At 70.2% G+C, this 115,343-nt stretch carries 57 protein-coding genes, 1 tRNA gene and 1 pseudogene (2 of these 59 running past the window's edge); 36 read left to right on the top strand and 23 right to left on the bottom strand.

The window, feature by feature from the left end; translation table 11 throughout:
• Nucleotides 1–4,100 carry the 5' portion of an Adventurous gliding motility protein K gene (locus K8625_RS20865; protein ID WP_223783688.1) on the bottom strand. The gene continues 973 nt to the left of window position 1, outside the view, so only the first 4,100 of its 5,073 coding nucleotides appear in the window; the start codon lies at nt 4,098–4,100; its stop codon lies off the left edge, out of view.
• 260 nt (nt 4,101–4,360) lie between these two features.
• Between K8625_RS20865 and K8625_RS20860 the strand changes: the two genes are divergently transcribed.
• Nucleotides 4,361–5,227 (top strand): DNA alkylation repair protein, encoded by an 867-nt coding sequence (locus K8625_RS20860; protein WP_223783687.1) that lies wholly within the window; start codon nt 4,361–4,363, stop codon nt 5,225–5,227.
• A gap of 39 nt (nt 5,228–5,266) precedes the next feature.
• Here the strand turns inward: K8625_RS20860 and K8625_RS20855 are convergent, their stop codons facing one another.
• From K8625_RS20855 to K8625_RS20845, 3 genes are all read right to left on the bottom strand, one after another.
• Entirely contained in the window at nt 5,267–6,571 is a 1,305-nt protein-coding gene (locus K8625_RS20855) for a hypothetical protein (RefSeq protein WP_223783686.1), read from the bottom strand.
• A 31-nt stretch (nt 6,572–6,602) separates the two neighbouring features.
• The gene (locus tag K8625_RS20850; protein ID WP_223783685.1) at nt 6,603–18,629 is read right to left on the bottom strand and encodes a non-ribosomal peptide synthetase; all 12,027 of its coding nucleotides are present in this window, start codon (nt 18,627–18,629) and stop codon (nt 6,603–6,605) included.
• A 202-nt stretch (nt 18,630–18,831) separates the two neighbouring features.
• Nucleotides 18,832–21,627 carry a hypothetical protein gene (locus K8625_RS20845; protein WP_223783684.1) on the bottom strand — a complete coding sequence of 932 codons (2,796 nt, stop codon included), beginning with the start codon at nt 21,625–21,627 and terminating at the stop codon, nt 18,832–18,834.
• Nucleotides 21,628–21,890: 263 nt separating this feature from the next.
• On the opposite strand from K8625_RS20845, the gene K8625_RS20840 reads away from it, so the two are divergent.
• From K8625_RS20840 to K8625_RS20830, 3 genes are all read left to right on the top strand, one after another.
• Complete coding sequence (locus tag K8625_RS20840; RefSeq protein ID WP_223783683.1) at nt 21,891–22,838, top strand: pirin family protein; 948 nt, start codon at nt 21,891–21,893, stop codon at nt 22,836–22,838.
• A 256-nt stretch (nt 22,839–23,094) separates the two neighbouring features.
• Nucleotides 23,095–24,858: a thiamine pyrophosphate-binding protein gene (locus K8625_RS20835; RefSeq protein WP_223783682.1), complete on the top strand. Its 1,764-nt coding sequence runs from the start codon at nt 23,095–23,097 to the stop codon at nt 24,856–24,858.
• A gap of 101 nt (nt 24,859–24,959) precedes the next feature.
• Nucleotides 24,960–25,235 carry a hypothetical protein gene (locus K8625_RS20830; protein WP_223783681.1) on the top strand — a complete coding sequence of 92 codons (276 nt, stop codon included), beginning with the start codon at nt 24,960–24,962 and terminating at the stop codon, nt 25,233–25,235.
• Between the two features lie 76 nt (nt 25,236–25,311).
• Here the strand turns inward: K8625_RS20830 and hutH are convergent, their stop codons facing one another.
• Nucleotides 25,312–26,838, bottom strand: coding sequence for a histidine ammonia-lyase (hutH, locus tag K8625_RS20825; RefSeq protein WP_223747365.1), 1,527 nt, complete (start codon nt 26,836–26,838; stop codon nt 25,312–25,314).
• A 108-nt stretch (nt 26,839–26,946) separates the two neighbouring features.
• Here hutH and K8625_RS20820 point away from each other — a divergent pair, with 108 nt between their 5' ends.
• The 5 genes and pseudogenes from K8625_RS20820 (at nt 26,947) to K8625_RS20800 (ending at nt 32,152) form a co-directional block, all read left to right on the top strand.
• On the top strand, nt 26,947–28,224 hold the full coding sequence (locus K8625_RS20820) for an aspartate kinase (RefSeq protein WP_141323427.1): 1,278 nt from the start codon (nt 26,947–26,949) through the stop codon (nt 28,222–28,224).
• 4 nt (nt 28,225–28,228) lie between these two features.
• Complete coding sequence (locus tag K8625_RS20815; protein WP_141323426.1) at nt 28,229–28,645, top strand: helix-hairpin-helix domain-containing protein; 417 nt, start codon at nt 28,229–28,231, stop codon at nt 28,643–28,645.
• 9 nt (nt 28,646–28,654) lie between these two features.
• Nucleotides 28,655–28,753: pseudogene (locus tag K8625_RS44500) on the top strand (zinc-ribbon domain-containing protein); the annotation flags it as partial.
• Between the two features lie 714 nt (nt 28,754–29,467).
• Nucleotides 29,468–30,799 (top strand): hypothetical protein, encoded by a 1,332-nt coding sequence (locus K8625_RS20805; RefSeq protein ID WP_223783754.1) that lies wholly within the window; start codon nt 29,468–29,470, stop codon nt 30,797–30,799.
• Nucleotides 30,800–30,967: 168 nt separating this feature from the next.
• Nucleotides 30,968–32,152 (top strand): glycosyltransferase family 2 protein, encoded by a 1,185-nt coding sequence (locus K8625_RS20800; RefSeq protein ID WP_223747367.1) that lies wholly within the window; start codon nt 30,968–30,970, stop codon nt 32,150–32,152.
• A 60-nt stretch (nt 32,153–32,212) separates the two neighbouring features.
• Here K8625_RS20800 and K8625_RS20795 read toward each other — a convergent pair whose 3' ends face one another.
• Nucleotides 32,213–33,079, bottom strand: coding sequence for a CHAP domain-containing protein (locus K8625_RS20795; protein ID WP_223783680.1), 867 nt, complete (start codon nt 33,077–33,079; stop codon nt 32,213–32,215).
• A 134-nt stretch (nt 33,080–33,213) separates the two neighbouring features.
• Between K8625_RS20795 and K8625_RS20790 the strand changes: the two genes are divergently transcribed.
• The 6 genes from K8625_RS20790 (at nt 33,214) to K8625_RS20765 (ending at nt 39,641) form a co-directional block, all read left to right on the top strand.
• Nucleotides 33,214–34,905 carry a HEAT repeat domain-containing protein gene (locus K8625_RS20790; protein ID WP_223747369.1) on the top strand — a complete coding sequence of 564 codons (1,692 nt, stop codon included), beginning with the start codon at nt 33,214–33,216 and terminating at the stop codon, nt 34,903–34,905.
• Between the two features lie 55 nt (nt 34,906–34,960).
• Nucleotides 34,961–37,048 (top strand): ATP-dependent helicase, encoded by a 2,088-nt coding sequence (locus K8625_RS20785; protein WP_223783679.1) that lies wholly within the window; start codon nt 34,961–34,963, stop codon nt 37,046–37,048.
• Nucleotides 37,049–37,138: 90 nt separating this feature from the next.
• Nucleotides 37,139–38,770: an Hsp70 family protein gene (locus tag K8625_RS20780; protein ID WP_223747371.1), complete on the top strand. Its 1,632-nt coding sequence runs from the start codon at nt 37,139–37,141 to the stop codon at nt 38,768–38,770.
• A gap of 10 nt (nt 38,771–38,780) precedes the next feature.
• Nucleotides 38,781–39,206 (top strand): hypothetical protein, encoded by a 426-nt coding sequence (locus K8625_RS20775; protein ID WP_046714145.1) that lies wholly within the window; start codon nt 38,781–38,783, stop codon nt 39,204–39,206.
• A gap of 18 nt (nt 39,207–39,224) precedes the next feature.
• Nucleotides 39,225–39,497 carry a hypothetical protein gene (locus K8625_RS20770; RefSeq protein ID WP_141332022.1) on the top strand — a complete coding sequence of 91 codons (273 nt, stop codon included), beginning with the start codon at nt 39,225–39,227 and terminating at the stop codon, nt 39,495–39,497.
• 72 nt (nt 39,498–39,569) lie between these two features.
• Nucleotides 39,570–39,641 (top strand) — tRNA-Val (locus K8625_RS20765).
• 148 nt (nt 39,642–39,789) lie between these two features.
• Here K8625_RS20765 and K8625_RS20760 read toward each other — a convergent pair.
• Nucleotides 39,790–40,773, bottom strand: a complete 984-nt coding sequence (locus K8625_RS20760; RefSeq protein WP_223747372.1) for a TerC family protein — start codon at nt 40,771–40,773, stop codon at nt 39,790–39,792.
• A 352-nt stretch (nt 40,774–41,125) separates the two neighbouring features.
• On the opposite strand from K8625_RS20760, the gene K8625_RS20755 reads away from it, so the two are divergent.
• From K8625_RS20755 to K8625_RS20725, 7 genes are all read left to right on the top strand, one after another.
• Nucleotides 41,126–42,160 carry a carbohydrate-binding protein gene (locus K8625_RS20755; RefSeq protein ID WP_223747373.1) on the top strand — a complete coding sequence of 345 codons (1,035 nt, stop codon included), beginning with the start codon at nt 41,126–41,128 and terminating at the stop codon, nt 42,158–42,160.
• Between the two features lie 237 nt (nt 42,161–42,397).
• Nucleotides 42,398–43,996, top strand: a complete 1,599-nt coding sequence (locus K8625_RS20750; RefSeq protein WP_223783678.1) for a Rieske 2Fe-2S domain-containing protein — start codon at nt 42,398–42,400, stop codon at nt 43,994–43,996.
• A gap of 298 nt (nt 43,997–44,294) precedes the next feature.
• The gene (locus tag K8625_RS20745; RefSeq protein ID WP_223747375.1) at nt 44,295–45,551 is read left to right on the top strand and encodes a carboxypeptidase-like regulatory domain-containing protein; all 1,257 of its coding nucleotides are present in this window, start codon (nt 44,295–44,297) and stop codon (nt 45,549–45,551) included.
• 372 nt (nt 45,552–45,923) lie between these two features.
• Nucleotides 45,924–46,508: a hypothetical protein gene (locus K8625_RS20740; protein WP_223747376.1), complete on the top strand. Its 585-nt coding sequence runs from the start codon at nt 45,924–45,926 to the stop codon at nt 46,506–46,508.
• 150 nt (nt 46,509–46,658) lie between these two features.
• A complete protein-coding gene (locus K8625_RS20735; RefSeq protein ID WP_223783677.1) occupies nt 46,659–48,227 on the top strand; it encodes a hypothetical protein in 1,569 nt (522 codons plus the stop codon).
• Between the two features lie 80 nt (nt 48,228–48,307).
• Nucleotides 48,308–49,402, top strand: coding sequence for a hypothetical protein (locus K8625_RS20730; protein WP_223783676.1), 1,095 nt, complete (start codon nt 48,308–48,310; stop codon nt 49,400–49,402).
• Nucleotides 49,403–49,561: 159 nt separating this feature from the next.
• Complete coding sequence (locus K8625_RS20725) at nt 49,562–50,608, top strand: ferritin-like domain-containing protein (protein WP_223747379.1); 1,047 nt, start codon at nt 49,562–49,564, stop codon at nt 50,606–50,608.
• Here the strand turns inward: K8625_RS20725 and K8625_RS20720 are convergent.
• From K8625_RS20720 to K8625_RS20700, 5 genes are all read right to left on the bottom strand, one after another.
• Entirely contained in the window at nt 50,586–51,461 is an 876-nt protein-coding gene (locus K8625_RS20720) for a hypothetical protein (RefSeq protein WP_223747380.1), read from the bottom strand. The two genes, K8625_RS20725 and K8625_RS20720, sit on opposite strands and share 23 nt — an antisense overlap.
• A gap of 24 nt (nt 51,462–51,485) precedes the next feature.
• Complete coding sequence (locus K8625_RS20715) at nt 51,486–53,150, bottom strand: phosphatidylserine/phosphatidylglycerophosphate/cardiolipin synthase family protein (protein ID WP_223747381.1); 1,665 nt, start codon at nt 53,148–53,150, stop codon at nt 51,486–51,488.
• Between the two features lie 270 nt (nt 53,151–53,420).
• Nucleotides 53,421–53,897, bottom strand: coding sequence for a hypothetical protein (locus K8625_RS20710; RefSeq protein ID WP_223783675.1), 477 nt, complete (start codon nt 53,895–53,897; stop codon nt 53,421–53,423).
• A 194-nt stretch (nt 53,898–54,091) separates the two neighbouring features.
• Nucleotides 54,092–54,874 carry a DUF4384 domain-containing protein gene (locus tag K8625_RS20705; RefSeq protein ID WP_223783674.1) on the bottom strand — a complete coding sequence of 261 codons (783 nt, stop codon included), beginning with the start codon at nt 54,872–54,874 and terminating at the stop codon, nt 54,092–54,094.
• A complete protein-coding gene (locus tag K8625_RS20700; protein WP_223783673.1) occupies nt 54,871–55,413 on the bottom strand; it encodes an RNA polymerase sigma factor in 543 nt (180 codons plus the stop codon). The genes K8625_RS20705 and K8625_RS20700 overlap by 4 nt, the downstream gene beginning before the upstream one ends.
• 210 nt (nt 55,414–55,623) lie before the next feature.
• Between K8625_RS20700 and K8625_RS20695 the strand changes: the two genes are divergently transcribed.
• A complete protein-coding gene (locus K8625_RS20695; protein WP_223783672.1) occupies nt 55,624–56,454 on the top strand; it encodes a class I SAM-dependent methyltransferase in 831 nt (276 codons plus the stop codon).
• Nucleotides 56,455–56,590: 136 nt separating this feature from the next.
• Here the strand turns inward: K8625_RS20695 and K8625_RS20690 are convergent, their stop codons facing one another.
• Nucleotides 56,591–58,141 (bottom strand): carboxypeptidase regulatory-like domain-containing protein, encoded by a 1,551-nt coding sequence (locus tag K8625_RS20690; protein WP_223783671.1) that lies wholly within the window; start codon nt 58,139–58,141, stop codon nt 56,591–56,593.
• 191 nt (nt 58,142–58,332) lie between these two features.
• Here K8625_RS20690 and K8625_RS20685 point away from each other — a divergent pair, with 191 nt between their 5' ends.
• Together K8625_RS20685 and K8625_RS20680 are read left to right on the top strand one after the other, a co-directional pair.
• Nucleotides 58,333–58,935, top strand: coding sequence for a hypothetical protein (locus K8625_RS20685; protein WP_223783670.1), 603 nt, complete (start codon nt 58,333–58,335; stop codon nt 58,933–58,935).
• A 146-nt stretch (nt 58,936–59,081) separates the two neighbouring features.
• On the top strand, nt 59,082–60,230 hold the full coding sequence (locus K8625_RS20680) for a mannosyltransferase family protein (protein WP_223783669.1): 1,149 nt from the start codon (nt 59,082–59,084) through the stop codon (nt 60,228–60,230).
• A gap of 45 nt (nt 60,231–60,275) precedes the next feature.
• Here the strand turns inward: K8625_RS20680 and K8625_RS20675 are convergent, their stop codons facing one another.
• From K8625_RS20675 to K8625_RS20650, 6 genes are all read right to left on the bottom strand, one after another.
• Nucleotides 60,276–68,513 (bottom strand): Ig-like domain-containing protein, encoded by an 8,238-nt coding sequence (locus tag K8625_RS20675; protein ID WP_223783668.1) that lies wholly within the window; start codon nt 68,511–68,513, stop codon nt 60,276–60,278.
• 445 nt (nt 68,514–68,958) lie between these two features.
• Nucleotides 68,959–69,516 carry a hypothetical protein gene (locus K8625_RS20670; protein WP_223783667.1) on the bottom strand — a complete coding sequence of 186 codons (558 nt, stop codon included), beginning with the start codon at nt 69,514–69,516 and terminating at the stop codon, nt 68,959–68,961.
• Between the two features lie 86 nt (nt 69,517–69,602).
• A complete protein-coding gene (locus K8625_RS44195) occupies nt 69,603–70,733 on the bottom strand; it encodes a hypothetical protein (protein ID WP_305070654.1) in 1,131 nt (376 codons plus the stop codon).
• A gap of 35 nt (nt 70,734–70,768) precedes the next feature.
• Nucleotides 70,769–71,854: a hypothetical protein gene (locus K8625_RS20660; RefSeq protein WP_223747391.1), complete on the bottom strand. Its 1,086-nt coding sequence runs from the start codon at nt 71,852–71,854 to the stop codon at nt 70,769–70,771.
• Nucleotides 71,851–73,101: a glycosyltransferase family 2 protein gene (locus K8625_RS20655; protein ID WP_141328034.1), complete on the bottom strand. Its 1,251-nt coding sequence runs from the start codon at nt 73,099–73,101 to the stop codon at nt 71,851–71,853. Before K8625_RS20655 ends, K8625_RS20660 begins: the two co-directional genes overlap by 4 nt.
• 240 nt (nt 73,102–73,341) lie before the next feature.
• Nucleotides 73,342–74,556 carry a phosphatase domain-containing protein gene (locus tag K8625_RS20650; RefSeq protein ID WP_223783666.1) on the bottom strand — a complete coding sequence of 405 codons (1,215 nt, stop codon included), beginning with the start codon at nt 74,554–74,556 and terminating at the stop codon, nt 73,342–73,344.
• An 83-nt stretch (nt 74,557–74,639) separates the two neighbouring features.
• On the opposite strand from K8625_RS20650, the gene K8625_RS20645 reads away from it, so the two are divergent.
• On the top strand, nt 74,640–75,446 hold the full coding sequence (locus tag K8625_RS20645) for a 4'-phosphopantetheinyl transferase superfamily protein (protein ID WP_223783665.1): 807 nt from the start codon (nt 74,640–74,642) through the stop codon (nt 75,444–75,446).
• Here K8625_RS20645 and K8625_RS20640 read toward each other — a convergent pair.
• Nucleotides 75,418–76,203 (bottom strand): thioesterase II family protein, encoded by a 786-nt coding sequence (locus tag K8625_RS20640; protein WP_223747394.1) that lies wholly within the window; start codon nt 76,201–76,203, stop codon nt 75,418–75,420. The two genes, K8625_RS20645 and K8625_RS20640, sit on opposite strands and share 29 nt — an antisense overlap.
• 165 nt (nt 76,204–76,368) lie before the next feature.
• Between K8625_RS20640 and cysD the strand changes: the two genes are divergently transcribed.
• The 3 genes from cysD to cysC are packed head-to-tail and all read left to right on the top strand — an operon-like array spanning nt 76,369 to nt 79,089.
• Nucleotides 76,369–77,274, top strand: a complete 906-nt coding sequence (cysD, locus tag K8625_RS20635) for a sulfate adenylyltransferase subunit CysD (RefSeq protein ID WP_141328026.1) — start codon at nt 76,369–76,371, stop codon at nt 77,272–77,274.
• Nucleotides 77,274–78,530: a sulfate adenylyltransferase subunit 1 gene (locus tag K8625_RS20630; RefSeq protein ID WP_223747395.1), complete on the top strand. Its 1,257-nt coding sequence runs from the start codon at nt 77,274–77,276 to the stop codon at nt 78,528–78,530. The genes cysD and K8625_RS20630 overlap by 1 nt, the downstream gene beginning before the upstream one ends.
• Before the next feature lie 7 nt (nt 78,531–78,537).
• Nucleotides 78,538–79,089 carry an adenylyl-sulfate kinase gene (gene cysC / locus K8625_RS20625; RefSeq protein WP_046714122.1) on the top strand — a complete coding sequence of 184 codons (552 nt, stop codon included), beginning with the start codon at nt 78,538–78,540 and terminating at the stop codon, nt 79,087–79,089.
• A 7-nt stretch (nt 79,090–79,096) separates the two neighbouring features.
• Here the strand turns inward: cysC and K8625_RS20620 are convergent, their stop codons facing one another.
• Nucleotides 79,097–80,683 carry an MBL fold metallo-hydrolase gene (locus K8625_RS20620; protein WP_141328022.1) on the bottom strand — a complete coding sequence of 529 codons (1,587 nt, stop codon included), beginning with the start codon at nt 80,681–80,683 and terminating at the stop codon, nt 79,097–79,099.
• Between the two features lie 216 nt (nt 80,684–80,899).
• Here K8625_RS20620 and K8625_RS20615 point away from each other — a divergent pair, with 216 nt between their 5' ends.
• A complete protein-coding gene (locus K8625_RS20615) occupies nt 80,900–82,102 on the top strand; it encodes a PLP-dependent aminotransferase family protein (protein ID WP_370641937.1) in 1,203 nt (400 codons plus the stop codon).
• Nucleotides 82,103–82,108: 6 nt separating this feature from the next.
• On the opposite strand, the gene K8625_RS20610 is transcribed toward K8625_RS20615, so the two are convergent.
• Both K8625_RS20610 and K8625_RS20605 read right to left on the bottom strand, forming a co-directional pair.
• A complete protein-coding gene (locus K8625_RS20610) occupies nt 82,109–83,602 on the bottom strand; it encodes an amino acid adenylation domain-containing protein (RefSeq protein WP_223747397.1) in 1,494 nt (497 codons plus the stop codon).
• The gene (locus K8625_RS20605; protein WP_223783664.1) at nt 83,599–84,735 is read right to left on the bottom strand and encodes an acyl-CoA dehydrogenase family protein; all 1,137 of its coding nucleotides are present in this window, start codon (nt 84,733–84,735) and stop codon (nt 83,599–83,601) included. Before K8625_RS20605 ends, K8625_RS20610 begins: the two co-directional genes overlap by 4 nt.
• Before the next feature lie 209 nt (nt 84,736–84,944).
• On the opposite strand from K8625_RS20605, the gene K8625_RS20600 reads away from it, so the two are divergent.
• The 6 genes in view from K8625_RS20600 to K8625_RS20575 are tightly spaced (at most 39 nt apart) and all read left to right on the top strand, a layout consistent with a single transcriptional unit that may run on beyond the window.
• A complete protein-coding gene (locus tag K8625_RS20600) occupies nt 84,945–87,146 on the top strand; it encodes a beta-ketoacyl synthase N-terminal-like domain-containing protein (protein WP_223783663.1) in 2,202 nt (733 codons plus the stop codon).
• Complete coding sequence (locus tag K8625_RS20595; RefSeq protein ID WP_223783662.1) at nt 87,143–91,681, top strand: type I polyketide synthase; 4,539 nt, start codon at nt 87,143–87,145, stop codon at nt 91,679–91,681. Before K8625_RS20600 ends, K8625_RS20595 begins: the two co-directional genes overlap by 4 nt.
• Nucleotides 91,678–100,572 (top strand): non-ribosomal peptide synthetase/type I polyketide synthase, encoded by an 8,895-nt coding sequence (locus K8625_RS20590; RefSeq protein ID WP_223783661.1) that lies wholly within the window; start codon nt 91,678–91,680, stop codon nt 100,570–100,572. The genes K8625_RS20595 and K8625_RS20590 overlap by 4 nt, the downstream gene beginning before the upstream one ends.
• 39 nt (nt 100,573–100,611) lie before the next feature.
• Complete coding sequence (locus K8625_RS20585; RefSeq protein ID WP_223783750.1) at nt 100,612–106,038, top strand: type I polyketide synthase; 5,427 nt, start codon at nt 100,612–100,614, stop codon at nt 106,036–106,038.
• Between the two features lie 7 nt (nt 106,039–106,045).
• Nucleotides 106,046–111,541 carry a type I polyketide synthase gene (locus K8625_RS20580; RefSeq protein WP_223783660.1) on the top strand — a complete coding sequence of 1,832 codons (5,496 nt, stop codon included), beginning with the start codon at nt 106,046–106,048 and terminating at the stop codon, nt 111,539–111,541.
• A protein-coding gene (locus K8625_RS20575; protein ID WP_223783659.1) for an amino acid adenylation domain-containing protein crosses the window boundary here: on the top strand, nt 111,538–115,343 show its 5' portion. Its footprint extends 490 nt past the window's final position; the window shows 3,806 of its 4,296 coding nt (coding positions 1–3,806); the start codon lies at nt 111,538–111,540; its stop codon lies beyond the right edge, outside the window. The genes K8625_RS20580 and K8625_RS20575 overlap by 4 nt, the downstream gene beginning before the upstream one ends.

Raw genomic sequence — 115,343 nt, 5'->3', positions numbered from 1 at the left:
ACCCGCGTCGGGTCCTGGCGGAGGATCTGCTTGTGCTCCTCGATGGCCATCGGCACGGACGACGTGTCGCGCGCGTACAGGCCGGCCAGCGCGAAGCGGGCCGTGAGGTTCGTGCCATCCGCGTCCACCACCTGGCGGTACAGCCCGGTGGCGCGGGCGGGCTCGGACAGGGCGCCCGCGTACAGCTCCGCCACCCGCACCCGCAGGGCGCTCGCGCGGCGTGGGTCCGTGGACGCCGAGGCCTGGGCCTCCAGGAGCTGCGCCAGCTCCGGCAGGTTCCTCGCGCGCTCGTACAGCGTCACCAGCTTGTCGATGAGCGTGGTGTCGCCGGGCGACAGCTCCAGCGCGCGGCGGTACAGCGGCGTGGCCGCGGCCGCGTCACCCAGGCCCTCGTCGTACGTGCGCGCCAGCTCCAGCGTGAAGCGCGCGCGGGCGTCCGCAGGCAGCTCCTGCTGCAACAGCTTGTGCAGGCAGTCCACCGCGCCCGCGTAGTTGCGCGCCTGCGTGTGCAGCGTGGCCAGCCGCTCCAGCGCCTCCTGGTGCCGGGGCTGCGAGGCGAGCACCGTCATCAGATACGCGATGGCGCGCGTCGCGTCGTTCAGGTGCGTCTGGTACAGCGTGCCCAAGGTCAGGTGGAAGGGCGCGAGCGTGCGCACGTCTCCGCCCAGCTGCACGCGCTGGGTCAGCATGGCGGCGGCCTCCGCGTACTGCTGGGCCTCCAGCAGCAGGGCGGCGCGCAGCTCCAGCGCCTCGATGTGGCCCGGCTGCGCCGACAGCGCCTTCTCCAGCAGCGCCACCGCGCGCGGCTTGTCTCCCAGCGCCCCGTGGTGCAGCCGCGCCGCGCTCACGAAGCCCGTGGCCGCGGCGACGTGGTCCTTCTGCGCCAGCTTCGCCTCGGCGCGCCGCTCGTGCAGCGCGGCCAGGTCCGCCGAGCCGCCCCGGTGCGCCAGCAGCTCCTCCAGCCCCGCCTGCGCCGCCGGGTGCAGCGGGTCTCTCTCCAGCGCCTGCTTGTAGAGCGCCGCCGCGCCGTCCGTGTCCTTCTGGATGAGCGACGCCAGCCGCGCCGCGCCGATGAACGCGTCGATGGCGCCGCGCGGGTCCTTGCTCAGTCGCGCCTCGGCCTCCAGCGCCGAGCGCGCCTCGGCCGCGTCTCCGCGCCGCATCGCCACGCGCCGCGTCCCCTGCAGCGCCGGGATGCACTGCGGCTGCAGCTCCAGCGCCTGCTTGTAGAGCGCCGCCGCGCGCTCCAGGTCCCCGAAGCGCGTCTCCGCGAGCTCGGCGGTGCGCAGCAGCATCTCCAGCGCCTCGTCCGCGTCGCGCGCGTGCGCCAGCCGCAGCGTGTACAGCCGGGCCAGGCCCGACACGTCCCCCGCCAGCTTGAGCGAGCGCTCCAGCGCGAACGCGAGCCGCGCGTCACCCGGGTCCGCCTCGAAGGCGCGCTTGTACGCCTCCAGCGTGCCCTCCGCGGGGCCCTTGTCCAGGTCCACCACGGCGGACAGCCGCAGCGCGGTGGCCAGGCGCGGATCATTCACCCGCTCGGCGATGCGCTGACGCAATTCCGCGCGGCGCGGCCGGTCCGACGCGCGGATGCGCTCCAGCAGGGTAAGGGCGGTGAGGTTGCCCGCGTCCAGGCCCAGCACGGCCTCGCAGCACAGCGCCGCGCGCGAGGGCTCCTGGAAGCGGTCCAGGTACAGCCGCGCCAGCTTCAGGTACGCCGTCACCTTGGCCGCGGGCGTGTTCCCCACCTGCGTCTCGCGGTCCAGGATGGCGACCAGCTCCTTCACGTTGTCCTGCGCCAGGAACAGCCGCTCCAGCGCGCGCAGCGTGGCGGCGTGCCCCGGCGTCAGCCGCAGCACCTCCTGGTAGGTCTCGATGGCCAGGTCCGGGCGGCGCAGCGCGTCCTCCCAGATGACCGCGGCCTGGAACAGCGCGTTGGCGCGCTCCAGCGGGTCCGTGCGGTTGGCGGCCTCCTCTCGCAGCATCGCGACCAGGCTCTCCCACGCGCCCTGGGCGCGGTAGATGCGGGCCAGCGCCCGCAGCGCGGGGAAGTAGCTGGGCGCCAGCATCAGCGCCTCCTGGTACGAGGCGATGGCGTCGTCCTCGCGGGACAGGCGCTGCTCGTACAGCTCACCAATCTTGTAGATGAGCGCGGCGGCCTGCTCCGTGGACTGCGAGCTCTCCGACTCCGCCCGGTACATGTCCACCAGCTTCTCCCAGCGGCCGTCCTGGGCGTACAGCCGGCCCAGGGCCTTGAGCGCGGGGAGGTACGACGGCGACAGCGCCAGCACGCGCTCGTACGCGGTGATGGCGCCCGCGCGGTCCTTCAGGTTCTCGTCGAGAATCTCGGCGTTGCGGTGGAGCAGCGACAGCACCTGCTTGGTGTCGCCCGCGAGCGACGCCTCCAGGTCGTGCGTCTCCAGCAGCTCCCGGAAGCGCTGCGCGCGCTCGTACAGCCGCGCCAGGTTGCGGATGGTGGGCAGGTGGTCCGACGCCAGGTCGAGGATGCGCTTCATGCACTCGATGGCGTGGTCCAGGTCTCCCAGCCGGTCCTCGTACACCCCGGCCATCTTGTTGAGCGTGGTGATGAGCTGATCCCGGTCCGACGTCTGGAGCAGGTCCTGCTCGAACATCGCCACCAGCTCCGCGAAGCGGCCCTGGCGCTCGTAGAGGCGGGTGAGGGCCTTCTGCGCGGGCAGGTAACCGGGTTGCAGCTGGAGGCAGGAGTTGTAGCGGGAGATGGCGTCCTCCTGCCGTCCCAGCCGCTCCTCGAGAATCTCCGCGGCCTTGTACATGCGCGCGGCCTTCTGCTTGGCGTCCTCGGCGGCGGCGACCTCCGCGTCGAAGACGGAGACCAGCCCCTCCCAGTTCTGCATCCGGTAGTAGAGCTTGCCCAGGCCCGCGAGCGCCGCCGCGTGACCGGGGATGCGCGCGACGATGGCCTGATAGCGCGCCGCCGCGTCGGCCTCGCGCTTGAGGACCTCCTCGTACAGCGCGGCCAGCCGCAGGTTGGTGGCCACCAGCTCGCTCTCGTCGTTGAGCGACCCCACGCGCGCGAGCAGCACGTCCGCCAGCTCCTCGAAGCGGCCCTGCGTCTCGTAGATGCCGGCCAGCTCGCTGAGGATGAGCGGGTCATTGGGCGCCGCGTGGCGGCCGTCCAGGAGCGCCGCCAGGGCCTCGCCCTTCTGGCCCAGGCGCTCGTGCACCTTGGCGATCTGCAGGTAGGCCGGCGCGGCCTGGGGCCCCAGCAGGGAGGCCTCCGCCGTGAGCGCCTCCAGCAGCTCCTCGGTGCGGCCCTCGCGCTCGGCGGCGCGCTTGAGCGCGGCGAGCAGCAGCGGGTCCGCGCGGTCCAGGGCGAAGGCCTCGCGCAGGAGCGACGCGGCGGGCTCGCGCTGCTTGAGGCGCTCCTCGAGCAGCAGGCCCGCGGACGTCAGGTAGTGCGCGCGCAGCGACGGCTGCTGCATGGTGGCGGCCAGCAGCCGGTAGACCTCCACCAGCGCGGCGGCGTCATTGCGCGCGGCGTAGACGGACTCGAGCTGCGTGAGGACCACCACGTCGGTGGGGCGGCGCTCCAGGCACTGGCGCAGGCACGCGGCGGACTCCTCGTCGCGGGACAGGCGCTCCTGGAGGACGATGCCCTTCTCGAACAGGAGCGCGGCCTGGTGGCGCGCGTCGTCGGTGGCGGCCAGCTCCGCGTCGAGCAGCTGGATGACCATCTGCCAGTTGCCCACGTCCGCGAAGAGCCGGCGCGCGGCGCGGATGTTGACCAGGTAGCGCGGCGCGAGCTTGTACGCGTTCTGGAACGCGACGGCCGCGTTGCGCGGATTCTTGAGCGGCTCCTCCCAGAGCAGGCCGACCTCGTGGAAGAGCTGCGCGGCGGTGGTGGCGTCCGTCGCGCTGAGCGTCCGGGCCTCGCGCTCGAGCGAGGCGATGCGCTCGCGGGCCTCGTCCTCCATGCTGGGCGTGGGCGCCGCCTGGGGCGCGGCCTGGACGGACTGCGTGAGCACTTCCGTGGCGGAGGGGCCCGTCTTGCCAGACACGACGGCGGACGGAGGAGGGGCGGCCGTGACAGGGGGTCGCGGGATGTCGTTGCGCTCGCTCATGAAAGGCCGGCTCCGGGGGCCAGGGATGATGAGGGGAGAATGGCCGGGAGCGGTCGTAACACGCGCTTGCCCGGTCCCTCAACTTCCCGACTTTCCAGGCGATTTGGGTGTCCGGATACCCGGGGAGCAGCCGTGCGCCTGCTCGGGAATCCGGGGGGAGGCGGGGGTGACACGCCCACGAACCGGCCAGGCGATGGAACCGCCGCGGCGTTGTGGTGGAGTTCGTGGTGAGCAGGGGTTCCCACGAAGGAGAGACACAGGTGCCGACCCAGATGACGCGGTCCCAGGTGATGAAGGCGCTCGAGGCGGCCGGCGACCCGAGGGTGCGAGAGCGCTATGTGCGCGACGGCGCCGGAGAGAACGTGTTCGGCGTCTTGATGGGGAAGGTTCGCGCGCTCGCCGGCCAGGTGGGGCAGGACCACGCGCTGGGCCTGGAGCTCTGGGCCACGGGGAACCACGAGGCCCGCCTCCTCGCCTGCATGCTGCTGGACCCGGAGGCCCTCACGGAGAAGGCGGCCCGCGAGCTGGTCGAGCCGCTCACCCTGCCGCTCCTGGTGGACGAGCTGGTGGGCCGGGTGCTCGTGAAGGCGCCGGTCGCCGAGGCCCTGGAGAAGCGCTGGCGAGACGGCGATCAGGAACTGCCGCGCCGCGCCGGCTGGAAGCTCCTCGCCGGACGGATTCCGGCGGGACTGGCGAAGGACCTCGATGTCGGGGCGACGCTCGCTCGCATCGAGAGGGAGCTTCCGGGCGCGCCGTACCGCGTGAAGGAGGGACTCAACCATTGCCTCGTGTGGATCGGCCTCCATCTGCCGGAGCACCGCGCCGAGGTCATCGCCATCGGTGAGCGGTTGGGGCGCTGGGACCCGAGGCCCATCCCGAAGGGCTGCACGTCCAGCTACGCGCCGGAGTGGATCGCCGCGGTCCTCGCGCTGCGCAAGGGCGAGAAGACCGAGGCGCGCAAGAAGATGGAGGCCGCGGCCGGGAAGAAGAAGCCCGCCCCGGCGCGTGAGAAGCCCTCGACGAAGAAGGCGGCACCCGCGAGCAGGAAGAGCGCGTCGAAGACGCCAGCTCCGGCGAGCCAGAAGCGCGCGCCGAAGAAGGTGGCGGCCCGGAAACGCGCGGGCTGAGCGGTGGGCGGAGCGAGGCTCCGCCGAACCGGACTGGCCCTACAGCAGCTCGCTCAGGTTGCTCTCCGCGATGCTCGTCAGCAGGGAGACGCGCTTGTGCAGCCACGACCCGAACGGCTGGATGCGGCCGACGGGCGTCTTCTTCGGCAGGTCGGTGATGCTCTCGTCGAACGCGACGATGGCCCGCTCCCCGGCGGCGTTCACGGAGCGGTTGTCGAAGGCGAAGGACCGGTCGACATGCCAGCCGCCATGGAAGGGCTGGAGGTCCTCCAGCGCCTCATTGCCCGAGGCCTCCACCAGATCGTTGATGTCGTAGACGTCGTCGGCGATCTCCATGCAGCTCCAGCCACCACCGGTGACGTTGCCGGCGTGGAAGCACGGCAGGTCCTCGTCGGCGTTCGCGGAGATGATCCACGTGATGGAGCCGTAGACGCGCAGGAAGTAATCCCAGCTCGACTCCTTCTTCCTGGGCTTGAGCGGCCTGGCCTTCAACCACTGCCCGATGCGCGGCTTGTGGAAGCGCACGAAGAACGACACATGTTCCTCGGCGGACGCGATGCGCTGCTTGTCCTTCTTCGCGTCGACCAGCTCCGCGATGAAGTGCCCCGAGGGGATTCGCTCATGGAGGTCCTTGAGCATCGCCACGGCGAGGTCCACGGCCTCGAAGGCGTCCTGGGGCTTCGGGAACTTCGTGCCCTTGGGCCGCGAGGGCTTCCTGGGCGCGCCCTTCACGGGCTTGGGCTCCGGATTGGGGTACTTCGCTTTCCAGAGCTCCTGGTTGTACTGCACGAAGCCCTCCTTCTCCTTCGCGCGGACGCGCTTCTCCGCGTAGGCGACGGCCGCCTCCCAGCTCTCGTGCGCCTTCTCCTGGCGATCCTCGAGCGTGTGGTTCCCATCGACATGGATGGACCAGTACTGCTTCCCACCCTTGAGGTACTGGCGCTCGAGCACCTTCTTCGAGTTCGGGTTCCAGGCGTTGCCGTCACGGAAGCCCAGCTTGCGGTAGCGAGCCAGCAGGTCCTCGACCTCGGAGGCGTCGACGAGCGCGACGTGGTGGTGCCCGTTCAACGTGCCACGGCGAACCTGGGCCTTGTCCCCGCGCACCGAGATATCGACGTAGAGGAGCCAGCCTCCCCGATACAACACGTGCCGCGCCGTCACGGGCGCGGAGAACTTCTCCGCCTTCGGGTCCCGCTTGTAGAGCCTCCCGGCGCTCGAGACGCGCAGCTCACCGCCCTCCGAGTAGAGCCAGAGCTCATCCTTCACATCGAGCTGCGGGTCCGAGTACCAGATGGCGTCACCGCCATTGAGCTCCTGGAGTCGCTTCCAATCAGGATCAGCCATGGATGGGTTCTCGCCCGGGGCCTGGAGGACGTCAATGCCTCGGGCATCCGCTCCCTGTTTGCCTGGAATCCTCGCGCTGCTCGAGTCGGCGCATGAGGTCATTCAGGTGTCGCGCCATCGTCGTGACGTGCGGCGGTTCGATCATCGTCTGGTGGTTTCCGGGGACGCCGATGAGCTCCAGCCCGCCGCGCACCAGCTCCTGCCATGGGCGCTCGGGATGGAGCGGATGGGGCGGGGTGTACTCCTGGGCGCGCAGATAGATGGCGCGGCCCTCGGTGGGGCCGGGCTCGTAGCTGAACAGCGCGCGCATGTGCGCCTTCCAGACGGAGAGGAAGATCTGCAGGTCCACCAGGGAGAACGACTCCGGCACCGTGGCGCCATCCCGCGCGCGACGCAGCACCTCGAGCATCTGTGCCTGCGGCTCCAGTCCGCGCAGCAAGGTGATGAGCGCGGGTGACGAGTCCCCGAAGATGGCCGCGAGCAGCTCCGCGTCATCCTCGAAGCGCGTGGGGAGCTGCCCCGGGCCCGGCGTGTCGAGGAAGACGAGCAGCTCGGGAGGGACGCCGAGCCGCCGCAGCCGCTGCGCCATCTCGTAGACGATGGTGCCGCCCATGGAGAGGCCCACCAGGTAGTAGGGCGGCTCGGGGCGCAGCTGGAGCAGCGCGTTCAGGTGGACGGAGGCGAGCTGCTCGACGGTCTGGAGGGGCTCGCATTCTCCGTTCACGCCGGGCGCCTGGAAGCCGTAGACGGAGCGCTCGGGACCGAGTGCCCGGACCAGCTCCTGATAGCAGAACACCGTGCCGCCAATCGGGTGCATGCACAGCAGCGGCGGCAGGCGGTCGTCACGTCCTCGTTGGAGGAGGACGACGCCGTCGGGCAGTGACGGCGCCTTCGTGGTGGAGGCCACGGGCGCGCGTTGCTCCTCGAGCCACGCGGCGAGCGCCGCCACCGTGGGGCTCTGGAAGAGGACCTGCAGCGGGACCTTGAAGCCGAAGCGCTCGGACAGCTTCGCGACGAGCTGCGCGGCGAGCAATGAGTGCCCACCCAGGTCGAAGAAGCTCGCCGTCACGTCGCGGACCTCGCGGCCCAGCACCTGCGCCCACAGCGCTGTGAGCGCTTCCTCGAGGGGCGAGCCCGGCGCCACGCGCGTCGAATCGTCGGCGGACGCGGTGGGACGAGGCAGGACGCGATGGTCGACCTTGCCATTGGCGGTGAGTGGCAGCGCGGGCAGCACCACGAAGTCCGAGGGGACCATGTGCGGTGGCAAGCAGCCCTGGAGGAAGTCGCGGAGCGCGCGAGGCGCCAGTTCCGGCTCACTCGCGACGTAGCCGACGAGGCGCCGGTCGCCGGGGATGTCCTCGCGGACGAGGGCGATGGCGTCACGGACTTCGGGATGGGCGCGCAGCGCGGCCTCGACTTCGCCCAGCTCGATGCGGAAGCCGCGCAGCTTCACCTGGTTGTCGGTCCGGCCGATGAAGTCCAGCGCGCCGTCATGGCGAAGCCGGACGAGGTCTCCGGTGCGGTACAGCCGCGCGCCGGGCGTCGTCGAGAACGGATGCGGGACGAAGCGCTCGGCGGTGAGGTCGGCTCTGTCCCAATAGCCCCACGCGAGCCCGTCGCCGCCGACATACAGCTCGCCCGTGACGCCCGTGGGCACGGGCCTCAGGTGGGCATCGAGGACGTAGGCGGTGCTGTTGGCGATGGGCCGCCCGATGGGAACGGAGTGTTCCTGCGGCGTGCTCACGGGGTGCCAGGAGCTGAACGTGGTGTTCTCCGTGGGACCGTAGACGTGGAGGAGCCTTTGAGGCGCGCCGGCGGAGAGGACCCGGTTGACGCACGCGAGGTCGGCGTTCTCCCCACCGAAGAGGAGGAAGCGCAGGTCGCAGAAGGCCGAGGGCTCCGTGCGTGCGACGAGGTTGAAGAGCGCGGTGGTGAGGAACAGCGCGGTGATGCGCTCCTCGCGCAGCCGGCGGGAGAGCATGGTCGGGTCGATGACGTCGTCCTTGTCCAGGATGACGAGCGTCGCGCCATTGAGCAGCGCGCCCCAGAGCTCGAAGGTGGAGGCGTCGAAGGCGATGGTGGCGGCCTGGCCGACGCGGTCGTCCGGTCCGAGCTGGACGTAGTCGGAGCCCAGGACGAGCCGGAGGACGGCGCGGTGGGGGATGCAGACCCCTTTGGGCCGGCCCGTGGAGCCCGAGGTGTACGTGACGTAGGCCAGGTCGTCCGGTCCGGTGTCGCGTGTGGGTCGGTCCGTCGCTTCCTCGTCGGTGAGGGAGAGGGCGTCGATGCACAGCGGTGCGGCGATGCCCTTCGGCACGCGGGACACGAGCGAGGTCTGCGTGACGATGCACTGGACCTGCGCGTCCCGGGCCATCAACTCCAGCCGTTCGGAGGGATAGTCCGGGTCGAGCGGCACGTAGGCACCACCGGCCTTGAGGATGGCGAGCAGCGTGACCACCAGCCGAGGCGAGCGGGGCAGGCACACGCCGACCCGAGGCAGTGCACGGATCACGCCCTGGGCACGAAGCAGGTGCGCGAGCTGGTTGGCCTGTCGTTCCAGCGCCGCGTACGTGAGCACCGTGGTGCCATGCTGGAGGGCGATGGCCTCGGGCCGTCGGGTGGCCTGGGCCTCGAACAGGTCGACGATGGAACGCTCAGCCGGGTAGTCGCGAGCGGTGTCGTTCCACTCGACGAGCCATTGCTGTCTCTCTTGTGCGGAGAGCAGGTCGAACGCGTGGATGGAGGCATGGGGATGCCGGACCACATGCTCCATCAGCGCGCGGAGATGCCGCGCCATGCGCTCGATGGTCGCGGGTGAGAACAGGGCCGTGGCGTACTCGAAGACGCCCACGAGCCCATCCGCGGACTCCTCCAGGGAGAGCGTGAGGTCGAACTTCGACGTCCCGGGATGCAGCTCCACCGCGTCCACCGTGAGGCCCGGGAGTTGAAGCTGACCGGTGGGCGCGTTCTGGAGAGCGAACATGACCTGGAGGAGAGGGCCATGAGAGAGGGAGCGCTCGACGCGGAGCTCATCGACGAGCTTCTCGAAGGGAAGCTCCTGGTGGGAGTAGGCGGAGAGGCAGACGTCGCGGGTGCGGAGGAGGACGTCGAGGAAGGAAGGGTTGCCGGAGAGGCGAGCGGGGAGGGGGAGCGTGTTGACGAAGAAGCCGATGAGGGATTCGAGCTGGGGGCGAGTGCGATTGGCGATGGGAGAGCCGACGAGGAAGTCGAGCTGGCCGGAGTAGCGGGAGAGGAGAACCTGGAAGGAGGAGAGGAGCGCCATGAAGAGGGAGGCGCCGTGGTGACGAGCGAGGGAGTCGAGAGAGGAGCGGAGGGAGAGGGGGAGGGAGAAGCGGTGGAGAGCGCCGTCGAAGCGCTGGAGGGAGGGGCGAGGGAAGTCGGTGGGCAGCGAGAGGAGGTGGGGGACGCCGTCGAGGAGACGAGTCCAGAAGGAGAGCTGGGAGGAGAGGAGGTCGCCGGAGAGGAGGGAGCGCTGCCAGGAGGAGAAGTCGGCGTACTGGAGGGAGAGGGGAGGCAGCGAGGGGGAGGAGAGCTCGCGGTAGAGGACGCCGAAGGACCAGCCGTCGGAGATGATGTGGTGGAGGTTGAGGAGGAGGACGTGGCGCTGGGGAGCCAGGCGGAAGAGGCGAGCGCGGAAGAGCGGACCCTTCTCGAGGTCGAACGGCGCCGCGGCTTCGAGTCGCACGCGTCGCGTGGCCTCCTCATCGGGCGATTCCAGGGCGGAGAGGTCGAATCGCTCCCAGGACAGCTGTGCTGATTCCTGGATGTGCTGGAGGGGAGCACCGTGGCCTGGGAAGGTCGTGCGAAGAGACTCGTGTCGGTCCACGAGGCGCTGGAGGCGCGCGCGGAGCGCCTCGGCATCGAGCTCGCCGTCCAGTCGGAGCGCGAAGGGCATGTTGTAGACGCCCTGTTGCTCGTGGAGCTGGCTGAGAAACCAGAGTCGCTCCTGCGCGAAGGAGAGCGGAGGCGCCGTGTCCCGAGTCCTCCGGGGAATGAGCCCGGCGTCTTGTACCGAGGGCGAGGTTCCGAGGAGCTTCTCCACGGCACGCGCGAACCGTTCGAGCGTCGGCGCCTCGAAGAGCAGCTTCACGGGAACGGTGACACCGAGCGATTCCCGCGCACGGGAGACGACCTGTGTGGCGAGCAGGGAGTGCCCGCCCAGCTCGAAGAAGTTCGCCGTGACACTGAGCTGTTCGAGCTGGAGGACCGAGGACCAGATGGCCGCCAACGCCACCTCCAGCCCGGTGCGAGGCGCCACGAAGTCCTCGACGGTGCCTCCCTCCGGGGCCGGGAGTGCGCGTCGGTCGACCTTGCCGTTCGGTGTCAGGGGTAGCGCATCGAGCACAACGAAGGCCGACGGCACCATGTGAGCCGGGAGCTGGCTCCGCAGGTGCTCACGAAGTGCTGTCGCGGTCGTGGAGGTCGCGGCGTAGGCCACGAGGCGTCTGTCTCCAGGAGAGTCCTCGCGGACGAGGACCGCGGCGTCGCGGACCTCGGGATGTGCACGCAGCGCGGCTTCAATCTCACCCAGCTCGATGCGGAAGCCGCGCAGCTTCACCTGGTTGTCGGCGCGGCCGACGAACTCCAGCTCACCGTCCTGGCGGAGTCGGACGAGGTCCCCGGTTCGATAGAGCCGAGCCCCTGGAACCGAGGAGTCCGGATGCGGAACGAAGCGCTCGGCGGTGAGGTCGGGTCTGTTCCAATAGCCCCACGCGAGCCCCTCGCCACCGACATGCAGCTCGCCGGTGACGCCCAGGGGAACGGGTTGCCCGTGGGCATCCAGGACGTAGGCCGTGCTGTTGGACACGGGGCGACCGATGGGAACCGCGTGCTCCTGTCGCTGACGCACCGGATACCAGGTGCTGTAGGTGCTGTTCTCCGTCGGGCCGTAGAAGTTTGCGAGCTGCCCGGGGGCGCCATGGGTGAGCACGTCGTTCACACAGGACGGGTCCGCGGCCTCTCCGCCGAACCCCAGCCATCGCAGACCCTTGAAGACTTCCGGCTGGGAGCGCGCGACGAGGTTGAACAGCGCGGTGGTGAGGAAGAGGGTGGTGATTCGCTCGTCCTGGAGGCGGCGGTTGAGCAGCACCGGGTCGAGGACCTCGTCCTTGTCCAGGATGACGAGCGTCGAGCCATTGAGCAGCGGAGCCCATACCTCGAAGGTGGAGGCATCGAAGGCGATGGTCGCGGCCTGTCCAACGCGGTCGTCAGGGCCGAGCCGGATGTGGTCGGCCTCGCGGACCATGCGCACCACGCCGCGATGGGGAATGCAGACGCCCTTGGGAAGGCCCGTGGAGCCCGAGGTGTAGATGATGTGCGCCAGGTCCTCTGACGTGCTCTCACGAGGAAGCGCGCTCTCATCGGACCTCGTCGGTTCCTCGGCAGGTGACTCGAGACTCAGCACCGTGATGTCCGAGGAGAACGTCGAGCGGAGCGCGTCGAGGCTCACGATGGCGACGACCCGAGCGTCACGGACCATGAAGTCGAGTCGCTCGGAGGGATAGTCCGGGTCGAGCGGCACGTAGGCGCCACCGGCCTTGAGGATGGCGAGCAGCGTGACGACCAGTTCGGGCGTGCGAGGCAGGCAGACGCCGACCTGAGGACGCGCACGGCTCACCCCCTGGCCACGCAGGCGTCGCGCGAGACGATTGGCGCGAGCGTCGAGTTCTCCATAGGTGAGGCTCGTCGACCCGTGCCGCACGGCGATGGCGTGGGGACGCAGGGACACCTGCTCCGCGAACAGGTCGATGATGGACGCACCGGCCGGGAAGGCGCGGGCCGTGTCATTCCACTCGACGAGCCACCGAGCGCGCTCCTTCGCGGAGAGCACGTCGAGAGAGTGGATGGGCGCGTGAGGGTTTCGCGCGACCTGCTCCATCAGGTTCTGGAGATGCTCGGCCATCCGCGCCACGGTGTCCGGCGAGAACAGCGCCGTGGCGTACTCGAAGACGCCGTTCAGTCCGTGCGGCGTCTCCTCGACGAAGAGCGTGAGGTCGAACTTCGACGTCCCGGGATGCAGCTCGAGGTGCTCGACCGTGACGCCCGGCAAGGTGGGCGGGACACCGGGCGCGTTCTGGAGAGCGAACATGACCTGAAGGAGAGGGCCATGAGAGAGGGAGCGCTCGACGCGGAGCTCATCGACGAGCTTCTCGAAGGGAAGCTCCTGGTGGGAGTAGGCGGAGAGGCAGACGTCGCGGGTGCGGAGGAGGACGTCGAGGAAGGAAGGGTTGCCGGAGAGGCGAGCGGGGAGGGGGAGCGTGTTGACGAAGAAGCCGATGAGGGATTCGAGCTGGGGGCGAGTGCGATTGGCGATGGGAGAGCCGACGAGGAAGTCGAGCTGGCCGGAGTAGCGGGAGAGGAGAACCTGGAAGGAGGAGAGGAGCGCCATGAAGAGGGAGGCGCCGTGGTGACGAGCGAGGGAGTCGAGAGAGGAGCGGAGGGAGAGGGGGAGGGAGAAGCGGTGGAGAGCGCCGTCGAAGCGCTGGAGGGAGGGGCGAGGGAAGTCGGTGGGCAGCGAGAGGAGGTGGGGGACGCCGTCGAGGAGACGAGTCCAGAAGGAGAGCTGGGAGGAGAGGAGGTCGCCGGAGAGGAGGGAGCGCTGCCAGGAGGAGAAGTCGGCGTACTGGAGGGAGAGGGGAGGCAGCGAGGGGGAGGAGAGCTCGCGGTAGAGGACGCCGAAGGACCAGCCGTCGGAGATGATGTGGTGGAGGTTGAGGAGGAGGACGTGGCGCTGGGGAGCCAGGCGGAAGAGGCGAGCGCGGAAGAGCGGACCCTTCTCGAGGTCGAACGGCGCCGCGGCCTCGCGTTGGAGGCACTCCTGGAGGTCGTCAGGAGACGAGGTCAGGTCGACGACCCGCCAGTCGAGCTCCATGTCGTCGGAGATGACCTGCGTGGGAGTGCTGCCCCCAGGAAAGCGCGTGCGCAGAGACTCGTGACGAAGGACGACGGCTCGAAGACGCTCACGTAGCGCAGGGACATCGAGCTCACCTTCGAGTCTCAGCCCGAAGGGCATGTTGTAGACGCCCTTCTGGTCATGGAGCTGGCTGAAGAACCAGAGTCGCTCTTGCGCGAACGACAGGGGCAGCGCCGAGTCCCGGCTCACCGTGGGAATGAGCGTGGACCCGGTGGGCTGGGGTTCGCCGAGGAGTTGCTCCAGCACGCGCGCCAGGGACTCGATGGTGGGTGACTCGAAGAGGGCTCGGACGGGGACGTGGACACCGAGCGTGTCCTGGATGCGCGAGACGACCTGGGTCGCGAGCAGTGAATGCCCACCGAGGTCGAAGAAGCTCGCGGTGACACTGACGCGCTCCAAGGACAGCACCGTGCTCCAGATGTCGACGAGTCGCGACTCCAGCTCCGTGCGAGGCGCGACGAAGTCCTCGGCGTCGAGCAGGCCGAGGATCGGAGGCGGAAGCGCGCGTCGGTCCACCTTCCCGTTGGGCGTCAGCGGAAGCGAGTCGAGGACGACGACCGTCGAGGGGACCATGTAGCTGGGGAGTCGGCGTCCCAGCTCCTCGCGAAGCCGGGTCCCCGCCACCTGCGTCACGGCATAGGCCACGAGGCGTCTGTCCCCCGGAGTGTCCTCCCGGACGAGGACGGCGGCGTCACGGACCTCGGGATGCGCACGCAGCGCGGCTTCAATCTCGCCCAGCTCGATGCGGAAGCCGCGCAGCTTCACCTGGTTGTCGGCGCGGCCGATGAACTCCAGCTCTCCATCCTGGCGGAGTCGGACGAGGTCTCCCGTGCGATAGAGCCGAGCCCCCGGCACCGAGGAGAACGGATGGGGAACGAAGCGCTCCGCGGTGAGGTCGGGCCTGTCCCAGTAACCCCACGCGAGGCCGTCACCACCGACATGCAGCTCACCGGTGACACCGACGGGGACGGGTTGCCCGTGGGCGTCCAGGACATAGGCCGTGCTGTTGGACACAGGTCGCCCGATGGGCACCGAGAGCTCCGAGGATGGCCGCGCCCGATACCACGTGCTGTAGGTGCTGTTCTCGGTGGGGCCATACCCGTTCACGAGCGCACCAGGGGCGCCATGCGTCAGCACGCTCTGGAGACACGTGGCATCCGCGGCCTCGCCACCGAAGATGATCCAGCGCAGGCCGGAGAACGCATCCGGGTGCACGCGCGCAGTGTGGTGGAAGATGGCGGTGGCCACGACGAGCGCGGAGATGCGCTCCTCCCTCAGCCGGCGAGCGAAGACCGAGGGCTGGATGAGCTCGTCCTTGTCGATGATGACCAGCGTGGCCCCGTTGAGCAGCGCGCCCCAGATCTCCAACGTGGAGAGGTCGAACGTCACGGTGGTGACCTGGGCCACCCGGTCGTCGGGCCCCAGGCGGACCTGGTCCGGGTCCAGCGCCATGCGCACGACGCCTCGATGTGGAATGCAGACGCCCTTGGGGCGCCCCGTGGAGCCCGAGGTGTAGATGATGTGGGCCAGGTCCTCCGCGGTGCTGTCGGTCGGCAGCGGCGTGGCCTCGGTGCACTCCAACGTGTCGAGCTTCACCGTGCGCCACGGACCCTCGGGCAGCCGCTCACTCAACGCGCCATGGGAGACGAGGGCCGTGAGGCGTGCGTCGTGGGCCATGAAGGCCAGCCGTTCGGTGGGGTGCTCCGGGTCGAGCGGGACGTAGGCCCCGCCCGCCTTGATGGTCGCCAGGAACGCGACGATGAGGTCCGCGGACCGGGGCAGGCACACGCCGACCTGCGGACTCCGACGGTCGACGCCTCGCGCGCGCAGCACCCGGGCGAGCGCATTGGCGCGGGCATCGAGCTGGGCATATGTCAGCTCGGACACTCCGTGCCGCACGGCCACGGCGTCGGGGTTGCGCGCCACCTGCGCGTCGAAGAGCGCTCCGAGCGGTGTCTGCGACGGGTACGCGCGCGTCGTGTCGTTCCACTCGACCAACCACCGTTGCTGCTCATCCTCGGAGAGCAACGAAGCCCGGGCGCAGGCATGTTCCGGCGCACGGACGAAGGTCTCGGCGAGCCGGACGAAGTGCTCCGCCATCCGCGCGACGGTGGGCTCGGAGAACAACGCGGTGGAGTACTCGAGGGTGCCTCGCCATCCGTTGGACGAGGGCTCCACCGAGAGGAAGAGCTCGAAGCGCGCCGTGCCGGTGTCCACCTCCAGCGGCGCGACCTGGACACCTGGAAGGCGAAGCTGTCCCCCCGGTGCGTTCTGGAGCGCGAACAGCACCTGGACCAGCGGGCTGCGTCCCGGCTCCCGTTCGACTTGGAGCTCGTCGACGAGCCGCTCGAAGGGATGCTCCTGATGTGCGTAGGCGCCGAGGCACGCGTCACGGGTGCGATGGAGGACGTCGCGGAAGGACGGGTTGCCGGAGAGGCGAGCGGGGAGGGGGAGCGTGTTGACGAAGAAGCCGATGAGCGATTCGAGCTGGGGCCGCGTGCGATTGGCGATGGGCGAGCCGACGAGGAACTCGAGCTGGCCGGAGTAACGGGAGAGGAGAACCTGGAAGGTAGCCAGCAAGGCCATGAAGAGCGTGGCGCCTTCATCCTGCGCGAGTCCTTCGAGGGCCTCGACCAGCGGCAGCGGAAGCGAGAAGCGGTGGAGCGCGCCCTCGATGCGTTGATGTGGCGGGCGAGGGAAATCGGTGGGCAGCGCGAGGACGTGAGGCACACCGTCCAGCAGTCGCTTCCAGAACGTCTGCCGCGTCGCGAGGGCCTCACCCGCGAGCCGCACCCGCTGCCACGATGAGTAGTCGGCGTACTGGATGGAGAGCGGAGGCAGCACCGGGGGCGTGCCCCCGACTCGCGCGGCGTACTCGGTGGACAGCTCCCGGAAGAGCACTCCGAAGGACCAACCGTCGGAGATGATGTGGTGCAGGTTGAGCAACAACAGGTGTCGCTGCTCGGCCCACGTCACGAGCATCGCTCGAAAGAGCGGACCTCGGGCCAGGTCGAAGGGTCGTTCCGCCTCCGCCTGCACCCGTCCTCGCGCCTCCTCCAGGGACGCAGCGGACCGCCGCTCCAATGTGATGGACCATGACTCCAGGACCACTTGCTCGGGCGCTCCTTCGCCGGGGAAGCACGTGCGCAGGGATTCGTGCCGGGCCACCAGGACCCGCAGGCTCTGCTCCAGCAGGGAGGCCTCGAGTGGCCCGTCCACCTGGAACGCCATCGGGAGCGAGTAGACCGCGCTGCCCGGCATCCATCGGTCGAGGAACCACAGTCGCTGCTGGGCGAACGAAGGGACTCGACGCTCGGCACCCACGGCACGTGGGATGAGGCCTTCATCCTCGTTGTCCGACGGAGCCTCCTCGAGGCCCGCGCACAGCTCGCGCAGGACGGGCTGGTCGAAGAGGGCACGCAGGGGGATGTGCCGCCGCGTCGCCTCGCGCATGCGGGTGACCGCCTGGGTCGCGAGCAGTGAGTGGCCTCCCAGGTCGAAGAAGTTCGCGGTGGCGCTCACCGCGTCCATCCCCAGCACCTCCGCCCAGATGCGCGCGACGGTCTGCTCGAGCCCTGTCTCCGGCGCGACGAGCTCCGAGGCCGCCTGGGGCGCGGGCAGCCGCGCGCGGTCCACCTTGCCATTGGGGGTGAGCGGCAGCGCCTCCATCACCACGATGGCGGATGGGACCATGTGCCCGGGGAGCTGGCGCTGGACGTGCTCCCGCAGCTCCGACGACGAAGCCCTCGCGACGACATACGCGACCAGCCGCCTGTCACCGGGCGAGTCCTCGCGAACGAACGCGAGCGCCTCCGTCACCCCCGTGTGCTGGCGCAGCGCGCTCTCCACCTCGCCCAGCTCGATGCGGAAGCCTCGCAGCTTCACCTGGTGGTCGCGTCGCCCGATGAACTCCACCGCGCCATCCGGACGCACACGGGCGAGGTCTCCCGTGCGGTACATGCGACCTCCAGGCGTGTGGCTCCATGGGTCCGGCAGGAAGCGCTCACCCGTCAGGTCCGCGCGCTGCCAGTAGCCCCACGCGAGCCCGCATCCTCCCGTGTACAGCTCTCCCACGTCTCCGTCTGGGACGGCGCGGAGCGACTCGTCCAGCACGTACATCCGGGTCCCCGAGATGGACCGGCCGATGGCCACGGCCGTGGAGTCCTCCTCCGCCAGCGCGCCTCGCATGGGGTGGAAGCTGGTGAAGGTCGTGTTCTCCGTGGGCCCGTAGAAGTTGACCAGGCGCACGTGGGGAAGCTGCGCCAGGGCCTTGCGCGCATGGGGCACGGAGAGGACCTCGCCTCCCGTGAGCAGCTCGCGCACCTTCGCCGTGCCGGGCAACCCCAGCTCCACCAGCTGGTGGAACAAGCCCGTGGTCATCCAGACAATCGTCACACCCTGCGCTTCGAGGAACGGCCCCAGCTCATCCAGTCCCGCGGCGCCCTGGGTGAACACCGCCAGCCGCGCCCCGTTGAGCAGCGACCCCCAGATTTCGAACGTCGACGCATCGAAGGCGACGGGCGCCAGCTGCAGCAGTACGTCCTGGGGCGTCACGTCGACATAGTTGGCCCCCAGCACCAACCGCAGCACTCCGCGATGCGGCACGCAGACGCCCTTGGGCCTGCCCGTGGAGCCCGAGGTGAAGACGACATACGCCAGGTCATCCGGGCACACGTCCCGCGCGGGAGGATGGTGGGGGAGCACGGCCAGCGCGTCGCCGAGGACATCCAGACACAGGCGCACGCCCTCCGAGGGCAGGCGCGGCAGCAGCGACGTGCGCGTGATGATGACCCGAACGTCCGCGTCCTGGGCCATGAGCGCCAGGCGCTCGGAGGGGTAGTCCGGGTCGAGCGGTACGTAGGCGCCACCGGCCTTGAGGATGGCCAGGAGCGAGACGAGCAGCTCCGCCGAGCGCGGCAGGCAGACGCCCACCCGGGGGTTCTCGCGTCCGACGCCCTCGGCGCGCAGCCGCCACGCGAGCTGATTGGCCCGCCGCTCCAGCTCCGCGTACGTCAGGCTCACGCCGTCACTGGTGAGCGCCAGCGACTGGGGCCGCAGGGCGACCTGGGCTTCGAAGGCCTCCGCGATGCTGGCCGGAGCGGAATCCTGCGGGAGGGTCGACAAGGAGGGGGCGTCGAGCATGTCAACGCGTCGCCCCCAGGAGATGAGAGACGGTGGCTGCCGCGTGCGACACGGCAGCCGATGGGACAGGGCGTCACGCGTGAGACATATCTAGGAGGCCTGGCCAGACAGACGCAAGATTGGCTGGCCCTCCCCGCCCTGGTGAGGCGGATCTGAAACTGAGTTGTGTTTCAGGCCGTTGTTCTCACGGGTGACTCGTCGGGTCCGCTGGATTCGTCCCGGCCGCGCGCTCGTCCCCGTCCCGCGCGCCGTCGAGGTCCCGGTCGATGCCGATGCGCGTGCCCGAGCCGAGTGGCACGCAGGTGTACGTCAACACGCCGCCGCTCGCGGTGGTGGCCGTACGCACCGTCGCATCCGTCACCGCCGGCAGGGCCTGCCGGTCCGACGTGAACTTCCCACCTCCCACGTAGAGCAGGCCCACCTCGTGCGAGCCCACCCGGCCCTTGGCCACCAGGTCACACTCGCCCGCGTTGGCGCGCGCCAGCAGCAGGTCGATGCGCGGCCCCGCCACGGCCGCGCGCGCGGCCGTCAGCGTCACCTGCTGCCCGACGATGGGCGCCAGGTTCGTGTCGAACGCGAGCATGAACTGCTCCATGTTCAGCTTCGCCCTGTGGCCCTCGGGCGTGTTCGGGATGCCCACGGAGTTGAAGATGGGGTGGAAGTCGAAGCCGCTGTTGAAGGTGAGCAGCGTGGGGACGCTGCCGTCGCTCAGGAAGCCGAAGCCCCGGACCTGGTCTCCCAGGAAGGGGTCGATGGGAGAGTTGCCGCTGACGAACGGCGCGCCGAACATGCCCACCTTCTGGTACGCGTTGCGCAGGTGCGGCACCTTCGGGAACTGCGGCTCCACGTCGAAGGAGGACTGGCCCGCCGTGCCGAAGAAGCCCTTGAACGCACCCTCGGACGGGTTCGCCTCCGGGTCGATGACGTGGCACGCGCCGCAGGAGCCGTGGAAGAACGTCGTCGTGTTCAGGAAGAAGTCCCGCCCCGCCGCCTGCGCGGGCGTCAGCGAGTTGTCCAGGTGGCGGATGGGGTTGGGCGGATAGACGACCTGGAGCACGAAGTCGGTGAACTTCTGCATCTGCGCCGGCGTGAGCGTCGTGTCGCGGCCCAGCAGGTCCACGAAGGCCGGGTTGAACTGCTTGAAGGCCGCCGCCTCGTCATGGGAGCCCGAGTTGGGTTGCGCGGTGGCCGCGTCGAAGCCGCCGTTGCGGTCGCCTCGCCAGTGCATGGGGCCCTGGTTCGCCATGCCGCGCAGGCTCTGCGTCGCCATGGGGCCCTTGAGCGGATGGAACGCGGTGGACTGGCCGAACGTCGGGTCGTCGCCGAACTCCGGGAGGATGGGGACGATGGGGCTCGGGTTGGCCTTCACCGCGCCGTCCGGGTTGCCCAGGTCCCACGCCAGGCTGTCGAAGTCGCCGAAGATGTGGCAGCTGCCGCACGACGAGTCACCATGGCTGGAGCTCAGCCGCGCGTCGTAGAGGAAGGGCCGGCCTTCGACGACGCTCGCGGGCTCCGGGTTGTACATGGGCAGGTGCGCGATCTCCTGGCGCGTCGTCGTGTTGATGACGGAGATGGCGTTGTCGAAGCGCGTCAGCACGTAGATGCGCCGCCGGGCCTCGTCCAGCACCATGCCCGTGGGCCCGCCGCCGGAGAGGAGGATTTGATTCGCCGTGCTCGGCACGAACGTCCCGTTCTCCAGCGCGGCCGTGGAGTAGACGCCCAGCTTCGACGAGCCGAACGCCGCCACGAACAGCGTCGAGCCGTCCGCCGTCACCGCCATGCCCAGCGGCTGCGCCAGGCTCTTCTCACTCTCCGCGTTGGGCGTGGGCGCGCAGCACACGTCGTAGTCGATGTGCTTGTTGAGGTGGCGCGCCGTCACGCTCGAGTTTCCGAGCACGGTGATGCGGCTCTCGTGCAGGTGGCCGCGCAGCGAGCTGCCCGCGAAGGTGCCCGGCCCTTCGAAGCGCAGGTCGTTGCGCGCCTCGGTGTTGCTGACGTACACCTTCCCGTTGACCGGGTTGACGGCCATGTTGAACAGGATGGTGCCCACGCCCGAGTACACGCTCCCGGGGCCGTGGATGGGCGCGGGCGGGTTGGCGTTGGCGTTGAGGGTGAAGACGTCCTTGTCCGGCAGCGAGAAGCGCACCGACGACGTCCAGGAGCGGTTCAGCACGTCCACCCAGTCCTGGCCGTTGTGCTTGAGCAGGACCCCGACCTCCGGGGCGCGGACGCCCGCGAAGTTGGTGTTGGGGCCGGGGACTCCGCCCACGGCCTCGCCGCCGTCCGGCACCGCCAGCTCATGCATCACCGTGGTGCGGTTGCCGGAGTGGAAGGCCGCCGCGTACACCCGCGAGCCGTCCGGCGTCACCGCCAGCGCCCGGGGCGTGTCCGCGAACAGGGAGACGATGGTGAGCGGCGTGCCGCCCAGCGTGGACCCCAGCTGCTCCGAGTCGAACACCCACACGTCCGCGCGGCCGATGCCCGGCGTGGTGAGCTTCGGGTCGAACGGCGCGTTCTGGCCGCGGTGCGCAGCGGTGATGAACGCGCGCCGACGTCCAGGACCGGCGAAGACCAGGTCCCGGGGCTCGTCGCCCACGAGCAGCGTGCGCGTCACCACGCCGCCCTGTCCGTCCGCGTCCACGCGCACCACGCTCACGCTGTCCGACAGGTGGTTGACGACCCAGACCTCGTCGTTCGTCCGCGCGGCCACCGCCACGGGCTCCAGGCCCACGGGCACCGAGCCTCGGTGGGTGAGGCCGTTGTTCGCGACGCGGAAGATCTCCAGCCGGTTGTCCGGCGTGTTGACGGCGAAGAGCAGCTTGCCATCGGGGGACAGCGCGAGCGGCCGCACCTGCCCGCTCTCGAACAGCGTGAAGGACGAGGCCTGGGCTCGGGGGCCCACCACGACTCCCGCCACCAACAACAGCGCGACGACGCTTCTTACGGCACCAGCTCGAACAGCCGTACACGAGGCTTTCACGATGATGCGCTCCAGGGGATGGGTGACGCTTCCCTCCCTCCGACAGGGGAGTGACGGCCGGGTGGGAATGGGCAATCTTCCGTGGTTCCGCACCGTGACGTAAATGCTGACATCACGACGCGTGAAGGTTTGACACGCGGGCGGGCCGCGCTTGACAGACGCCATTCGTTGAGTCGCGAAGGGGGCGGGTGGTTGGGACTGGAGCGTCCGGACCGACCCATGGCATGTGTGGACGCGCAGGACCTTGACAGGAGTGTGAGCGGATGGCCTGGAAGATGCCCGAGGAACCCTTTGTCGACGCGGAGCCTGACTCCCTGCTGGAGACCGTCATCGTCCCACGCACCCGGGATCTGGGAGACGGCTTCGAGGTGCGCCGCGCGCTGCCGTCGTCGCGGCGGCGGATGGTGGGCCCGTTCATCTTCATGGACCAGATGGGCCCCGCGGTGCTCCAGGCCGGCAAGGGGCTGGACGTGCGGCCCCATCCGCACATCGGCCTGGCCACGGTGACGTACCTGTTCGAGGGCGAGGTGCTCCACCGCGACTCGCTGGGCGTGGTGCAGCGCATCCGCCCCGGCGCGGTGAACTGGATGGTGGCCGGGCGCGGAATCGTCCACTCGGAGCGTACGCCTCCGGAGCTGCGGGTCGCGTCCAACCGCATGTTCGGCATCCAGTTCTGGGTGGCGCTGCCCGGCAAGCACGAGGAGGACGCGCCTTCGTTCGTCCATACGCCGTCGGAGGCGCTGCCCGTCGTGCAGGATGGTGGCGTCGAGCTCAAGCTCATCGCGGGGGAGCTGGCCGGTGCGCGCTCGCCGGTGACGACGCAGTCGGCGCTCTTCTACGCGGACGTGAAGCTGGACGCGGGGGCGCGGATTCCCGTGCCCGCGGTGCACGAGGAGCGCGGCCTCTTCGTCGCCGAGGGACAGGTGGAGGTGGGCGGCGAGAGCTTCGGCCCCGGTCAGCTCCTGGTGCTGCGTCCGGGCAAGGAGGTGGTGGCGCGGGGCGGCGGGACCACGCGCTCCAGGCTGCTGCTCTTCGGCGGCGAGCCGATGGATGGGCCCCGGCACATCTGGTGGAACTTCGTCTCCAGCTCGAAGGAGCGCATCGAGCAGGCGAAGGAGGACTGGACGGCCCAGCGCATCGGTCAGGTCCCCGGTGAGTCGGAGTTCATTCCGCTGCCGGAGCCCGAGCCGAGCGTGCCCCGCTATCCCTGACGTGCCCCGCAGGACGGGACTCGCGGGCCCCGCAGGCGTCACGCGTCTGCGGGGATTCCGGTGGCCCGCGAGTTGTTCGAACCCTGGACAGACATGCCAACCTCCCGTGAGTCGCCGCTCGGACTGAGGGGAAGCCGACGGGCGAGGGGGTCTGGTTGTGTTTGGATTGTGCTGTGAGGCACTCGGTGTAATTGCTTGCGTGCCGGCCCGGGGCGGTTGTCGCCGCCCGGAGAGGTCCGCATGCGGGGGAGTCGCCGTGAGCCTTACTTGTGCCAAGGTCCAGGAGAAGACGGTTTCCGTGGGGGATTATCTGTGGCTCCGTCTCCAGGAGCTGGGAGTCCGTCATGTCTTCGGCGTGCCCGGAGACTTCAACCTGGGGATGCTGGAGCAGCTGTTGAAACAACCCGGGCTGACCTGGGTGGGGTGCTGCAACGAGCTCAACGCCGCCTATGCCGCGGATGGGTATGCGCGATTGAAAGGCATTGCCGCGCTCGCGACGGCGTATGGCGTGGGCGAACTGAGCGCCGTCAACGGGCTGGCGGGCGCATATGCGGAGCGGGTGCCGGTGGTGGCCATCACCGGGGCACCACCGTTGTCCCATATGCAGCGGCGCAGCTGGATACACCACACGCTGGGGGACGGTGAGTATGGCAATACGCTCGCCAGCATCGCGCCGTTCACCGCGGCGCGGGCGGTGCTGACACAGGCCAACGCGGCGATGGAGATCGACCGGGTGCTGCGCACGTGCCTGCGTGAGCGGCGGCCCGTGTACCTCCAGCTCCCCACCGACGTGTGCTTCCAGCAGGTGCCCGCGCCAGAGGCGCCGCTCGAGCGGGAGGCGGCTGTCAGTGACAGGGCCAGCCTGCGCGCGCTGCTGGAGGAGCTGGTGCCCCGGCTGCGAGGGGCACGGCGCAGCGTGCTGCTGGTGGACAGCGACGCCCAGCGCTTCGGGCTGGAGCCCCAGGTGGCGGCGCTGGCGGAGTCCGCGGGGATGCCCATCGCGTCGCTGGGTTCGGGGCGAGGCCTCCTCGACGAAGCTCACGGGGCCTTCCTGGGCTTCTACGGGGGGCGGCTGTCGGACCCGTACGTGCGGGAGTGGGTGGACGGGGCCGACTGCGTGGTGGGCCTGTCCACGCGCTTCATGGACCTCAACACGCACTCCTTCACCCAGCGGCTGGAGCCCTCGCGGTTCGTGGACCTTCAGTCCACCACGGCGGCGTTGGGGCGGGCGGAGTCTCCGTGGCTGCCCTCGCTGTACAGCGGGCTGGTGCTGGGCGAGGTGCTGGAGGCGTTGCGCGAGGCGGTGGGCAGCCGGAAGCGGCAGGACTTCGTGCCCCGCTCGCTGCGACTCCGGTCCCAGGCGGCCTCCAGGCCAGCGGCCCCGGCGGCGAGGAGCGAGGGGCCCCTGACGCACGCGCAGCTGTGGCCCGCGCTGTCCGCGCTGCTGGAGCCGGAGGATGTGCTCGTCGTCGAGGCGGGCAGCCCCATGGTGGGCTTCGCCTCCGCGCAGCTGCCACGGGGAGCGAGCTGGGTGGCCCAGCCGCTGTGGTGCTCCATCGGTTACACGCTGCCTGCGGTGCTGGGCACCAGCCTGGCGGCCCCGGAGCGGCGTCAGCTGCTCTTCATCGGGGACGGCTCGTTCCTGATGACGGCGCAAGAGCTGTCCACGTTGCTGCACCTGAAGCTCAAGCCGCTGGTGTTCCTCCTCAACAACGCGGGCTACACCGTGGAGCGCCTCATCGTCGGTCCGCGGTCCGTCTACAATGACATCCCGAAGTGGAACTACCCGGCCATCTGCGATGCGCTGGGGACGCCGGGGCAAGCGCTGACCCTGCTCATCGAGAAGCCCGAGCAACTGGCGCCGGTGCTGGCGGAGGCCGTGCGTGCCCAGCACGAGGGACGTCTGGTGTTCGTGGAGGTCCGGCTGGCGCCGCTGGATGCCCCCGCTGGCCTGGCCCAGCTGGGCGCCTCCGTCTTTTCGCTGTCATACCGGGAGGACAGCGGACTGCCTCGCCCCTGACGCTGGTGGCATTCCCTCTCAGGGGTGTCCATGGGCAAATCCCTCTCAGGCTGGTAGCCTGGGAGGGCCGTACAACCCGTGGAAGTTCCCTGGAGGCACGAATGCAGGCTGGAAGGTTCGTCAGCAGTGCGTTGCTTGCGGTGGGGTTGATGCTGGTGGGCTGCGGTGGTCCCGTGGTGGAGGACGCCGAGGCGCAGGATCTCACGTCGCGCGAGGATGCCGCCCCCAATTGCAATGGGGTGTACTACGAGCACACGTATTACAGCGATGCCACGTACATGAATGTCGTGGGCTTCCGAGGCTGTGACTGTGCCTTCTGGTCGAGCTTCGGTCGGACCAGTGCGTTCGTCGAGTCCTACTACGGGACCTGTCGTTAGCACGTCGCGCTGAAACGAAGACGGCCCGCCCCGGAAGTGCTCCCGGAGCGGGCCGCGGTGTCTGTGAATGACAGGCTCAGGCCGTGGCCGCGCGCACCGCCGCGAGCAGCTCGCCGGAGTCGACCATGTCGCTCACGGCCTGGATGTCCTTGTGCAGCTCGCGGTCCTTCTCCATGTGCGGCACCTTGGAGCGGATGAGCTCGTAGGCCGCCAGCGCGCCCTTGCCGGGCTTGACGGGCAGCCGGAAGTCCAGCGCCTGCGCCGCCACCAGCATCTCGATGGCCAGACACGAGCGGGCGAAGTCCCCCACCTGCCGGCCCTTGAGCGCCGCCGTCATGCCCATGGACACATGGTCCTCGCGGCCCGCGGACGACGGAATCGAGTCCACCGACGCGGGGTGGCTGAGCACGCGCGACTCGGCCACCAGCGCCGCGCTCGTCACCTGCGCGATCATGAAGCCCGAGTTGAGCCCGGAGTTCTTCGCCAGGAACGCCGGCAGCCCCGACAGCGCCGGGTTCACCAGCTGCTCCACCCGCCGCTCGCTGATGGAGGACAGCTGCGTGAGCGCCATCGCCACCACGTCCATCGCCAGGGAGATGGGCTGGCCGTGGAAGTTGCCGCCCGAGACGATGCGCTCGGTCTCCGTGAAGACCAGCGGGTTGTCCGTGGCGCTGTTGACCTCCACCTCGAGAATTCGCCGCGCGAAGGACAGGCCCTCGCGCGCCGCGCCGTGCACCTGCGGCATGCAGCGCAGCGAGTAGGGGTCCTGCACCTTGCTGCAGTTGACGTGTGTCTCCACCAGCTCGCTGTTCACCAGGATGCGCCGCAGGTGCGCCGCGCACGCCTTCTGGCCCGGATGGGCTCGGACGTCGTGAATCTCCGGGATGAACGGCTTGTGGCTGCCGAGCAGACCTTCCAGCGTCATCGCGCCGGCGACGTCGGCCAGCTCCGCCAGGGACTCGGCGCGCAGCTGGAGCAGGGTGCCCACCGCGCACATCGCCTGGGTGCCGTTGACCAGCGCCAGGCCCTCCTTGGCCTCGAGGATGACCGGCTGCAGGCCCGCCATCTCCAGCGCCTTGCGCGCCGGCAGCCGCTGGCCCTGGTGGAACGCCTCGCCCTCGCCGATGAACACGAGCGCCAGGTGCGCCAGGGGGGCCAGGTCACCGGACGCGCCCACGCTGCCGCGCTCGGGGACGACGGGGACGACGTCGCGGTTGAGCATGTCCAGCGCCAGCGTCAGCGTCTCCGGACGGATGCCCGAGTAGCCCTTGGCGAGCACGTTGCAGCGCAGCAGCAGCAGCGCGCGCGCTTCACCGTGGGGCAGGGGCGTGCCGACACCACAGGCGTGGGAGAGGATGAGGTTGCGCTGCAGGTCGCGCAGGTCCTTCTTGTCGATGCGGACCTCGGCCAGGGTGCCGAAGCCGGTGTTGATGCCGTAGGACGGGGTGTCGCCCGCGGCGACCCGGTCCACCAGGGCTCGCGAGGCGCGGACCCGGGCGGCGGCCTCGGGGGCCAGCTCCACGGTCACCTCGTTGCGGGCGACCTGGAGGATCTGCTCCAGCGTCAGGGTGTCACCGTCGATGAGGATACGGGGGCGCGACATTGGGGGCTCCAAGGGGTGGTGGAATGCGAGACAGCGGCAGCGGGGCTTTACACCGGGGAGTGGGGCTCGTATAGGTCCGCGCGACTGAAGAGGGAGGTCACGGTCCCCGTGGCGCTGATCGTCCAGAAGTACGGCGGTACCTCCGTTGGTGACACCGAGCGGATGAAGAACGTCGCCCGCCGCTGTCTGGCCGCCCAGCAGGCGGGCCATGACGTGGTGGTGGTGGTCTCGGCGATGTCGGGTGAGACGAACCGGCTGCTCAAGCTGGTGGCGCAGATCACCGACCGGCCGGACGAGCGTGAGCAGGACGTCGTCGTGGCCACCGGGGAGCAGGTCTCCATCGGGTTGGTGGCGATGGCCATCCAGGCCCAGGGTGGCAAGGCGACGAGCTTCCTGGGGCACCAGGTGCGCATCGTCACCGACAGCACCTTCTCGAAAGCGCGCATCAAGAGCATCGACGCGCAGCCCATCCGACAGGCCCTGTCCAAGGGGCACATCGTGGTGGTGGCGGGCTTCCAGGGCGTGGACGAGGAGGGGAGCGTCACGACGCTGGGGCGCGGAGGCTCGGACACCACGGCGGTGGCGGTGGCCGCGGCGCTGAGCGCGGATGCGTGTGAAATCTATACGGACGTCGACGGCGTCTACACCACGGACCCGAACATGGTCCCCGCCGCGCGCAAGCTGGAGCGCATCGCCTACGAGGAGATGCTGGAGCTGGCGAGCGTGGGCGCGAAGGTGTTGCAGATCCGCTCCGTCGAATTCGCCATGAAGTACAAGGTGCCGCTCTGGGTGAAGTCGTCGTTCACCCAGGACCCGGGCACACTCGTGTGTGAGGAGGACAAGTCCATGGAGGACGTGCTGGTCCGCGGCGTGGCGTATGACCGCAACGAGGCGAAGATCACCATCTGCGGCGTGCCGGACGTGCCGGGCGTGGCGGCGAAGATCTTCGGCCCGCTCGACGAGAAGCACATCGTGGTGGACCTCATCGTCCAGAACCAGTCCCGCGAGGGGCGCACGGACCTGACCTTCACGGTGGGCAAGTCGGACTTCCTCAAGGCGCAGGAGGTGGTGCGCGAGGCGGTGAAGGACATTCCCGTCTCCGGCATCGAGACGGACGACAACGTGGCCAAGGTGTCCATCGTCGGCGTGGGCATGCGCAACCACTCGGGCGTGGCGGCGCGGATGTTCACGGCGCTGTCGGCCGAGGGCATCAACATCCAGATGATCTCCACGTCGGAGATCAAGGTGTCGTGCGTGGTCCACTCCAAGTACACGGAGCTGGCGGTGCGGGCGCTGCACACGGCGTTCGGGTTGGATCAGCCGCTGCCGCCCGAGGGCGCGACGACGGTGTCGGAGACGGCGGCGCTCAAGGGCGAGAAGGTCTGAGCCGGTGGCGGGGCGGACGGCCGCGCTCGCCGTCGTCGCGTTGGCGGTGATGGGCGTCGGGGCGGTGGCCCGCTGGCGCTGGCCGGATTCCCGGTCAGCGTTGGATTGTCCTCCGGAGGCGGTGCGCATCCGGGCGGACGGGGTGGCGACGTGTGGTGAGGGTGAGGAGCCCACGGGGGCGGCGGCGCTGGCGTTGGGGCGCAGGCTGGACCTGAACGTCGCCACGGCGGAGGAGCTGGCATTGTTGCCGGGTGTGGGGGCTTCGCTGGCGCGAGCGCTGGTGGAGGCTCGGGACGCGGCGGGCGGGTTCCGGAGCTGGGAGGCGGTGGACGAGGTCCCCGGGGTGGGTGAAGCCCGGTTGAAGACCCTCCAGGCGGCCACGGTGCTGGGCTCGCCTCCGGATGCCGGGCCCGTGTGGTAAGCACGCGGCGTGCAGATCGCCTGCCCTCAGTGCTCGATGCAGTATGCCTTGGATCCCCGCCTGCTTCCGCCGGGAGGGGCGTCGGTCCAGTGTACTCGCTGCAGCCATGTGTTCCTGGCCTCGCCGCAGGCGCAGACTCCGCGCCCCGTCGCCGCGGAGGGCGCTGGCCCCAAGACGCCGAGTGGCTCGTGGGGTACGGCGCCCGGTGGCAATCCCAGCTTGATGCGCACGCAGATCTTCGGCTCCGGGAAGGCGTCGGAAGGCGCTGGCGGTGCGCAGGTCGCGGGTGCCTCGGGTGTGCAGGGGACGACACAGAGCTTCGGCGCGGTGGGCGGGGCGCATGATGCCGTGAGCGGGCAGGGCGGGACGCAGGCCGCGGGTGCTCATGGGGCCACGCAGACCTTCGGCGCGGTCGGCTCCCAGGGCGCGCCATCGACCGAGGGTGCGGGCGCCTACGGGGCGACGCAGACCTTCGGCGCAGTCGGCGCTCCCGGAATGACGCATGCCTCCGGCGTGGGGGCTCAGGGTTCGACGCAGACGTTCGGAGCTGTGGGTGCCCCTGGCATGACGCAGCCTTCGGTGGCGGGCACTCACGGCTCAACGCAGACCTTCGGCGCGGTGGGCACGCCTGGTATGACGCAGGCCTTGGCGGGGGCTCACGGCTCGACGCAGACCTTCGGCGCTGTCCCTCCGTCGGGCCCGGCCCCCACTTCAGGAAGCCCGATATTCCCCAGCCACACGGGCGGAAGTCCTCGCCAGACCACGCAGGTCTTCGGTGCGGCCACGTCAGGCCCCCCTCCGTCGCCTCCCTCGATTGCCCCCGTGACGCTCGGAGCTTCGGGCACGTCGGGCGCGAGCCCGTCCACTCCCGCGAGCGGGGCTCCCGGCCACATCGGGCGCACGCTCACGTACGGAGCCGTGTCTGCCCCGGCCGATGCGGGAGCCGTCCCCGAGCTCCCCGCCGAGAGGTCCACGAGCCTCTACGGCGAGGCCTCGTCGTCCACCGAACTCTTCGGTGCCGCCAACGCGCCCGGGTCTCCGGTCAATCGCAAGACCTCCGTGTACGGCGCGGCCACCGACGCCGGGTCGCACGGCGTGAACCTTCCGCCCATGGAGCTGCCGGGACTCGGCGCCCTGGGCGCCGCCGGTGGCCAGGGACCCAGCACCTCGGAGCCCGCCTACCGCCGAGGCGCCGTCTCCCTCCCACCGGAGCTGCTGTCCGCGAACCGCGAGTCCGCGGACCTCGTGGCCTCGACCCCTTCGAGTTCCTCTTCGCGGCTCTGGCTGGGCCTGGTCGTGGCGGCCGGGGTGCTGCTGGCCGGAGTGCTCGCCTATCCCGCGTGGAAGAACCGTGACGCGGACATGCCGGCCACCGCGGTGACGGAGAAGGAGCGGGCCTCGGTCCTGCTGCGCAGGGACGACTCCGCCTCCAGGGACCAGGCCATCCAGAGCCTCAAGGCCCTCACGGCCACGTATCCAAAATACACCGAGGCCCAGGCCGAGCTCGTCGTGGCGCTCTCGCTGCGCCTGGGCGAGCTCCAGGCCGAGGCCGAGCGGCTGCGAACCCAGGGCGAACTCCTCCAGCGAGACATCGACGAGCGCGCCGCCGCCCAGGCCACCGTCGACTGGGAGAGCCGGGTCAACGCGCTGAAGGCGCAGCGCGAGGACGTCATCAAGCTCGGCGGACCGCTGCGCATCGAGATCGACCGCCTGCGCAAGGAAGTGGACGTCCTGGCCGAGGCCCTCGAAGCCGCGCCCGAGGTGGAGCCCACGCCGGCCCTGGCCGCGCGGGTGAAGGCCCGGGCCCTCCACGCGGGGGTGACGGCGGCGCCGGATGCCCTCGCGCTGGCCGAGCGCCTGCGCAACGTGGAGGGCGCCCCGAAGGCGTGGAGCACCGTGGCCCGCGCCGAGTACGTGCTCAGCTCCGGCTCTCCGCCGGAGTCGGTGGCCCAGTCCGTGTCGGAGCTGGAGGCGCTCCGTCAGGCGGATGGCACCCTGCTGCGCCCCTACGTCCTGGGTGCCCGGCTGGCCCTGCGCCAGAAGGACCCGGCGGCGGCGCGTTCACTGCTGGACGACGTGCTGGCGCTCAACAAGAACCACGAGCTGGCGCGAAAGCTGCTCGAGCAGGTCTCCACGAGCGCCCCGCGGCCCTGAAACGACGTGCGTCCCACCCGGGCGGAGGACTGGAGAAAGTCCAGTCCCACCCGGCGCTGATCCCCACGCCTGCCTCCGCGCTCCGAGCGGAGCGGGGTGCTCGCGCGGGGCATGCCTCTTGCTGAACCCAGGGCCGATTCGAGGACTGGGTCTTGGGAGGCATGGTCGATGGCGGAGGTCTTCTTCTGGTGTGCCGCGCTGCTGCTGGCGCACACGTATTTTCTCTACCCATTGAGCCTGTTCGTGCTGGATGGGGCGGCGCAGGTGGCGCAGAACATCCGGGCGATGCGAGGCGGGGACGCGCGCCGTGAGCTGCCGGGCAGGCGTGGGGCGGCTCCATCGGTGAGCCTGGTGGTCGCGGCGTACAACGAGGCGTCCTGCATCGGGCAGAAGCTCGAGAACAGCCTCGCGCTCGACTACCCGGCCGACCGCTTCGAGGTGCTCATCGGCTCGGACGGCTCCACCGACGGCACCAACGAGCGCGTGCTGGAGTGCCGGGACGAGCGCGTGCGCCTGTCCCCCGCGCCCCGCGCGGGCAAGACGACGGTGCTCAACCGCTGCATCCCCATGGCCAAGGGAGACATCGTGGTCCTCTCGGACGCGAACACGATGATCGAACCCGACGCCATCGAGAAGCTGGTGCGCCACTTCGATGACCCGGAGGTGGGGGCGGTCTGCGGCAAGCTGCGCCTCTACAACCCGACGAAGAAGGACTACGAGGAGAGCGCGTACTGGAGCTACGAGTCCCTCATCAAGATGTACGAGGGGCGCCGGGGCGCGGTGGTGGGGGCCAACGGGGGCCTGTACGCCATCCGCCGCACGCTCTACACGCAGCTGCCGCCGTCCACCATCGTGGATGACTTCGTCATCCCGCTGCGCATCCTCGAGAAGGGCTACAAGGTCGCGTACGAGGAGAAGGCCGTCGCGCACGAGGAGACGACAGAGGACTACGGCAAGGAGTTCGGCCGCCGCGCGCGCATCGCCGCCGGCAACTTCCAGAGCCTGCGCATGGTGCCGGGCCTCCTGCTGCCCACCGCGGGCTTCCCCGCGTTCGCCTTCTGGTCGCACAAGCTCTTGCGCTGGTGCGCGCCCGCGCTGATGGGCGTGGCGCTGCTGGCGAACCTGTTCCTGCTCGACAGCATGTTCTACCGCGCCACGCTCTTCGCCCAGGGCCTGTTCTACGCGCTGGCGTACCTGGGGAAGGTGGGCGTGCTCAAGCGCGGCGCGGCGAAGCGGGTGGCCTCGGTGGCCTACTACTTCGTCACCATGAACCTGGCCATCGTCGTGGGCTTCTGGCGCTTCCTGCGCAACTCGCAGCGCGCCGCGTGGGACCGCACCGCGCGCGCGTCCTGAGACGAAGTCCTCGCCGCTTCACCGGCGCCCGGCTCTTCCTGGAGTCGGGCGCCGTTCGTTTCAGCGCAGGGCCACGGGGATGGGCGCGGGCTTCTTCTTCGCCGGGGCGCTCGCGGGGAGCACGCTGCCGTAGGCCGCGAAGAGCTGCCCGGTGAGCACCGGGGCCTTGTTCGGGCCGGGGTGGCGCAAGAGGTCGTTGAGCACCTCGCCCGTCTTCGGATCCCTCGGCAGGTGGGGGCGTGCCAGGTTCATCCGGTAGCGCACCACGCCCCGGTTGACCCGGTGGATGACGGTGACGGTGCCCTGCGCGTCCACGCTGTCGACGATGCCCACGTGGGTGAGGCCATCGTTGCGGCGGCCGTCCCGGTTCTGGTCGTACGTCTCGTGGAAGAACACCAGGTCCCCGGGCACGGGCCGGCCGTCCTCGTACACGCGGCCATGGGCGCGGGCGTAGCGGTACAGCGCGGTGACGCCGTTGTCCCCAGGCTTGAGCGTCCCGCGGAAGGACAGGCCCGCCTGCGCGTAGACGCCCTCGATGAGGCCCGTGCAGTCGGACGGGTACTTGCGGCCGTCGAAGGTCACCTGCGGCTTGCCCACCACCGAGCGCGCCGCGGCCAGGACCTTCTCGCGCGCATCGGCCGAGATGGGGCGCGCGCCCTGGGTGCTCACCTTCGTGGTGGCCGGCTTGCCCTTCGCGGGCCGGGACGCGGCGGCGCGCGCGGGCGTCTTCGCCCTGGCCGGCGCGGGCTTCTTCTCCGCTTGCGCCGGCGCCACGGGCGTGGAGAGCGACTCGCGCGGGAAGGCCGGCGGCGAGGCCGAGTGGTAGCGGACCGCGTACGAGTCCAGCCAGGGCTCCAGCCGGCCGGACGGGGTGGCGCAGCCCGTCGCGAGCATCGAGAGCATTCCCATCAGCGTGAGCCACCGCATGCGCGACCTCCCTGTAGCGTCCTGGGGCACCATGCTGGCCCCGGCTTCGTGTGTCGTCAAAAAACCTACCCAGGCAACCGTCCGTGGCGGCGCGTGTTTCCGGGGGGAGCGGGGTGCGGTATTGCTCCAGGAGAATGTTTTCACTCCGCCGAGCCTTCCCCGTCCTCCTGCTGGCCACCGGGTGCCTGCCCAATCCGTATGACCGCGCCGCCAGCACGGACACCGTGGAGGGCTATCGCGCCTTCCTGCGGGAGAACCCGACGCACCCGGATGGTGACGCCGCCGAGGCCCGGCTGGAGGAGCTGGAGTTCGAGGAGGCGAAGCGGCTGCACACGGTGCTCGCCTACAAGCGCTTCCTGGAGGCGTACCCGGAGGCGCCGCACACGCGCACCGCGAGGACGCTGCTGGAGGGCCTGCGCTTCAACGCCGCGAAGGAGGCCGACTCCGTGGCCGCCTGGAAGCAGTTCCTCCAGGAGCACCCGGACGGCGCCCAGCGCGACGAGGCGAAGCGGCTGATGCTGGAGGCGGAGTCGCGCGAGCTGGCGACGACGGAGGACCCGAAGCGGCTGGCCGAGTACCTGCGCGAGAAGCCGGATGATCCACGCCGACTCCAGGTCGAGTCGCGGCTGGACGCGCAGGCCTTCGAGCAGGCCAGGGGCTCCGGCGCGACGAAGCTGTTCGCCTACCTCAAGGACTTCCCGGCCGGCGTGCACCGCGAGGAGGCGCGCGTCCTGCTGCTGGGGCTGGAGGTGGAGGGGCTGCTCGTCTCGGGGCTGGTGGACGAGGCCGAGGCGCGGGTGAAGGCGCATCCGCTGGGGCCCAAGCTCACGGACTTCCCGGCGCGACTGACGCGCGCCCGCGCCGAGCAGGCCGCGCTGGCGCATCCGGATCCGCTCGTGCGCGCCGCGCACGTGGGCCACTACCTGCGCGACCTGGAGGACCTGAAGCGCTCGCTGCTGGCGCCGGACGCGCTGGACCGCTGGCAGGCGGCGGAGGAACTGGGCCAGCACGTCTCCGTGCGCGCGGTGGATCCGCTCCTGGACGCGCTGCGCTCGGCGCGCAACCCGTTGATCCGCCAGAACGCGCTGGAGTCGCTGCGCACGGTGCTCACGTCGCTGCCGCGCCCGGTGGCGGAGTACGAGGTGGCCTCCCGGCTGGACGCCCTGCGCGAGCGGGCCAGCAGCGCGGAGATGTACCTCACCGTGGCCGTCCTCCTGGACCTCTCCGGGCAGCTGCCGCAGGCCTCCACCGAGTACCAGCGCGCCTTCGACTCCGGCGTGCCGGACCCCGTGGTGCTGCGCCGCTGGGTGGACATCCGCGAGGGGCGCAAGCAGCCCTTCTCCGCCGCGGTGGCCGCGCGCCAGCTCGCGGTGTGGGCGCTGAACGTGGCCCGCGACGAGACGGTGACGACAGAGGGCCGCGTGCCCCTGGCCTCGGCGCGGCAGCTGTGCGCGGCGGCCGTCAACGCGAGATTCGCCCAGGAGGCCATCGCCCGCGCGCGCGCCGTCTCCACCGAGTTCCCCGAGGACCTGGCTGAGTTCGAGCGCCGCGCCGAGGAGGCCCGCCGCCTCACCGAGGCCCGGCTGGCGGACGCGGAGCTGATCCTCCGCGAGCAGTCGCCCGGGGTGCGCACCTGCGCGGACCGCGGCGTCACCGAGCGGCTGGAGGGCGGGGTGAAGGAGCGCACCGCCGCCCTCGCCACGGTGAGCACGAAGCTGCCCCAGGTGGGCCGGGTGCTGCTGGAGCTGGCCCGGGAGCGGGACCCGTCCGCCCAGGTCCGCGAGGCGGCCTCGGCGCGGCTGACGGCGCACAAGCCCGTGCCGTGAAGTCCGGCTGATCCGTTCGTCCCGGGCGGGCGGGGCGGTTAGAGTTCCGCGCCCCATGGTCTCCCCGCCCACCCCCAGGCCGCTCGGTCCGCCGAGTGGCCCGTCGCGCATCGACTACGCCCGGCTCCTCAACGAGGAGCAGCTGCGCGCGGTGGAGGCGGACGCGGGGCCGGTGCTGGTCATCGCCGGCGCGGGCTCCGGCAAGACGCGCACGCTCACCTTCCGCGCGGCGCGCAGGCTGGAGCTGGGCCTCTCGCCCGACCACCTCCTGCTCTTGACGTTCACCAACAAGGCCGCGCGCGAGATGACCCGCCGCCTGGCGGAGCTGGTGGGCGGCTTCGTGGACGTGGGGCGCGTGACGGGCGGCACGTTCCACCACGTGGCGCATGCGCTCCTGCGCGAGCACGCGACGGCGCTGGGCTACTCGGAGCGCTTCACCGTGCTGGACCGGCAGGACGCGCGGGACCTCATGGTGAGCTGTCTGGCCGAGCGCAAGCTCAAGAGCGACAAGCGCTTCCCCCGGCCGGAGCTGGTGCTGGAGCTGGTGTCGCTCGCCACCAACCTGCAGCAGGCCGTGTCGGAGGTGCTGGTGGACCGCCGGCCGCAGTTCGTCCCGCTGGCGCCGGAGGTGCTCGCCACGGCGGCGCTCTACCGCCTGCGCAAGACGCGGCTGCACCTGATGGACTTCGATGATCTGCTCCTCAACCTGAAGCGGCTGCTCGTCGAACACCCCCGCGTCCGCGCCCTGCTCGCCGAGCGCTTCCACGCCGTGCTCGTGGACGAGTACCAGGACACCAACAGCCTCCAGGGCGAGCTGGTGGATCTGCTCGCCGGGGAGCGTCAGGACCTCACCGTCGTGGGGGACGACTGCCAGTCCATCTACAGCTTCCGGGGCGCGGACTTCTCCAACATCATGGGCTTCCCGGAGCGGCACCCCGGCTGCGCCGTCTTCACCCTGACGCGCAACTACCGCTCGACCCCGGAGGTCCTCCAGCTCGCCAACGCCGCCATCGCCCAGAACACGCGGCAGTTCCCCAAGGCGCTCGTCTCCGAGCGCGCCTCCGGGCCCCGACCCCTCGTCGTCCCCACGCTGGACGCGGCCGAACAGGCGACCTGGGTGGCTGAACACATCCAGACGCTCCGCGCGCGGGGCGAACCCCTGGAGTCGATGGCCGTCCTCTACCGCGCCCACAACCACGGCCTGGAGCTCCAACTGGAGCTGACGCGCCGGGGCCTGCCGTTCCGGGTGCGCTCCGGGGTGCGCTTCTTCGAGCAGCCCCACGTCAAGGACGTGCTGGCCCACCTGCGCTGGGTGAACAACCCCCGGGACGAGCTGGCGTTCCGCCGGGTGGTGCGCGCGGTGCCGGGCGTGGGACCCACCACGGCGGAGCGCCTGTGGACCTCGCTGCGCGCCCTGCCGGAGGGCCTGCCCCTGGGGGAGCGGCTGGTCCACGAGGACGTGCGGCGCCACGTGTCGAAGAAGTCGCTTCCGGCCTTCGAGCGGCTCACGGCGCTGATGGGGCGGCTGGGACGCCCGGAGGCCACGCGCGACCCGGGGGGGCTCATCGAGGACGTGCTGGCGGGTGGGTACGCCGCCCGGCTCGCCCTGGAGGCCATGCCCGAGGACAGCCGGGAGGACGACCTGCGGCGGCTGGCGGAGCTGGCCCGGCGGTTCGAGGACCTGCCGCGCTTCCTGTCGGAGCTGGCGCTGGTGGCGGAGTTCGCCGCCAAGGAGGCCCTGGAGGGCGATGCCCCCGGGGACGTCCTGACGCTCAGCTCCGTCCATCAGGCCAAGGGGCTGGAGTGGCGGAGCGTCTTCGTCCTCTGGCTGGTGGACGGGCGCTTCCCCATGTCCCAGGCGACTCGCTCGGCCGAGGAGGAAGAGGAGGAGCGGCGCCTGTTCTACGTGGCCACCACCCGGGCCCGGGACCTCCTGGCGCTGGTGTACCCCCTGTCGGTGCTGCCCCGGGAGGGCGAGCGCATCGTCCTGCGCCCGTCCCGCTTCCTGGACGAGCTGCCGACGGGGGAGGGGGGGCCGTATGATCGCCTGGTCCTGCCCTCCACCGAGGCGGTCCGAGGGGTGCTCCCACCCCCCCTGGGGTGGAACGAGCCGGGTCCGGAGGGCTCCGAGGTGGAGGACTGAGGGCTTCGCCCAGAAACGCGCGCGCGAAGTCGCGACGTGATACAGAGTGGGACGGGGGCGCGCGTCTGGTGGCCCGCGCCCGTGAACTTCATGGCGGACAGACCTCGCATCGTCGGGATTGACCTGGGCACCACCAACACGCTGGTGGCGTCCGTGCGCAACCGCATCCCGAAGATCGTCCCCACGGATCGCGGCAACCTCATCCTCCCCACCGTCGTCGCCCTGTCGGCCAAGGGAGACCTCCTGGTGGGCGGGGTGGCCAAGGACCAGATGGTCACCAACCCCCGCAACACGCTGTGGGGGACCAAGCGCCTCATCGGCCGCAAGTACCACTCCAAGTCGGTGGAGGACCTGCGCGGCTCCTTCCCGTACGACATCGTCGAGGGCCCCAACGGGGACGCCGCGGTGATGATGGGCGGCAAGCTCTACACGCTGCCCCAGGTCTCCAGCTTCGTGCTCTCGCAGCTGAAGACCATCGCGGAGCAGTTCCTGGGCGGCCCCATCGACGCGGCCGTCATCTCCGTCCCGGCCTACTACAACGACAACCAGCGCCAGGCGGTGAAGGAGGCGGGCCGGCTCGCCGGCTTCGACGTCAAGCGCATCGTCAACGAGCCCACCGCGGCGGCGCTCGCGTACGGCTTCAACCGGGGCCTGGACCAGAAGGTCCTCGTCTACGACCTGGGCGGCGGCACCTTCGACGTCTCCGTGCTGCACCTGGCCGGCAACGTCTTCGAGGTCCTGGCGACGGGCGGCGACACCTTCCTGGGCGGCGCGGACTTCGACACGCGCATCATGGAGTACGTGCTGGAGCGCTTCCGGGAGGAGACCAAGGTCGACCTCACCGAGAACCCCATCGCCCTGCAGCGCATCAAGAACGCCGCCGAGGCGGCGAAGATCGACCTGACGCTCATCCCCAACGTCGTCATCGACCTGCCCTTCATCGACGAGCGCAAGGGCAAGCCGGTGGACCTGCGCATCCCCCTGACGCGCGAGTTCCTCAACAGCCTCACCGGCGACCTGGTGGACCGCACCTTCGAGATCTGCGACCGCGTGCTCGAGGAGAAGGGCATCGCCCGCTCGGACATCGACGAGATCATCCTCGTCGGCGGCCAGAGCCGCATGCCGCTCGTGCAGCAGAAGATTCAAGCGCACTTCGGCAAGCCGCCCAGGAAGGGCGTGCACCCCGACGAGTGCGTGGCCCTGGGCGCGGCGCTGCTGGGCGACTCGCTGGGCAGCATCGACGCGGTGACGCTGCTGGACGCGGTGTCCATGCCCATCGGCTACGCGCTGCCCAACGGCCGCGTGAAGCGCATCATCGAGAAGAACTCGCTCATCCCCATGGTGAAGAGCTTCCGCCTGCCTCCGCCGAAGGAGCCGGGCTCGGCCTACATCGAGCTGGACATCTTCCAGGGGGACAGCGACCTGATGGTGGACAACGAGTACCTGGGCACCGTCCGGGTCCCGTCCGCCGCGGCCGGCAGGAAGATCGACTTCCGCCTCACCGAGGAGTGTCTGCTCCAGGTGACGGTGGAGGAGGCCAGTGGTACTCCGCGCCGGGTGGACCTGGCCACGCGCGATACCCCGGAGCAGCTCAAGCGGGCGCTCTCGGATGTCCTGCGCAACAACGTCGACCATCAGCCCGTGGCGAGCGGCTCCAACGGCGCCAGCGATGACGAGCGGGGCCTGCTCTCCAGCATCAAGAGAGTCTTCCGAAGAGGATAGGTAGCAGCTCATGGCGAAGTTCCCGTCGAAGGAGTGGCTGGACGAAGCGGTCCGGCTCACGAACGAGGACCCCGAGTGCGCCGTCGCCGGCAAGGGATGGAAGGGCGACTTCGGGGCCATCATCGAGGCCGAGCCCGGCAAGCTGGCGAAGTCCTTCGTGGTGCATGTCGTCCCGGGCGACTGCCGCATCGAGAAGGCCCGCGTGCTCGCGGACCCGGATGACCTGGACGAGCTCGAGCCCGTCTACCTGGCCCGCGCCCCGTACACCGTCTGGAAGCAGCTGCTGCAGGGGACGCTGGACCCCGTGGAGGCGGTGCTCAAGCGCCGCATCTCCATGAAGGGCGACCTGCAGCCCCTCATCGAGCGCATGAAGTACAAGGGCATCGCGGACCGCGTCTTCGCGAAGCTGCAGACGCAGTACATCGACGAGCCGTAGGCCGGGGGGCAACGAGCCATGGGTATCCGTGACGACTTGAAGAAGCAGGCGCTGGAGCTCTCCAGCAAGGCCGTGGAGAAGCTCATGGCCGACGAGAAGCGCGCCATGGCCATCGCCAACGCCATCGGCAAGGCCCAGCGGGGCAAGCAGGCCCTGGACCGCGGCCAGGAGGAGCTGCTCAAGGCGTTCCACTTCGCGCCGAAGAGCGAGTTCAAGGCCGTGGGCAAGCAGCTGTCCGGCCTCAAGCGTCGGCTGCGTGAGCTGGAAGAGAAGCTGGATGGGCTCTCGTAGAAATTGCGTTGACACCCGAGGGAGCAGATGGCATCTAGCTCCCCGTCGCGACGCGGTGGCAACACGCAGCGCGGGCGTATAGCTCAGCGGTAGAGCACTGCCTTCACACGGCAGGGGTCGCAGGTTCAAACCCTGCTGCGCCCAACAAGAAGAGGCCGTGAATCCAAGGGGAAACCCAAGGGTTCACGGCCTCTTCGCTTTCCGGCGCATGACTTTGGCGGCGCCCGGCTCCGGCGCGCCCGGCATGAGGTCCGGACGCGCCCTGGCTTCGGGGGATGTGCTGCGGGCTGCTTCAGCTCTCCGACGGTTTGACGAGCGTGTCGGCGCCCGTCTCCGGCGTGTGCGGCGGCAGGTTCTTCGCCTTGATGAGCGAGGCGACGATGCTGGCGCCCAGCAGCGTGGCGATGACGCCCAGCGAGACGGCCGGGTGGATCTTCACGAAGTCGATGAGCGCCATCTTCGCGCCCACGAACACCAGCACGCCCGACAGGCCCACCTTCAGGTAGCTGAACTTCTCCACCGCGCCGGCCAGCAGGAAGAACAGCGAGCGCAGGCCCAGGATGGCGAAGATGTTGGACGTGAAGACGATGAACGGATCTCGCGTCACCGCGAAGATGGCGGGGATGGAGTCCAGGGCGAAGAGGATGTCCGACGCCTCCACCAGGATGAGCGCCATCAGCAGCGGCGTGGCCAGCCGGCGGCCGTTCTCCATGGTGAAGAAGTGGTGCCCGTCGAAGCGCGTGGTGGACGGGATGCTCTTGCGCAGCATCCGCATCATCCACCCGTCCTCCGGGTGGTCCTCCTTGTTGCGCTGCACGAACAGCTTCAGGCCGGTGATGATGAGGAAGCCGCCGAAGACGTAGATGAGCCAGTGGAAGCGCTCCAGCATGGCCACGCCGGCGAAGATCATGATGGCCCGGAGCACGAGCGCGCTCAGGATGCCCCAGAAGAGCACCCGGTGCTGGTACAGCGCGGGGATGCGCATCGCCGAGAAGATGACGACGAAGACGAAGATGTTGTCGACGGAGAGCGACTTCTCGATGAGGTAGCCGGTGAGGAACTCCAGCCCGGGCTTGCCTCCGAACTTCCACCAGAGCCCCGCGTTGAACAGCAGCGCCAGGCTGATCCACACCGTGCTCCAGCCCAGCGCTTCCTTGAAGCTGACCGTGTGGGCCTTCCGGTGGAAGACGCCGAGGTCCAGGGCGAGCATCGCGATGACGAAGGCAATGAAGCCGCCCCACAGGACGGGACTGCCGACGGTTTGTAGAGGTTCCATAGGTGGGGTTCAGATAAGAGCCGCCGTTCTCTTCGACAAATAGGGATTACAGACTCACTCCTTCGGAAAAACCGAAGGATGGCTCCCGCAAGCGCTCCAGGGCTGTCCCGGGAGGGGGCGGCCCGGGGAGGGCCGGAGCGGGCGTCACTGGCTGGGGAAGGGTTGCGGGACGTGGTGGGTTTCGGGCCGTCCGGTTGGAAAAACGACAGTCACCGGGCCGCTGAGACCAGCCAGGCGTCGACGCCCCGAGGCAATCCTGGCCTCGGGGGAGCGGCGCGGCGAGGGCCCGCAGGGCGATAGGCGTCCGCGGCTCCTCCGCCACTCTCGCGGCCCCTCGCAGAAGGACCGCCATTTGATCCGGAACCGTGTTCTCTCATCCCTGTGTGGCGCCTTGTTCCTCCTGTCCGCCTCCGCGTGCGGCGCCGACCCGGGCGCTCCCGGAGCCCAGACGCCCGGCGGCACCGAGTCGCCGTCCGAGCAACCCCAGGTCCCGAGCCCCGACCCCACGCCGGGCAACCCCGCGCCGGAGCCCACGCCCGGGGTGACTCCGACACCTGAGCCGACGCCCGAGCCGACGCCCGAGCCCACCCCGGAGCCGACTCCCGAGCAGCCCTCCGTGGACAAGTTCGGCGTGACGCGGCTGTACCCGTCCAAGGCGGGCGGCGAGTCCTGGGCGCTGGCGGACGACCCCACGTCGGACCCCCGGTTCGACCCGCAGCGCGCCATCACCCGCAACGCGGACGGCTCGTGGAAGATGAAGCACAGCCAGGTGCGCATGGGCGTCACCACCTCCACCGGCTACTCCGCCGCGAAGATTCCGACGTATGACCGGGATGTGCTGGCCAGCCGGGGCTACATGCAGGCGCCCAACGACTGGAAGAACGTCGAGATGACGGGCTTCGTGAAGCTCAACGCCGCGTCGGACGGCTCGGACAACTTCGACTGGTACGCGCGCGGCGGCAAGCACAACAACAACAACTCCGGCTGCGAGGGCAGCAGCTACAAGGGCGGCCTGCACTACGACGGCCGCGCCCGCTGGCAGAAGGAGACGTGGCATGTCTCCTACGACCAGGCGCCGTACAAGCCCGCCACCTCCGCGCTCAAGGGGCGCTGGGTGGGCTTCAAGGCGGTGATGCGCAACACCACCGTCAGCGGCAAGGAGGCCGTGCGGCTGGAGATGTACGTCAACGAGAACGCCGACAAGGTGACGTGGAAGAAGGTCTACGACTGGGTGGACGCTGGGGACTGGGGCGGGGACGCCGGGCACTGCGGCGGCTCCGTGGGCGCCATGCCGATCACCTGGGGTGGCCCCATCGCCACGTTCCGCTGGGACAACGCGGAGGACGTCGACTTCAAGTGGCTGTCCGTCCGTGAAATCCAGCCGTAGTCGCTGAGCCGTCTCCACCGACGACGACACCGGGGCGCGGGAGGTCCTCCTTCCGCGCCCTTCGTGTCTCCCGCCCGGGGCCGTGTCGGGACGCGGACGCGAGCCGGGACTGGAAGGCCCCTGGTCCAGGTGACACCCCGTTCGCAGCCTACTTCACGCCGGCCGTGAGAGCGGGCGGCGACTCGGGTGTGTGCGGCCTCGGCGCGTCGTCGGGCCGCTTCGGTGGGGGGCGGGGACATGCGAATCACTTTCCTGGGCCATGCAGGCTTCGCCGTGGAGTGCGCGGGGAGCGTCGTCGTCATGGACCCGTGGCTGTCCCCGCGCGGGGCGTTCGACTCGGCGTGGATGCAGCTGCCCCGCAACCACCACCTGGCCCCGCGCGTGCGCGAGCTGTTGGAGACGCCCGGCCGCGAGCGCTACCTGTACGTCAGCCACGAGCACAAGGACCACTTCGACCCGGAGTTCCTGGCCAGCCTCCGCACCCGGGACTTCACGGTGGTGATTCCCCGCTTCCAGCGCTCGGAGCTGCAGGACATCTTCGCCCGCTACGGCTGCAAGCGCGTCATCGCCTGCGAGGACGGACGCGAGGTGCCCATCAAGGGCGGCTACCTCAAGCTCTTCGTGTCCGAGCAGGGCACCAACCGCGACTCCGCCATCATGGTGCGCGGCGACGGCCAGTGCTTCGTCAACCTCAACGACTGCAAGCTGCATGACCGGCTGGCGCGCATCAGCGAGGAGGAGGGGCCCATCGACCTCTTCACCGCCCAGTTCTCCGGCGCCATCTGGCACCCCACCTGCTACGAGTACACGCCGGAGACGTACGCGGCCATCTCGCTGAAGAAGCGCGAGAGCAAGTTCGAGGCGGTGGCGCGCGCGCTGGAGGTGGTGAAGCCGCGGGCCTACCTGGCCTCGGCCGGCCCCGCGTGCTTCCTGGACCCGGCCCTGTTCGCGCTCAACCTGGAGAAGGTGAACATCTTCCCCAACGCCACCACGCTGTTCCGCTTCCTCGAGCAGCGGCTGCCCGGCGCCCACACCCGCTTCCTGGAGCCCATGCCGGGGGACGTGCTGGACGCGGCCTCGCTGGAGTACGTCTCGCTGGACGGCGCGCGGCTGACGGAGGAGGGCTTCGAGTCCTACCTGCGCACCTACGCGGCAGACATGGCGCACCTGTTCCGGGAGCGGCGGCGCAACATGCTGCGCGCGGAGGTGGATGAGATCCACGCCCGGCTGCGCGTGGAGCTGCAGCGCAAGCTGGACCTGTTGGACCTGCACGAGCGGGTGGGGATGCCGCTGTACGTGGAGCTGACGGAGCTGCCCGAGCGCCTCTTGCGCGTGGACTTCAAGGGCCGGCGCGTGGACGAGGTGGCGGAGATTCGCGAGACGACGCGCTACACCATGAAGGTGAGCGCCGCGGACATGGTGCGCGTGCTGGACCGGAAGCTGACGTGGGAGGACTTCCTCTTGTCGTTCCGCCTGCGGCTCAGCCGCTTCCCGGACGTCTACGAGCCCATCCTCCACGGCTTCCTGGGCGTCGAAATCGAGGACATGCGGGCCTTCTGCGAGGGCGTGCGCTCCACCGAGTCCCAGCGCGAGCGCACCGTGGTGACGGTGGGCCACCGGCGCTTCTCCGTGCAGCGCTTCTGTCCGCATCAGGGCGCGGACCTGTCCGAGGGGTGGGTGGAGGAGGGCAGGTACCTGGTCTGCCCGCGCCACCGCTGGCAGTTCGACCTGGAGGACGGCGGCCGGTGCGACATGAACGGCTCCACCCTCTGCGCCGAGTCCGTGTCGGAGAAGCCCGCCACGCCCGCACCGGCCGAGGAGCCGCTCGCGCTCTGAAATCCTCGTGTGTCGACGCCATGGCACACCGGGCCATGCGGGAACCCCGTATGTGTTTCGCACCCTCCTGTGACATTCCAGGCTACATGGGTGGGTCGAGAGCCTTTGATTTGTAGCGCGGGGTGTCACACGTGTGGTCGCCGTCGCCTCGGGTCTTTCGTGACGTGTCTGTGTTTGATGAACATTGGTGCTGGGATTGAAACATCCGGCGCTGCCGTGTCAATGTCAGATGAATCACATACCATGCGAGGAGGTGACGCCCTCGGGGTGTCGCCTTTCTTCAACGGGGAGGTATGTGATGTCTCTGTCGGCAATGGTCAGCAAGCGGTGGATGTGGCTGTGTGGCGCGCTGAGCGGCACGATGCTGCTGGGCGCGGCCTGTGGTGCGCCCGAGGGTGAGGCGGAGGCTCCCGCGGCGGTGGAGCACGTACAGCCGCTGGTGACGTGTACGCCCGCCAGCTCCGGCACCACCATCTGTGGCGTCGTCACCAACGCGGCCGGAGCCCCGCTCGCCGGGGCGAGGGTGAGCGTCGGCAGCGCCGCGGGGACGTCGGCCTCGGACGGCTCGTTCTCGGTGACGGCGGCGGTGCCCATGGGCACGCCGGTGACCATCGATGTTCCGGGCTACATGCCCTACGTGGGCGCCGTCACACGCAACGTGCTCGGGGCGCGCTTCGTGTTGCACTCGCTGCACCGGCAGACGTTCAGCGCGTCGGGCACCGTCGTGGTGACGGACCCGCGCAACGGCGCCTCCATCCAGGTGAACCTGTCCGCGCTGCGCGGCCCCTCGGGTGAGCAGGTGCAGGGCCCGTTCACGGTGGGCGTGCGTCACATCGACACGGGCCTGTTGTCGATGCCGGGCACCGACGGCGCCGTCAACCTGTCGGGCCAGCAGGTGTTCCTGGAGTCGCGCGGCGCCATCTACACGGAGGTCCGCGACGGCAGGGGGCAGCTGCTCAAGCTGGCCCCGGGCGCCACCGCGCGTGTCTTCATCCCGCTGACGAATGACCTGGCCCCCACGGCCCCGGCGAACATCGCCTTCTGGTCCATGCCCGTGGGCTCCAACCAGTGGCGGCAGCAGCCCACCAGCGGCACCCGCACGAGCAACCCCGTGCAGTGCAACAACCGCGAGACGGTGAGCTGCAACGCGGATGACTGCGCGCGCATCTCCAACAGCGGCTTCACGGCCAACACCAATGAGGTCGGCTTCATCAACGCCGACATCGAGAAGACCAACCCCGCCTGTCTGCGCATCGACGTGAACGCGGCCTCACTGCCGCCGGGCACCACGCTGCCCATCTGCCTGGAGCTGGAGATTCCGCTCCCCACCGGTGGCAGCCAGACGCGCAACATCTGCGTGGGCGCGGGCACGGACGTCCTCTACAACCTGCCGGCCAACGCCAACATCGTCGTGCGCCAGGCCCAGGGCTACGGCTGCCCGCCGCCTCCTGGGGGCAGCGTGGTGGTGAACACCGGCGCGCCCTGGGGCGGCACCGGCGTGCCCTCGACGCCCGGCCAGTGCAACGGCGTGCTGACGCTGCCGCCGCTGCCGTGAAGTCCCTGACACCCTGAAGTCCAAGGGCCCCGGTGCGTCCAGCGCGCCGGGGCCTTCTTCGTGGGAGGACGGGGACGCGCCTTGGTCGTGCAGGCGACAGCCATCCGGGACCGGCAGGCGATTACGAGCCCCGGCCCGAGCGGACACCATCGGCCACCCCCATGAGAGTCATTCCCAGAGGCCGCGCTTTCGACCGGCGATTCCGAGTGGCTGTCCTTGGCGCGGGAGTCGGCGGCGTCGTGTCCGCGGCCGAGTGCCAGCGGGCGGGGCACGAGGTGGAGCGGGACTCTCGCCGCGAAGCGGCCCGCTGGCTCGCGCCTGCTGAGCGGCCGCGGGCCGTCTGGTTTCACATCGTCGTTGGAGGAGTTCCACATGAGGGAAGTCGCGCACACCACCCCGCTGCATTCGGAGCCCCGGGGGCCCGCCGAGCTCGTCCGCAGCTTCCTGCCCATCCTGTATGGTTGTGATGAGCACCGTCCCCGCGCCGCCGCGTCGAGGCACTATCACCCGGACACCACGTTCCATGACCCACTCGTCACGGTGCAGGGGCTGGAGCGCGCCCGGCGGCTCGTGTATGTCAACAGGACCTTCCTCTCGGATTGTCGCATGGCCTTCGGCGACGTCACCGAGTCGCGGCGTCCGGATGGCTCCCATGTCGTGATGGCCGAGGTGAAGACCTCGCTCGTCTTCAAGCACTTCCTCGCCCTGCGGCCCTGGCAGGCGCTGGTGGGGGATACCTTCACGTACCACGCCGTGCACAAGGTCGTGCTCGACCAGGACCTGAAGGTCACCGAGCACGAGGAGATCTGCAGCGTCCGCTCCGTGCTCGACTCCTCGCCTCTGGGGCGGGTGTTGTATGGCCTGGTCCGGAAGCTCAACCACGCGTGCACGTCCGACTTCGGCTACACGCTGAACCAGTACATCGCCGGGGACCGGAGCGTGCGGACCATCTTCTGACGCCCCAGGGCCCGCGCGGATGTCAGGGATTGAACGGCGTCCGCGGACCCGCGATATGGGGAGGGCCCCTGTTCGTTCGAGGGATTCCGGGTCGGCCTTCCTCCGTGCACGTCCATCCCGCTCGCGCCGGCCCCATCCCCGGGGGCAGACATGGTGAAGTGGACGTGGGTCGTCGTCGCAATGGTGTGGTGGCTCGCTGGCGCGGGCGGGTGCGACAGCCCGGACCGTGAGGTCATCGAGGTGCCGGTGGATCTGTCTCCCGGCACGCCGCTGCCGGACCCGGGAGACCTGGGGCCACCGCCGGCCGTGAGCTGCGCGCTCCGGGTCTCCGTCAGCACCCCGGATGACTGCGGCAAGCTGGAGTCCTACGACCTGACGGGCTGTGATCTGGAGAGCCTGAAGGGCGTGGACACCTCGGGCCCCTTCAACGCGCGCTTCCACGACACCTCGACGGGGCCGGGGCGCGCCACCGATCAGCTGCTGGGCCGGTACTACTTCCTCGAACCGGAGGCGGCCCACCCGATGTTCCTGGTGTCGACCGCCAATATTCCCGGCCGTCCCTACAGCGTGACGGCGGAGCTGGGGTGCCGGGCGGTGGGGACGGACCGCGTGCTGGGCTGTGACGTCTACTGCGAGGCGGGGAAGCCGCCCCGGGTGCTCAGCTTCGAGAGCGTCCGGACCCGCCGCCGGCCCGGGGAAGCAGAGTCCTCGGGCGGGCTGCGACTCATCGGCGAGGCCTCCACGGGGGCGAACACGGGCATGGGGGTGGATGTCTACGTCACCAAGGGGCACGCCTACGTGGTGAACATCGAGGCGGGCTTCCCGGGCGAGGGAGGTCTGTTCGTCTTCGACCTCGCGGACCGCACCGCGCCGCGTCTGGTGGCGTCCATCACGCACCCCGATGATGCCTATTGGAACGGGGTCTGGGCCAAGGACGACGCGCTCTATGTCGCCAGCGCGGCCCGGGGCGTCCTGGTGTTCGACATCTCCGACCCCGCGTCCCCCAGGCTCATCCAGGACCTGTCGGGCGGCATGCGGCGCAGCACCCATACCCTCTTCGTGAATGGCAATCGGCTGTATGCCATGGACAACGGGGACGTCCTCATCTTCGACGTCACCCACGCGCGCGAGCCCGTGTTGCTGGGTAGCTACCGGGACGAGAGCTCCCGGATGCCGGGGCGCAACTCCTATCCCCACGACGCCACCTCCCTGAACCACCTGCTCTTCGTCAACCATTGGGGCGCGGGCCTGCTCATCCTCGACGCGCGCGACCCCGCGAACGTGAAGAAGCTGGGCGCGTACGAGTATCCCAACGCGATGAGCCACTACTCGCGCGTGGCGTACTTCCAGAACAACCTCATCGCGTTCGAGGGCGGCGAGGGGTGGGGCGCCCACCTGCGGGTGCTCAACCTGAACGACCCGGCGAACCCCACCCTCATCGGCGAGTACAAGCTGTCGCCGGAGGTCTCCATCCACAACATGGAGCTCGTCGGCAACCGGCTCTATCTGGCGCACTTCCAGCAGGGCGTGCGCGTCCTGGATGTCACCGTTCCGAGCCGTCCCCGGGAGATCGCCTATCACCACACCTGGCGGGAGCACGACCCCGTGTTCCTCAACGTCTCCTCCTGGGAGGGCGCCGTCGGCATCCGCGTCCCAGGGGACGGCTATGTCTACGTGGTCGACTCGCAGCGAGGCCTGCTCGTCTTCCCGGAGCTGTGAGCCCGCCAGGGGCCCGGGTGTCCCCCGCACCGGGCCTCTGGTAGCCTGGATGGCAATGCAGTCCAGGAGGGGGAACTCCGATGAAGGCGCTGATGATTCCGCTCGTGACGTCGTGTGTCGTGGTGGGCGGCTGTCGCGAGAACAAGGTCGAGGGTGACACATCGGGTCCTGGGGCACCCGAAGTCGAGAAGCGACTCGAGGTGCCACCCAACGGCAAGGTCGTCATGCACCGGGTGTTCGACGACAAGTTCATGGAGATGGCGGCGATGCCGCTGCCGGACAACTGGATCGTCAACAACGGCAAGGCGGTCATCAGCGGACCGGGCAACGTGAATGTCTACATGGTCCCCACGAAGACGTTCATGTTCTCGGGCGACCCGATGATGCAGCAGGTGGCGGCGCGCAGCGGCCAGCCGATGCGGCGCTTCGAGTCCATCGACCAGGTCATCCAGCAGGACCTGGTTCCCATTGCACGCAAGGAGGGCGCGAAGCTGGTGAAGCAATACGACGCGCCGGACATCGCCGCGTCCGACAAGGGCTTCTCGGACCTGCTCTACAAGGTCGCCCCCATGCGCCAGCTCTTCCTGGCGAAGGTGACGGAGTGGACCGACAAGCGCGGTGAGCCGTACATGATGGTCGTCCACCTGAGCGCCACGGACCTGGGCAACATGGTGTCCTGGAACTACTACACGCACGCGCTCGACGCGCCCAAGGAGCGCTACGAGGAGAGCAAGAAGGTCGTCCTCCAGGCGCTCGCGGGCACGCGCTACAATCCGCAGTACGTCCAGGCCTACAACCAGGGCGAGATGGCCCGGGAGCGCGCGAGCTGGGCGGCGCACCACCAGCGCATGCAGGCCAACAAGGCCGCCTTCGAGGCGCAGCAGCGTGCCTTCCACGAGAAGAACGACGCCATCAACAGGTCCATCGCGGAGACCTACGCCAGCCGCGACGCCGCGTCGGACCGCATGCACCACCGCTTCGTGAACTACATCAAGGACGAGGAGACGGTGCGCAACACCGCCACCGGCACGCGCCACCAAGTCCAGACGGGCGCCAATCAGTACTGGATGAACGGCAACGGCCAATACGTCCCGTCGAACGACCCCAACTACGACCCGAACCGCGACCCCCACCTCAACCACCAGCAGTGGGACGAGGCGGAAGTGGAGGACTGAGCCGCCCCTTCCACCGTGCAGCCGGTTGCACAGCTTCGCCCGTCCGGCGTGCCGTCCCCTGCACGGTGGTGCCCCTGCTTCACGCGCGGACGCCCTGACACCCTGGTGGGCATCCGGAGTGCATGACATCCTGGGCTGACTTCCAGGAAAGGGGATGTGATGGCCTTGGAGCTGGCGGTAATCCTCGGTTGTGCGATTGCCGTGTCCTTCATCCTGGGGATTGTCTTCGCGCTCCCCAGGACCCACTCGAAGAAGACGCGTCGGCTCGGAGCCGGGCTGCTGATCGCGGGCGGGGTGTTGTCGGCTGGCGGGATGGCGTGGCTCGTCTGGAGCGTCGTCGACTTCTTCTCCAACACCAACTTCTCCAAGGGGCGGGTGCTGCGCCTGCGCGGGCGTGCCCGCGTGGCTCGCCGGGCGCTGGGGGCGGGCTGGGCGGATGACGCCGTGCCGGAGGTCTCGGGGCTCACGACGTGGCAGCGGACGGTGCTCGGGGAGGCGTGGATGACCTCGGCGCGGATGGAGCATGCGTCGGTGCCAGCCTTCGCGAAGCTGTCGCTCCGGCTCTCCGCGATGGGGGCGCCGTCGGCGCTGCTGGAGGACTGCCACCTGGCGGCGCTGGACGAGGTCCGCCACGCACGCAGGTGTTTCGCGCTCGCCCGGGCCTTCTCGGGAGTGGACTGGACGGCGGGGCCCATTCCGGAGCTGGAGCAGGAGGGCGTGAAGCCCATGGCGACGGGCTCCGAGGAGGCCTGGGCGCGGCTGGCGCGCGGCTCGTTGCTGGACGGGTGCCTCGCGGAGGGCGTGGCCTCCCTGGTGGCCGCGGAGGGCGCGCGGCGTGCCGCGGACCCCGTGGTGCGCGAGACGCTGTCGGTCATCGCCGAGGACGAGGCGCGGCACGCCGAGCTGGGCTGGGAAGTCCTCGACTTCGCGCTGGAGCGAGGCGCCGGGAGCGCGGAGGCCGGCCTGCGGCGGGCCCTGTCGGAGCTGGACGCGCGGAGCACGCCTTCGCTCCCGCCCATCCCGGGCGTGGACGAGGACTTCCTGGCGCGGCACGGCCTGCTATCCCAGGCGGAGCTGGGGCACTGGACCCGCGAGTGCATCCAGCGGACGCGCGCCCGGGCGCTGGCACTGCTCGAGCCGGGCCTCGCGCCTCGGGCGGATGACGGAGGAGGCGGGGCCCCGCTCAAATCGCCTGCCACGGTATGACGGTCTTCAGGTAGCCCTGACGGTTCGAGCGCAGCCCGGAGCGGTTGTAGTCGGTGACGCCCGCGACGTGGAAGAAGAAGTCCCAGGTGTTCACGGCGGTGCGGATGCCGAAGACCAGGCACATCGTCTCATGGAGCGCGACGTTCGTGCGGCCCTGTCCCTGCTTGTAGTTGCGGTAGGCCAGCGTCACCGGGGATTCGACCTTCGCGCCCGCGATGGGGTCCCAGACCCTGGCCAGGTAGTCGTCCTTGCGCATCTGGTGGGTGATGACCTCGTTGGGGCCCTGCGCCGCCGCCATCAACCCGTCCATGTAGGCCTCGGCCAGGTCCGGCCGATTGTGGTCGGTCGACATGCCAATCTTGTTGGCGTTCGCGTGATGAACCCGGACCTGGTTCGTGACGGTGTCCTGCGTCACATAGAAATGACAGCCGTTGAACGGGCCCGACATCATCAGGGGCGGCCCCACGTTGGAGAGGTCCATCGAGACGATGCAGGAGTCCTCCCAGCTCAAGTACTGGCAGGCCAGCGCCCCTCCTGGATTGACTTGATAGGCGTGGAGCTCGTTGGCTGGCGCGTTGCTGAAGAAGGCCTGTTTCCCCGCCGTGATGTCCAGGTAGATGTCGATGTTGTTCTGTTCGATGACGGCGTTGTTGGGCGCCCCGACGACGCCCCCGACGACCATCGCCGCGACGTCGGTCGCGAGCAGGTGCACGAACGGGGCGTTCCCGGCCAGGGGCTTGGTGCGGTTGTACCAGCCGGGCGCGGGCCGGTGGGTGTGGTGGAGGAACAGCGGCTTCTTCTGGAGGAGGTTCAGCCGCGTGCCGTTGTTGTTGAACTGTCCGATGAGGGTCATGTGTGGCTCCTGGCGTGACTGGCTTCAGAGCCAGGTGAACTTCAACTTCTTCGAACTGCCCACGTTCTCGAACATGGCCCAGAGGTCCTTGGGGTCCCTGCGCGCGAGCCCCACGCAGTTCGCCTGGTGGCGCTCCTCGGCCGAGTCATTCCAGCACGCGCGCGGGACTTCATACATCCCGTGGATGCCGTAGTGGTTGACGAGCCTCGCCTTGACGGTGGTCGCGAAGGCGGCGTCGTCGATGTGCACGTCCAGCTCACCGTCGTAGTCCATGGCCCGGCAGTCGAAGTTCGCGCTCCCCAGCACCACGTGCTGGCTGTCGATGATCATCAGCTTGGTGTGCAGGTAGACGGTCTCCGGTGCCTGGTTGATGCCCCCGTAGCGGTAGGGGAAGTAGACCTGGATCTTGGGCGCCACGTCGTCGTGCTTGGGCTGGGCCTTGCTCTTCTGGCCCGTCCCCTTGTGGATGAACCTCAGGACGGCGTCGAGCCGCACCTCCGTCCTCGCCTGGGTCTTCTTGTGCGTCAGCCGCAGGCGGTAGTCCTGCTGGGGCCAGTCATGCAGGTTGATGGAGGGCTCGTACACCTCCCAGACGTAGTCGTCCTTGGAGTACGTCTTCGTCCCCTGGGTTCGCGGGTCGACGTGCGTCGTGATCTCGCCGTCGATGACCTCCACGGCCAGGCAGTTCTCGTCCAGGTAGCCGCTCTCGATGGCCATCATCGCGTACGTGATGCGCGTCAGGTACGTGACGCCCTTGTCGGAGTCATGGAGGGGATCCGGGATGACCAGCACCACCTTGAGCTGCTTGGCGCCCATCTGCTTGATGCGCGTGCGCACCGCCTTCACCAGCTCCGGATTGAAGAACTGGAAGTTCTCGATGTAGATGTATTTGTTCGCGTGTGAGATGAGCTCCACCAGCTTGTCTCGGATGTGTGTCTGGTTCGAGAACGACTCGCTGTTGGTGGTCAGCGCGGTGATGGTGAGGTTGCCGCCCTGGATGACCTGGTCATTCGCGGTGGCCTGGAGGGTGGAGCGGGCGGCGGCGGGGTGCGGCTTGCCGAACAGGCTGAGCGTGGGGAGCTGCTTCCTCCAGCGGCGCAGCCACTCCGACTCGATGTCGAGCGTGACGGGGCCCTGGAGCAGCACGCCGGTGTCGTGGCAGGAGTGTCCGTAGGGCCGGGAGTGCGCGATGTTGTCCCAGTACTCGTGCTCGATGTTGAAGCCGCCCACGAGCACCTTCAGCGTGCCGGCGATGGAGAAGATGGCGATCTTCTGGTGGAGCGAGTAGCCCACGCCGGCGCCGCTGTGCTTCTCCAGGTACACCTGGATGCGCTGGTTGTGGTTGTGCAGCAGGGCCTGGGTGGCCTTGTTCTTGGCCAGCGTCTGCAGGGAGAAGTGGTCCGACATCTTCGCGAGCTCGAGCCCCTTGACGGTGAGGTCGTCGGGTTGCCAGAGGCAGATGTCGATGGGGTGGCCCGCGTCCGCGACCTCCTTGAGGACCTCTCCGAAGTTCCGGTTCGCGTGGCGGTCGAGCAGGGTGTCGTGCTGGAGGCACCACCAGCCCAGGCGCACATAGGTCTTCGCGTGGGGCTGCGCGTCCCGCACCTCGTAGAGGCAGTCGCGGAACATGTCGAAGTACTCTTCGCCGTCCATCAGGAACACGGCCGTGTTGTTCTGGGTCGGGGGCATGGACCTTCCTCGAGGGGGACCTCGAGACCGAGCCCTGACGAGGACATGGCCGCGGAGAACGGCGGGTGACAGGTCGGCGCTTCCGGGGGGGCTTTCCCGGAGACCTCTCGCGGAGGGACTTCGTCAGGGATGAGTCACGAGGCGGGCTCCCACTGAGCAAGGCACGTACCAGTGGGAGCCCGCGGGCTTCTGGAGCGAGGAGGACCCTGGTGGAGGCCCGCTGCTTGCCCCCGGGACGCAGGCGCGTTGCACGGGGACGCAGGGCGGGTATCAGGGGACGGTCGAGGTCGCACAGGGCCACCAGGCGGGCGGCGTGGCGCGGTCATCCCAGGTTCCGTCCCAGTAATCACGCAGCGTGTAGACCTCCGTGTTCGCGGAGACGCAATAGCGCTCCGGATGCCTGTTCACGTAGAGGGCCGGCTCCTGGATGTTGAAGCTGAAGTTCCTGCAATACGTCTCGCTGCCCGACGGAGGCGGCGTCGCGGTGGCGGCGCGCACCTGTGTGCGCAGGGCGCTCGTGTTGTGCTCGCAGACGTACCCGCGGAATCTCCCGTCCAGTTCGATGAAGAGGTCCATCTTCACGCGGCCGCTGTCGACGTCGCAGCCGTCGAAGTAGGTCTGACCCGGTGGCAGCGCCGGGTCTTCCTTGTATCGATACGAGACCAGGGAGTAGCCCTGCGGCGGCTCGGGGCACTGCGGGAACATGGCGTTGTAGAAGGGGTGGAGCGCGCCCTCGCGATACACCACGTAGTGGTAGACGCAAGGCGTCGTCCTCGCCCTCTTCTCCGAGGAGGCCGCCGCAGCCCATCGATGCGCCGGCCAGCAGTCCCAGGCACAACACTCCGTGTCGCCATCGTCTCGTCATGCTTCGCTCCCGTGGTGGGTTCATCCCGGAAGACGCGGCACGGGTGTGGCGTGGGACATGTCGAAGCGACGAGAGGTCAGGGCTGCTCCCGGCGCAGCTCACGCACCACGTGGCGCAGGGACGGGAGTGGCTCGAGGGTGGGAGGGAAGCGGGTGGTCCGGGCCGCCTGCTCCAGCCACCGCCGCACGGCTGTCGGTGAGGGGGCCTCGGGGGCGGATGCCGTCAGCACGAAGACGAGCGCCTCGCGCTCCGGGCCCGCATCCAGCTCCAGGCTCCCGGGGAGCGCCATCCGTCCAGGCTCCAGCCGGAGCGCGCCGCCGGTCTCCGCGAAGCCATGCAGCGGAGTGACCTGGCCCCGGCTGTCGACGGCGAGCACGTACAGCGCGCCGCCCACCGGGTCCTCGACCTCCAGGCGCACGCGGTCTCCGGGGCGCAGCGCCACATCCAGGGCCTGCTCGAAGACGGCGTCGCCGCGTTTGACATGCAGGCGCGTGGTCAGTCCTCCGCGCACGCGGATCCGCTCCTCGACGTCCGGCGCGGGGCGCAGGAGCGGCAGGCCCAGGGCGAGCAGCGCACAGAGCGCGAGCGCTGGCTGGGCCCAGCGCAGCGGCCTTGCCCAGGGGTGGACGGGGGCGGGCTCGAGCTCATGCAGGCGTGCCGCGATGACGGTGAAGGGGCGCCGCCGCACGAAGGCACTCTGGGCGGCGCGACGCTCCTCCAGGTGGGCCGCGAGCAGGGGCATCTCGCGCGCGGCCTCCTCCATGGACCGGGCCTCCTCGGGGGTCACTTCACCGCAGAGGTAGCGTTCAATCAGGAGCTCCGGGACGCCCGGGAAGCGGGGCAGGGGTGAGGGGCTCATGCGGAGGCGGGTCCTTTCCACGAGACGGCGCTCTCAGAGACCTCGAGGAGGCGCCGGGCGGTCTCGAAGAAGGTCTGGAGCTTTCGTTGCACGGTCTTGCGTGAGACGTCGAGCAGGGTGGCGATCTGCTCCTGTTCCAGCTCATCGAGGAACCGGTGCGCGACGATGCGCTGGACGTCCTCGGGACAGTGGGCGAGCACGTGTCTCAGGAGGTCCGCGTCAGTGACGAACCGCTCCATCGAGGTGTCCAGCTCGTCGTCCACGAGGGCGCGCAGGGTGATGGCGGAGGTGCGCTCGGTGCGACGACGGCGCAGCAGCGAGAAGCACTGGCGGTCCGCCACGGTGAGCAGCCACGAGAGCGCGGAGGTGGCCTCGCGCACCTGTTTCAGGTGGACGTGGACCCGCAGGAAGACCTCCTGTGTCACGTCCCAGGCTTGCGCGTCGTCCCCGAGCAATCGCTGGCAGCGCCGGTACACGGCCTCGCCATAGCGGTGGTAGTAGCCTTCGGTCCGTTCGACGTCCTCGTCCTTCGGTTGCACGTACGACCTCACGTGGCCCCCGGCCAGTGTCGCCGAGCCGCGCGGTGGATGGGATGGGGTTCCTCGGTGCGAGCCACATGGTCATCACGGCGTGGGGCATCTTTCCGGGACAGGCTTCACCTCTTGACGCGCGGGGCTGTTGTTGTTCCCGCGATGTCTTTGGGGATGGGGCTTGTCTGTGTGGCGGAGGTCTGCTGGGGTGTTTGTCTTATGTCGACCCTGCAAGAGCGGATCGCCGCGTTCTATGACTTCCTCTGGCCATTCCTGGAGGAGGAGGGGACGCGGTATGCGTATCTTGACGCGTCGCCCGGTGGACGGCCGATGTCGGAGCTCCTCGATGCGATTCCCTCGCGGCGGGGCGTGGGGAAGGGCTCGCGCGTGGTGGACGTCGGGTGTGGCAAGGGGCGTCAGGTGGTGGCGCTGGCGCGGCGGCTGGAGGGGCACGTCGTCGGGGTGGACCCGTTGGAGCAGAACCTGTCGCTCGCGGCGGAGCGGGCCCGACGGGAAGGGGTGGAGGGGCGGGTGAGCTTCGCGCGGGGCGGAATCGAGCGGCTGCCGCTGGAGACGTCTTCGGTCGACTTCGTCTGGTGTCTGGACATGCTCAACCACGCCGAGGACCTGGAGGGTGCGATGAAGGAGTGCGCGCGTGTCCTTCGCCCGGGGGGGTCGATGATGAATTGCAGCGCGCTGGCCACGGAGCTGCTGGAGCCTCGCGAGGCGGAGCGCGTCACCTGGCGGTTGGGGTTGAACTCCGCGACGCTGTCACGTGAGCGGATGTCGGCGGCCTGCGCTGCCGCCGGGCTGCGTATCGTGGAGTTCGGCACGACGACGGACGAGGGCTCGCCGTACCTGGAGGAACTCGACGAGGGGATGGCTCGCCACGCGCTCCGGCTGGCGAAGGTGCGGCGGGCGCGCAAGCAGATGGAGTCCCGGCTGGGGGCCGACGCGCTCGAGGTGCTGTGTGCCTATGACGAGTGGAACATCTTCCTGTTGCTCGGGAAGGTGACCTATGGCGTCTGGGTGCTGGAGCGCGCCGCGTGAGGCCCGGAGTACCTGGCCATCTCCCCGTGCTCCTCGGCATCGACACGGTGGCCCTCGGCTACCAATGCACCGAGCACGTGGCCACCGCCCATGCGACGCACGGGGTCCTGACGAAGTCGAAGCAACGCGACGGCCCCTACTGGGAGACCTCGTACCGCAGGTGTCCCAGGTCCGTTCGCTGCCCGGGATGGATGACGAAGGCATGCCGCTTGGGGTCCTGCTCCAGGCTCAACGCGTGGTCGCCCGGCGGAAGCCCCGCGATGATGAAGCGTCCGTCCCCGGTGATGCGCTTGAGCGGGCGGTCGTCGTCATCCCAGACACGAATGGAGGGCCACTGTGCGAAGTAGGGTTCGGCCGGCGGGTCGAGGCTGCCCACGACGGCGCCCGTGTCCTCCAGGCGGATGTCGGCGACGATGCGCTCGCCCTCCTTGCCCTCCACCGTCACGCTTCCGGAGCGACCATCGTCGAGCCACGCATGGACGGTCCGATGTCCGGCGGCGGGCTTCACCGCGAAGCCGGAGCCCTCGAACCGGACGTGATGGTAGGTCGGAGTCGTGTTCCCGCAGCGGCGCCAGTACGTCGGCGGCTGCGCGACCGCGATGCGCGCTCCCTGCGCCGGCGTGCCGTCGGGCAAGAGGACGTGTCCGGCGAATTCGAAGTACCGGGGCGTGGGCGCATGCGGTGGGCCGATGACGTGGAATGAACTCGGGTCGTAGGGAACCTGCACGACCGCGGGCTCTCCGGGTTTCAGCGCCACCTCCTTCCCGCCGTGGAAGTCGCGCCACCCGTGGTAGCCCGTGACGGCGACGGTGTGGTTCCCGGCCTCGACCAGGCCTGTCCACGTGCCGTCGTCCTGTCGTCGCAGGGGAACGCCCACCGACACGGCATCGATGGCGTCGTCAGCGGCCGGCTGGAAGTGGCGCCACCTGGCGCTGCGGCTGCGCCGGGGCTTCACCGTCACCGGGGTGAAGCCCGCGAGCTGGATGTCCAGCGTCGCCCACGCCTCGGCCTGGACCTCCGCCTCACGCGGATGGGCCTGGGCCTCGGCCGTGAATGGATGGATTCGCACCGCGCCTGGAGTGACGCCGTCCAGGATGTAGCGGCCATTCGCATCCGTCACCGCCTGGGTGGGCATCTGCCGGGGGTGGGATGGAACGCTGAGCGCCATCAGCCTCACGCCCACCGCGGGCGTGCCATCCAGGTTGCGCACCTGTCCGCTGAGCGTCGCCCCTGGAGGCAAGGCCAGCACCGTGGAGATGCTCCCGCCCGCGACGAGCCCGAGGTCGTGCTCACAGGCCTCGCCGTGTCCGACACCTCGGGCGCACAGATGGACCACACCCGTCGGCGCCTCGGAGAAGAGCGCGATGCCCTGGGCGTTGGTGACGGCCGTCTCCATTGGCATTGAGACGTCGATGGGATCTCTCAGCAGCGCCACCGTGGCGCCTGGGAGCGGCCGCTGATCCTTCGCCGAGACCACCCGGACCTGCGCCTTCCCCCTGCCGTCCAGGGATGGAGGAAGGCGCGGTGGAGACTCCTTGGGGACGGAAGGCTTCACCGGCGCGGGGAGCGGCGCGGGGGTGGACGCGGGCGGAGGCGCGGCGCGGGTCAACTCCTGTCGCACCAACGCCGCCGCGCAGAGCGAGACCGCCAGCCCGGTGACGGCAATCCATCCACCTCGTCCTCGCATGACGCGGACCTCCGAGCGCTTCGTGGGCGCGACGGTCCACGGTACCACCGCCCTGAACGAGGCAGACAGGCGCCCCTGAATATTTCCAGGGAGAGCGCGTCTTCAGCGCACTCACTGGCCACGAGTCCCCCCGGCCACATCCCCCGGAGCTGACATGTCTTCGCGCGCCCCAGGACGTCATCGAGGTCGCCGTGTTCGAGACCTCCGTCTCCGAGGAGCTCTCCCAGTCGGTGGACCGCAAGAAGCTGGAGGCCATGCTCCTGGGCGAGCTGTCCCATGACTCGCGGCTGCGCATCGTCCCCGTGAAGGGCCTGCCCTCGACGAGCCTGCGCCCGGGGGCCTCCGCCGAGGAGCGCATCGACGCGGCCCGTGGGAAGGGAATCTCCCCGGACGTGTGGGTCTTCCCGGCGGTCTTCCTCTCCGATGCGGTGGGCACGAGCGGCGGCAAGCTCGTCTCCATGAAGGCCTTCACCGTGCGCGGCGAGGTCATCTCCGCATACGGCACCGGTACGTCGCAGGCCGAGGACAAGGGCACCCTCTTCCAGAACGAACAGGTCGTGAAGAACACGGCGGCGAAGACCCGCTCCGTGGTGCTCGACCAGCTCGGGCCCAACCTGCCTTCACGCGAGGCCGTGGCCGGGCTGCAGAAGGCGCGGATGCAGAAGAAGGTGGCCACCATCGAGGAGCAGGCCGGCATCCTCCCCGAGGACGACGCACAGACGCGCCTGCGCAAGATCCTCGAGGCGGCCAAGAACGGCCCCAAGCCCGCGCCACAGGCGGCCGCCCAGGAATAGGCAGACAGGTGTGCTTCCCTCAAGGACTGACGCGGGCACCTTCGGACAAGAGGGGGCCTGCTTCCGCGCGGAGCGGAGGCGCTGCCATGGGGGCCGGAGTGGGGTAGGGTGTCGCCCCTTCTCGCACCTCGGGATTCCTCGACCGCATGTCCACGGACGTTCCTGTCACCGAAGAGGCCGTGCGTCCCGCGCCCTGGCGGGTGAGACTCCGGGCCCTGGGCTCGGAGCTGGCGTTCCCCGTCAGCCTCTTCTTCTTCAGCCGGCTGGCGTTGCTGCTGTTCGCGCGGGTGTCGCTGGTGTTCGACAACCGGCTGCACCGCCCACCGTTCCAGCAGACCGGCCCGGCGGGACTGGATGCGTTCTGCCGCTGGGACTGCGGCTGGTACACGGAGATCGCCCGGCAGGGTTATGAGCGCCCCCAGGCCACCAACTTCTTCCCGCTGCTGCCCATGCTGGGGCGGCTGGTCCATGAGGCGACAGGCCTGAGCATCCAGGTGTCGCTGGTGCTGGTGGCCAACGTGGCCGGGCTGCTCGGGCTCATCGTCCTGTACCGGCTCTTCCGCGCGCTCGAGGACGAGGACACGGCCCGCGCGGCCCTGCTGGTCTTCACCGCCTATCCGTTCGCCTTCTTCCAGTCCGCGGGCTACCCGGAGTCGTGGATGGTGTTCCTCACCGCGCTCGCGGTGCTGCTCAGCGTGCGAGGGAGACACGGGTGGGCGGCGCTCGCGCTGGGCTTCGGCGGACTGTCACGTCACCTGTCCCTCGTGGCGGGGCTCTCGCTGCTCTATCAGCAGCTGCGCTCCCGAGGTGGCGGGCTCAAGGCGTGGTTCCACCGCGACATCCTGGCGCTCGCCGTGCCGCTGGTCGTGACGTCGCTCTACTTCGTCTTCCTCGCGTGGAAGTTCGGCGACCCGCAGCTGTGGTGGAAGGTCCGCGCCGGCGAGTGGTCGGGCGCGTGGTCGGGACTCGGGACGTGGTGGCTCCGAGATGACTGGGCGCCCGAGGTCAGCCTCTACGTGGCGGTGTCCTTCATCCCGGGCGTGGGGGCGCTCCTGCTCACGCGTCGTCGCCAGTGGTGGCCGCTGGCCGCGTTCGGCATTCCGTTGATGCTGGTGCTGTGGACGGTGGGCCTGGTGGGCCTGGGGCGCTACAGCGCGGCCGTGTGGCCCGCGTTCCTGCCGCTGGGCGCGTGGCTCGCGCGCCGGCCCGCGCTGCGAGGGCCCGTGGTGCTGGGCATGGCCCTGTTCCAGGGCATGCTCGTGTTCCTCTTCGTGCACTCCTATCCCATCAACTGACGTCGAGGGCCCCGGTGGCGCATGGCCGCCGGAGCCCTCGGTGGCTCATCCGTCGCGACGCGCCCGGCGACGCAGCGGCAGGGAGAGGAGCAGCAGGGCCAGCGGCGCGAGCGTGGCCGCGCCGCCGGTGCTGCAGCCGCCTCCGGCGATGAGGAAGTCATCATTGCCGTCCAGCGGGTTCGAGCCGTCTGCGACCTCCACGCCGTCACTGGCGCCGCCCCCATCCGTGTCGGGGTTGTTCGGGTCCGTCTCGCCCGGGTCGACGCGGCCGTTGTGGTTCGCGTCCTCCTCGCCGTCCGGCAGGCCATCCCCGTCCGTGTCCGGATTGAGCGGATCCGTGGGGTTCTCGCCCTTCACCTCGATGCCGTCGGGCAGGCCGTCACCATCCGTGTCGGGGTTGTTCGGGTCCGTCTCCCGCGCGTCGACGCGGCCGTTGTGATTGGCGTCCTCCTCGCCATCCGTCAGCCCGTCGCCATCCGTGTCCGGGTTCTTCGGGTCGGTGGTGGTGCTCGGGTCCTCGTCCGGACGGAAGTTCGGCGAGGTCTGGTCCGTGTGCGGGTGCGCCGTCTCGCGCGTCACGCCCAGCTCCGTGCCGTCCAGCACGCCGTCGTTGTCGCTGTCCGGGTCCAACGCGTCGATGAGGCCGTCCCCGTCCGTGTCGGTGATGCCATCCACGCCATCCGGCACTCCGTCGGAGTCGGAGTCCGCGTTGCGCGGGTCGAGGCCCAGCGCAATCTCGGTCGCGTCATCGATGCCGTCCATGTCGGAGTCCACGTCGTCGGGGGCGAAGAGCGGGTCCGTCTCGCCGGCGTCGACGCGGCCGTTGTGGTTCGCGTCCTCGATGCCGTCGCGCACGCCGCCGCCATCCGTGTCGGGGTTGAGCGGGTCCGTCTTCGTCGAAGGGTCCGCGTCCGGCGTGAAGCGCGCCGGGTCCGTGTCGGTGCCCTGCGGCTCGGTGAGGCCCAGCTCCAGGCCATCCGTCAGCCCGTCGCCGTCCGTGTCCGCCTTCTTCGGGTCCGTCTCGCCGTCATCGACGAGGCCGTTGTGGTTGGCGTCCTCGTTGCCATCCAGGAGACCGTCGTCATCCGTGTCGTCATCGAGCGGGTCCGTGCCCGCGACCTTCACCTCGATGCCGTCCGGCAGACCGTCGCCGTCGGTGTCGGCGTGGTTCGGGTCCGTGCCGAGCGCGAGCTCCTCCGCGTCCGTCAGTCCGTCACCATCCGAGTCGGCCGTGATGACCCACGCGTAGGAGGCCGGCGAGCCATCCACGTTGCCCGCGGCGTCCACCGCGCGCACCTCCAGGGTGTGTGTCCCGAGCGCCAGGTTCGTGAAGGCCGCGGGATTGGTGCACGGCGTCCAGGCCGCGCCGTCCAGGCTGCACTCGAAGGTGGAGCCGGGCTCGGTGGACTCGAAGACGAACGTGGCGTCGGCGGGCGCCTCCGTGAGCGGCGGACCACTGACGATGCGCGTGTCCGGCGCCTGGGTGTCCACCGTCCACGTGTACGAGGCGGGCGTCGGGTCCACGTTGCCGTCCTCATCCTTCGCGCGGACCTCCAGCGTGTGCTCGCCGTCGGTCAGGTCCGTCAGCTCGGAGGGGTTCTGGCACTCGCCGAAGGGAGCGCCGTCCAGGCTGCACTCGTACGTCACCGGGGACTCGTCCGAGCTGAAGCCGAAGGTGGCCGAGGACTGACGCGTCAACGTGGGCGGCGTCTGGGTGAACGCCGTCTGCGGCGGCTCGGCATCCACGGTGAAGGTGTGGACGACGGGTGTGCTGGTGTTGCCCGCCTCGTCCGTCGCGCTGACGGAGACGGTGTGCGAGCCCTCGCCGAGCGGCGTGCTCCCCGTCAGCGTCCACATACCCGAGCCATCCACCTCGAAGGTGCCCAGCACCGTGCCGTCCACCGTCACGGTGACGGTGCTGCCCGGCTCCGCCGTGCCCGAATACGTCACCGTCGCGACGCTCGACACCGAGCCATCCGCCGGCGTGTCGATGTCCACGGCGGGCGCCTGGGTATCCACCGTCCACGAGTGCTCCGCGGGCGTCGCGTCCGCGTTGCCCGCCGCGTCCACCGCGCGCACAGCGAGGGTGTGCGCGCCGTCCGCGAGGCTGTCGAACGTCGCCTGGGCGGAGCACGCGAGGAAGGCCGCGCCGTCCAGGCTGCACTCGAAGGTCACCGGCGACTCGTTCGAGGAGAAGACGAAGGACGCGGAGGCCACGTTCGTCAGGGCCTCGGGACCGCTGTCGATGGCCGTGTCCGGTGCCGTCGTGTCCACCGCGAAGGTGACGCTCGTCGGCTCGCTGGTGTTTCCCGCGGCATCCGTGGCGGTGACGACCGCCGTGTACGTGCCGTCGCCCAGCGTCACGGGCGGCGTGAAGGTCCACCCACCGGCGCCATTCACGGGGATGGGACCGTAGGTCGTCCCTCCCACCGTCACCATCACCGACGTCGCGTCCGTGGCCGTGCCCGTGAGCGTCACGACGCCGTCATCCAGCACCGCGCCCTGGGCGGGCGACGCGATGAGCGGAGCGGCCGGCGGCGTCAGGTCCACCGTCCACGTGTACTCGGCGGGCGTGGGGTCCACGTTGCCCGCGGCGTCCACCGCGCGCACCGTCAGGGTGTGCTCGCCCTCGGCGAAGCCCTCGAACAGGGCCGGGCTGGTGCAGGCGACGTACGTCGCGCCGTCCACGCTGCACTCGAAGGTGGAGCCCGGCTCGCTGGCGGCGAGCTCGAATGAGGCCTCCACGGCGCGGGTGGGCGAGTCCGGACCGGACACGATGAGCGTGTCCGGCGCAGTGGTGTCCACCGTCCAGGTGTGGGTCGCGGGCGTCGCGTCCATGTTGCCCACCGCGTCCACCGCGCGCACGCGGAGCTGGTGCTCACCGTCCGCGAGCCCCGAGTAGCTCACGGGTGAGGTGCAGGCCACATAGGCCGCGCCATCCAGGCTGCACTCGTAGCCGACCGCGCCCCCCTCGGAGCGCAGCTCGAAGGTGGCAGAAGTCTCACGGGTGAGCGCGTCCGGTCCGGACTCGATGAACGTCTCCGGCGGCGTCAGGTCGATGGTGAAGCCGTGGGACGTCGCATCGGAGGTGTTGCCCGCGGCGTCCACCGCGACGGCCGTGAGCGTGAGGGGGCCTTCGGGCTGCGCGGTGGAGAAGGTGAAGGTCCACGTGCCGGACGACGTCACGGAGATGGGGCCGTAGGTGGCGCCGTTCACCTCCAGGTAGACCTGACTGTCCGACGCGGCCGTGCCAGTGATGGTGGGCGTCGCGGTGCCCACCGTGCCGCCATTCGCCGGCGAGACGACGACAGGAGCCGAGGGCGCCTGCAGGTCCACCGTCCACGTGTACGTCGCGGGCGACGGGTCCGCCGTGCCCAGGGCGTTGACGGCGCGGACCGCGAGGACGTGGGTGGCCTCGGAGAGGCCGGTGATGCTCAGCGGGCTGGTGCAGGGCGTGAAGGCCGCTCCATCCAGGCTGCACTCGAAGGAGACGCCGCCGTTCTCCATGCGGAGCGCGAAGGTGGCCGCGGTCTCGCGCGTGAAGGCCGCGGGGCCGGAGTCGATGAAGGTCTCCGGCGTGGACAAATCGATGTCGAACCCGTTGGACGCCGTCCCGCTGGTGTTGCCCGCGGAGTCCGTCGCGGTGGCCTCCATCGTGTGGGGACCTTCGCTCAGCGCGGTCGGGCTGGGCAGGCTCCACTCGCCGTCGATGTTCGCCGTCACCGTGCCAATCACGTCCCCGTCCACCTCCACCGTCACCTGAGCGAAGGGCTCGGCGGTGCCGGAGTAGACGGGCGTCGCGGTGGCGATGGTGGTGCCGTCCGCCGGCGTGGCGATGACCGGGGCGTCGGGAGCCACCGTGTCCACGGTGAACTCGGAGGGCGCGCTGTCGTCACTCACGTTGCCCGCGGCATCGGTGGCCGTCGCCGTGGCCGTATGGAGCCCCTGGCCCAGGTCCACGGCGGGGGTGTACGTCCAGCGGCCCTGGGCATCCACGGGCGCGGTGCCCAGGGCGATGCCATCCACGCTCACCGTCACCAGCGTGCCCGCCGTCCCTGTGCCGGAGATGACCGGGCGCTGCGTGGGCACCACGACGCCGTTCGCGGGCGTGTCGATGACGGGCGCATCCGGCGCCGTCGTGTCCACGGTCCAGGTGTACGTCGCGGGCGAGGCGTCCACGTTGCCCGCCGTGTCGCGAGCGCGGACCGCCAGGGTGTGGCTGCCTTCCGAGAGGCCCGTAAAGGTTCGGGGGTTCGAGCAGGTGATGAACGTCGCGCCGTCCAGTGAGCACTCATACGTCACCGGGTCCGTGTCGCTGCCGAAGCCGAAGGTGGCGGAGGTGGCGTTGGTGATGGAGGGCGGGGTGCTGGTGAACGTCGTGGTGGGCGCCACGGTGTCGACGGTCCACGTGCGGGTGGCCGGCGTCGGGTCCACGTTGCCCGCGCTGTCACGGGTGCGCACGGTGAGCGTGTGGCTGCCCTGGGACAGGTCGTCGAACGTCACGGGGTTCGAGCAGGCGACGTACGTGGCGCCGTTCAGCGAGCACTCGAAGGTGACGCCGGACTCCGTGCTGTCGAAGCCGAAGGTCGCGCTGTCGCTGTTCGTCAGGCCGGAGGGCCCGCTGACGATGCTCGTGTCCGGCGCGGTGGTGTCCACCGTCCACGCGTACGTCGCGGGCGTCAGGTCCACGTTGCCCGCGGTGTCGCGCGCGCGGACCGCAAGAGTGTGCGCGCCGTCCGAGAGGCCGGGGAAGGACTGCGAGGCGGCGCAGGTGGCGAACGTCCCACCGTCGAGCGAGCACTCGAACGTCACCGGCGTCTCGGTGGCGCTGAAGGTGAACCCGGCGTCCGCCGAAGCGGAGGGGCTCGGCGGGCCGCTGAGGATGGTCGTGTCCGGCGCGAGGGTGTCCACCGTCCACGTGCGTGTGGCCGGCGTCAGGTCCACGTTGCCCGCGGCATCCACGGCGCGAACCGCGAAGGTGTGCGAGCCATCCGCCAGGTTCGAGAGCGACGTCGGGCTGGTGCACGCGGTGAACGGTGCCCCGTCGAGCGAGCACTGGAACGTCTGCGGGCTCTCGGTGGAGGTGAGGGTGAACGTCGCGCCGGTGTCCGAGGTCGTCCCCGTCGGGCCGCCCGAGAGGGTGGTGTCCGGCGCGGTGGTGTCGATGGTCCACGTGTAGACGGCGGGCGTGGGGTCCACGTTGCCCGCGGCATCCACGGCGCGGACCTCCAGCGTGTGGCTGCCCTGCGCGAGGGCAGGGAAGCTCTGCGAGGCGGAGCACGCGGTGAACATCACCGCGCCGTCCAGGCGGCACTCGTAGCTCACGCCGCTCTCGTTGGAGCTCAACTGGAAGTGGGCCACCGCCGAGTTGGACACGGCCGGGGGCGTGCTCGCGAAGGACGTGTCGGGGGCCACCGTGTCGACGGTCCACGTGCGGGTGGCTGGCGTCGCGTCCACGTTGCCGGCGCTGTCGCGCGCGCGGACCCGCAAGGTGTGGCTGCCCTGCGACAGCCCCGTGTACGTCATCGGGTCCGTGCAGCCGGTGAAGGTCGCACCATCGAGCGCGCACTCGTACGTCACGCCGCTCTCGTTGGAGTCGAAGTCGAACGTCGCCTCGGTGGAGGCCGTCGTCCCGGATGGGCCGCTGACGATGGTCGTCTCGGGCGCCACGGTGTCCACCGTCCACGTGCGCGTGGCCGGCGTTCCATCCACGTTGCCCGCGCTGTCACGCGCGCGGACCGCCAACGTGTGGTTGCCCTGGGACAGGTTGTTGAAGGTCGCGGGCGTGGTGCATGCGGCGAAGGTCCCACCGTCCAGGCTGCACTCGAAGAGGGCGGGCGACTCCGTGGAGGTGAAGGTGAACGTGGCGCTGTTCGAGTTGGTCGTCCCCGTCGGGCCCGAGGTGATGCTGGTGTCCGGCGCCACGGTGTCCACGGTCCAGGTCCGGCTGGCGGGCGTGGCGTCGAGGTTGCCGGCGGCGTCCACCGCCCGCACCTGCAAGGTGTGGCTGCCCTGAGACAGGCCAGGGAAGGTCACCGGGTCGGTGCACGCCGCGAAGGGGGCCCCGTCCAGCGAGCACTGGTACGTCACCGCGAGCTCGTTGGAGTTGAAGTCGAACGTCGCGCTCGCGCTGTTCGTCAGGCCGCTCGGGCCGCTGACGATGGTCGTATCCGGCGCCACGGTGTCCACCACCCAGGTGCGACTGGCGGGCGTCGGGTCCACGTTGCCGGCCGCATCCCGGGCCCTCACCTGGAACGTGTGGGAGCCCTGGGCGAGCCCCGTGTAGCTGGTGGGCGAGGTGCAGGCCGTGAAGGCCGCGCCGTCCAGGCTGCACTCATACGTCACGCCGCTCTCGTTGGAGTCGAAGGTGAAGCTCGCGCCCGGCGCCGCCACCGTGCCCACGGGGCCGGTGAGGAGGCTCGTGTCGGGCGCGGCGGTGTCGGTGGTGAAGCTCACCGTGGTGGCGGGGCTGGTGTTGCCGGCCGGGTCGCTCGTGGTCACCGTGGCGGTGTGCGCGCCGTCGGGGAGCGCGCTGCTCGCGCAGGACCAGGCGCCCGTGGTGGGGTGGGCCGGAGCGGTGCAGACGACCGCGCCCCCAATCACCACGCTGACGGTGCTGCCGGGCTCGGCCGTGCCGGTGAACCCGGGCTGGTTCGTCCCCAGGGTGCTCCCGTTCGAGGGCGCCGTCACGACGGGCGCGGGCGGCACGGACACGACGATGTTGGTCGGGCCGGTGGTGCTGGGGGAGGGGGAGCTGCTCGCGGAGCTGGCCGGCGCGCCGCGCTCGCCCTGAGCCGTGATGGTGGCCTGGTTGGCGATGACGCCGGAGGCCGCGGGGGTCACCACGGCGCGGAAGCGGATGCTGGTGCTCTGGTTGAGCTGCAGGCTGCCACCCAGCGTGCTCGTCGCGCCCGTGCCCAGCCGCACGGTGATGACCCCCGTGGGGCTGACCTCGCCCACGTCGTCACCCTGGATGTCGGTGAGGGGGCCCGCGTTGGGGCCGGTGAGGACTTCGAGCGAGCCCGGGACATAGGCGAGCTGGGCGGGGAGCGGATCCTGGAGGACGGTCTCGATGCTGACGTCGTCACCGGTGTTCGTGGTGACGATGGTGTAGTCGATGAGGTCGCCGCCGCGCAGCGAGCCGTCCGCACGCGGGTTCACCGCCGTGGCCGTCTTGTACGTGTTGGTGAAGTCCGGGCGCAGCGTGGCGATGGACGTCGCGAAGGCGCCGAGGATGTACGAGTCACCCGAGGACGTCGCCGTGACGGTCATCGACGTGGCGCCACCGGAGACGTGGTTGGTGATGTCCACCACGTCCATGTCCACGCCGGACATGCTCGCCGACGCGCCCGTCAGCCGGGGCAGGTCGTCGGCGTGGCTCGCGGGCGTGCCGAGCACCGAGCGCGTGCTGTTGAAGAAGTTGTTCACCGGGTTGGCGCCGTCGGAGATGTTGCTGCCGTTGACGCGGAACTGGTCGCCGGTGCGCGTCGCGTCGCCCTCGAAGGCCAGCACGCCCAGCTTGGCGTCGAAGCCCGAGCTCGGCACGTTGAAGCCAGACAGCGTCACCGTCTGGGGGTTGCCATTGCTGACGTAGTCCATGCCGTCGAACAAGGTCAGGTTGCGGATGGGCGAGTCCGGGTGGCGGTAGAACACCACCAGCGCCCAGGCGCTGAACGTGTCCGTGCTGTTGACGCTGGCGAGGGGCGCGGAGTCGACGTCGCTCACCTCGTAGACGCCCGAGCCGTTCGTGGCGACCAGGGTGGTGACGTCCGCGGAGGACTCGTAGATGTAGCGGCCGCTCGGCGCGTAGCTGTGCGAGACATCCGCCGTCAGCATCTGCGTGAAGACGCCGGGCCGGCCGAACTCGGCGGTGGTGTCCGGCGTCCGGGCGTTGGTGCTGGTGGACAGGTGCGCGGCCCAGTACAGGCGCGCGTACGTCACCACCGCGCCCGGGGGAATCACCAGCGCCGCCCGGCTGCGCGCCTGCGTGGCCGTCACCGAGGTGTTCGCCTGGGCCACGCCCGACTGGAGGGTCCAATAGACATCCACCGCGTCATCGGAGGTGTTCGAGCCGCAGTTCCCGACGGTTCCCACCACCGGCCCGGGGACGTTGGGGGCGCAGTCGTGGGCGAGCGTGTTGCCCACCATCAGCAGGTCGCCGCGCTGGTCCGCCGTGTGGCGAAGCACCGGCGCCGCCTGCGCCTGGCCCGCGAAGGCGGTCATCAGCAGCGGCAGCACCCAGCGCCTTCGCGACGCGGCGCCGCGAGTGGAGGTCGTGGTCATGGTGGGGGTACCTGAAGGGGCGGGAGGAGGGGACCGATGAGCGAGGTCCGCGACGACCTGGCGCTGGACGCCACGAGCCCGGGAATCGCCGGGGGGCATGGAATCCCAGTCAGCTATGGCTCGCCGGGGGGACGGCTCGGAGGCGGGGGTGGCTCGCTCTGTCACGGACCGTCGAAAAAGCAACCGGGGTGCCAGCGTGAAACACAGGATTCACGGCTGGGTTGTCGGTTTTCGAGGCCGCGTGAAACACACGCTCGAAGTGTCTGTCTGGGAGCTGGATCCAGATTCTGGAATCCGGACGAGCGTGTTTCAGCGGGGCCGCGAGCGCGCGGAGGGTGGATGTCTGGGATTGCTGTTTCGCGGCGAGAGAAATCACGCGTCGTGTCGACACGCGCAGCAGCGGATCCGCTGGCACGCGTCGGCAGGGTCAATGTCGACGCGGGGCCTACGGAGGCGGGACGCGGAGCTGGAGCGTCAGGCGCACGTTGTCCGAGCGGAGCCCCACCGGGCCATCGAAGGAGAAGGCCTCGGCAGGCAGCGCTCCCTCCCACGCCAGGGTGTCATCGGCCCAGACGCGCAAGGTGGGGCGGGTGAGCTCGACGCGCAGCACGTGCTCTCGTCCCCAGGCGGGCGCGCCGAGCGCGACACGGCGGGTGGGGCGCACGGTGACATAGCCTGAGTTCCCGCAGTCGGCGCTGCGGTGCAGGTCCGGGTTGCGCTTGTAGTTGACGACGAGGCCGGGCTTCGGCGTGAAGCGCCACATCACGTACACCACGTTGCAGCCATCCAGGGCGCGCAGCTTGAGGCCCACCTGCTGGCGCGGTGCTCCGGACTGCAACGCGCGCTGCTCCTCGGACGGGGCGTGGGGCGTGAAGCGCAGCTCGGCCCGCGAGGAGTCGGAGCCCGGGAGGATGGCTCGCAGCCGCGCGCCGTCCACGTCGAGCCGGCCGTCGGGCCGCCGCCGGGTCGCCCCCTCCGTCACCTTCAGCTGGCTCGGTGGCAAGGGCCTGTCCGCCGTCCTGGGCGCGGCCGCGAGGGCTCCTGACCCCAGGCAGGTCACCAGGAGCCACGTGCGCGCGCGGGTCCGCCTCAGGGCTGGGTGTTCCCGAGGAACGAGGTGAGCGCCTCCACATGGGCCGTCAGGTAGGCCTGCTCGGCGCGAAGCCTCGCCAGCTCCAACAGGAGGTAGTCCCGGAAGCGGCGAATCTCTCGCGTCTGCAGCGCCTCCACGTCGCGCAACTGGCCCTCCAGGTCCGTCACCAGCGCGGAGACCTCGCGCAGCCGGGCCTCCTCCGTCCTGTGCCGGGAGCGCAGCTCCACCAACAGCTCGGAGACCTGCTGGTCCATCCCCTCCACGTCATGCAGCGTCGCGCGGCGGCGGCCGTCGCGCGCGCGGGCGTTCGCCTTGCCCTGCCACAGGTGGCCCAGATCGTACGTGAGCATGACCTGCCCGAAGAGCGGCACGTCCTGGTCCACGTCGAAGACCTCGTCGTACCCGCCGCGCACGCTGAGCTGCCAGGCGCGGGCTCGACGCAGGCCACCGGCGGCGGACTCCACCGCGTCATCGGCCGCCCGGAGCTCCTCCAGCAGGGTCTCCAGCCGCTGCCCCCGGGCGAAGGCGGGACGGGCGGCCAGCCGCTCCCGCGCCAGCGCCGTGTCCGTGCTCAGCGAGCGCAGGTGGTCCAGCCGCACCTGGACGGCGTTGAGCTCCTCGAGCGTCGCGCGGCCTTGCTTGAGGTCGTCGCGCAGCGCGGTGACGAGCGCCTCCGCGCGGGGCAGGGCGTCCTGGAGGACACGGGCACGGGCCTCCAGCGCCGAGTCCTCGCCCAGCCCCGAGCCCTGGCGCACCGCCGCCTGGAGCGACGAGAGCGCCTGGTAGCGTCGGCACTCCGCCGCCGCGCGCCGGTGGATGGTGCGTCCGCGGTACAGGCCCACGAAGTCGTAGCTCAGGCCCGCAGTGACGCGCAGCTTGGGCTTGCCCAGGGCGGTGCCGCCCTCGGCCTCGCCGGTGTTCACCGCGCCGAAGCTCCCGAACACCTCCGGCGCCAGCTCCAGCGCGGCCTCCGCGTCACCCATCCCCTGGACCCAGTCGCAGTAGCCCGCGGAGCGCTCCTCCAAGCGAGCCTCCAGCGTGGTGGCCTCGGGCGTCGACTGGGCCCAGGAGACGGGAGTTCGCGCGGCGAGCAACAGCAGCGCGCCGCAAGTCAGGCTCTTCCGCATGGGACTTCTCCACCGTGTCGTCATGGGCGCGCGGCTCACAGCACCAGGGGCGCGCGGCCCAGGTGCAGCAGGTCCTCCCGGGCCGACGCGGCGTCCGTGAGCTTCAGCTCCACCATCACCCCGCGCAGCAGGTGCTGACGGATGGGGTGCTTGATGGAGACCTCGCCCTCCAGCACCCGCCCCACCACGCCCACCTCGCGGCACCAGACGACCTTCAGGGCGCAGGCGAACAGGGGCGCGCCCTCCGCCGCGTTGCCCAGGTTCTCGTACGGCACGAAGGCCACCGTCAGGTCCTTCTCGATGGCGCGCAGGTACGGCGAGGCCTTGAGCGACGCGATGAGCGCCTCATAACGCTGGGCCACGTCGTCGAGCGCCTTCGCGTCGTGCTCCAGGCTGCGCAGCGTCGCCTCCGCGCGCGCCTGCTCCAGCATCGAGTGCGTGTACTCCCGCTCCAGCAGCAGCACGTCCGACGTCATCCCGTCCGGCGTGCCGTCCTGCACCGCCGTCAGCCCCGCGATCTCACGGTGGATGCCCTCCACCCGCGTCTCCAGGTCCACCGTCGTCTGCGCCAGCGACAGGTTGCTCTGCGCCAGCTGCGCCAGGTGGTGGTTGAGGGTGAGCTTGTCTTCCTGCTGCAGGAGCCGTGCGCCATACAGCGCATCCGTGCGCGCGCGGGACAGGCCCGCGTAGGCGCGGTTGGACTCGAGGATCTCCTTGCGCGCCTCCTGGTACTCGCGGCGCAGCGTGGCCAGGCGCCTGGCCGTGCGGTCCTTGGAGGCGCGCTCGCCGCGCAGGGCGACCAGGAAGCGCTGCTGGAACGAGCGCTCCGCGGCCACGGTGCGCTGCGCGTCCGTCATCCGGTTCTCCACCGCGCGCTTCTCCGCGAGCACATGGTCCCGGGACGACGTCTGCGCGGCGAGCTGGGTGTTGAGCGTGAGGATCTGCGGGTCGGTGGGCGATATCACCGTCGGCGTCGCCCAGGAGTGGCTCAAGAGGAAGAAGCCCTGCACCGACAGGAACGAGATGAGGGCCGTGAGGATGAGGCCCAGCAACACCGAGCCCATCATCTTGTAGAGCGAGACGGCCACGGCGTTGATGCGATTGGCGACGCGTTGGTTCATGGAGAGCCCTCACCAGCGGGGTCGGTCGGAAGCTCGCCGCGGTTGGCCGCGGGACTGGGGGCCGGCGCGGCGCTGGGACTGCCCCGCGTCTCCCAGCTGCCGGAGTCCAGGGTCAGCAGCGCCAGCGGCGTGAACAGCGCGTACGTCACCGGCATCAAGAGGGCCATGGGCAGGAAGCACGCCCCATGCACCCGTCGCTCCTCCGGCAGGTGCCGCGTCTCCAGCCGGTAGATGATTCCCAAGAGGCCGATGACCAGGAAGTGGAACGCGAGGATGTCCATGAACTCACCCGTCAGGACGTTGTGGACGATGACGACGGGGTAGGCGAGCAGCAGCGCGAGCTGCGACACGTAGTGGATGGTGATGACCGGGTGCAGCCGCCACGCATGGGACAGGCCGCCCAGCAGGTCCACCAGGTTGGAGCGCCGCCACCGCAGCTGCTGGGAGAAGTAGCCCGCGAGCGTCGCCGGCGCGGCGGTGAAGCAGAACGCGTCCAGCGTGTAGACCGTCTCGTAGTCGTGTTTGACGATCTGCCGCGTGAGGAAGCGGTCCTCGCCGTACTTGATGGGCACGCCCGCGATGGCGCGCGCCTCCAGGATGGGCTCCAGCTCCAGCAGCACGTCGCGGCGGTACGCGGTGAGGCAGCCCGACAGGCACATCACCTGTCGGAAGCTGCGCTCCAGGTCCTTGAGCCACTGCTGGGCGAAGTGGAACTTGATCTCCACCATGCGCGTCAGCCAGTTCTGGTGTCGGTTCGTCACGTAGGTGCGGCCGCCCACCGCGGCGATGCGCGAGTGCGTGAAGCGGCGCACCAGGTGGCGCACGGCGGCGCGGTCCACGATGACGTCCGAGTCCACCGAGACGATGATCTCCGCGTCCACCGCGGCCTTCACGCCCCGGTTGATGCCCTTGCGCTTGCCCAGGTTCTCGGGGTTGCGCATCACGAGCACGTTGGGGTGGCCCTCGGCGGCCTTCATCGCCCACGCGTAGCTGTCATCCTTGGAGCAGTCGTCCACCACGACGATCTGCAGCAGCTCGCGGGGATAGTCCTGCTCCAGCAGGCTGCGGACGGCCTGGAAGATGCCCTGGCCCTCGTTGAAGAGGGGGATGACGATGGCGACCCGCGGCCGGTACGACTCGTCCACCTGGTCGATGCTCCGGCCCCGCACGCGGCGCAGGAACGGCCCCAGGATGTAGCGGTTCATCAGCACGACGATGAACAGCAGGTGGATGGGAAAGAGCTCCATCAGACCCCGCCCCCCATCACGCCACCCTCCCTCGCCACGGGGGGCGCTCCGCCCCTCGGCCCCCATGAGGGAGCGGTGGGAAAGTTGGCGACGCGGGGGCCCGCGCCAACTGCCCCCAGGGACGGTGGAAGGGGATTGCCCACCGGCGCGAGCGCGCGCCCCAGCGGCCGTCCGGAACAGGTCAGCCGGCCCGCCCCCGCGTCGAGGGGCGCTTCCGCCAGCCGACGCTCCCTCGGGACGTCAGTGCGCCGCGGGCGGCGAGGGCGACGTCAAGGCATCCGCGCGTTGCAGGTCGCGCAACAGCTCCGTCTTGCGCGCGTCGCGCTGGGCCGCGGAGGTGAAGGCGATGCCCTCCATGGACTCGCGCGCCGCGAGCGCCACGCGGGCCAGGCCATCCCGGGAGATGAGGCCCACCGCGAACGCGTCCACCGCCGCGCCCACGTAGGTGTCGAAGAAGTGGATGCGCTTGTCGCGCCACGCCCGCCGCGTCGTCTCAGGCGTGTCCACCACGTCGTGGATGAAGACGGCGTGCACCGCCTCCGGCGCGTGCTTCAGCATCCTGTCTCCGAACTCCACGTCGCCCTGGCCGCTGTCGCCCACGAAGACGAAGCTGTACTCGGGGAAGCAGCGCAGGTAGCGCAGGAAGTTGTCGAACTTCTTCGTGGCGATGCGCGAGTTGCCCAGGAGGTGCGTGAGGCTGCCGGACAGCACCACGTGCGGTGGAACGCCGTGCTTGCGCAGGCTGTCGAACGTCAGGTTCTCCACCGCGCCCAGCGGGTCCATGGGGCGCGCGGTGACGAAGGTGAGGTCGCCCTCGCGTCCGGGGATGATGCCCGGCCCCCGGTCCAGCTCCGCGTAGAAGGCGAGCACGCCCGGGTACACCGTCTTGGGCGGGTACCGGCTGTCCTTGAGGTTGGCGTAGAAGGTGTCGTCGATGTCGCTGAGCACCTTGCTCTCGCCGCTGGGCGCCAGGCGGGCCTCGTGCTGGATGTGGCCGAGGATCTCCTCGCGCAGCGCCACGTTGTCCACGTCGTCGAAGAGCAGCTTCTCCAGGTCCTGGTGGTTGTTGCCGGCGTCGAGCAGGTTCTTGAACGCCGTCAGATCGCGGCCCCGCACGCCGAGGAACAAATCCTTGATGCACTGCTCGGCGGTGTAGGGCGTGCCGCCCCTCTGGATGGCCGTCACCAGGCTGGCGCGCACGGGCAGCGCCAGCTCCTGCGCCCGCTCCCGGCACAGCAGCTTCATGAGGACGGTGTGGTGGTCCGGGCCGAAGACCCGGTCGTCCAGATCGCCCAGGAGCGACTCCAGGTCGACGTTGGCCAACAGGTAGTTCAGCTCGGCGGGCGTCGCGTCACCGAGCAGGTCCAGGATGCGGCGCTCCTCGCTGGCGTCGGTGTGACCGGCCATGAGCGTGCGCAGGGTCTCCAGCTTCTTCGTCGCGGCGCGTGGATCCATGTGGCTCCCCCCGTCCGGCGCGAGGCCGGCCTGGAACCTGGGGAGCCTACGCGGGGGTGGGGTGGGCGTGGTAGAGCAGGCGCATGTCGACTGTCGCGCCGCTGGAACTGGGTCCGGACGAAGTCCACGTGTGGATTGTCGAGCCCGAGCGCATCCTGGAGCGGCACCTCCTGGACGCGTACTGGGGCCTGTTGGACTCGGCCGAGCGCGAGAAGCAGCAGCGCTTCCGCTTCGAGCGCCACCAGAAGCAGTACCTGGTGAGTCACGCGCTGGTGCGCCTGACGCTGTCGCGCTACGCGCCGGTGCCGCCCACGGCGTGGAGCTTCTCGACCAACGCCTACGGGCGGCCGGAGATTCGCGGCGAGCACGGCGCCCGGCTGCGCTTCAACCTGTCCCACACCGACGGCATGGCGCTGGTGGCGGTGGGGCTGGACGCGGAGCTGGGCGCGGACGTGGAGGACGCGGAGCGCAAGGGCGAGACGGTGGAGATCGCCGACAGCTTCTTCGCCGCGCCCGAGGTCGCCGCGCTCAAGGCCCTGCCCGAGGGCGAGCAGCGCGGCCGCTTCTTCGAGTACTGGACGCTCAAGGAGTCCTACATCAAGGCCCGGGGCGCGGGCCTGTCCCTGCCGCTGGACCAGTTCGCCTTCCACCTGGAGGCGGGCAAGGAGCCGCGCATCTCGTTCGATGCGCGGATGAAGGACACGCCCCAGACCTGGCGCTTCATGCAGCTGCGGCCCTCGGCGCGTCACCAGGCCGCGGTGGCGATGCGCCGGCCGTGGGACCAGCCGTTCCGTGTGCGCTGGCAGTTCACCGTCCCGCTGGCGTCGGATGCGCCGCCCCGGTTCGAGGCGGCGCGGGGCCTCACGCTGGGGTCGACATCCACCGGGTGAGGTCCTCGCCCAGCGCGGCGAGCAGCGCGGCCTGCTGCGCGCGCAGGAAGAAGTGCCCGCCGTCGAAGTGACGGATGCGGAAGTCCGGGCTGCGCGTCTCCTCGCGCCACGTCTCCAGCCGGGCGAGCGACACGTGCTTGTCCGTGGTGCCGCCCATGACCGAGATGGGCACGTCGAGCTTCACGGGGGAGACGCCGTTCTCCCACCACGCGAGCGCGAAGTCCGCGCGCAGCGTGGGCACCAGCAGCTCCAGGAGCTCGCGGTGCTGGAGGATCTCCTCCGGCGTGCCGTCGTAGCGGCGCAGCTCCTCGATGAACTGCTCCTGCGGCAGGTGGTGGATGGGCTTGCGGTCCGACTCGCGCGGGGCGCCGGACGCAGCCAGCACCAGCCCGCGGGGCATGGGGCCGTTGCGCGCCTGCAGCCGCCGGGTGAGCTCCAGGGAGATGCGCGAGCCCATGCTGTAGCCGAAGAAGGCGAAGGGCTTGTCGAGCAGCGGCGCCAGCACCGGCAGCAGCGTGTCCACCAGCGCGGGCAGGCTGTCGAAGGGCTTCTCCATCAACCGCCGCTCGCGGCCGGGCAGCTGCACCGCGCACAGCTCCACGCCCGGTGGCAGGCCACCCTGCCAGCCGCTGTAGATGGAGGCGCTGCCGCCCGCGAAGGGCAGGGCGAACAGCCTCAGCCGAGCGTCCGGCAGGGGCTTGCGGGAAGGAAACCAGCGTTCGGGAGCGTTCGGATTCGAGGTGGGCGCACTGGGCATGGCGGTACGGTTCTGTCGCACAGCCGAGGAAAACGGGTCAAGCCCTGGCCACTTCGAGCCCGCTGAAGACTTCCACCCCGCGTACATGCCTGACTTGTTACGCGCGTATTTCGTGAATGAGTGGGCTGGCAGGACTCCGTGTGAGGCGTGCTAGCGTTTTCTCCCGTGAGCTACGAGCTTTCGCACCTGGACGCCCTCGAGGCGGAGTCGGTGTTCATCCTCCGGGAGGTGGTCGCCGAGCTGGACAGCCCGGTGCTGCTGTTCTCCGGCGGCAAGGACTCCGCGGTGATGCTGCACCTGGCGGTGAAGGCCTTCGCGCCCGCGCCGCTGCCTTTCCCCCTCATGCACGTGGACACCGGGCACAACTTCCCGGAGGTGCTCGCGTACCGGGACGCACGCGTGGCCGAGCTGGGCGCGAGGCTGCTGGTGGCGTCCGTGCAGGAGGCCATCGACGCCGGGCGGGTGGCGGAGGAGAAGGGGCCCCGCGCCTCGCGCAACCGGGCGCAGACGGTGCCGCTCCTGGAGGCCATCGAGAAGCACCGCTTCAACGCCGTGTTCGGCGGCGCGCGCCGGGACGAGGAGAAGGCGCGCGCGAAGGAGCGGGTGTTCTCCTTCCGCGACGAGTTCGGCCAGTGGGACCCCAAGCACCAGCGCCCGGAGCTGTGGAGCCTGTACAACGGCCGCCACCGCCGGGGTGAGCACCTGCGCGTCTTCCCGCTGTCCAACTGGACGGAGCTGGACGTGTGGCAGTACATCGCCCGCGAAGGTGTGGCGCTGCCCTCCATCTACTTCAGCCACCGGCGCGAGGTGTTCCGTCGGGACGGCATGTTGATGGCGTGGTCCCCGTACCTGCCGCTGCTCCCGGGCGAGGAGGTGACGACGGCGGCGGTGCGCTTCCGCACGGTGGGCGACATGACGTGCACCGCGTGCGTGGAGTCGGAGGCGGTGAAGGTGGAGGACGTCATCTCGGAGATCGCCGCCTCGCGCGTCACGGAGCGGGGCGCGAGTCGCGCGGACGACAAGTTCAGCGAGACGGCGATGGAAGACCGCAAGCGCGAGGGGTACTTCTAGTGGAACTGCTACGCTTCGCGACCGCGGGCTCCGTCGACGACGGCAAGAGCACCCTCATCGGCAGGCTGCTCCACGACACGCGCTCGATTCTCGAGGACCAGCTGGCCGCGGTGGAGCGCACCAGCCGCGCGCGCGGGGACGAGTACGTCAACCTGGCGCTGCTGTTGGACGGGCTCAAGGCCGAGCGCGAGCAGGGCATCACCATCGACGTGGCGTACCGCTACTTCGCCACGGCGAGCCGCAAGTTCATCATCGCGGACACGCCCGGGCACCTGCAGTACACGCGCAACATGGTGACGGGGGCGTCCACGGCGGACCTGGCGCTCATCCTGGTGGACGCGCGCAAGGGCGTGCTGGAGCAGACGCGGCGCCACGCGTTCCTCGCGTCGCTCCTGCGCGTGCCGCACCTGGTGCTGTGCGTGAACAAGATGGACCTGGTGGGCTTCGACGCGGCCGTCTTCGAGGCCATCCGCGAGGAGTTCCGCCAGTTCTCCATGAAGCTGGACGTGACGGACCTGACGTTCATCCCCATCTCCGCGCTGGGCGGGGACAACGTGGTGACGCGCTCGGAGAAGATGCCCTGGTATCAGGGGCCGACGCTGTTGCACCACCTGGAGAACGTGCACATCGCGTCGGACCGCAACCTCATCCACGTGCGCTTCCCCGTGCAGACGGTCATCCGGCCCATGTCGTCGAGGTTCCCGGACTACCGCGCGTACGCGGGGCAGGTGCTGGGCGGGGTGCTCAAGCCCGGCGACGAGCTGATGGCGCTGCCCTCCGGGTTCACCACGCGCATCCGCTCGCTGGACCTGGCGGGGCGGGAGGTGGCGCAGGCGTTCCCGCCCATGTCCGTGAATGTGTCGCTGGCGGACGAGCTGGACATCAGCCGGGGCGACCTGCTGTGCCGTCCGGGCAACCCGCCGCACGTGGGGCAGGACCTGGACGCGATGGTGTGCTGGCTGGCGGAGGGCGTGTCGCTGCAGACGGGCTCGCGGCTGGCGCTCAAGCACACCACGCGCTCGGTGCGCGCGCAGGTGAAGCAGCTGCACTACCGGCTGGACATCAACACGCTCAGCCGCGACGAGCAGAGTCCCCGGCTGGCGCTCAACGAGATTGGCCGGGTGACGCTGCGCACCACGGCGCCGTTGTTCTTCGACGCGTACCGCGACAACCGGCACACGGGCAGCTTCATCCTCATCGACGAAGCGACGAACGCGACGGTGGGGGCCGGGATGATCAACGGCCCCGCCGTGTGAGGTGCGCATGAACCGGCGGGGCTTCATCCTCTGGCTGACGGGCATGTCGGGCGCGGGCAAGAGCACGCTGTCGCGGGCGCTGCGCGAGCGGCTCTCCCCCGAGCGCGCCGTGGAGGTGCTGGACGGCGACGAGGTGCGCACGTGGCTGACGCGGGGCCTGGGCTTCTCGCGCGAGGACCGCGAGGAGAACGCGCGGCGCATCGGCCATGTGGCGCGGCTGCTCGCGCGGCACGGCGTGGGCGTCATCGTCGCGGCCATCTCCCCGTACCAGCGCTCTCGCGCGGAGGTGCGCGCGCTGGCGGCGGAGGCCCAGGTGGACTTCGTGGAGGTCTACATCGAGGCGCCCCTGGACGCGCTCATCACCCGCGACGTGAAGGGGCTCTACAAGAAGGCGCTGGCGGGGGAGCTGCCGCACTTCACCGGCGTCTCGGACCCCTACGAGGCCCCGGAGTCGCCGGACGTCACGGTCCGCTCGGCGACGGAGCCGGTGGAGGCGGGGGTGGAGCGCGTGCTGGACGCGCTCCGGGCGCGGGGCCACCTGTCACCCCGCGCCGCGTGAGCGCTCGCTAGAGCACGCGCTCCATGCGCACGTACGGGCGCTCGGCCTGGATGCCCTTGGCGCGGCAGTGCTCCAGGTACTTGTTGGACTCGATGAGCTGGGGCGCCGTCTCGTCGTAGACGAGGATCATCACGTGGCGCAGCCAGGGCTCCTGACCCATGGCGTAGACGTAGACCTCCTTGGGCGTCAGGTAGTTGGAGATCTCCGACGCGCGGGCGCAGTCGGAGCCGTTGAGGCGCCGGGCCTGGTCCATCTTCCGGGGCAGCGGGTTGGTGAGCAGCGGGCCGTACATCCAGCTCATCGGGCCGCCCTCGCACTCCATGCCGAGGAAGAGGATGTCGATGGGCCCGATGATTTCGCGCAGGTGCTGGTACATCCGCGGCTCGAGCGCGTTGGAGTCCGCCGCCATCAGGATGGACTTGCCGCCCAGCCGCACCAGGTGCGCCGTCTTCGCCTGGATGGCCAGGTCACTGTGCTCGCCGATGAAGGGCAGGCCGGTGATGGAGCCGCCGGGGATTTGAATCTCCTGCAGGTCGTCGATCTCCACCACGTTCTTGAAGCCCGTGGCCTGGAGCATCAGCCGCAGCGAGGGGTCCGCCAGCGAGTTGCCGTTGTTGCGCGGGACGATGATGGTGCCCACGCGGTGACGCAGCTGGATGAGCGTCTCCATCATCAGGTGGTCGGCGTGTCCGTGGGTGATGACCACGTAGTCCACGTGCTCGGGCAGGTCCGCGTGGGTGTAGCGCGGCAGGTCCGTGGGGAACTCGTAGCTGATGACGGGGTCGGTGAGGATGCTCACCTCCTTGGTCTCCAGCAGCACGCAGGCGTGGCCGAAGTAGCGCACGCGCACGCCCTCGCCGTCATAGCGGGCGGCCTTGCGCGGCACCACGTCGGTGAACAGGTCCGCGAACGCGGCGGCGGCCTTGGACGGCACGCCGAGCATCTCCGCCACCTGGCCCGGAGAGCCCGGCGTGTGGCGCATGCGGAACAGCGCGTCCAGGCCCTCGTGACGGAAGGGCACGTTGAGCCAGATGGGCGTGTCCTCCTCCAGGCGCGGCGTGCTGAAGATGTACGGGCGCCAGTCGCCGTCCACCTGGGACAGCGTCACGCTCTGCGAGGACTCCTGGTAGAAGCGGCTCTTGTAGAGCAGGGGCTCGATGAAGCGGGCGCTGGCGCGGTTGCTCAGGTCGTACGTGAGCTCCACGTAGCCGCGCAGCAGGTCGGGCACCTTGGCGTAGAGCGCCTCGAGCGAGCCGCCGTTGTTGGGCGCGAGCAGCTGCTCCAGCTCGCCCACCGCCTTGGTGTAGGCGAGCATGTGGGCCTGCTCCTTCTGCGTGCGCTCCAGGAGCTCCTTCACGCGAGGGGCCTTGGCCGTGGGGTGGTTGATGAAGGGGCCGCCCATCAACATGGGGTTCTTCAGCGCGGCCACGTGCACGTCCGGGTTCGCGACGAAGGACTGCATCAGCTTCTGGTGCAGGTTCGTGACGAACAGGGGCGCGGTGGCCGGCGAGAGCAGGTACCACCACGCGTACCACTGGTTGTACAGCGGCTCGATCGCCACGTTGGGCTTGAGGTACATCGGTCGGTCCAGCATCGGTTCTCCAGGCGAGCTTCGATTATCGAGGAGGGCTCGGAGACTGGGAAGCCCCAGGTGACGGCTGGCCGCCCGCCGAGCGCGAGTAGGGCTCCGGGCCCACGCGGGGTGTGTCTTCCGGGTGTGGCTTCCTGCTCGCTCGGCTTTCCCGTGCGCTACGATTGCGGCGGAGTTTCAAGAGTGCGCAGGTTTTGCGCGTCATCACGTGGAGACATCGTGAAGGCTCCGTCGAGTGTGGCCGAGTTGCCGGTGGCGTCGTGGGCGCGGGGGCTGGGGCCGTCCGCCATCCAGGACATGTTGCAGAAGATCACGCGGCCGGGGGTGTACTCGTTGGCCCTGGGGTTGCCGGCGGCGGAGCTGTTCCCGACGGAGGGGATGGCGGAGGCGGCGGCGCGGGTGCTGGCGGAGCAGGGGCAGGCGTTGCAGTACTCGGCGACGCTGGAGCCGTTGCGCGAGCAGGTGGTGGCGCTGATGGCGAAGCGGGGCGTGCGGTGCTCGCCGGAGCAGGTGTTCCTGACGACGGGGGCGCAGCAGGGGATGAACCTGCTGGCGCGGCTCTTGTTGGAGCCGGGGCGCAGCGTGTTGTTGGAGGACCGGGTGTATTCGGGGTTCCAGCAGGTGCTCGCGCCCTACGACGTGCGTCGGGTTCCGGTGCGGCGGGATGCACGCACGGGGTTGGACCTGGATGGGATGGAGGCGCTGCTCGCGGCGGGTGAGCGGCCGGCGCTGTTCTACACGATGAGCGACGGGCACAACCCGCTGGGGACGAGCCTCGCGCGGGAGGCTCGGGAGCGGCTGGCGGGGCTGGCGCGCGAGTACCGGATGCCGGTCATCGAGGATGATGCGTATGGGTTCCTGCACTACGAGGAGGGCGGGGCGCTCGCACCGGTGAAGGCGTGGGAGTCGGAGTGGGTGTTCTACGTCGGCTCGTTCTCGAAGATCCTCGCGCCGGCGCTGCGGGTGGGCTGGGTGGTGGTGCCGGAGTGGATGGTGTTCCGGCTGGCGACGGTGAAGGAGGCGAGCGACATCGACACGACGACCTTCCCGCAGCGGATGGTGCTGGCGTTCCTCCAGTCGGGGCGATTGGAGGGACATCTGGCGACGCTGCGGCGGGAGTACCGGCTGCGGCGGGACACGTTGCTGAAGGCGCTGGAGACGCAGCTGCCCACAGGGGCGACGTGGACGACGCCCACGAGCGGGATGTTCGTCTGGGTGGAGCTGCCCGAGGGGATGGACAGCACGGTGTTGCTGTCACGCGCGCTGGAGACGCAGCAGGTGGCGTACCTGCCGGGACAGGCCTTCGCGGTGAGCGGTGGACGCTCGGCGTCGCATGGCCTGCGGTTGAACTTCTCCGCCTGCGCGCCGGAGCGGATCACCGAGGCGGTGCGCAGGTTGGGTGAGGTGCTGCGGGCGGGGTGAGCTCCGTCAAGTGCGCCGCGGCGCCAGGTCGCGGAGCGCTCGCCGGTCGAGCTTGCCGTTCTGGGTCCTTGGCAGCTCCGCCAGCACGCGGAGCTCGTCGATGATCATGTACCGGGGCAGTCGCTCGGCGCAGTGCTTCTTGAGCTGGAGGAGGGTGGGCTTCGTGCCGTCGACGGCCACGACGAAGGCCACCAGTCGCGCGTCCAGGCCGGACTCGGTGGTGACGACCCCTGCCTCCCGCACTGCTGGATGGGTCAGCAGCGCCGTCTCGATTTCGCCCGGCTCGATGCGCCGCCCTCGCACCTTCAGCATGTTGTCGCGGCGACCGAGGTACTCGAACCCGCCATCCGGAAGCTGACGGCAGAGGTCCCCCGTCGCGTAGGGCCGCGCCTCCTGTGGCGGCTGACCCCAGTATCCCAGCATCACCGTGGGCCCCTCCACCATCAGCTCTCCGACGCCCGGCTGCGTCGCTTCGTCCGCCAGCCAGACGCGGTTACCACAGCTCGCATGTCCGATGGGCACCGGCTCGGTGCGCTCGGGGGCGATGTCGCCCACTTCGTAGGCGGTGCAGACGTTCGTCTCCGTGGGACCGTACAGGTTGAAGAACCGCGCGGTGGCGAGGCGCTCTCTCAGTGGGCGCAGGTGGCGGATGGGGAAGGGCTCGCCCGCGAACAGCACCGTCCGGAACGGGAGGTCTTCGTGCTCCAGCAGTCCTCCCTCCGACATCATCAGGATGAGCGCGGAGGGCACCGAGTACCAGACGGTGAACCGCTCGCGCAGCACCAGCTCCACCAGCTTCTTCGGCGTGAAGGCCAGCGCCTCCGGGATGAGCGTGACGGAGGCGCCCCCGAGGAACGCCGCATAGAGGTCCAGCACCGAGAGGTCGAAGAAGAACGGCGCGTGGTTGCTGAAGCGGTCCTCCGGCGTGGTGCCCAGCAGCGCATGGCTCCACTCGATGAAGGCCAGGGCGTTGCGCTGGCTGATGCACACGCCCTTGGGCGTGCCCGTGGAGCCGGAGGTGTAGAGGATGTAGGCCAGCGCGTGGTCGTCCAGGCCATGCCCCGGCAGCGACTCCGGGGAGACGTTGCCCAGGTTCGTCCATGCGCGCGCAGGACCCGTGTCGTCCACCAGCAGGAAGCGCAGACGGTCGAGGCCCCCGTTGCGCAGCTCGGATGCACGTGCGGCGCTGGTCACCACCACGTCGATGCGGCAGTCGTCGAGGATGAGCCGCGTGCGCGCGGCCGGGTTCAGTGGATCCAACGGGACATAGGCGGCGCCCAGCCGCGCGATGCCCTGCATGGCGGCCACTGCTCGCGCCGACTTCTCGGTCCACAGGCCTACCCGGTCGCCGCGCTGGACCCCCAGCTCCTGGAGGACCCGCGCCACCTGGTTGGCGAGCGCGTCGAGCTGTCCGTACGTGAGGATTTCATCGGGACCCCTGACGGCGATGGCCCCGGGGTTCCGCGCCGCGGCGCGCATGACAATCTGGTCGAGCGTCATAGGCCCAGGTGACTGGCGATGATGTCGCGTTGCATCTCCGAGGTGCCGGAGAAGAGGGCGCTGGGAATGGCGTCACGCAGCACGCGCTCGATGCCCACCTCGGCCACGTAGCCCAGGCCTCCGTGGATCTGGATGGCATCCAGGCCGCATTGGATCGCCCCCTCACTGATGGCCAGCTTGGCGAGGGACACCTCCATCGCCGCCTCCTGCCCGCGGTCCATCAGCCAGCAGGCCCGGTACAGGAGCAGTCGCGCCGCATCGAGCCGCTGCTTCATGTCCGCCAGCCGATGGGAGATGGCCTGGTTCTTTCCGATCGCCCGCTTGAACTGCTTGCGCTGTCGGGCGAAGTCCACCGTCTGCTCCAGCACCCGCTCCATCAACCCGACATAGGCGCCGAACAGACACGCCCGCTCCCACTGCATCGAGCGCTTGAACATCGGCGCGCCCTGGCCTTCCTCCCCGAGCCGCGCGGAGGCGGGCACCCGACAGCTCTCCAGATAGAGCGGGGCGATGGGGGAGGTGGACAGGCCCATCTTCTGGAAGGGCCGTCCCACCGAGAGCCCCGGCGTGTCCTTCTCGATGAGGAAGGCGCTCAAGCCCATGTAGCCGTGTGAGGGCGAGGTGACGGCGTACACCAGGAACACGTCGGCGACCGGCCCGTTGGTGACGTAGCTCTTGCTCCCATCGAGCACATAGTCGTGGCCGTCGCGCACCGCCCGCGTCTTGAGCGCGAAGACGTCCGAGCCCGCCTCCGGCTCCGAGATGGCGTTGGCGCCCACCCACGCTCCCGCGCACAACCGGGGGAGGTAGCGCTGCTTCTGCGCCTCGTCGCCGCACTCCAGCACCGGCAGCACGCACGCGAACAGGTGCGCCCCCACGGAGAAGACCAGCCCCGTGTCCGCGCATCCGCGTCCCAGCGCCTCCATCACCCGCGCCGTCGTCAACGTGTCCAGCCCGAGCCCTCCGTGGTGCTCGGGCACGGGCAGGCCCAGGAAGCCGAACTCACCGCATCGGCGCCAAAGGTCCCTCGGGAATCCCTCATGGCCGCTGGCCTCCGCGCTCAACTCCGACTTCGCGAACGACAGAGCGCTGTCGTACAGCTCCACCTGTTCACTCGAAAAGCTGAAGTCCATGCGGTCCTGAGTCGTCAGGGGTTGATGGGCCAGCCGCGCCGTGAGATTCGTGGGCGTCTGAAGACTTTCACCCTGGTGTGTGTGAATCGTCAAGAATCCCCCGGGTTGCCTTGGCTTGCATGTGTGTCGGGTTGGGTCTGTTTTGATTGTCTGGTATGTGATTCGCAATGTTTGACCTGGAGATTCCGGGTGCGTTAAGGGTTTGTGCAATGCGACACGAGGCAATCGCTGTCGTGGGCATCGGCCTTCGATTTCCTGGGGCCGAGTGTCCGCGGAGCCTGTGGAGGCTTCTGTGCGAGGGATTGGACGCCACCCGAGAGATCCCGACCTCCCGCTGGGAGAAGGGCTTGCTCCATGACCCCACCCCGGCCACTCCGGGGAAGGTGCGCCACTGGCGCGCTGGACTGCTGGAGGACGTCGCATCGGCGGATCCCCAGGCCTTCCGTCTGTCGAAGCGGGAGCTGCGGCAGATGGATCCCCAGCACCGCGTGCTGTTCGAGTGCGCGTGGCACGCGCTGGAGGACGCGGGCATCCCCCTGGATTCCCTCCGAGGCAGCCGCACCGGGGTCTTCGTCGGGGTCAACTTCAATGACTTCCAGCGGATGCTGGCGCGGGACTGGGGGGCGCTGGATGGGTATTCCGTGCTGGGGTCCACACCGTCCTTCGCGGCCAATCGCATCTCCCATGCGTTCGACCTCCGGGGGCCCAGCACCTGCTCCAGCGTGGGCTGCGCCTCGTCGACGACGGCCGTACATGAGGCCTGTAGAAGTCTGATGTTGGGAGAAGTGGACTGCGCGCTCGCAGGTGGTGTGGAGCTGATGCTCTCTCCGGACAGCAGCATCATGCTCTCCCAGGCCGGGGTGCTGTCGGCGCGCGGGGAGTGCCGGACCCTGGATGCCGGAGCGGATGGCTACATCCGTGGCGAGGGCGCCGGGATGCTCGTCCTCAAGCCGCTGTCCCGGGTGGACCCGAGTGATCGCGTGTACGCGGTGATCCGTGGCAGCGCCGTGAACCACAACGGCCGGAACGAGTGGATCATGGCGCCCAGCATCGAGGCGCAGACGGACGTCATCCGTCAGGCCTGCTCACGGGGCGGCGTGGAGGCCGCCAGCCTGGACTACGTGGAGCTGCACGGCTCGGCCTTCCTCAAGGGCGACGCGGCCGAGGCCCTCGCCATCGCCGAGGCGCTGGGTGGCGCGCGCTCGGAGCCCTGCCGGCTGGGCGCGATCAGCAACAACCTGGGCTATCTGGGGGCGGCGGCTGGCATCGCGCAGCTCATCAAGGTCTGCCTGTCGCTGTACCACCGCACCCTACCACCGACGGTTCATGTGGATTCCCCTAATCCCACACTCGCTTTCGACGAGCTGGGGCTGCAAATCCAGTCAAGCCTGGAGGCCTGGTCAGACCGCGGGGCAGGTCGACCCGCACGCGCTGGCGTCGTGTCTACCTCCCTGGGTGGGTCCAATGCCTTTGTCGTCCTGGAGTCCGTCCCGGAATTTCCTCTCATGCAAGGGCTTGCGGCCATCTCGTCGAACCACCTCCTGGTGCTCTCCGCGCTGACCCCGGAGGCACTCAGGCAGCAGTCCCAGCAGGTTCTGGATTTCCTTTCGGAGAACGCAGACTCTGCTGTCCGGATCGGGGATGTCTGTTTTACCGCGATGTTCAAGCGGCAGCACCATCGCCATCGTGCCGCGATGCTCGCCGGGGGGCGGGAAGGATTGATGCGAATGCTGAAGGCATTCATCGGTTCTCCGGAACAGACCCTCTGGGTGGAGGAGGGCCTGCCGAGCCACTGGGTCGAGGCGGCGCGGACCTATCTGGAGAAAGGCAGGGTTTGCCGCGAGGCCTTCCCAGGGCTCGAAGGACGATGTGTAAGTCTTCCGGCCTATCCCTTTCAGAGACAGCGTTTGTGGCCGGAGTGGCTTTCGCCCGAGGTGGTGTCTCGTGCTCCCTCGCGTTCGAGGCCGGAGTCCGCCGAGGCGCCCGTGCCCAGGACGGCCACGGGAATGGACTTCCGGGAGGGAACCACACCAGCGCGCGAGGCCCGGCTGCTGGAGCTCCTCCAGGGGCAGGTGGCGGCGGTGCTGGAGGTGGAGCCCGCGGAGCTGGACTGGCGAGGGCGGACGCTGTTCGAGCTGGGAATGAGCTCGGTGTCCCTGGTGATGCTCTCGGGTCGGCTGACGCGGGAGCTGGGCGTGGCGGTGGCGACGACCTTCCTCTTCGAGCATCCACGGTTGGACTCGCTGGCGACGGGCCTGCAGGGGCTCCTGGATTCGCGGGCGGGGGGCGCTCGGGCGTCTGACGAGGACGCGGGGCTGGTGGAGCGCATCTCCGGGTTGTCGGAGGCGCAGGCCCGCGAGCTGATTGCGCGGAAGCTCGCGGAGCTCGACCACGAGGAGGTGGAGGGATGAGCCGCGAGGACCGTGCGGGCGTGGAGTTGACGCCGCTGCAGCAGGCCTTGCTGACCATCGAGAAGCTCCAGCGCAAGCTCGGGGCTGTCGCCCGGGCTGACGACGGCGCCATCGCCATCATCGGGATGGGCTGTCGGTTTCCAGGCGGAGCCTCGAATCCCGCACGTTTCCGTGAGCTGCTCTGGAGTTCGGGTGTCGCGGTGACGGACGTCCCCGCTGAGCGTCGAGCGCTGCGGGGCGCTCATGACGCTGAGCCGTCCGCGCCTGGCAGGACGACGATGCGCCGGGCGGCGTTCGTGGAAGGCGTCGACCGGTTCGACGCGGAGTTCTTCCGCATCTCCCGACGGGAGGCGGAGGGGATGGACCCGCAGCAGCGCTTCTTCCTGGAGGTGAGCTGGGAGGCGCTCGAGGACGCGGGGCTCTCGCCGCACCGGCTCGCGGGGACGCGGACAGGCGTGTTCGCCGGCATCCACGCTCGGGATTACGCGCTGATCGCGGACGGTGGGTTGGAGCGCGTCGACGCGCACTACTCGACGGGCGTGGACGCGAGCTATGTCGCCGGGCGCCTCTCGTATCTGCTGGGCCTGGAGGGGCCCTGCATGGCCGTGGACACGGCTTGCTCGTCCTCGCTGGTCGCGGTGCATCTGGCCTGCCAGAGCCTGCGCGCGGGCGAGTCGACGGTGGCCATCGCGGGCGGCGTGAAGCTCCTCCTGGCGCCGCATCTGAGTGTGTTCCTGGCCAAGGCGGGGGCGCTCTCTCCTCGCCAGACCTGCCGCGCCTTCGACCGTGACGCGGACGGGATGGTGCAGGGGGAGGGATGTGGCGTGATCATCCTGAAGCGGCAGCGGGACGCCGTCCGGGATGGAGATCGAATCCTCGCGACGATTCGAGCCACGGCGACGAACCATGATGGCGCGAGCGGTGGGCTGACGGTGCCCAATGTCCGAGCGCAGGAGTCGCTGTATCGGCTCGCGCTGGAGCGCGCGGGACTCGAGGCGGGGCAGGTGGACTACCTGGAGGCCCATGGGACGGGGACCCGGCTCGGGGACCCCATCGAGCTGGAGGGGATTGCCAGGGTCTACGGGCGTGGGCGGGGCTCGGCGCGGCCGCTGTGGATCGGCTCTGTCAAACCGAACATCGGTCACACCGAAGCGGCGGCGGGAATCGCGGGGCTCATCAAGGCGGTGACGGTCCTGCAGACGGGGGAGGTCCCGCCCGCTGTGCACTTCGAGCACCCGACGCCCGAGTTCACCTGGGAAGGCTCCGGTCTCGAGGTGGTCCGCGAGCGCAGGTCCCTCCCGGAGCTGGGTCGTCCGCATCGGGTCGCCGTGAGCTCGTTCGGGATGAGCGGGGTGAATGCTCATGCGCTGCTCGAAGCGCATCGGGAGACGGTGGCTGCCGCTCCGGATGTGGGGCCCTACCTGTTGCCGCTCTCGGCGCGTGGCGAGGCCGCGCTGAGGGAGTTGGCTGGAGCGTGGTCGCGTCAGTTGCCGGGGATGAACCTCCGGGATGCATGCTTCACGGCGGGGGCGGGACGTGCGCACCACGAGCGGCGCCTCGCCTTGGTTGCCAGGACGCGCGAGGAGCTGCAGGCGCTGCTGCGCCGCGCTTCGGAGGGGCGCGAGGGGGAGGGGGCGTTCCAGGGGCGGCTCAAGGGCTCGGGCGGACGTGGCGTGGTCTTCGTGTTGGGAGATGACGTCTCCGCGGCCCGTGGGCGCATGCGCGCGGAGCGTGGCCAGGAGCAGGCATTCCTTCGCCACGTCGAGCAGCTCGACGGCGTCTTCCGGCAGGTGGCGGGCGTGTCCGTGTTCGAACTTGCGCGTGAGCGTGAGGCCGGGCACCTGCGCTCCGCCGACCAACGCGACGGCCTCGCCCACGAGGTGGCGGGCGAGTCGGTGGCCGAGCAGGAGCGCACGAAGGCGGCTGCACGCCTTCGCCCTATCGACGGGCGCGATGGCTTCGTCGGCGAGGCGGGCGATTCGGTGCTCGCGCAGGGGCGCGACGAGGTGGCTGCGCGCCGTCCCCATGGCGAGAGCCGCGATGGCCTCGTCGGCAGAACGCAGGGTGAGTCGGTGTTCCAGCCGGTGGGTGGGCACGAGGGGGATGCAGCGCTCCTCCTCATCTGTCAGCTCGCCCTGGCGGAGATGTGGCGCGCCTTTGGCGTCGAGCCGTCCGCTGTCGCCGGTCATGGCGTGGGTTCAATCTCCGCCGCCGTCATCGCGGGCCTGCTCACCGTGGAGGAGGCGCTCCGGAGCGTCCTGGGGCTTCTCCCGCCGGGCTCGCTTCCTGTCCGTCCGGCGAAGTGCGCCTTCCTGTCCTTCCGAGAGGAGGCGTGGCTGGACGCGGGAGCAAACGGGACAGCTGGCGACCTGGCGAACCGGGATGCTCCCGACGTGGACCTGTCCGCCGAACAGTTGATGGAGCGGAGCGCCTCCGTCTACCTGTCGCTGGCGTGTGAGGCCTCTCTCGGCGAAGCGTTGGAAGCGGCAGCGCAGCGCCGGGGCCGGGACGTGCTCGTGCTGCAGGCCGGCTTGGGGACCCGTCAGGAGCTGCTGACCCTCGCCGCGAGGCTCTACTGTGCTGGAGTCCCTCTCCGCTTCGAGCACCTCTTCCCGGAGGGGAGGAAGGTCGTCGCTCCGACCTACCCGTGGCAGCGCGAGCGCTTCTGGTGGGACGGCGAGATCGCGCCCGTGGTGGTCGAAGATGCCGCCGCGATTGCGGAGTTGTTTCACGAACTCTCGTGGAGCCCTCGTGAGTCGGAGCATGCGCAGGCCCGACTGGATGGCACCTGGCTCATCGTCTCCGAGGAACCGGAGGCCACCCAGTCGCTCCGTGATGCACTGGCCGATGCGGGAGGCGAAGTGGTGCTGGCGCGTCCAGGCGCTGCCTTCGAGCGCGTGTCGGATCGCGACCATCGTCTCGACTTCACCCAGGTCGCGTCCTTCTCGATGTTGCTGCGCGAGCTTTGCTCCGCTGACCAGCCGCTTCGCGGAGTGCTCTTCCTGGCTCGCGCCGGAAACCCCGAGTCCTTGCCCCGTGATGTCCGGGCCCAGGCCGTCGCCCTGACCTCGCTCGTTCAGGCCCTGGCCCGCGCGACGCTGGAGAGGCCCCCTCGGCTGTACCTCATCACCCGAGGCTCGCAGGCCGTGGGCGGAGGCTCGGAGTCGGTGTCTCTCCTGGGCGCCTCCCTCTGGGGGCTCGGGCGGGTCATCGCCTACGAGCACCCCGAGCTGCGGTGCCTCCGCATCGACGTCGACTCCGTGTCGGGGGTGGATTCGTCGCGGTTGCTCGTGGACGAGCTCCGTCGCTCCTCCTCGCCCGGCGCGGAGGACGACGAGGTCGCGCTGCGCGGAGACAGACGGCTGGTCCCGACGCTCACCCAAGGACGTCGTCCCTCCACGAAGCCGTTCCGTCCGCGAGCGGACCGCACGTACCTCATCACGGGTGGGCTCGGCGGCATCGGGCTCAGGTTGGCCTCCTGGCTGGTGGACCACGGCGCGCGTCACCTCGCGCTCTGCGGCCGGATGGGAGAGACGCCGGAGGCGCGTCGGGCCCTGGCTCCCTTGCGCGCGACGGGAGCGCGGGTGGACGTCTTCTCCGTCGATGTGAGCCAGTCCGAGGCGGTCGCGGACCTGTTGCGCTCGGTGCGCAGTGGAGGACCTCCCCTCGGCGGGCTCTTCCATTGCGCGGGTGTGCTGGCCGACGGCTCCCTGCTCCAACTGGAGCCCCGGAGCTTCGACCGCGTCCTGGGCCCCAAAGTCGACGGAGCCTGGAACCTCCACACACTGGCCACGGATGATTCGCTGGAGCAGTTCGTCCTGTTCTCATCGACCGCCTCGTTGCTGGGCGCTCCGGGGCAGGCCAACTACGCCGCGGCGAACGCCTTCCTCGATGCGCTGGCCCACCTTCGTCGCGCACGGGGGCTGCCCGCCATCAGCCTCCAGTGGGGAAGCTGGGCGGAGGTCGGCATGGCCGCCGCGGACGCCAGGCGCGGTGCCCGACTCGCCGAGCACGGCATGGAGCCCATGTCCGTCGACGCCGCGCTGTCCGCCATGGCCCTCACGCTCGCGGACGCCCCCGTGGTCCGCGCCATCGCCCGCTTCGATGCGGAGCGCTGGGCACGCAGTCACCCATCCGTGGCGCGCTCGTCCCTGTTCCGTCCCCGGGTCCACGCGCCCGCCGCGGAGGCTGAGCCGCGCAAGCTCCGCGAGGTGCTGCTCTCGCTGGAGGGCTCCGCGCGCTCCCAGATGATGGAGGCCCGGCTGAAGGACATGGTGGCCCAGGTCTGCCGACTGGCTCCCGAGCGTCTCGCGGCGACGGATTCGTTCGAGTCGCTGGGCCTCGATTCCATCATGGCGCTGGAGCTGCGCGACCTGGTCCTGGGCGAGCTCGAGGTGGGGCTGCCCCTCAAGCGCTTCGTGGATGACGGCTCCATCGGGCAGGTGGCGGCCGAGCTCCTGGAGAAGCTCGCCGTCGCCAGCGTGATGGGCGGAGTGTCCTCGGCGCGCACCGATACCAAGCGGGTCCTCCTATGACGCTGGCGGAGCTCCTCCAGTCTCTGGCCGCTCACGGCATCACGCTGAGCGTGGACGGCGAGCACCTGGCCGTCGACGCGCCGGACGGGGTGCTTCCCCCGCACCTGCGCGAACAGCTCATGCAGCACAAGGCGGCGCTCCGCGCGCTCCTGTCGGAGCGGGACGAGCCCCTGGCAGGCACTCCCTTGGAGGTGGTGCCTCGGCCCGAGGAGCGGCACCTGCCGTTCCCGATGACCGAGCTCCAGCAGGCCTACAGCGTGGGCCGACAGGCCGAGCTGGAGATGAACGCGTCGATGCACGCGTACAACGAGCTCGACTGCCCCGCGCTCGACCTCGCGCGCTTCGAGGAGGCGTGGAACCGGGTCGTGGACCGACACGAGATGCTGCGCGCCGTGGAGGCCCCGGGCTTCCAACAGCAGATCCTCCCCTCCGTCCCTCGCTACCACCTGCCCGTTGAGGACCTGCGCGGGCGCGGCCAGGAAGAGGCAGAGGCACGCCTCGTCGCCATCCGCGAGCGGCTGTCCCAGCAGGTGCTCCCGCTCGACCAGTGGCCCCTGTTCGAGCTGCGCGCGTGCCTGCTCGACGGCGACCGCGTGCGCCTCTTCATGAGCATCGATGGGACCTTCATCGATGGGTACAGCTTCCAGCTCCTCTACCGGGACCTGGTGCACTTCTACCGGCACCCCGAAGCCATCGCCGCGCCTCTCACGCTGTCGTATCGGGACTACTCGCTCGCCGTGCACCACGCCCGAGGTGCCCGCTACGCGCGCTCGCTCGAATACTGGCGCGCGCGCCTCCCGCACCTTCCCCCCGCGCCCGACCTCCCGCTGGAGAAGGACCCCCGTACGCTCCGGCGCCCGCGCTTCCGCCGCTGGTTCGCGCGCGTGGACGCGGAGGTGTGGCAGCGGCTCAAGCAGCGGGCCCGTGCACGCCGGCTGACCGAACCCGAGCTGCTGCTGGCCGCGTACGCGGAGGTCATCGCCCGCTGGAGCCGTGGCCCGCGCTTCACGCTCAACGTCCCGCACTTCAACCGGCTGCCCGTCCACCCCCAGGTCAACGACATCATCGGCACCTTCGCCAGCTTCACGCTGGTCGAGGTGGACCACCATCCGGAGCGCAGCTTCACCGAGCGCGCGCTGGCGATTCGCGAGCAGCTCCTCCTCGCGCTCGAACATCGCGAGGTGAGCGGCGTCGAGCTGCTGCGAGAGCTGTTCCGCGCCCAGGGGCGCATCTCCGGCGCCATCATGCCCGTGGTGATGACGAGCTTCGCCTCCCACTCCCGGAGCGGGGACTCGCATTGGGTGGACTTCCTGGCGGAGTCGTTCGGCGGGCTCGTCGAGGCCCTCACGCAGACGCCACAGGTGTGGATCGACCTTCAGATCGTCTACCAGCGGGGCGGCGTCTTCCTGAACTGGGACGTGGCGGAGGAACTCTTCCCGTCCGGGATGCTGGAGGACATGTTCGCCAGCTTCCACGCGCTGCTCCTCCGATTGGCGGAGGACGACGCGGCCTGGGAGCGCGCGGACCTGGACCTGCTTCCGCCGCGCCAGCGCGAGCTCATCGCCCGCGTCAACGACACGGCCCGTCCGCTGAGTGGTGAGCTGCTCCACACGGGCTTCTACCGGAACGCCGCCGCGCGTCCCGACGCACTCGCCCTGGTCGCCGAGGGGTGCACGCTGAGCTATGGCGAGCTGGCCCGCCGCGCCAACCGCCTGGGCCATGTGCTGCGCGAGCGTGGCGCCGCGCCCAATCACGTGGTCGCGGTGGTGATGGAGAAGGGGTGGGAGCAGGTCGTCGCGGTGCTCGGCGTCCTGGCCTCGGGCGCCGCGTACCTGCCCATCGACGCGGGCCTGCCGCTGGAGCGGCGCTCCTTCATGATGCGCAACGGCGGCGTCGAGCGGGTGGTGACCCAGCCGAAGTTCGCCCGGGACTCGTGGCCCGGGTCCGTCCAGGTGCTGGTCCTCACCCCCGAGGCCTTCGGTGAGTACCCCGACGCGCCGTTGTCGACCGCGCAGCGGCCCGAGGACCTCGCGCACATCCTCTACACGTCCGGATCCACGGGCCAGCCCAACGGGGCGATGCTCACGCACGCGGGGATGGTCAACGCCATCGAGTGGACGAACCGCAAGTACGGCGTCGGGCCGGATGACCGGCTCATCGCCCTGAGCGCCCTCCACCACGACTTCTCCGTCTACGACGTTTTCGGAACGCTGAGCGCGGGCGGCACGGTGGTGATGCCCGATGCCTCCCGGCGCAGAGACCCCTCGCATTGGGTCGAGCTGATGGCCCGTCACGGCGTCACGCTCTGGAGCACCGTGCCGGCGATGATGGAGATGCTGCTGACGTACCTCGAGGGAGGCAACGTCCGGCTCGCGTGTCCGCTGCGGCTCGTGATGTTGGGGGGCGACTGGATCGCCGTCACGCTCCCCGGGCGCCTGCGCGCGCGCTTCGGCGGTGTGAAGGTGGTGAGCGTCGGCGGACCGACCGAGACGTCGCTCTGGAACATCACCCATCCCGTCGAGGAGGCGGACGAGCGTCGTCGCAGCATTCAGTACGGCAAGCCCATCGCCAACACCCGGTACTACGTGCTGGACGAACGGCTGGAGGAGCGGCCTGTCTGGGTCCCCGGCGAGCTGTGCTGCGCGGGCATTGGCGTGGCCCTGGGCTACATCGGCGCGGGGGCGGGCTCGCGGAAGTTCACCGTCCACCCTCGCACGGGCGAGCGCATCTATCGCACCGGAGATCTCGGCCGGTATCTGCCCGATGGCACCATCGAGTTCCTCGGCCGCGTCGACTTCCAGCTCTCCATCCGTGGACAGCGCATCGAGCCCGGAGAAATCGAAGCGGCGCTGCTCCGTGCTCCGGACATCCGCGCCGCCGTGGTGGGGGCCGTCGGTGAGCACCATGAGAAGCGACTCGTCGCATATGTCGTCCTCGCGGACGGTGCGCGGGAGCTCGACACGAGGCGTGTCCGCGACTTCCTCTCGCGCGTGCTCCCCGAGCACATGGTGCCCGCGACGTATGTCGTGCTGGACGCCCTTCCGCTGACCCGCAACGCCAAGGTGGACCGCCGGGCGTTGCCTCACCCCGACGAGGTCGCCCAGGCGAAGCAGGACACCGCATCGCGGCCGCCCCCGGCGATAGGGGGCGGCGAAGGGACGCGCGCGCTCCAGGACGCGCTGTCCAAGGCCGTCGGGGCCGTGCTGGGGATTCCGGCGGTCCATCCGGATACCAACTTCTTCGAGCTCGGCGCCAACTCCGTGCACCTCATCCAGCTCCACCTGCGCATCAAGCAGGCCCTGGCGCTGACCATCCCCGTCGTCGAGCTGTTCGGGAACCCGACGGTCCGCTCGCTCGCGGCGCGACTCGGCGCTCCGGGGAGCGCGGCGCGTACCACGCCCGTCGTCGAGGCACCTCCGACGCAGGAGGACCGGGACATCGCCATCATCGGGATGAGCGGACGCTTCCCCGGCGCGGCCACGCTCGATGCGTTCTGGCGCAACCTGGTGGAGGGCGTCGAGTCCGTCGGCACCTTCACCGATGACGACCTGCGGGCCGCGGGCGTGAGCGAGTCGGCGTTCCGGGACCCGCGCTACGTCCGCGCCTCGGCGGTGATGGAGGACTTCGACGCGTTCGACGCCGACTTCTTCTCCCTCACCCCCCGCGAGGCGCGCTCGCTGGACCCTCAGCAGCGCGTGTTCCTGGAGTGCTCGTGGGAGGCGCTCGAACACGCGGGCTATCCACCTGGCGCGGGCGACGCCGTCGTCGGTGTCTACGCGGGCAAGAGCGTCAGCCACTACCGCTATCCGTATCCGGACCTCACGCGGCCGCTCAGCTTCTTCCAGGACCTCGTGTCCCAGGACAAGGACTTCCTGGCGACGCAGACGTCCTACAAGCTCGACCTGCGCGGTCCGAGCCTGAACCTCCAGACGGCCTGCTCGACGTCGCTCGTCGCCGTGTCGACGGCCTGCGACGCGCTGCTCGACGGACGCTGCGACATGGCGCTCGCGGGCGGGGTGGCCATCAAGGTCCCGCACAAGGTCGGCTACCTCTACGAAGAGGGCAGCATCTTCTCGAAGGACGGCCACTGCCGGCCGTTCGATGCCCGGGCCAGCGGCACCCTCCCTGGAAGCGGCGCCGGCGTCGTCGTGCTCAAGCGCCTGAAGCGAGCGCTCGCCGATGGGGACCGGGTCCTCGCGGTCATCAAGGGCTCCGCCATCAACAACGACGGGCACCGGAAGGTCGGCTTCATGGCGCCCGGTGTCGAAGGGCAATCCGACGTCGTCCGCCGGGCGCACCAGCGCGCCGGCATCGACCCTCGGAGCATCTCCTACGTCGAGGCGCACGGGACGGGGACCGCCATGGGCGACCCCATCGAGGTCGCGGCGCTGACCCGGGCCTTCGGTGAGCAGGCGGAGTCCCGGTCCTGTGCGCTGGGCTCGGTGAAGAGCAACATCGGGCACCTGGACAGCGCGGCGGGAATCGCCGGGCTCATCAAGGTCGTGCTGTCCCTCCAGCACCGCACCCTCGCGCCCTCGCTTCACTTCGAGGCGCCGAACCCGCGCATCGACTTCGAGCACAGCCCGTTCTTCGTGGTCGACAAGGCCACGCCGTGGAATGTGGCGAGCGGCCCGCGCCGCGCCGGAGTCAGCTCTTTCGGCATCGGCGGCACCAACGCGCATGTGGTGGTGGAAGAGGCTCCCGCGGCACAGCTGCCCGAGGCCTCCGGCGCGGATCGCCCCCGTCATGTCCTGACGCTCTCGGCGCGCAATGACGCGGCGCTGCGGTTGCTCGCGGGCCAGTACCAGGCGCTGTTGGAGGGAACCGACGTGTCGCTCGCGGACGTGTGCTTCTCCGCGAACACGGGCCGCGTCGCCTTCGAGCATCGGCTCGCGGTGGTGGCCTCGGAGCGTGGTGCCATGGCCGCCTCGCTCGGCGCCGCGGCGAGGAGCGAGGAGCGTCCGGGGTTGGTACACGGCGTGCTCGACGCGAGGTCGTCGCCGAAGGTCGCGTTCCTCTTCTCGGGGCAGGGCTCGCAGTACGTCGGCGCGGCTCGCGAGCTCTATCCGACGCATCCGGGTTTCCGCCGCCGCATCGATGCGTTCGATGTGCTGCTGCGTGACGTCTGGGGACGCTCGCTCCACTCCGTGCTCTATCCGGAGCCGGGACACGACTCGCCCATCGACCAGTTCGACTACGCGCAGCCGGTGCTCTTCGCGCTCGAGTACGCGCTGGCCGAGCTGTGGATGTCCTGGGGCATCCAGCCCGATGTCCTGCTCGGACACAGCACGGGAGAGCTGGCGGCCGCGTGCCTCGCGGGGGTGTTCAGCCTCGAGGACGGACTGAAGCTGGCGCTCCACCGTGGCCGGCTGATGCATCAGCTCCCAGAGGGAGGAAACCTCGCGGTCTCCACGGGTGAGGCGGAGGTGCGCGAGGTCCTGGCGCGAGGCGGATGGAGCTGCTCCATCGCCGCGCTCAATGGTCCCGACAACGTGGTCGTCTCCGGTCCCCCTGGCGAGCTGGGGGAGGTGGCCTCGGCCCTGGAGTCGCGCGGCCTCAAGGTGCGCCGCCTGAACATTCCGCGCGCGGCCCACTCGGTCATGGTCGAGGCCATCCTCCCGGAGTTCAGGGCCGTCACCTCCACGCTCTCCTACGCGCGGCCCGCCGTCCCCATGGTCTCCGGGATGACCGGCGAGCCCATCACGGACGCCATCACCACGCCGGACTATTGGAGCCGCCAGCTCCGAGACCCGGTGCGTTTCGCGCAGGGCGTGGAGCACCTGTACCACGACGGGGTGCGGGTGTTCATCGAGATGGGGCCCAAGGCGACGCTGCTCGGCATGGCGGCGCGGTGCGTTCCGGAAGGGGAGTGCGCGTGGCTGCCGAGCCTGCGGCCCGAGGACGGCGGCTGGCAGCAGATGTTGGAGAGTCTGTCGGCGCTGTATGTCCGAGGCGTCCGCGTGGACTGGACGGCCTTCGAGGCGGGCTTCACCCGGCGCAAGGTGGCGCTCCCCACGTATCCCTTCCAGCGGCAGAGGTACTGGGAAGAGGGCGCGGGGCTGCAGCGGCTTCAGGGCACGAGCGTCACCCGGGAGGAGCACCCCCTGCTCGGCGCGCGCCTGCCGTGGGCCGTGATCGGGGCGGACGCGCTGCTGTTCGAGTCGACGCTGGGTCCTTCGTCGCAGGCCTTCCTGGGGCAGCATCGCGTCTTCGGGACTCCGACGTTGCCCGCGACGGCCTACGTCGAGATGGCGCTGGCCGCGGGCGCGCGACTGCTCGGCACGAAGGCGCCGCGGTTGGAGAACCTGTCCTTGCTCGCGGCGATGACCTTCCCTGGAGACTCCAGTCGCAGGGTGCAGTGCTCGGTGAGCAAGGACGAGGCTGGCACGGCGACGGCGCGCATCTTCAGTCGCGCGATGGATGACGCGGAAGGCGAGTGGGTCCTTCATGCGACCGCGACGCTCCTCGCCCCACTCGAGGGAGAGGCGCCTGGTGAGTCAGCGGGCTACGACGCGGTGCTCGCGATGCAGCGGGCCGCGCTGCTCATCCCAGACCCTTATCGAAGGGCGCGGGAGTCCGGGGTCGACTTCGGCGCGGAGTTCCAGGGCATCACCGAGCTGCGCCGACAGTCGGAGCAGGTCCTGGCCCGAATCGAGAGGCCCGCCGCGCTCGGGGACCACGACGCGTTCTTCGCGCACCCGGCGCTGCTGGATGCGTGTCTCCAGGTGGTGGGCGGCGTGTATCCGGAGTCGAGCGGCTCCGAGCTCTATGTTCCGATGAACGTGGAGAGCCTCGAGCTGTTCGGAGGACTCGACGCGCGGATGTGGAGCCACGCGGTGGTGCTGCCCCTGGATGCCACGTGGAAGCGGCTTCGCGCCGATGTCCACGTCTTCGGGAGGGAGGGGAGGCTGTGCGCGCGAGTCCTCGGACTGGAGCTCCAGCGGACCCGTCGGGAAGCCTTGAGCCCGGCGACCCAGGCCCCGTTGGATGGATGGCTCTACGAGCGACGGTGGGAGCCGCTCGCGCTGGAGGCGGCGGGCACCCCTCCGACGGAGCGCGGACCGTGCCTGATTCTCGCGGACGAGCGTGGGCTGGGGCTGCAGCTCGCGCGAGCACTCGAACGGGATGGACGGACCTGCTTCATCGCGTTCCGCGGCCAGACGTTCCGTGCCATCGGCGACACGCGCTTCGAGTTGCCGGAGGACCCCGAGGTGCTCGCGGAGGCCCTGCGGACCCTGCGGCTTCCGGCCTCGCTCTCGGACGTCATCCTGCTGTGGGGGCTGGACGGCGCGGATTCGGAGGACCTCGACCCGGCGAGCCTCGACGCGGACGCGCGGCGCGGATGCGGAGGCGGCCTCGGGCTGCTGCGCTACCTCATCGAGCGTGGATACTCCCAGGCCGTGTGGTGGGTGACGCGGGGCGCGCAGGCCGTCGTCACCGGGCAGTCACTCCCTGGGATTGCACAGTCGCTGCTCTGGGGCCTGGCGCGACCTGTCGCCATCGAGTCCTCCGAGCTGGATGTCCGGTGCGTCGACCTTGATCCACGGAGCGCACCGGATGCGCAGGTGGAGGCGCTCACGCGGGAGCTCCACGCGCGAACAGAAGTGGCGGACAACCAGGTCGCCTTCCGCGGTGGCCGCCAGGTCGCACGGCTGCGCAGGGTCTCTGCTCGCGAGGTTCTGCCCGCGTCCTCGCGGCGGGCGGGCGCTGACGCTGTCCGGGAGGATCGCACCTATCTCGTGGTGGGTGGGCTCGGTCGGCTGGGGTGGCTGACGGCGGAGCTCCTGGCGAATCGGGGCGCGCGGAGCCTCGTGCTGACGGGGCGTGGCGCGGTGGGGCCGGAGGCGGCCGAGCGGCTGGCGCGACTGCGCACGCTCGGGGTGCGCGTCGAGTACCGACAGGTGGACGTCGCGGACGAGGACGCGCTCGCGGCAGTGCTCCGGGAGATCTCCGACGAGCTCGCGCCGCTGGGTGGCGTGTTCCACTCGGCGGGTGTGCTGGATGACGGAGTCCTGCGCCAGCAGCGCTGGGCCCGCTTCGAGAACGTGCTCAGGCCCAAGGTGAGGGGAGCGTGGAACCTGCACCGGCTGACCTCGAAGCTCGCGCTCGACCACTTCGTGTTGTTCTCGTCCGTGGCCTCCCTGGTCGGCTCCGCCGGACAGTCGAACCACTGCGCGGCGACGGCGTTCGAGGACGCGTTGGCGCATCACCGCCGAGCCCTCGGACTGCCGGGGCTCAGCATCAACTGGGGGGTGTGGGCGGGAGACGCCGGAGCCCGCGTGGACGTCGGCGCGCGCTCCCACACTCCGGGCTGGGGGAGCCTCCCCGTGCGCGAGGGGCTGGCGGCACTGGAAGCGCTGCTCACGAGCCCTGTCGCGCAGGTGGGCGTCGCGGAGATCGACTGGGCGGTGTTCGGCGGTGGCCGCTCCTCGCCCTACGACGCCGAGCTGCGCGACGCGGCCCGGGGGCGGACCGTGGAGCGCGCGCGCTTCCTGGAGACACTCGCACGCTCGCCCGTCACGCAGCGTCGCAAGCTGCTCCTGGACTACCTGCGTGAGCAGGTGGCGTGGATTCGCGGCGCGGCCTCCGGTGCGTCGGTCGACCCCTCGCAAGGCTTCAGCGAGATGGGCATCGACTCCCTGGCGGCGCTGCAGCTCAAGAACCGGCTCCAGAGCGGCTTCGGGCTCTCCCTGCCCGCCACCCTCGTCTTCAACTACCCCACCACCGAGAAGCTCGCGGAGCAGCTCGCCACCGCGTTCCTTCCCCTGGAGTTCGCCTCGCCCACCAGCGCCCCTCCCGAAGCCCCGGAGCAGGGCACGTCCGAACTGGAGAACCTGTCCGAAGCGCACCTCGCCCACCTGCTCGAAGAGCAGCTCTCGAAGATGAACTAGGAGCCCGCCGTGTCCGCCCAGGCAGACCATGCGGAGTTGATGAAGCGCGCGCTCCTGAAGCTCCAGGATGCGCAGGCACAGCTCGACGCCCACGCACGCGAGCGGCATGAGGCCCTGGCCATCGTCGGCATGGGATGCCGGTTCCCGGGCGGCGCCTCGACTCCCGGTCGCTACTGGCGACTGCTCCTCGACGGTGTCGACACCGTCACCGAGGTCCCCAAGGAGCGATGGGACGCGGAGGCCTTCTATCACCCCGAGCCCGACCAGCCGGGGAAGGTCTACTGCCGTCACGGCGCGTTCCTGGAGGACATCGACCAGTTCGAGCCCCGGTTCTTCGGCATCTCCCCGCGCGAGGCGGCGCGGATGGACCCGCAGCACCGGCTGCTGCTGGAGGTCGCCTGGGAGGCACTGGAGAGCGCGGGGCGCGACCCGAGCTCCCTGCGAGGAAGCCGAACGGGCGTGTTCATCGGGATGATGGGGCAGGACTACACGCAGCTCGCCACCCAGTCCCCCGAGCTCATCGACGCGCACACGGGCTCGGGCAATGGCGCGAGCGTCGCCTCGGGGCGGCTGTCGTACACGTTCGACTTCCAGGGGCCGAGCCTCACGGTCGACACCGCGTGCTCGTCGTCGCTGGTCGCCGTCCATCTCGCGCTCCGCTCGCTGCGCCAGCGCGAGGTCGACTTCGCGCTGGTGGGCGGGGTGAACCTGGTGCTGTCGCCGGTCGCGACGTTGATTGAGTCGCGCGCGCACATGCTCGCCGTGGACGGGCGCTGCAAGGCCTTCGATGCGGAGGCCAATGGGATGGGAAGAGGGGAGGGCTGTGGCCTCCTCGTCCTGCGGCGGCTCGCGGATGCCCTCGCGGACAAGGACCCCATCGTCGCGGTGATTCGCGGCTCGGCGGTCAACCAGGATGGCCGGACCAGCGGGTTGACGGTCCCGAACGGGCTCGCGCAGCGACAGGTCCTCGCGGAGGCACTGAGGGATGCGCGCGTCGATGCGGCGCGCGTGGGCTACGTCGAAGCCCATGGGACCGGGACGGCGCTCGGTGATCCCATCGAGCTGGAGGCGCTCGCCGCGGTCTACGGGGACAGGGCGACGCGCGAGCAGCCCCTGATGGTGGGCTCGGTGAAGACGAACCTGGGCCACCTGGAGGGCGCGGCGGGCATCGCGGGGCTGATGAAGGCCGCCCTGTGTCTGGCGAACGAGGCGATTCCTCCCCACCTCCACTTGCGGACCCCCACGCCGCACGTCGACTGGAGCCGGCTCTTCGTCGAGGTCCCCACCGCGCGGCGCGACTGGCGAGCCGAGGCGCCGCGCTTCGCGGCCGTGAGCTCGTTCGGGTTCTCGGGCACCAACGCGCACGTCATCCTCGAGTCCGCGCCGCGTCCGGAACAGGCGGCCGTCCAGGCCACCGCGCGCCTGCCGCAGCTCTTGACGCTCTCGGCCCGCACGAGCGGCAGCCTGCGCCGGTTGGCGGCGTCGTTCGCGGACGCGCTCGGCGGGGCGCGCGAGGATGCGCTCGCGCAGGTCTGCCACACGGCGAGGGTCAGCCGGAGCTCGCTGGAGGAGCGCGTGGCCTTCGTGGCCTCGACCTCCGAGGACCTGGCCGCCGCCCTGCGCGACTTCAGCCGTGGCGAGTCCCGAACCCCCGGCGCGTGGGTCGAAGGGCAGCGAGGCCCGGAGGCGCCGCTCGTCGCGTGGCTCTTCACCGGGCAGGGGGCCCAGTACGTGGGCATGGGGCGGGAGCTGTTCGAGACGGAGCCGGGCTTCCGTCGCGACCTCCTCCACTACGAGGAGATCCTCCGCCCCCATCTCGACCGGCCGCTGACCGAGGTGCTGTTCCAGGGCGACGCGGGCGCGCTGGACGAGACGCGGTACACGCAGCCGGCAATCGTGGCGCTCGAGCTGGCGGTGGCCGGTCTGCTGCGCTCGTGGGGCCTCCACGCCGACGCGGTCCTGGGGCACAGCGTCGGTGAGTATGCCGCCGCCATCTTCGCCGGCGCCCTGACCGCCGAGGCCGGGCTCCCGTTGGTGGCCGAGCGCGCGCGGCTGATGCAGGCGCTGCCCGAGCGCGGCGCCATGCTGGCCCTCTTCACCGACGAGGCGCGAGTCCTCCGAGCCGTGGCGGGGCATGAGCGGGTGTCGCTGGCGGCGCTCAATGGGCCAAGGAACACGGTCATCTCCGGAGCGCGGGAGTCGCTCGACGCCATCGCGCGCGAGCTGGCCGCCGAGGGCATCGAGAGCCAGCGCCTGAAGGTCTCGCATGCGTTCCACTCGCCGCTGATGCAGCCGATGTTGGAGTCGTTCGCGCGCGTCGTCGCCGGTGTGCGCCTCCAGGCGCCGCGGGTGTCCCTCATCTCCAACCTCGACGGCGCCGAGGCAGGGGAGGGCTTCACGTGTCCGGACTATTGGGTCCGGCATTGCCGCGAGCCGGTCCGCTTCGCGGAGGGACTCCGCACGCTCCTCCAGCGTGGGGTGCGCGCCTTCCTCGAGGTGGGTCCGAAGCCGGTCCTGTCGAACCTCGCGCGAGACCTCGCGGCCTCCGAATCCGCCCTGTGGCTGGAGACGCTGCACCCGCGTCGCTCGGACCGGATGGGACTGCTGCGCGCCGTGTCGGAGCTCTACGTGCGTGGCGCGACGGTGGACCTGGCGCGCGTCGATGGCACACGCGGGCGCATCGCCCTTCCGACCTATCCGTTCGAGCGGCAGCGGCACTGGCTGGACGTTCCCGCGCCCTGGTCACGTCCCACGAAGCCCGCGGTGCATCCACTGCTCGGTGAGCGGTGGGACTCCGTGGCGCTGCGTGAAGGCACCGCCGTCTTCTCGCGAGAGCTGGAGGCGCGGGCCCTTCCACTCCTGGAGGACCACCGCGTGTTCGGCAAGGCGGTGGTCCCCGCCGCGGCCTTCGTGGAGATGGTGGTCTCGGCCGTGGCGCAGGTGTCGGGCTCGGAGTCCATGACGCTGGAGGCGGTGACGCTCCACCAGCCGCTCGTCCTGCCGGAGTCGCGCACGCGCGTCGTCCAGACGCTCCTGGAGGAGCAGGGCGCCGCGGGCTTCACGTGCACCGTGATGAGCCGGGAGGACGAAGGGCGGGGCGAGCGCTCCTCCTGGATCACCCACCTGACCTGTCGGGTCCACGCGCCCGGTGCGACGCCGCCGCCTCGGGTGGCGCTGGAGGCACGACGGCAAGACTGCCCCAGCCCCGTCGACCTCGAGGCCTTCTCCGAGGCGATTCGTCAGCGCGGGCTCGACTACGGCCCCTCGCTGCGAGTGCTGTCGTCGCTGCACCGGGGGCCTGGGGCCGCGTGCTCCTTCAGCGAGGTGGAAGCGCGTGGCGTGGGCTACCGCGCCCATCCGGCGCTGCTCGATGCGTGCCTCCGGACCGCGGCCGCCGTCACGCCCCTGTCGCCAGACGACGCGCTGCTGCTCCCGGTCGCCATCCACCGCCTCGACCTCTACCAGCGCCTGCCCGCGCGCCTCTGGACCTTCGCCTCGCAGCGCGCCCAGGCCGGCTCGACGGAACACCCCACCACCGACATGACCCTCTGCGCCGAGGACGGCAGCGTGGTCGCGTCCCTCACCGGGCTCTCCGTCCGCAAGGCCGAGCGGGAGGTGTTGCTGCGCGGCCTCGATGTGGACTGGCAGGACTGGCTGTACCGCGTCACCTGGCGCCCGTGTGCCTCCCAGGGCGAGCTGCGCCCGGCGGGGCAGCACTGGGTCGTCTTCATCGGCGATGAGGACGTCGGGGACTCGCTGGCCGCGCTGCTCGAACAGCGGGGTGCCCGAGTCACCCGCGTACGCAAGGGCCTCTCCGTGGACCCCGCGAGGCCCGACCACTTCGACCACCTGTTCTCGCAGTGGCACGGCGCGGCTCCGCACGGCCTCGTGTACCTGTGGGGCGACGATGAAGAGGGGTCGAGCTGCGAGGGCGCGCTGCACCTGGTGCAGGCCCTGGCGCGAGTTTCCTGGACGCCCCGGTTGATGCTCATCACCCGAGGCACTCAAGCGCTGTCCTCCGATGCCCACGAGCCGCGCATCGCGCAGGCGCCGCTGTGGGGCCTCGGGCAGGCGGTGTCCACGGAGCTGCCGGAGCTGCGCTGCCTCCGGGTCGACCTCCCCGGTGCGCCCGTCAACGGGGAGGCCGAGGCCTGCCTGCGTGCGTTCGCGCTGGCCGAGCAGGAGCAGCAGGTCGCCGTGCGCGCGGAGGGCTTGTCCGTCGCTCGCTTGGAGCGCGCCCGCGCTCGCGCGGTGACGCGGAAGCTGGAGCTCTCCTCGGACGCGTCCTACCTCGTCGCGGGTGGACTGGGCGGGCTTGGACTCCGACTCGCGGGATGGCTGGCGGACCGGGGCGCGCGACACCTCATCCTGCTGGGGCGGCATGGGCCATCGGCGGAGACCCAGCGGCAGCTCGACGCGCTGACGGCGCGAGGCGTCCACATCCGTGTGGCCCTGGCGGACCTGGCTTCTCGCGACGAGCTCGCGGCGGCCCTGGCCCAGCTGAACGACGCTCCTCCGCTGCGAGGACTCTTCCACGCCGCGGGAGTCCTCCGCGACGGCACCCTGGCCCATCAGACGGCGGAGCGCTTCCGCGAAGTGCTGGCACCCAAGGTCCAGGGCGCGTGGAACCTTCACGCGCTCACCGCCGGGATGCCGCTGGATTTCTTCGTCTGCTTCTCCTCGGCGGCCTCGGTGCTGGGAACGCCGGGGCAGTCCAACTACGTCGCCGCGAACGCGTTCCTCGATGCACTGGCCCAGCTCCGGCGCGCGCAGGGGTACCCCGCGCTGACCCTCAACTGGGGCTCCTGGGCAGAGACGGGGATGGCCGCGCGAATGGGCCCGGCGTCGGCGAGGTCGCCCGCTGCCCTGGGCTTCGGGACGATTCCGGTGGAGCGGGGGCTGGAGGTCCTGGAGCGCCTCATGGGGGGAGCGAACACCTCGCTCGGTGTCTTCCCCATCGACTGGACCCGGCTCGCGGAGCAGTGGCCGGGACTCTCGCGTCAGGCCTTCTTCCAGGGCCTGCTGGGAGGCGCGCCGATGGAGCCGCGGGCGCCTTCCTTCCGCGCGCGACTGGACGCGGCCGCGCCGAACCGGAGGTTGGAGCTGCTGCGCCAGCACGTGGCGGAGCAGGTCGCACGCACGTTGGGGCTGGCGGAGTCGGAGCGGCTCTCCGGTGGCGAGCGGCTCTTCGACCTGGGCTTCGATTCACTGCTGGCGGTGGAGCTGAAGAACCGGCTCGCGAGCAGCCTCGGCAAGAGCCTGCGCTCCACGCTGGTCTTCGATTTTCCCTCGGTGTCGGGGCTCGTCACGCACCTCGCGGGAGAGCTGGGGCTGGGCGAGCCCACCCAGCGGCCACTGGAGGGCCCGACGCGGGAGGACGCATTGACCGCGGAGATACAGGCGCTGTCGGAGCAGGAGCTCACCTCACTCATCGACCAGGAGCTGGTGAGCGCGCTCACCCGCTGAGGACCGGATGGCGAAACTACCGACACGCATCTGCGAGCTGCCGGCCGTCAAGCTCGCCTATCTCGCGAACCAGCTCCGCGCCAAGAAGGACCTCCTGGCCGCGGAGCCCATCGCCGTCGTCGGCATGTCCTGCCGCTTCCCTGGCGGAGGCGAGCTGCCGGAGACCTTCTGGCAATTCCTCCGCGAGGGAGGCGATGCGACCCGCGAGGTGCCTCCCGAGCGCTGGAACATCGACGAAATCTACGACCCCACGCCGGGCGCGAAGGGGAAGGTGTACACGCGCCGGGGCGCCTTCATCGAGAACGTCGACCTGTTCGAGCCCGCGTTCTTCGGCATCCCTCCGCGCGACGCGAAGGACATGGATCCGCAGCAGCGCATGCTGCTCGAGGAGTGCTGGCGCTCCCTGGAGCGCGCGGGCATCCCTCCCGCGGGGCTGACCGGGAGCCGCACCGGTGTCTTCGTGGGGCTGATGCACAACGACTACAACGTGCTCGGCATCACCGCGGGCGTGGAGATGCACTCCGCGTCCCTCAACTACCCGTCCATGGCGGCGGGGCGCATCGCCCACACGCTGGGCCTCCAGGGGCCGGCGCTCACCGTGGACACCGCCTGTTCATCCTCCGCGGTCGCCGTCCACCTGGCGTGCCAGAGCCTGCGCAACGACGAGAGCGACCTGGCCCTCGCGGGAGGCGTCAGCCTGAGCCTGTCCCCCATCACCATGATGTTCGAGTGCCAGAACCGGATGTTGGCGGTCGATGGTCGGTGCAAGACCTTCGATGCGTCGGCGGATGGCTTCTCGCGCGGGGAAGGGTGCGGCGTCGTCGTGCTCAAGCGCCTGTCGGACGCGCTGGTCCAGGGCAACCCCATCCTCGGCGTCATCCGGGGCTCGGCGCTCAACCACGATGGACGCAGCAGCGGCTTGATGGTGCCGAACGGGCGCGCGCAGGAGCGCGTCATCCGCATGGCGCTGGAGGGCTGCGGCGTGGAGCCCGAGCAGGTGGGCTACGTCGAGGCCCACGGCACGGGGACGTCGCTCGGCGACCCCATCGAGATGGAGGCGCTCCGCTCGGTCTTCGGCCGCGCGCCCGCGCGAGCCTCGCCGCTGTTCGTCGGCTCCGTGAAGACGAACATCGGACACCTGGAGGCCGCGGCCGGAATCGCGGGGCTCATCAAGGTGCTGCTGGCCTTGCGGCACGAGGCCATCCCCGCGCACCTCCACTTCTCGCGGCCGAACCCGAACATCCGCTGGGAGGACCTGCCGGTGGTCATCCCCACCGCGCTGCAGCCCTGGCCGCGAGGGGAACAGCGGCGGCTCGCGGGCCTGAGCAGCTTCGGCTTCAGCGGCACCAACGTGCACCTCGTGGTGGAGGAGGCCCCGCTGCTGCCTCGCCCTCCGGTGGTGCGTGAGCGCCCCGTCCACCTGCTGACCCTGTCGGCCAAGACCGAGGCCGCGCTCGAGGCGCTGGTGGAGGTGCATGCGTCCACGCTGCCCGACGAGGGCGAAATGCTCGGAGACTGGTGCTACACGGCCAACGTCGGTCGCTCCCACTTCGAGCACCGCGCGGCGGTCTCGGGCGCGAACGCGGCCGAGCTCCGGGCGGGCCTGTCGCGTCTGGGCGCGGGGAGGACCCAGCCACAGCGCGAGCCTCGACGGGGGACGGAGGGCCCGAGGCCGGTCTTCCTGTTCACGGGGCAGGGCTCGCTGCGTCCCGGGGTGGGGCGCGAGCTCGCGCAGACCTGGCCCGTGTTCCATGCGGCGGTGCAGCGGTGCTCGGAGGCGCTGAAGGGGCTGCTCGAACCCAGGCTCGAGGACATCCTGCATGGCGAGCAGTCCTCCTCCTTGCTCGCGGACACGCGCTACGCCCAGCCCGCGCTCGTGGCGCTCGAATACGCGCTCTGCGAGCTGTGGTCGTCGTGGGGCATCGTCCCAGGAGCGGTGGTCGGTCACAGCCTGGGCGAGTACGCGGCCGCCGTGGTCGCCGGAGTCCTGTCCATCGAGGACGCGCTGAAGCTGGTCGTCGCGCGCTCCCGGCTCATCCATGAGGCCCCGGGCGAGGGCGCGATGCTGGCCGTCAACGCCACGCTGGAGGTGCTTGCTCCGACGCTCGCGCCGGTCTCCCAGCTCATCTCGCTCGCGGCGGTCAACGGTCCCCAGGACCTGGTCATCTCCGGAGACCGCGCGGCGCTCTCCGAGGTCGCGGCGCGTCTGTCGCGTGAGGGCATCGGCTGCAGGCCGCTGTCCGTCACCCACGCCTTCCACTCGCCGCTCATGGAGCCGGTGGTGACGGCGTTCGAGGCGTGCTTCGACGGGGTGGCGCTCGCCGCGCCACGGCTCCCCTTCGTCTCCACGCTGGAGGACGGGCTCGTCTCGGAGGCGCTGACCCGCCCCGCGTACTGGTGCCGCCACCTGCGCGAGCCCGTCCGCTTCGCCGACGCGCTGGAGACATTGCGTGAACAGAAGCACCGCACGTTCCTGGAGGTGGGGCCCACGCCGGTCCTCACCGGCCTCGGCCTGCGCAGCTACCCCCACGAGGAGGCGCTGAGCTGGCTTCCGAGCCTGCGTCCCTCCTCTGGCGAGACAGCGCAGCTGCTCACCGTCCTGGGCGCTCTCTACGAGCGGGGCTTCGAGGTGGACTGGAGCGCGTTCGATGCACCCTTCGAGCGGCGGTCCGTCACCCTCCCGACGTACCCCTTCCGTCGCGAGCGCTATTGGATCGACTCCCCGACGGGGGGCTCCATGGCGGAGCGGAGGACGGCTCGCGCCAGTTCCCCTCTGCTCGCGGGCGCACCGTTGTCACTCGCGGGGACGAAGGGGACGCGCTTCGCGGCGCGCCTGGGTATCCGGGAGCCCTCGTTCCTCGCCGAGCATCGGGTCTTCGGCGCGACGGTGCTGCCGGCCGCCTGCTACGTCGAGATGGCGCTGGGGGCCGCGCACTTCACGGCGTCGCCGGAGGCGTCGTTCGACGTGCTCTCGTTCGAGCTGGAGCGCCCGCTCGTGCTCGGCGAGGCCGAGGGCCGTGAGGTCCAGACGGTGCTGACGCCAGGGGAAGGGCGCACGCACTTCGAGATCTACAGTCAGGAGACGACGGGCGCCGAGGGGGACTGGGCCCGCCTCGCCCATGGTTATCTCGCGGAGCATCGCGAGTCCGCGCGACACGTCGAGCTGGAGGCCGGGCTGCTCGCGCGCTTCTCCCCGCCGCGACCGGTCGAGCCGTTCTACGCGCTGATGGCGCGCCATGGCATCGAGTACGGCCCGTCGTTCCGTGCCATCGATGCGCTGAGGTTCGGGAAGAACGCCTGCCTCGCCCATGTGCGGCTGCCCGACAACCAGGTCATCGGGATGGGCGAGTACCGGCTGCATCCGCTCATCCTCGACGCCTGCTTCCAGACCGTCGCGGCCCTGTTCATGGAGGAGGCCAGCGAGGCACGGGACCACCGCCAACGGATGCCGGTCGCCATCCAGCGCCTGCGCTGGTTCAAGAAGCCCGGGAGCAGCGCCTGGGTCCACGCACGCCACGACGAGCGAGCCTCCGCCTCCGATGAGCTCTTGAGCATCGACCTGCGCATCCTCGGGGAGACAGGGGAGGTCATCGCCGAGGTCGAGGGGCTGCTGCTGAAGCGCATCGACCGGCGAGCGCTCTCGACGTCCCTCTCCGGCTCCACGCGGGAGCTGCTCCTCGAGCTGGCGTGGCGCGAGCTGGATTCTCCTCCGACCCGGACACCGGCTTCCCTCCAGACCCAGCGTTGGTTGTTGCTCGCGGACTCGGGCGGCGTCGCGGAGGGCCTGAAGGCGCAGGTCCAGCGTCACGGTGGAACATGTGTCTGGGTGACGCCGGACGCGAGCGAGGAGCCGGGCCACGTCCATGTCGACCCGAGCGATCCAGACGGCTTCGTCCGACTCCTCCAGGCGCTGTCCGATGAGGGGGCCGCGCCGACGACGGTCGTCTGCCTCTGGGGGCTCGACGAGCGCCGGGCCGAAGCGCTCTCACCGGATTCCCTCATGGGGGCAACCGCACGGAGCGCGACGGGCGTCCTCCACCTCGTGCAGGCCATGGCGCGCGCGAGATGGGCCCAGCGGCCGGCGCTGTGGCTGGTGAGCCGAGGCGCCGTCGCGGCCGCACCAGGGGACACCGTGGATGGCCTCGCGCAGTCGATGCTCTGGGGACTGGGACGCGCGGCCGCCATCGAACATCCGGAGCTGGGGTGCCGGTTGGTGGACCTGGACGACGGCGAGGACGCCGCCTCGCGGTTGTTCGAGCGGATGACCCGCGTGACAGGGGAGAACCTGCTGGCGCTCCGAGGCGCTCGGCTCCTTGGCGCTCGGCTCACGCGGCCCGTCGCGCCGTCGAACACCCCCCGCCCGATGGGTGTGCACGCCGATGGCGCGTATCTCATCACCGGAGGCTTGGGCGCGCTCGGGCTCGCCACCGCCGCGTGGTTGGTGGAAGCCGGCGCCCGTCACCTGGTCCTGGTCGGCCGAGGCGCACCGACAGACGCGACGAAGCCGCGACTCGACGAGCTGGGCGCGCGCGGCTGTGAGGTCACGGTGGCGCGCGCGGATGTCTCGCGCCTGGACGACGTGCGGCGCGTCCTGGAGGACCTCGCCGGGAGAGGCACCCGGCTGCGAGGCATCTTCCACGCTGCGGGCGTGCTGGAGGACGGCGTGTTCCTGCGGCAGGACCGGGAGCGTCTGGAGCGTGTGCTCGCGCCCAAGGTGATGGGCGCGTGGAACCTGCATCACGCGACGGTTGGGCTGCCGCTCGACCTCTTCGTCCTGTACTCGTCCGCGGCGTCGCTCGTCGGCGTCGCCGGGCAGGCCAACTACATGGCCGCCAACACCTTCCTCGACGCGCTGGCGCACCACCGCCGCGCGAAGGCGCTGCCCGCGCTCAGCGTCAACTGGGGACAGTGGGCTGGCGAGGGAATGGCCCAGAAGGCGAGGGGACGCACGGCGACAGCGGATGTCACGGGCCTTCAGCCCCAGCGGGCGTTGCGTTTGCTCGAGGAGCTGCTGGGCCGGGAGGTCGCGCAGGTGGGGGTGCTGCCCTTCGACCCCTCCACGCAGGGGGCTTCGCTCTCCGAGGTCCACGGCCCCCTGTTCTCCGAGCTGGCGGCGCGTGAGAAGGCGCCCTCCGCCGGCACGGGCCGGATGGTGGAGCTGCTGGAGGAGTTCACGCGCTCGGATGGCGCGCGTCGGCGAGGGCTCCTGACGCACTACGTGCGGGGCCGGTTGGCGCCGTTGCTCGGGTTCCCGCCGGAGCACGAGGTGCTCCAGAAGAAGATCTCCCTCAACGAGATGGGGCTCGACTCGCTGCGCGCCGTCGAGCTGAAGAACCGCATGGGCCGCGAGCTGGGGGTGGACCTGCCCATGGCCCGCTTCATCGACGGCACCGGTGTCGCCGGAATCGTGGAGGCGCTGCACGAGCAGCTCGAGCTCAGCGAGCTGCTCGCGCGTGTCCCCGTCTCCGCCGCGCAGTCCGAGGTCGAGGAGCTGACGCTATGAGGATGGGTGAGCTGCTCGCCGAGCTGAATCGGCGGGGCCTCGAGGTCCGTGCCGAGGGCGAGCAATTGAAGCTCCGAGGCCCGAAGGGGGCCGCGGGCGAGGAGCTCCTGAAGGTGCTCGCCGAGCACAAGCAGGAGCTGCTGGCGCTGCTGAGAGAGCGCCAGCGGGTGGACGAGGAGCGCCCCATCACCCCCGTCGAGCGCACGGGGCCAGCCCCGCTGTCGTTCGGACAGCAGCGACTGTGGTTCCTCGACCGGCTCGAACCCGGAGGCGCCAGCTACAACCTGGTGATGCCCATGCGGGTCGAGGGACATCTCGACGTGGGGATCCTGGAGCGCTGCTTCGTCGAGATCGTCCGCCGTCACGAAATCCTCCGCACGCGCTACGCCGAGCAGGAGGGCGTCCCGGTGCAGCTCGTCGACCCCGAGCCACGGCTCGAGTTCGAGGTGATGCAGGAGGCGGAGGTGTTCGCCCACGAGCCCTCGGGCACGGAGGCGTTCCTGCGCCGCGAAGGGGAGCGGCCCTTCGATTTGTCCGAGGGCCCGTTGATCCGCATCCTCGTGGTCGACCGGGGGCCCCAAGGCCAGTACGTCCAGGCCTGCCTGCATCACATCTCGGCGGATGTCTGGGCGCGCGGCCTCATCATCCGCGAGCTGACGGCCCTCTACGCGGCCTTCGTCCAGGGGCGGCCCTCTCCTCTGCCTCCCTTGCCGCTGCAGTACTCCGATTTCGCCATCTGGCAGCGGGGGCACCTGCGGGGCGAGGTCCGCCGCGAGCTGGTGGACGCCTGGAAGCGGCGACTGGCCGGGATGCCTCCGCTGCTGGAGCTCCCCACGGACCGCCCGCGTCCCCGGGTGCGGACCTATGCGGGAGGCGAGGTCCGCCTCGAGGTGGAGGCCCCGCTCACCGAGGCGCTGAAGACCCTGAGCCATGCGGCCAACGCCACACCCTTCATGGGCATGCTGGGCGCCTTCTTCGTCCTGCTGCACCGGCTCACCGGACAGGAGGACCTGGTCATCGGCGCGAACTCCATCAACCGGACCCGCACCGAGCTGGAGCCGCTGGTGGGCTTCTTCGTCGACAACCTGGTGATGCGAGTGGACCTGGGGGGCCGTCCGGACTTCTCCACCGTGGTGAAGCGCGTCCGGGAGGTGGTGCTCGACGCCTTCGCTCATCAGGACCTGCCCTTCGACCTGCTCGTCGAGGAGCTGAAGCCCCCGCGCAACCCCGGCTACAATCCCCTGTTCCAGACCGTGTTCTCGTGGACGCGGGCCATGGAAGGCACGCCGGCGCCGAGCGGGATGAACATCCTCCCGCTCGAGTTCGAGACCACCACCTCGCGCTTCGACCTGGACCTCTTCGTGGAGGACCACGGCGACCGGCTCACGGTGCGCTTCGTGTTCAACCGGGGCCTCTTCGACCAGGGCACCGTCCAGCACTACGCGGACTGCTTCCAGCAACTGCTGCGGGGGTTGCTCACCGAGCCCCAGCGCCCGGTGGGCGAGCTCCCGTTGCTGCCCGCGGACGCGCGCGAGCGCATCCTCCGGCAGTGGAACGACACGCGAGGGGAGGGCGCGGACGGGCCGTGCCTGCACGCGTTGTTCGAGGCCCGCGCGGCGCGGACGCCGGACGCCTGCGCGCTCGTCATGGGGGACTGGGAGCTGACCTATGGCGAGCTGGACCAGCGCGCGGACCGACTCGCGGCGGCGCTGCAGGCGCTGGGCGTGGGGCCCGAGACGCGGGTGGGCCTCTGCATGGAGCGCTCGCCCCGGCTCATCGTGAGCCTGCTGGCGGTGCTCAAGGCGGGCGGCGTGTTCCTCGCGCTCGACCCCGACGAGCCGCACGCGCGACTGCGGCGCATCCTCGACGACGCCCGTCCGCGGGTGCTGCTCACCTCCGGGACACACCCGGAGCTGGAGGCCGGCATGACGGTCCTCCACGTGGACGCGGCGGCGGAGCGGCTCCCGGACGCCACCGGTGTGTGCCTGCGCCGTGACGTCACCCCGGACCACCTGGCCTACGTCCTCTACACCTCCGGCTCCACGGGCCAGCCGAAGGGCACGGAGGTCACGCACCGGAGCATCGTCAACTATCTGAAGTGGAGCGTGCGGACGTACCGGCTCGACGAGGGCACGGGGAGCCCGGTGCTCGGGTCCATCAGCTTCGACGGCACGCTGACCAGCCTCTTCGCGCCGCTCATCTCGGGCCGAGCGCTGTTCCTGCTGCCACGGGGGCGGGAGCTGGACCTGCTGTCCTCCAGGGACTACCCCGAGCAGGGCTTCAGCTTCATCAAGCTGACGCCCTCGCACCTGCGCGCGTTCGACGGGCTGGGGCGGCTGCGCGAGGTGCTGGAGCGCACCCATGCGGTCGTCCTCGGTGGCGAGGGACTCCACGGTGGAGACCTGGAGACGTGGCGTGCCTTGCGCCTCCCCACGCGCGTCATCAACGAGTACGGCCCCACGGAGGCCGCCGTGGCGTGCTGCTTCCACGACGTGCCCGCGGACGGCGGCGCGCTCCCCGAGCGCATCCCCATCGGCAAGCCCATCTCGAACACCGCGCTGTATGTCCTGGACCGCTGGGGGCAGCCGGTGGCCGTCGGCGTGTCGGGGGAGCTGTACATCGGCGGCGTGGGGCTGGCCCGGGGATACCTGGGGCGCCCGGACCTGACAGCCGAGCGCTTCGTGCCCGACCCCTTCGAGGCGGGCGCGCGGCTGTATCGCACGGGAGATCTGGCCCGGTATCTGCCGGACGGCACGCTCGAGTTCCTGGGGCGGTTGGACGACCAGCTCAAGATTCGTGGTCACCGCGTCGAGTCCGGAGAGGTGGAGGCCGCCCTCGCGCGACACCCGAGGGTCACCCACGCCGCCGTGGTGTTGCAGCGCGCCCCGGGACAGGAGCCGCGCCTCGTCGCCTACGTCCAGCCCTCGGAGCCGCGACCGCCGGGTGAGGACCTGGAGCGCGTGCTGCGCGAGTTCCTCCAGGGAGAGCTCCCCGAGTACATGCGCCCGTCGGTCCTCCTCATCCTCGACGTGCTGCCGCTCACGCCCAGCGGCAAGGTGGACCGCAAGGCGCTTCCCAGCGCGGAGGCAGGGCCACGGACCCGGGGCCTCGCCGTGCGCGAATCCGGCGTGCTGCCCGACACGGAGCGAAAGCTCCAGGCCCTCTTCCGCGAGCTGCTGGGGCTCGACGCCGTGGCTCCCGGCGACAGCTTCTTCGACCTGGGTGGGCACTCGCTGCTCGCCGTCACCCTCATCGCGCGCATCCGGAGCGTGCTGGACGTGGAGGTCCCCCTCAACGAACTCTTCGAGCGACCCACGGTGGAGGGACTCGCCCGGTGGGTCGACGCGCAGGCTGGAGTGCTCGCGCCGCGCCTGCCCGAGGGCGTGGTGGCGCTGAGGCCCCAGGGGAGAAACCCGCCGCTGTTCGTCGCGCCTCCCTCCGCGGGCAATCCCGCCGTCTATGTCTCGCTCACCCGCCACCTGAGCCCCGAGCAGCCCGTCTTCGGCTTCCAGATGCCGGGGCTGCTGGACGACAGCGCCCCCAGGGCCACCATCGAGGAGGCGGCGGCGCACTACGTGGACATCATGCGGCGGATGCAGCCTCGGGGGCCGTATCGCCTCGCGGGGTGGTCCTTCGGCGGCATCATCGTGTGCGAGATGGCGCGCCAGCTCGAGGCGCAGGGAGAGCAGGTCGCGCTGCTCGGCCTGATTGATGGCGCCTCGCTCGACCGCAAGGCCGCGCAGGACAGTCAGGACCTCCGGCAGGCGGTCTCCACGGGCTCGCAGCTGGTGAAGGTGCTGGC

Source organism: Myxococcus sp. AS-1-15, assembly GCF_020037055.1.
Taxonomy (GTDB): Bacteria; Myxococcota; Myxococcia; order Myxococcales; family Myxococcaceae; genus Myxococcus; species Myxococcus fulvus.
The sequence above is the reverse complement of the archived record's forward strand: the minus strand, read 5'-3'. Positions and strand labels throughout refer to the sequence as shown.

Excerpts from the sequence above, each read along its gene's own strand:
- K8625_RS20620 (WP_141328022.1), bottom strand. The coding sequence starts at position 80,683 with ATGCTGGACCGACCGATGTACCTCAAGCCCAACGTGGCGATCGAGCCG.
- K8625_RS20770 (WP_141332022.1), top strand. The coding sequence starts at position 39,225 with ATGGGTATCCGTGACGACTTGAAGAAGCAGGCGCTGGAGCTCTCCAGC.
- K8625_RS20580 (WP_223783660.1), top strand. The coding sequence starts at position 106,046 with ATGGCGAAACTACCGACACGCATCTGCGAGCTGCCGGCCGTCAAGCTC.
- K8625_RS20715 (WP_223747381.1), bottom strand. The coding sequence starts at position 53,150 with ATGCCCCCGACCCAGAACAACACGGCCGTGTTCCTGATGGACGGCGAA.
- K8625_RS20655 (WP_141328034.1), bottom strand. The coding sequence starts at position 73,101 with ATGGAGCTCTTTCCCATCCACCTGCTGTTCATCGTCGTGCTGATGAAC.
- K8625_RS20760 (WP_223747372.1), bottom strand. The coding sequence starts at position 40,773 with ATGGAACCTCTACAAACCGTCGGCAGTCCCGTCCTGTGGGGCGGCTTC.
- K8625_RS20660 (WP_223747391.1), bottom strand. The coding sequence starts at position 71,854 with ATGAACCAACGCGTCGCCAATCGCATCAACGCCGTGGCCGTCTCGCTC.
- K8625_RS20795 (WP_223783680.1), bottom strand. The coding sequence starts at position 33,079 with ATGCGGTGGCTCACGCTGATGGGAATGCTCTCGATGCTCGCGACGGGC.
- K8625_RS20725 (WP_223747379.1), top strand. The coding sequence starts at position 49,562 with ATGGCCTTGGAGCTGGCGGTAATCCTCGGTTGTGCGATTGCCGTGTCC.
- K8625_RS20790 (WP_223747369.1), top strand. The coding sequence starts at position 33,214 with ATGTTTTCACTCCGCCGAGCCTTCCCCGTCCTCCTGCTGGCCACCGGG.
- K8625_RS20610 (WP_223747397.1), bottom strand. The coding sequence starts at position 83,602 with ATGACGCTCGACCAGATTGTCATGCGCGCCGCGGCGCGGAACCCCGGG.
- K8625_RS20745 (WP_223747375.1), top strand. The coding sequence starts at position 44,295 with ATGTCTCTGTCGGCAATGGTCAGCAAGCGGTGGATGTGGCTGTGTGGC.
- K8625_RS20705 (WP_223783674.1), bottom strand. The coding sequence starts at position 54,874 with ATGAGCCCCTCACCCCTGCCCCGCTTCCCGGGCGTCCCGGAGCTCCTG.
- K8625_RS20600 (WP_223783663.1), top strand. The coding sequence starts at position 84,945 with ATGCGACACGAGGCAATCGCTGTCGTGGGCATCGGCCTTCGATTTCCT.
- K8625_RS20775 (WP_046714145.1), top strand. The coding sequence starts at position 38,781 with ATGGCGAAGTTCCCGTCGAAGGAGTGGCTGGACGAAGCGGTCCGGCTC.
- K8625_RS20645 (WP_223783665.1), top strand. The coding sequence starts at position 74,640 with ATGTCGACTGTCGCGCCGCTGGAACTGGGTCCGGACGAAGTCCACGTG.
- K8625_RS20830 (WP_223783681.1), top strand. The coding sequence starts at position 24,960 with ATGCAGGCTGGAAGGTTCGTCAGCAGTGCGTTGCTTGCGGTGGGGTTG.
- K8625_RS20680 (WP_223783669.1), top strand. The coding sequence starts at position 59,082 with ATGTCCACGGACGTTCCTGTCACCGAAGAGGCCGTGCGTCCCGCGCCC.
- K8625_RS20605 (WP_223783664.1), bottom strand. The coding sequence starts at position 84,735 with ATGGACTTCAGCTTTTCGAGTGAACAGGTGGAGCTGTACGACAGCGCT.
- hutH (WP_223747365.1), bottom strand. The coding sequence starts at position 26,838 with ATGTCGCGCCCCCGTATCCTCATCGACGGTGACACCCTGACGCTGGAG.
- K8625_RS20750 (WP_223783678.1), top strand. The coding sequence starts at position 42,398 with ATGCGAATCACTTTCCTGGGCCATGCAGGCTTCGCCGTGGAGTGCGCG.
- K8625_RS20730 (WP_223783676.1), top strand. The coding sequence starts at position 48,308 with ATGAAGGCGCTGATGATTCCGCTCGTGACGTCGTGTGTCGTGGTGGGC.
- K8625_RS20585 (WP_223783750.1), top strand. The coding sequence starts at position 100,612 with ATGAAGCGCGCGCTCCTGAAGCTCCAGGATGCGCAGGCACAGCTCGAC.
- K8625_RS20800 (WP_223747367.1), top strand. The coding sequence starts at position 30,968 with ATGGCGGAGGTCTTCTTCTGGTGTGCCGCGCTGCTGCTGGCGCACACG.
- K8625_RS20675 (WP_223783668.1), bottom strand. The coding sequence starts at position 68,513 with ATGACCACGACCTCCACTCGCGGCGCCGCGTCGCGAAGGCGCTGGGTG.
- K8625_RS20780 (WP_223747371.1), top strand. The coding sequence starts at position 37,139 with ATGGCGGACAGACCTCGCATCGTCGGGATTGACCTGGGCACCACCAAC.
- K8625_RS20640 (WP_223747394.1), bottom strand. The coding sequence starts at position 76,203 with ATGCCCAGTGCGCCCACCTCGAATCCGAACGCTCCCGAACGCTGGTTT.
- K8625_RS20785 (WP_223783679.1), top strand. The coding sequence starts at position 34,961 with ATGGTCTCCCCGCCCACCCCCAGGCCGCTCGGTCCGCCGAGTGGCCCG.
- K8625_RS20855 (WP_223783686.1), bottom strand. The coding sequence starts at position 6,571 with ATGGCTGATCCTGATTGGAAGCGACTCCAGGAGCTCAATGGCGGTGAC.
- cysC (WP_046714122.1), top strand. The coding sequence starts at position 78,538 with ATGAACCGGCGGGGCTTCATCCTCTGGCTGACGGGCATGTCGGGCGCG.
- K8625_RS20690 (WP_223783671.1), bottom strand. The coding sequence starts at position 58,141 with ATGCGAGGACGAGGTGGATGGATTGCCGTCACCGGGCTGGCGGTCTCG.
- K8625_RS20720 (WP_223747380.1), bottom strand. The coding sequence starts at position 51,461 with ATGACCCTCATCGGACAGTTCAACAACAACGGCACGCGGCTGAACCTC.
- K8625_RS44195 (WP_305070654.1), bottom strand. The coding sequence starts at position 70,733 with ATGCGGAAGAGCCTGACTTGCGGCGCGCTGCTGTTGCTCGCCGCGCGA.
- K8625_RS20650 (WP_223783666.1), bottom strand. The coding sequence starts at position 74,556 with ATGGATCCACGCGCCGCGACGAAGAAGCTGGAGACCCTGCGCACGCTC.
- K8625_RS20840 (WP_223783683.1), top strand. The coding sequence starts at position 21,891 with ATGGCCTGGAAGATGCCCGAGGAACCCTTTGTCGACGCGGAGCCTGAC.
- K8625_RS20590 (WP_223783661.1), top strand. The coding sequence starts at position 91,678 with ATGACGCTGGCGGAGCTCCTCCAGTCTCTGGCCGCTCACGGCATCACG.
- K8625_RS20595 (WP_223783662.1), top strand. The coding sequence starts at position 87,143 with ATGAGCCGCGAGGACCGTGCGGGCGTGGAGTTGACGCCGCTGCAGCAG.
- K8625_RS20695 (WP_223783672.1), top strand. The coding sequence starts at position 55,624 with ATGTCGACCCTGCAAGAGCGGATCGCCGCGTTCTATGACTTCCTCTGG.
- K8625_RS20740 (WP_223747376.1), top strand. The coding sequence starts at position 45,924 with ATGAGGGAAGTCGCGCACACCACCCCGCTGCATTCGGAGCCCCGGGGG.
- K8625_RS20735 (WP_223783677.1), top strand. The coding sequence starts at position 46,659 with ATGGTGAAGTGGACGTGGGTCGTCGTCGCAATGGTGTGGTGGCTCGCT.